This window comes from Alistipes sp. AF48-12 (assembly GCF_003477565.1).
In the GTDB taxonomy this organism is placed as follows: Bacteria; Bacteroidota; Bacteroidia; order Bacteroidales; family Rikenellaceae; genus Alistipes_A; species Alistipes_A hominis.
This window is the reverse complement of the sequence record NZ_QUDJ01000003.1, coordinates 57672-173014: the sequence shown is the minus strand read 5'-3', so window position 1 is coordinate 173014 and position 115343 is coordinate 57672. Positions and strand designations below refer to the sequence as shown.

Here is a 115343-nt window from a genome sequence, read left to right as displayed (position 1 = left end):
CCCTTCCGAAGTAATCCGCCATGCGTCCCCGTTCATAACGGCGTGCAGATTATTGAAATAGACGTCCGCATTGCCGGCTCCGACCAAGAACTTATATTTTCCGCCGATCGTCCAACGACCGTTCAGCGGGTGCGAGTATCCGACCGATACGTCTACGTAAAAGTCGGCATATACGTGCAGTTTCTTGATATCGTAAGTCGTTCCTTCCGGCCCCGAGCCGTATTTCATGAATTCGAACAGCGATTTGGGAACGTTGCCGCTGACGGTTCCCTTGACTCCGATACCGATCGTCCAGAAACCGTGCCCGGAAAACCAGCCGGCCGAAACGATCTCGGTCGCTATGTCGGCATTCAACTGGTTGTTCGTCTTAAGTCTGCGCAGGAAAGATTCAGCAGGAACCGACGGGTCCATAAAAGTCACCAGGCGTCCGTCTGTCCGGTAAAACAGATCGCCCAGAGCCATGCCGTTCGAGGCGTACATCGCCGAAACGGAACCCGCGGCCGGGATGGCAACGAATCCCCGGACCGGACGGAAGGCCGGATTCATCGAGGTTCTCAGCGTAGCCTTGTCCATAAAATATGCGGTGCGCAGTTGCTGTGCCGCAGCCGTCAGAAAACCGCACGACAAGCAGGCGAGCAATAGGAATTTCTTCATAATCGGGTCGGGAGTTTATAACCTCTTTCGGTTGTCTTATTCGTTGGTGGTGATATTGATTCCTCCGCTCTTGCGAAGTTTCAGCGTCAGCTTGGCCTGCTGATCCGGTCGCAGGTGCCGTCCGGCCAGCGCGTCGTCGCAATAAGCTTCGAGCCGGATGCGGAGGTTACGGGCATTTTTCATTTTAGGCATGTCCGCTTCTGTAATGACGAACGATACATCGCTGACTTCGCCGTCGGTTCCCAGACCGCCGCCCTTGACCTTTTGCGGCTCGAAATCGATTCCGACCGGAACGTCCGCCGCATCCGTAACGATCAGGTTCATATCGAAATTCAGCGGCAGGGAGTTGGTCACACGACCGTAAATTTCGGCCGAGCCGCCGGAAAACAGGTAATCGATCAGATCCGCGTCGAATACTTCGTCGACCGTCTGATCGGTCTGTCCTCGGAAATCGGCGGCGGGAGCGAGCGGAATCTCGGCCGTGTAGGCGATCCGGGCGAAAGCGTCTTTCGGATAGAAGCAGGCGCGCGAATCGGTCAAGTCGGTATCCGTGCGTACCTCCGTACGAATCGCTATATCGTCCGGAGAGATCCGGATCAGATCGTTGACCGGACATGCCGTGAATGTATATTCCGCCGGAACGTCACGGTCGGAAGCGCCGAGCCAGATGTTGCTGACGGCGGTTTGTCCGTAAGCGCCGGGAGCATTCATCGTGATGCGGTCGACCGTAACCGACTCCGTAGCGCCGGAGCGATCGTTGACCGAAGTCATCGCGAACGATGCCCGTAGCGGGATCCCGATGTTGCTCTGCGCCGTCAGCCGGATGCGCGGATCGGCAAAGCTCAGCACGTTGTCGTCGCCGTCGAACAGGTCGTCGAGTCCTTCGGTCGCGATATCAACCTGTCCCGCCGTAAAATTATCGTCGATCAATCCGTAAATCACCCGGAAGTCGGGCGACGAGATCCCCCCTGAAATTCGGAGCCCGGGACTCCCCGAAACGGACAGCGAAGAACCCTTTTTGATCCGGAGCGAAGCGTTATACGCGATCCGGTCGTCCGCGCCGACGACCGCTTTTTGCAACAGGAGGCGTACCGTTTTCTGGCTGCCGGCCAGTTCCCGCATCGGGATCGTACAAGTATATTCGGAACCGGTGAAACTGCCATCCTGCCCGGTTTCGGCAGCCAGGCGGTATCCTTCCGGGAAAGATGCGCGGAACACCATTTCGGCATCTCCGCCGTCGAGCCGAAGGTTGTCGACGGAAAGTTCCAGTCCGAGGCGCGACGCCCCGTTGCGGTTATCGAACAGAACGGAATCGAGCCGGGCGATATCGTCCGTCGTCAGGTTGAGTTCGACGGCGGATTCGCCGAGTTCGATCTCGGCATCCTCCGGATAATCGTGGGGATGTTTTCCCGGGACGAGCGGAATGTCGAGCCGGGATTCCGGAAATTCGGAATCCCCGAAACCCACTCCGCCGGGCATATCCACGTCGATCCCGCCGGAATACCGCGCCACGTAATTTCCGGCGTCGTCGATCGTGATCTCGTCGTTATCCCCGACGTTGATAATATCTCCCGCAGAAATAACTCCCGTCCCGAGCGGCAGGGTCAGGTCGTTTCCGATCGTAATATCGTCCGTATCCAGATCGGACAGATCGTATTGCTTGTCGATACACGAATATTGCCCCGCGAAAATTGCAAGAACAGCAATTCTGCAGGCTCCTCGTAGTATATTTACCATGTCGTTCGGGATTAGCGTATGTAACAGGATACGAAAAAACCGCTCTATGAGCGGCCCTGTGAAATCAGAGCGGAAGACGAGATTCGAACCCGCGACCCTTAGCTTGGAAGGCTAATGCTCTACCGACTGAGCTACTTCCGCAAAATCATGCCGGTATACACCGGATTACGTGTGGGCGGAGATGGATTCGAACCACCGAAGTCGAAAGACAGCAGATTTACAGTCTGCCCCATTTGGCCACTCTGGTATCCGCCCGTTTTATAAGAACCGTTTCGAAAAACCGCCGCCGTTTTCCCGGCCCGGCGGGCACAAAAGTAAAAACGATTTTTGAATTCTGCAACGACCATACGCTGTTTATCGAACTTTTATACGTATTTTATCGTTTCGCAGCACGTTTCGCCGCATCTATAAATCTTGCAATAAGCCATTTAGGCACCTAATCGCATTCCCGGACAAAATGAAATCCGGAAATCCGCGCCGAAGCGGATTTCCGGATTCCGGAGGTCGTGTCGATAAATGCGTTATATTTGTACCTGTCAAAAATCGCAGACATGATTTATCGAAGCAAGGCTCCGCTACGAATCGGCTTCGCCGGCGGAGGAACGGATGTCAGTCCCTATTCGGATATTTACGGCGGAGCGTCCTGAACGCGACGATCTCCCTCTATGCTCGCGCCAGCATCGAACCGCTGTCCGAACGGAAAATCGTCTTGCAGACGCTCGATCAGGGACTCGCCTCCGAATACGGCCTGCACGGGGATCTGCCGATCGACGGAAATATGGATCTGCTGAAAGCCGTCTGCAATCATTTCCGCAGCCGTCACCGGATCGACGGGGGATTCCGCTTGTGCACCTATGTGGACGCTCCGGCCGGATCGGGACTCGGATCGTCGTCGACGCTGGCGGTAGCCATTGCCGGTGCATTCGTAGAGTGGCTCAGGCTGCCGTTGGGCAGTTACGATATCGCCAGTCTGGCCTACCGGATCGAACGGGGCGAACTGGGGATGGCCGGCGGAAAGCAGGATCAGTACGCCGCCACGTTCGGAGGCTTCAATTACATGGAATTTTTCAAGGACGATAAAGTGATCGTCAATCCGCTCCGGGTGGACAAGGCTTGCACGAACGAACTGGAGAACAATCTGTTACTTTTTTACACATCGCAAAGCAGGATCTCCGCCAGAATCATCGAAGAGCAGCAGCGCAACGTGACGAACAACGACAGGGACTCCGTCGGGGCGATGCATGTCATCAAAGAGCAGGCGACCGAAATGAAGGAAGCGCTGCTGACCGGACGGATCGACCGGATCGGGGAGTTGCTGCACGAAGGGTTCGTCTACAAAAAAAAGATGGCCTCTTCGATATCGAACCCGCTGATCGACCGGATCTACGAAACGGCGCTCGAAGCCGGCGCGCTGGGCGGCAAGGTACTCGGAGCCGGCGGCGGCGGGTTCATGGTCTTCTATTGCCCGGATTTCAAGCGCTACCAGGTCATGCAGTCGCTCGCCCCGTTCAACGGGATTTTCAAAACTTATCAATTCGTAAAAGACGGTTTATTTACATGGAGTATATGAGTATGGAACAACGCGAAGGAATCGTACTGGCGGGAGGCCTCGGAACGCGCCTGCGCAGCGTGGTCAGCGATCTGCCCAAATGCATGGCGCCCGTGGCAGGACGTCCGTTTTTATACTATTTGTTAAAATATATGGAAGTCCGGCGCTTTACGCGCGTGGTACTCGCCCTCGGCTACATGCACGAATCGGTACAGCGGTGGCTCGCCGGCGAAAAATGGGATTTTGAGATACGCTGCTCGCTGGAGGAAACTCCTCTGGGAACGGGCGGAGCCGTCCGGCAGGCGCTGAGCCGGACGGACGGAGACGAAGTCTATATCCTGAACGGGGACACGTTCTTCGACGTCGATACGGACGAAATGGCCCGCGTACACCGGGCGAGCGGAGCCGCCGCGACGATCGCGCTGAAACCGATGACCGATTTCTCGCGTTACGGCGTAGTCGAAACCGCTCCGCAGGGGAGGATCGTCGCGTTCCGCGAAAAAAAATACTGCCCGCGCGGACAGATCAACGGCGGCGTCTACCTGGTCGACAAAAAATCGGGACTGCTGGACTTCCCGTCCGAACGGTTCTCGTTCGAAACGGATATTTTGCAGCAACGAGTGCGGGATTGTCTGCTCACCGGATATGCGAGCGACGGTTATTTCATCGACATCGGCATTCCTGAAGATTACGAAAAAGCCGATACGGATTTCAAAACGCTGTTTCCGCGATGACCGTGCAAACCGCTTTCGACACGCTGTTTCTGGATAGGGACGGGGTCATCAACGTACTGCGTCCGCACGATTACGTCAAATCGTGGGACGAATTCGAATTTACCGATGGAGCGATCGAAGCGCTGAGGATGCTGAGTCCGCTTTTCCGGCATATCGTCGTCGTCACCAATCAGCGCGGCGTCGGGAAAGGAGTGATGACCGAAGAGGCCCTGCGGACGATCCACCGGAGAATGATCGAAGCGGTCGCCGCCGGCGGAGGCCGGATCGACGCCGTTTACTACTGTGCCGACCGGAACGAAGACAGCCCGAACCGGAAGCCGAATACCGGTATGGCCTTGCAAGCCCGCAGGGACTTTCCGGACATCGATTTTTCGAAGACCATACTGGTCGGCGACAGCGGCAGCGACATGGAGTTCGGCCGGAGAATCGGAGCCCGAACGGTGCTGATACATCCGGACGATCCCGCCGCGGCGCTCGGATCCTTGTACGATTTTTCGCTGCGGTACTGCGAAGAACACGGTTCTGGAGTTTAAAAAACGCGAAACCGCTCGGATCATACCGCAGCCGAATCTCTCCTGCGGTCGAATTACGGAGAAGCAGATATTCCGAACGAGCAAAAACATTGTCGATCCGGATCTTATGCGTACATTTGTTCCGTAAACGAATCCGATCCATAACAGCCCCTTTGCATGAAACCGATCCTGAAGACTCTTTTGATCCTGTTCGCGTTATCGCTGCCGACGCAGCGGCTCGACGCTCAGATCTACGCGAAACTGAACGGCCTTTACGCCTGGTGGGCGTTATCAATCCGGCCGTGGAATTCACCGTTTCTCCGAAATCGACTTTCCAGACCGAAATCGTTTTTTCTCCCTGGAAATACGTCAACGACCACGGTGTCGACAAGCCGATGAAATTCGGAATTCTCATGACCGAATACCGCCGCTATTTCAAGCAACACAACCGGGGCTGGTATCTCGGCGCCAACATGGGTATGATGGGATTCAAAATGTCGAAACCGCAGTTTTCGGACGGCTGGTTCCTCGAAAACCGGTACAGCAAAGGGTACGGGATGATGATCGGTATCTGCGGCGGCTTCGAATACCAGTTCGCCGACCGTTGGCTGCTGGACGCCTATTTCGGATGGTCATACATGCTAAGCTGGTACAACGGTTATAGCCTCGACGGCACGATCGACCTGTATCCCCACCGTCCCGTACAACTCGAAAAGCCCGATCCGTTCAATGGCTCGCACGAGTGGCTGCCGAACAAGATCGGGGTGTCGATCGGATTCATGATCTTCAACCCGGCGCGCGGGGACGCACGGGAAGTTCCTGCGCCGTAAGATAGTTATTCCGTTTTCGGCTTTCTGAACCGGAATCCGTTGATCAAACCGGATATCCCGTAAACCATGCTGGTAATGCCGAACAGAATGAACGCCGTTTCGGCGACGCTGAACGGGTCGAACAGGATGACGATTCCGCAGATCAGGACCAGTACCGGCACCACGTAGAAGAAACCGGGCACCTGCGTCCACCGGCGGGCCGAAGCCAGCGATGCGATTTGCTGAATCCCGGCTATCACCAGCAGCGCTCCGAGCACATACATCAGGATGTTGACGAAAAAGGCGGGCATCACGATCAGCCACAGTCCGAACAGCGCGCTTCCGGCGCCTTCGATCGGGAACGCCGCATCGGGATAACGTTCTTTATCGCGCATCAGATAACCGATCATCGCGATCAGGCCCGGCACCAGGAACAGCACGCCGATCACGATGACCAGATAATTGATCGTGGCGGCCGGCCACAAAACCAGAATCAGTCCCAGCACGATGGCGAAGACACTCCTCAGGGCCGGATTATTGACGACTTTCATAATTTTTTCGGTTTTATCAGATTGTTGAAACGAATATACTGCCAATCATGGAGATAATCAAGGGATCGGTCGGTTTTTCGTATCAATAGATCGGTTTTTTACAAAAATGTTTTTGATTTTTTAAAACTATTCCTACCTTTGAACCGTAAACAGAAACGAAAATGAAAGCATTCCGTTTGAATAATTGGTGGTGGCGCATCCTACAACTTCCTCAGTCGTAAGGTTGCGGACTCGCGTATCTGTTCAAAACGAAACCAAAGATAACAAAGAGCCCTGTCGTACTTACGACAGGGCTCTTTCCGTATGACGACTAAAACAAAATCATAAAAACGAAACCGATGAAAACATTTCAAGTAGACGAAAACGGCTATTACGGCAGGTTCGGCGGGGCTTACGTTCCCGAAATTCTTTACCGATGCGTAAAAAAACTGCAAGACAACTACCTGACCGTTATGCAGTCGGAAGCGTTCCGCCGCGAATTCGATCAACTGCTGCGCGACTATGTCGGTCGCCCTTCCCCGCTCTATTTCGCACGGCGCCTGTCCGAACGGTACGGCTGCAGGATCTACCTCAAACGCGAAGACCTGAACCATACCGGAGCGCACAAGATCAACAATACGATCGGACAGATTCTGATCGCGCAACAGATGGGCAAAACCCGTATCATCGCCGAAACGGGCGCAGGGCAGCACGGTGTGGCTACCGCTACGGTCTGCGCGCTGAAAAACATGCGGTGCATCGTCTACATGGGCAAGACCGACGTAGAACGTCAGCACACGAATGTGCAGAAAATGAAAATGCTGGGCGCCGAAGTGCGCCCGGTCACTTCGGGCAACATGACGCTGAAGGACGCCACGAACGAGGCAATCCGCGACTGGTGCTGTCACCCGACCGACACGCACTACATCATCGGCTCGACGGTCGGCCCTCACCCTTACCCCGATATGGTGGCCCGGCTACAATCGGTCATCAGCGAGGAGATCCGCAAACAACTGCAGCAGCAGGAATGCCGCGACTATCCGGACTACCTGATAGCCTGTGTCGGCGGCGGCAGCAATGCGGCCGGAACGATTTACCACTACATCGACGACCGGCGCGTGAAGATCGTACTGGCCGAGGCCGGTGGAAAAGGCGTCGACTCGGGATTGTCGGCTGCAACCATTCATTTAGGCGAAGAGGGTATTATTCATGGGGCCAGAACACTGGTCATGCAGAACGAGGACGGACAGATCGAAGAGCCCTACTCGATCTCGGCCGGATTGGATTATCCGGGCATCGGTCCGGTTCACGCGAACCTCGCCGCGCAAAAGCGGGCGACCGTGCTGGCTGTCGACGACGACGAAGCGCTGTATGCCGCATTCGAACTGACGCGTCTGGAAGGTATCATCCCGGCCCTGGAATCGGCCCACGCGCTGGGCGCGCTGCCGAAAATGCATTTCAAACCGGAAGACGTCGTCGTGTTGACCGTATCCGGCCGGGGCGACAAAGATATCGAAACCTATATCAAACAAATGAAAAACGATGAAAATATTTCGTTATAAAACCGCCTGCAAGCAGGTTCTGGGGGATCTGCATACGCCGGTAAGCATCTACCTGAAAGTCCGCGACATCTATCCGCAGTCGGCCCTGCTGGAGAGTTCCGATTTCCATGCCGGCGAAAATTCGCTCTCTTATATCGCGCTGTGTCCGCTGGCCAGCTTCGACGTGAACGGCGATGTTTGTAGGATGTCTTTCCCCGACCGCACGGTATTCCGCGAGCCGGTCGGCGAATCGTTCTCCGTGACCGACGCGCTGAACGCATTCCTGAAAAAATTCCGGATCGAAGGCGAACAGGCCGAACGCTGCGGCCTGTTCGGATACACGGCATTCGACGCCGTCAAATACTTCGAGAAGATCCCGGTGATCGAAAGCCACGACGCGCAGAACGATGCGCCGGACATAATGTATATCCTTTATAAATACTTATTAGTATTCAATCATTTCAAGAATGAATTGACGTTGATCGAGCTACTCTCGGACGGCGAAAATACGCGTCTGCACGAAATCGAAAGCGTGATCGGCAACCGCAATTTCGCTTCCTACGACTTCTCGTTGCGAGGGAAAGAATACAGCACGATCACCGACGAGCAATACCGGGAATTCGTTCGTAGGGGAGTCGCCCACTGCCGCCGCGGAGACGTTTTCCAGATCGTACTGTCGCGGCGATTCGTGCAGCCGTATGCCGGGGACGACTTCAAAGTCTACCGCGCGCTGCGCAGCGTCAACCCGTCGCCCTACCTTTTCTATTTCAATTTCGGAGGGTTTCGCATTTTCGGATCGTCGCCGGAAACCCACTGCAAAGTGCAGAACGGCCGCGCCAGTATCGATCCGATCGCCGGTACGACCCGGCGCACCGGCGACGCGCTGAAAGACAAGCAACTGGCCGACGCGCTGCTGCGGGATCCGAAGGAGAACGCCGAACACGTGATGCTCGTCGATCTCGCCCGCAACGACCTGAGCCGCAACGCCGTAAACGTGAAAGTAGATTTCTATAAGGAGCCGCAATATTACAGCCACGTGATCCATCTGGTTTCGCGCGTCAGCGGCGTGATCGAACCGGACAGCAACCCGGTTCAAACATTCGTCGACACCTTCCCCGCCGGCACGCTGAGCGGCGCGCCGAAAGTCCGCGCCATGCAGTTGATCTCCGAGATCGAACCGCACAGCCGGGGCGCCTACGGCGGCTGCATCGGATTTATCGGACTGGACGGCAACTTGAACCAGGCGATCACGATCCGCACGCTGGTCAGCCGCAACAACGAACTATGGTATCAGGCCGGAGCCGGGATCGTCGCACAGAGTATCCCGGAAAACGAGCTGCAGGAGGTGAATAACAAACTCCGCGCGCTGAAAAATGCGATCGATATCGCCGTCAACCTTAAAAACTAATGCCATGAAAATACTTTTGTTCGACAATTACGACTCGTTTACTTACAACCTGTTGCATATCCTGAAAGAGTTCGGCGCGGACACGGAGGTTTTCCGCAACGACCGGATTACGCTCGATGAGGTCGCGCGATTCGACAAGATCATCCTGTCGCCGGGACCCGGCATTCCGCAGGAGGCCGGCATCCTGCTGCCGCTGATCGAACGTTATGCCGCTGAAAAAAGCATTCTCGGGGTCTGCCTCGGCGAGCAGGCGATCGGCCAGGCATTCGGCGGGACGCTCGAAAACCTCGAAAACGTCTATCACGGAGTGCAGACCCCGATCAGGCTGCTGGCCGCCGATTATATCTTCGACGGACTGGAATCGGAAATGCAGGTAGGACGCTACCACTCGTGGGTCGTACGACGCGACACGCTGCCGGACTGTCTCGAAGTGACGGCCGAAGACGCCGACGGACGGATCATGGGATTGCGCCACACACGCTACGACGTGCACGGCGTGCAGTTTCACCCCGAATCGGTGCTTACGCCGCGGGGCTGTGCGATCATCGAAAATTTCATTCGTCATTAATCATCTGATATAAAGCCATGAAAGAGATCCTATATAAACTTTTCGAACACCAATATCTGGGACGAAAAGAAGCGCGGGAGATCCTGCAGGGAATCACGCAGGGCAAATACAACGACGCGCAGATCGCCTCGTTGATTACGGTATTTCTAATGCGCAGTATTTCGGTCGAGGAACTGATCGGATTCCGCGAAGCGTTGCTGGAAATGCGGATTCCGGTCGACCTGAACGAATTCGGGCCGATCGACATCGTCGGAACCGGCGGCGACGGCAAGAACACGTTCAACGTTTCGACCTGCGCCTGTTTCGTCGTGGCGGGAGCCGGCTATCCGGTCGTCAAACACGGCAATTACGGCGCGACATCGGTCAGCGGAGCGAGCAACGTGATGGAACAGCACGACGTGAAATTTACGGCCGATAACGATTCCCTGCGTCGGTCGCTCGAACGGTACAACATCGCTTACCTGCACGCCCCGCTGTTCAATCGGGCGCTGAAAGCCGTCGCCCCGATCCGCAAGGCGCTCGGCGTTCGCACCTTTTTCAACATGCTGGGCCCGTTAGTCAACCCGGTGATGCCGACATACCAGTTGCTCGGAGTCTACAACCTGCCGTTGCTGCGCCTGTACAATTACACGTATCAGGAGAGCGGGACGCAATTCGCCGTCGTGCACAGCCTCGACGGATACGACGAGATTTCGCTGACGTCGGATTTCAAAGTGGCCATGCCGGACAGCGAAAAGCTCTATTCGCCCGAAGAACTCGGATTCGCGCGCTGTCGGGAAGCCGACCTGTACGGCGGCGACACTCCGGAAGAAGCCGCCGCCATTTTCGATCGGGTATTACAGGGCACGGCTACGCCGGCGCAGTCCAATTGCGTAATTGCAAACGCGGCCTTCGCGATCCGGGTAATGCGTCCCGAAAAGTCGATCGATACCTGCATAGCCGAAGCCCGCGAGTCGCTCGCGGCGGGAAAAGCCCTGCATACATTCGAAAAATTCGTCGAACTGAACAGCTAATACGATGAAAGACATCTTACAGGAGATTATTGCAGCCAAACGGATTGCCGTGGAACAACTCAAACGGACGGCCGACCGGAGCGCATTGGAACGTAAAATAGACGAGAACCGTTCGCACAGGTCGATGCGCGAAGCGCTCGCGGCATCGACCTCGGGCATCATCGCCGAATTCAAACGGCGGTCCCCATCGAAAGGATGGATTAACCGGGAGGCCGATGTCCGCACGGTCGCGTCCGATTACCAGGCCAACGGAGCCGCCGCCCTGTCGATCCTAACCGATACGCCCTATTTCGGAGGTTCGGCCGAAGACCTGATCGCAGCCCGTCCGCAGATCGACATTCCGATTCTGCGTAAGGATTTTACGATCGACGAATTTCAGCTTTACGAGAGCCGGGCGATCGGGGCCGACGCGGTATTGCTGATCGCAGCGGCGCTACCGCTCGCCCGTTGCCGGGAACTGGCGGCGACAGCGCATCGGCTAGGACTGGAAGTATTACTTGAGATACACAGCGAAAAGGAGCTGGATTACATCTCGGACGAAGTCGATATGATCGGCGTCAACAACCGCAATTTAGGTACGTTCGACACTCGCGTCGGGAACTCGTTCCGGCTGGCAGGACAGCTACCGCAAGACCGGCTGTTGGTGTCCGAAAGCGGAATTTCGGATCCGGAAACCGTGAAGAAACTGCGCGAAGCGGGTTTCCGGGGCTTCCTGATCGGCGAGAATTTCATGAAAACTGCCGACCCCGGATACGGACTCGACACATTTATTAAAACTTTAAATCTATAAAACCATGATCTTTAAGGTGTGCGGAATGCGCGATCCGGAAAATATCCGGCGGATCGACCTAAGCGGGGCCGACTGGATGGGATTCGTTTTTTATCCCCCGTCGCCGCGTCGGGTGGAAAGCCTGCCCGCATTCATGCCGGAATACGCCCGGCGGGTCGGAGTTTTCGTTGACGAGCCCGTGGAAAATATTCAGGTACGCGCAAAGGAGTTCGGACTGGATTACCTGCAACTGCACGGTTCGGAATCGCCCGACGACTGCCTCCGACTGCAAGATCGGGGACTCCGTGTTATCAAAGCGTTCCGGATCGGGACGGCGGGCGACCTCGAAGCGACCGCCGCTTACGAAGCCGCCTGTTCCTACTTCCTTTTCGATACGAAAACCCCGGCCTACGGCGGTTCCGGAAAAACTTTCGACTGGACGGTACTCGACGCTTACCGCGGCCAAACGCCGTTCCTGCTCAGCGGCGGCATCGGCCCGGAACACGTCCGGGCTTTGAAGGCGTTCCGTCACGACCGGCTGGTCGGATACGACCTAAACAGCCGATTCGAACAGGCTCCGGGTATCAAAGACGTCGAAAAAATAACGCGATTTATTCAGGATATGAAATGTAAAAAATAAGAAAACATGAACAGAATCAATCGACTTTTCAGCCATGCGGATAAAAAACTGTTATCCGTCTATTTTTGCGCCGGCTACCCTACCGCCGACAGCACCGCCGGGATTATCCGCGCCCTCGAAAACAGGGGAATCGACCTGATCGAAATCGGCATCCCGTTCAGCGATCCGATGGCCGACGGAGAAGTGATCCAGCACGCAGCCACGCAGGCTCTTCGGAACGGCATGAGCCTGAAACGATTGTTCGGGCAGCTTTCGGACATCCGGAAAACCGTCGAAATCCCGTTGATCCTGATGGGTTATCTGAACCCGGTGCTTCGGTTCGGGTTCGAAAACTTTTGCCGGAAATGCGTCGAATGCGGCATCGACGGATGCATCATCCCCGACCTGCCGTTCCAGGAGTATCAGCAGCATTACCGCAGCATCGCCGAACGCTACGGCCTCAAAGTAATCATGTTGATCACACCGGAGACCAGCGACGAACGTATCCGGCTGATCGACAGCAATACGGACGGCTTCATCTACATGGTTTCATCGAGCGCCACGACCGGAGCGCAACAGGACTTCGACGCCCGGAAACAGGATTATTTCCGCCGGATCGACGCAATGCGGCTGCGTAACCCGCGGATGATCGGATTCGGAATTTCGAACCGTGCGACGCTGCAAGCCGCTTACGACCATGCGTCCGGCGCCATTGTCGGCAGTAAATTCGTTTCGCTGCTCGGCGAGACGAATACGCCGGAGCAAGCGATCGAACGCCTGCTGGAAACACTCGAAAAATAAACGATCCGGGAAGCGAACGATCAGCCGTGCGACGGAACTTTTGTTCGCGCGGCCGATCGTTTTACCCGTTCGTACAGGTGCGCGATCTCCGTACGGGCGAACACGTGCTCCGTCAGTGCATCCAACGCTGCAAATGCCACGGGCGTAATAGGCACTGTTTTCGACGCAGCGGAAACACTGTTCTAAAGGATTTCGAGCAACCGATCCGGCTCGTCGATGATGTATTTCGCGCCGTGTTCCTCAAGTTCCGCGCGCGGACGGAATCCCCACGTAACGCCGACCGAACGCAGTCCGCTGTTGGCCGCGGTCAACATATCGACTTTGGAATCGCCCACATAAAGGGTTTCCGTTTTTTTGCAGCCCGTTTCGCAAAGAATGTCGAACACGATGGTCGGGTCGGGTTTCGGCTCGATTCCTTCCCGTTGGCCAAGCACGACGCAAAACGTACCCGCCGGGAAATAACGGTCGATCAGTTTGGCGGTGGCCGCCTGATATTTGTTCGACGCGACGGCCATACGGACGCCCCGTTCCGCGATTTTCCCCACCAGCGATTCGATCCCCGGATAGGGCCGGGTACGATCGGTATTGTGTTCCGAGTAATAGTCCACGAAATCCCGCCGCACCCGCATGACGGTCTCTTCGTCTCGCGCCGCTTCGGGCAGGGCGCGTTCGACCAGCCGGGTAATGCCGTTGCCGACGAAATAACGGTATGCCGAACGTTCATGCGCCGGATAGCCGTTCTGTTGCAGCGCATGGTTCGTAGCGGCAGCCAGATCGTCGATCGTATCGAGCAGCGTCCCGTCAAGGTCGAATATAACCAGTTTGGTATCCATGAAGATCAGATTTATCCTGCAAAAGTAGCCTTTTGCAGAGAGCTATCCTAACGATCCGGCGAAAAACAGCCTTCCGGATCAGAACGGATACCCGATCGCCACGTGGAATCCGAGTCCGTCCTTGAATTTCGAAATGTTGTAATACCCCGGCTTGTCGGGATTCGGATAAGGGGTGTGCAGCGCAATGCCGAGATCGGCGCGCAATACCAGGTAGCTGATGTCGTAACGGAGCCCGAACCCGGTTCCGAGCGCGATCTCGTTGAAGAAACCGCGCCATTTGAGCACGCCGCCCGGACGGTTCGGATCGTTTTTGAGCAGCCAGATATTCCCGGCATCCAGAAATACGGCTCCGCCCAGCCGCCCCATAATCCCGAAACGGAATTCCACATTGGCTTCCAGCTTGAAATCGCCGGTCTGGTCGAGATAACTGTTGCGGTCGTTCTGGGCCGGATGATAACTGCCGGGGCCGATCGAACGGATCGTAAACGCCCGGATGCTGTTGGCCCCGCCGATATAAAATTGTTCGCTGTACGGCATGACGCTCGAATTGCCGTAGGCATACCCGGCTCCGACCAGAAAACGGTAAGCGAGCCAGTTGTTCTTATCGCCGAGCTTCTGGTAAAACTTCACCTCGTTCACATCTTTGATAAACTGCGAGAACTGGTTATTGAACAGCCGTTTGGTTCCGTGCTGACCGCAGGCTTCCCAAATCGCGTACAGCAGGTTGCCCGCCGAGGTGACGGTGTTCTGCCAGAAAAAACGGTTGCGCCGGTACGTCCGGTCGTACGTGTAGGAATAGCTCATCGCCGGAATAAACTGATCTCTGAAACTCAATGCGATGGCCGGGTTCTCGTCCATCGTCTGGTCGAACGATTCGGTCGTATGGAGCAGGTTGTTGTACGAGAGCTTCAGCAGCGAAAGGGAGTGGTAGCTGTACGGCGAAGTCTGGAAATTATAACCTATCGACCCGCTGAAAGAGATCAACTGGAAGAACTTCGGCCGGTTCATCAAATCGACGCCCAACTGGAAAGATGTGCTGGACGGATAGCGGCTGCCTTTGGTGATAAACCGCGGCAGCAGCAACCGTTGCACATTCAGCGTAGCGTTCAGGCCGAATTCGTACGAATTGAGCAGCGACGTTTTGGCGCCGCCCGAGTTTTTATTGCCGGTTTCCCACTCGTAATTGCCGTTCAGCCGCAACGAGAGTACCTCGCCGCCCCGGAACAGGTTGTTGTTGCTGACTTTGAAGGCCAGTCCCGGGCCCAGGAAGCTGTTCGACTTCGAAGTGACGTTCATCTCCAGTTCCGCTTCGAGCGGATAATCGAATCCGGCAGACAAATAGACGTTCAGCGTATCTTTGCCGTCCAGCGAGTCCAGCGGCGTGACGCCGAGGTTCACCGAACGGAAAATGCCGAGTTTATTCAGGTTGGACAACGTCGTATTCTGAGCGTTCACCGTAAACAGGTCGCCCGTTTTCATCGTAATGGATTTCGCCAGCAACTTCGGCCGGATCTTCAGCGGTTTCTGGTAAACGACCGTCTGGCCGGGCAAGTGCAGCGTGTCGGGCGCTCCGCCGCGGATATTTTGCAGCGATACGGTGATGCGTCCCACCCGGTACGGAACCAGCGCCGGGGCCGGAATCCCGGGAGTCAGCCTCATCCGCAGATCGACGCGGTTTTTCTGTTGCGTCGTATCGGCTTGATAATCGATGTATTCCGGTCGGAAATAATAATAACCACGATTTCGCAACACGTTCGTAATCCGGGTTCGTTCGGCCGACAGCGTATCGGTATTGTACTGCGCGCCCACGCGTAGCAGCGAGGTGCTTTCGAGGCTGTCGACCAAACGAGCCATCCCTTCCTGTACCTGCGGATAGCGAATTTCCATGTAGACCGAAGGCTGTCCGACCCGGATCGAATAGCTGATTTTCGCCTTTTTCGGATTACGGCGCGGCAGCAGTTCGTAACCCGCGTCCGCATCGAAATAGCCGTAATTGCCCAGCACGTCGTCGACATATTTCGTCCGGATTTCGGGCTGCACTTTCGAAACCAGCACAGGCTGTTTCGAGAGCTTCCGGTACAGCCAATATTTAAACCCCTTCTCTTTGGGCGTGTAAAGATGGTTGTAAGCCCATAAACCGACCGGGAGCGGAGTGCGTATATACGGGGAGTATAACGGATTGTTCGGTTTTACCGAAAGCGGAGCTTTAATGGCCGATTCTACGGTCGAAGAGAGCTCTACGCCCGAATCGGGACGGATCGCTATCTTCTTGACGCCGGTGTACAACACCTCGTCCTGCCCCAGCCGACTGGTCGTCGAACAACCGGCGGCCGAAAGCGCGACGGCGATCCCGATGATTCCGTAACGAACGATTCTATTCATGGGGCGACTGTTTTGGAGGGGTTTGCGGCTGAACTTTATTGCGCATGATGCGGAACAGGTCGCCGAGTTTGAGCATCTTCTTTCGGATGACAAAACCCACGCCGGTTTCGGTGATCTCGCCTTCCAGAATACTTTCGTACCCGGTATGCCTGAATATTTTCAGGAACATGTTGTCGCGTTTGGTCAACTGGTACTCCAGCGCCACGTCGTCGATCAGGTTCTCTTTCAGGTTCTCGGTCGGATCGGCGTCGGTGCTGAACTTGCCGCCGATCACCGCCTTCACGCGGTTGTTGAACAGACTTTTCGAAAGCTGGTACGAGTAATCCGTCCGGGAATTGACGCCGCCGGAGGCCGCGTCGTCGTAGGTATCGATTCCGAAACTCAGGTCGACTCCCTTCAGGCTGTTCGAGGCCCACTGGTTCAGTTCCTTTTCGATGAACGAATTCAGCGGATTCGCCGAATTGACCTTAGCCGTCGTGCCGGGGCCGGAATACGTATTGTACACCAACAGACTCATCGCCTGCGTAGCCCGTTGTTCGGCGGTCAGCGACGAAAGCTGGTTCTGGATCGTCAGGTCTTCCGGAGCCGACAGGTCGAACGTCACGGAAAGGTTTTCGAGCGTATTGCGGATATTGATGCTGATGTTGAAATTGACCGGACGACTGGAACCCTGTCCGTCGTCGGCCGTAACGCTGGTGCGTACCGTTTCGACGGCCGTGATGTTCAATGTCGGGTCGGCGATCTGGCCGATCCACTCGACGTAACTGCCCTGCGTAATCTTGAAAATTTTCTGGGAGATCACGGGCGGATTGTAACGGACGGTTCCGCCGGTCACTACGTATTTCCCCGAAAAACGGCTGTCGCCGAGACGGTTCATCGAATAGGTCAGGTTTCCGCCTCCCTGCAGGTCGACACGATTCTCCCCGTCCGCCGAAAGGTTGACGGCCATCCGCACCGAATTGTCGACATTGACATTCATCAGGACGTCCATTCCGGCGATATCGAGCACGGGCACCGGCCTGTCCTGCCGTTGAGACACGGTATCGCTGAACGAAACGAACGTAACCATGTTCTGGGCGCGGTTTTTCAGTTCGGGCGGCGCATCCTGCATGACGTAATTGACCTCCGTTCCGCGCAGCAGGTCGACGCTGCCCCGGATCATCAGGTCGTCGATTTCCCCTTTCACCGTGGCCTCCATATCCATATAACCCTGCCCGTATACCATCGACCCTCTGTTCTTCGCGACGTTGATAAACTGGAAATCGGTCGCGGCGATCCGCAAATCCGTCGTAATGTCGGCGAAATCCGCAATGTCCACTTCGCCGTCGATCGTCAGCGGTTTTTTATTCGGGGCGATGATCCGGTAACCCGTAAAACGCACCCGGCTGCTGTCGATCACAATTTTTTCCGTTCCCAACCCGAAAGTCGTACCGATCATAGGCACCTGCACCTGTGTTCCGGCGAAGTGAAGCGCCCCGTCGATCTTGGGTTTTGCGGAAGTTCCGGCCAGGGTCAGTTTGCCTTGCAGCGCACCGGAAAGACGCACGGCGTCTGGCGGCAGGAACGCATTGGCCGGAGCGAGCGGCAGGCCGGGAATCGACACGGTCAGTCCGAGCGGATTCTCCGTATCCCCGCCGCGGTACACGCCGTCCACGCTCAGCGCTTCGGCGCCGTCCAACGAGAGTTTCGCGGAGAGTTGCTGCTGTCGCTGTTCTCCCTGTCCGTAACGGAAGGCCAGCTCGGCGTTTCCGATCCGTTGGTTTTCATACCCCAATTCGGCCAGCGAAACGGAGCCGTTCGCTCCGAACGCACCGCTGCCGACGCGCAGCGACAGATCCGCTCCGAACGTCCCGCTGAAGGGAGGGGCTCCGAGGAACAGTTTCAGCGTCGATGCGATGTCGATCCCCGCGACATGCAACGTTACGGCCCCCGGCTCCGCGCCGGCATCCGACCGAACGGCGAACTGCTGTCCGTCGCGCGTCAGCGAAAAATCGGCGAACAGTTCCCGGTTCAGCCGGTAAGCGATGTAATTGTCCGGATTGACCTGCCAACGGTTGAAACCGAGCATCGGATTTTCGAGCATCCGCACGGCGATCGTACTGTCTTCGAGCGACGCCTTCAGCCCGAAATCGAACCCGCTTTTCCCCTCCCTGTTTTTCTGCAGGAATTTTACCAGCGCCACGTTATCCAGAATATTGCCGTAAACGGCGATCATCGCCGCGTCGTCCATCCGTCCGGGATTGTTCGCCATCCGCAGCAGGTAGTTCAACTGCCTGCCCCGCTGCATCACGCCGAACGTCAGCGTATCCAGCAGCAGATCGCCCGACGCGAACCGGTCGACGCGCAGCCGGGTCGTAAACGGCGTGCTGTCGCCGGACGCGACGTTCAGCGACATCCCGGAAAAACTCATGCCCCGCATCTTCAAAAAGCCGTTCACGACATTGTTCGCGCCGGCGCTACCGGTCAGCCGGAACGGCGGCAGCTGCCGTGCGACCAGCTCCATATCGAGACTCCCCAGCCGAAGCTGCTCCGAAATCAACGCAACCGCACGTCCCGCCTGCTCCGCCAGCGAATCGACCGGAACCGGAGCTGCGAAATCGAGCCGGAAATCGCCCGACTGCACCGCCGCCGCTACCTTTTCGGCAGCTATTTCCGCCGAAACCGACGTTTTGCGAATACGGTTTTCGCGCCATTTGTCCCACAGCACGATTTGGTCGGCGGTCGCTTCGACCCTGCGCGTCCGGGCCGAATCGGACGAAGCGGCCAGATCGAGGGCCACGGATATCGCCGTCTTTTCCGGCGAAAGGTTCATTCGGTACAGGTTGCAGGTATCGACCGTACCCCGCACCGTTACGGCCTGCTGCGTCTGCGTCAGCAGGCCTTCGATATCCAGTCCGAATTTCAGCGCCTCGCTCTCGCCGGTCAGACGGCCTATCAAACGGTGATCCCGCAGCGAAGCATCCAGCGCGATGCCGCCGTAATCGTAACTTCGGTAAATAAAACGGTCGATCCGCACGGCGGCTTCGGCTACGGTCGATGTATGCAACGGATCGAAACCCGAACCGTCGGCCGCCACCCGCATCGTCAGTACGCCCAGCGAATCGTTCGGCAGAAAACGGCCGACCGGGAAACTGTCGCAGATCAGTTCGGCATTATAAAGCTGCTTTTTACCGTTGAATTCCCCCTTTACGGTCGCCGTTCCCGAACCTATCGCAAACGCCACTACCGGATAAAACGTTCCCTGCCGCATCCGCAGCGAACCTTCCAGCGCCATCTGTTCCGGAATCCGGAGCCGGCGGCGCAGCGCGGTGTCGGGCAGCAGATCCGTCAGAAACTCCAGTCGGCTGAAACTTCCCTTGAAACGGCACAGCCCTTCGATGCGGGACGGATCGGTCGCCGAAGCGACGTCGGCATTCAGGGTAAGCAGCACGTTCCCGGAAACCGCGATCCGGCTGTCTGCGCGCAAGCGTCCGAGGGTTCCCGCGAAATCGCCGGACAGTTCGAGCGAACGCGTCGACAACATCTGTCGTATATTCTTATCCGCAACGGGCAAGACCGCCTGTAACTCGCGCAACGCCACCTTTGCCTCCAACCGCAGGTTTACGTGCGCGTCCGGAGCGAGCGCCAGCGCCGAAGCGTCGGCCCGCAGATCGACATGCAACGACGACTGTCCGGTCGTCAAGCTGAAATCCGACAGAGCGACCTGCGTGCTGTCCATCGAAAAAGCGCCGCTCAAATCGGCTACCTGCAATCCGCTCCGTTCGACGGCCGAAAAACGGCCGATCCCGATCCGTACCGCAGCGCCCCGGTTATAAATCGAGTCGGCCGACAGATTCAACTGCGTCAGGCAAGGTGGTCGAAATCCAGGCCTTCTTTCGGCGCACCCTGCAAGGCGCCGTACGTCACGGCATTGTCGGATAACCGCAACCGGTTCACCGCGATCGTCCACGGTTCCGTAACCGAATCTGTCGCGGCCGTGCGGACGGTGTCCTGCACCGCCGCGATTTTCGTCGTATCGGTCAGAAAGGAATAACTCCCCCCGTCCAATACGATTTCCGTTACAGCCACCTGCTGCCGCGACAAATCCACCAGGCAGTCGGCCAGATTTCCCTGTTTCAGCAATACGTCGAGTTCGGTAATGCGGGGCTTCGTTTCCATCGAAAAAGCGATGTCGTCCAGCGCGAGTTTACTTACCCGTATTTTCCAGGCAACCGGCTTTCCTTCAGCCGTCGCCGAGGTATCCGACGGGCCCTCTCCGATCGACAGCCGGACGGTTCCTTTTTCCAATTCGATTCCGGAGATATCCGCTACGGAGCCTTTCAGATCGATCCGGTCGGCAGCCAGACTGAAATGCCCGACACGGGCGTACAGACCGAACTGCGCCAGCGAATCGGCATAATTCACCGTCGTCCCGTCGAACCCGAAACGATGTACGACGACTTCGCCGCGCAGCAACGGCCACAGGGCGACGTCCGCCTCGAGCCGGGTACAGTAGGCCATCGTATCCAACACCGGGGTAGACACCATCACGTCGTCGACGACCAGCCGCAGCGGAAACGACAGGCGTATCTGGCGTACGGACAGGCGCATTTCGGTATTCCGGGCCACGTAAGACTCGGCCTGCCGACGGATAAAATTCTGGATGCCGGGAATATAAAGCAGAAAAGGCAGGACGATCAGCAGAACCAGTCCGCATAAAACGACACGGAACGTATATTTTATAATCTTTTTAAACATCTTATACGGCGGAAACAGGTGCTCCTTAACTAACAATAATTTAGCCAATCCGGAACCAAAACTACAAAATTTTTGCGGGAAAGCGTACGACCCGCGGTAATTCGGCCCGACAATGCCGGATTTCATGAAAAAATCGCTAATTTTGGACGCTAAATCAACGAAGAGAAGACGACCATGAAAGAGGAAGCAGCCCAACTACTACTGTATTGCCCTGACAAACAGGGTATTTTGGCAGAAGTTACGGACTTTATCACGGTAAACAAAGGCAATATCATTTACCTCGACCAATACGTAGACCATGCCGAAAACGTGTTTTTCATGCGTATAAGCTGGGATCTGGACGGTTTTCTGATTCCGAAAGAGAAGATCGAGGACTATTTTAATACGCTCTATGCGCAAAAATACCAGATGACCTTCCGGCTCTATTTTTCGGGCACGAAGCCGAAGATGGCGATCTTCGTTTCGAAAATGTCGCACTGCCTGTACGATATGCTCGCCCGCTACACGGCCGGAGAGTGGAACGTAGAGATCCCGCTGATTATCAGCAATCACCCCGAACTGGAACACATCGGCCGACGTTTCGATATCCCGTTCTACGTTTTCCCGATCAACAAGGAGAACAAGGAGGAGCAGGAACGCGCCGAAATGGAGCTGCTGGCCAAACATCAGGTCAATTTCATCGTGCTGGCGCGTTACATGCAGATCATTTCGGAACGGATGATCGAAGCCTTCCCGAACCGGATCATCAATATCCACCATTCGTTTCTGCCTGCGTTTATCGGGGCGAAACCGTATCATGCGGCTTTCGAACGCGGCGTAAAGATCATCGGGGCGACCAGCCACTATGTCACTACCGAACTGGACGCCGGCCCGATCATCGAACAGGAGATCGTTCGCATCACGCACAAGGATACGATCGCCGATCTGGTCAACAAAGGGAAAGATCTCGAAAAGATCGTCCTGTCGAGGGCCGTCCAAAAGCACATCGAACGCAAAGTGCTGGTCTACAAAAATAAAACCGTTATATTCAACTGATCGGTTCCGACCGACGAAAAGCGGCGCATCCTTTCGGATACGCCGCTTTTTTATCGTCTTCTCTTTGAATTATTCCCTGTCGAATACGTTGATTTGCAGTTTGGCATAGGCACGGGCCGTTTTTTCGCGCGCTTCCTCGACGGTTTTGCCCCGCGCCAGCAACACCGCCATGCGCCGGCGCCCGTCGATTTCGGATTTGCCGAAAATACGCATCTGGGTGTCAGGTTCCGACAGCACGTTTTCGAGGTTCGCAAACTCCATCCGGTTGCTATCTCCCTCGACTACGACGGCACGGGAAGCCGACGGACCGTGAAACGCGATATTCGGCACGGGAAGCCCCAGGATCGCCCGTACATGCAGCGCAAACTCGGAGAGATCCTGCGAAATCATCGTTACCATTCCCGTATCGTGCGGCCGGGGCGATACTTCGCTGAAGATCACCCGGTCGCCCTGCACGAAAAGTTCCACGCCGAAAAGGCCCCGTCCGCCCAATGCGTCGGTAATCCGGCGGGCGATCTCTTCGGCCTGCTTCCTTACGGCGGCCGTCATCGGCTGCGGCTGCCACGACTCTCGGTAGTCGCCGTCCTGTTGATAGTGCCCGATCGGCTCGAGAAAAGAAGTTCCCCCGCAATGGCGCACCGTCAGCAGCGTAATCTCGTAATCGAACTTTACGAATCCCTCGACGATCACTTTCCCGGCTCCCGCCCGGCCGCCCCGCTGCGCATTGCGCCAACCGCAATCGATATCCTCTTCGCTGCGGACGACGCTCTGCCCGTGTCCGGACGAACTCATGATCGGCTTGACCACGCACGGAAAGCCGATCTCGCCGACAGCCTGCGCGAACTCTTCGCGGGTCGCCGCGAAACGATACGGCGAAGTCGGCAACCGCAGGGTCTCGGCGGCAAGCCGGCGAATCCCCTCCCGGTCCATCGTCAGCATCGCGGCCCGCGCGGTGGGCACCACGCGGTAGCCTTCCTTTTCCAATTCGAGCAGCACGTCGGTCGCAACGGCTTCGATCTCCGGAATGATATAATCCGGCTTCTCTCGCTCGACGATCTCCCGCAACCGGGCCCCGTCCAGCATCGAAACCACGTACGACCGGTGCGCGACCTGCATGGCCGGCGCGTCCGGATAGCGATCAAGCGCCACGACTTCCACCCCGTAACGTTGCAGTTCGACGGCAACCTCTTTGCCCAGTTCTCCCGACCCGCAAAGCAACGCTTTTTTACCGATCGGCGACAACGTCGTTCCAATACTTACCATGTCATTCCTTTTTGGGAGCAAAGGTAATAAAATACCTTCGAAACGAATCGGCGGATTTCGGATACCGATATAATTCTTATATTTGCATTCGGAATCGATTCAATCTAATTTATGGAAGAAACACAATCATCCGGTACGACCGCGGAAGAGATCGACCTGCTCGATTTGATGAAAAAAATCTGGGCTCGGCGGATATTCGTCCTGAAGGCCGCCGGCATCGGCGCGATCGCAGGACTGATTATCGCATTCAGCATCCCGAAAGAGTACACGACGACCGTAAAAATGGCCCCCGAAGGAATCAACGCGACCAAAGGCGGGGGGATGGCGGATTTGGCAGCTCTGGCCGGTTTCGACCTGAGTTCCGGAAGCGGCAACAATGTGGACGGGATCAACCTGATGCTGTATCCCGACGTCGTCAACAGCACCCCTTTTATGGTGGATCTGAGTCAGATTCCCGTACAGGGAAAGAAAATGCCGGCAACGATGTCGCTCTACGATTACGTCGACACCCAATTATCTTCGCCCTGGTGGAAGTACCTGTTGGCCGTACCGGGAAAAATCATCGGATGGATTTCTTTTGCGGAAAAAGAAGAAGAAGCAAACGGCATAAATCCCTACGCGCTCACCCAACAGCAAAGCGAAGTGCTGAAAAAACAGAATGAGCGGATCAATATTTCGGTCGACAAAAAAACGGGGGTCATAACCGCTTCGGCGACCATGCAGGATCCGTTGGTGACAGCCGCCGTCGCCGACTCGATGGTCAACAAACTACAGGAATACATCCTGACGTACCGCACCGAAAAAGCCGTGCGCGACCTCGCCTTCACCCGAAACCTTTTCGACGAGGCGAAACAGAAATATTACGACGCGCAGCGCAAATACGCGATTGCGGCCGACGCCAACAAACACATCGCCAAACAGACGGCACAGGTGGAACTCGATCGTTTACAGAACGAACAACAACTGGCTTTCGGCGTTTACAACCAACTGGCCCAGCAACTCGAAACGGCCAAAATCAAGGTGCAAGAGCAAACCCCCTGCGTAACGATCATCGAACCGGCGACCGTTCCGGTGAAAAAATCGAACACCAGCAAGGTAATCATTCTGATCGCATTCGTATTTCTGGGAGCCTGTGCGGGGATCGGAAAAATTCTTGTCAAAGATCTTTTCCTAAAAAAGACGACGCAGGCATAATTATTCTTCCCGACTACGAAAACTCCGGCACGAACTTGCCGGAGTTTTTTATTTTTCCGGGATTTTACTTTTAAATCGTCAAAATTTATTATAACTTGCAGTATAATACAGAAATTTAAAATCCGATCTTATGAAACGTTTTTTTGCATTATCTCTCATGTTGTTGCTGTGCGCGCCGGGGGCGTTCGCACAATCGGCCGACGATCTGATGGTAGAACAGGCTGTAAACCAACTTATCAGTAGAAAAACAATCACTTTCGTAGCGAACCGAATCCTGACCTCGGGAGGCAACCAATCCATGCTGACTCAATTGAACTCCATGACCGTAAACAAGGATTCGCTGACCGTTTCTCTACCCTATATCGGCAAAGAAGGATCGAGCGGCAATACGGGCGGCAATCCGCTGCAATTCACGACTACGGATTTTACCTACAAAGTAGAGGTGACCAAAAAGAAGGATAAAATCATTACGATGGAGGTGAAATCGCCCGGAAGCGACCGGTTCACGTTCATGTTGACGATCAGCAAAGGCATCATGGCCAAACTGACGATAACGAGTTCGTCGCGTTCTCCGATGAATTTTTCGGGATACATTCAAGAGCCGGGAACCATGGTCGGGGAATAGCCCGTCGGTTCCGCATCCACACAACGACGGGGGCATTCGGAAAATGCCCCCGTTTTTTACTGACTGCGACAGATCTTTCGACTCTCTTTTCATAGCGACGTTACCCGAATTACGGGAAGACCTACCCCGATTACGGTTTGATGGGTTCCGCTTATTCAACTTACCGGCAAAATGTTTTACTTTACAACGAGAAATAAAACAAAATCCAAAACTGTTTTAATTTTAACGACTTAAAATCAACCGGCTATGAAAAAACTATTCCTGTTACTCGCCCTCTCGTTTTGGGCCGCAGGTCTTTCCGCACAGAAAAAGCAGTCGGCGGAAGACGTCAAAATCATGCAGGCCATCAACCAACTGATCAGCACGAAAGCCTTCACATTTCACGCCAACAAGATTCTGTCTTCCAACGCTGCGAACCAAGCGTCTTTCCTGACGCATATGAACACGTTGCAGGTAACCAAAGATTCGGTAGTCGTCCGGTTGCCTTACGTCGGACAGGCTTTCACCTCCTCCGATTTCGGGAACAACAAAAATCCGTTGAGTTTCACTTCCAAAGATTTCACCTACGACCTGCAAAGCAACAAGCGGGGCGACCGCATCATTACGATGGACGTGAAATCGCCTCACGGGTCGGATCGGCTCACCTTTACGATCGTCGTAGGCCAAGGTATCAATGCCAAGCTGATCGTCAATCAGATCAGCCGTTCGACCATGCAATTTTCCGGTTATATTCAGGGAAACGAGACGCCTGAAAACAACTGAAACTAACTGAATAACAATTTAAAGGTCGTTTCGCCGGGACGGGAGCATTTCAACGAGATGCTCCCGTTGTGCAGGCGCATGATCTGTCGCGACACGCTCAAACCGATCCCCGACCCGTTTTCTTTCGTCGTAAAGAACGGCATGAAAATGTTGGCCGCGACTTCGGGCGGGATACCGCATCCGTTGTCCGTCACCGAAAGCGTGATTTCGCCGGATTCGCTGCCCGTCGCCGCAATCCGGATCGTCCCGTCCGTCCGGCCTTGCAAAGCGTGAACCGCATTTTTCAGCAGGTTCAGCACGACCTGCCCGATCATATCCTCGTCGGCATACAACAGCAGCTCTTCAGGCTCTACCCCGATACGTATATCGAGTGCCCGGTCGGCCGTATCATGGCGGATCAGCGTAACGATGCGTTCCAAAAAAGGCAGGACGTAAAACGACCGGAGCCGCGGCGCCGGAATCCGAGTCACACGCCGATAAGACTCCACGAACCCGATCAATCCTTTGCCGGTTGAACCGATCGCTTCGATCCCTTCCCGCACCTTCTCGTTCATCGAACCTTCCATTTTCAGCAACGTATCGCTCAAGGAGGTGATCGGCGTAATGGAATTCATGATTTCGTGGGTCAGCACCCGGATCAGCCGTATCCACGATTCGGTCTCTTTTTCGTCCAGTTCGTTGTTGATGTCGTTGACCGCCACGATCCGAAGCGACATATCACGCACCTTCATCGCCGAGACGTTGATCGCAAGATGGACGACGCCGCGTTCGTTGGAAAAAGAAGTTTGTTTTTTCTCCCCGGCTTTCAGGTTGAAAAACAAATCGCGTAGCGAACCGTCGATCACCGCCAGCCGGTTAACGTGGTTCAGTCGCGGCAATCCGAACAACTGTAAAGCGGCCTGATTGATCTGATAAACGTTCCCCGCATCGTTAATAACGATCACCCCCGTATGAATGCTGTTCATTATCAGCTCGTAGTACTTTTCCTGTTCGACGGCCTGCGTGCGGGCCTTCACCAGAATATTCTTGATCCGGTTCAGCGAAAGGTTCAGCAAGTTGTCGCTGACCGGCCCTTCGTACTCGGTAAACTTAAAGGCATAGTCGCCGTTTTCGATGGAATTGAACATGAAGGTCATTTTACGGATACTCTGAAAATGAAAACGGAACAGTCCGGCGATTCCCCAAACCAACAACGCGAAGCCCAGCAACAGCATGAAAAATTTCCCGGACAGAATGCCCAGGGTAATCAGCGCGGCCGATCCCAACAGCAGTACCAACAATCCGCAGAGTTTATAAACCGAGCCTTTGAACATACCGTTACAGTTCGTATTTCTTAATCTTGTTGTATAGCGTCTGGCGGGTAATCCCCAACTGAGCCGCGACGGCGGACATGTTGCCGTCGTTTATCCGGATGGCCCGGACGATCATGTCCCGTTCCATCTGCTCCAGAGTCGAAACGGCAGGCTGAGCGGCCGAAACCTGCGGCGATGCCATCAGCAGATTGTCCTCCGCGATATTTTCCGTTTCGCAGACGATCACCGCTTTTTCAACGGTATGCTGCAATTCTCGGATATTTCCGGGCCATGGATAGTCCCTCAGTTTCTTCTGGGCGCCGGTGTCGATTCCGAGCCCCTGTTTGTGATATTTCGCCGCATACCTCGACAGAAACATTTCGGCGAGCGGCAGGATATCTTCTTTTCGTTCGCGCAGCGACGGGATCTCGATATGAATCGTATTGATCCGGTACAACAGGTCTTCGCGGAACTGCTTCTGCGTCACCATTTCCGGCAGGTTTCGATTCGTCGCGCAGATCAGGCGGATGTCGGTCGGGACAGACAGGTTGCTTCCGACCCGGACGATGCTGCGACTCTGGATGGCCGACAACAGTTTCGCCTGCAAATGGTACGATAGGTTGCCGATCTCGTCCAGAAACAGCGTTCCGCCCCGCGCAATTTCGAATTTGCCGATCCGATCGGTGCGGGCGTCGGTAAAAGCGCCTTTGACATGACCGAACAACTCGCTTTCGAACAGCGATTCGGTCAGCGCGCCCATATCGACCGTGACCATCAATTCGGCGGCCCGCGAGGAGAGGCGGTGTATTTCACGCGCCAACACCTCTTTCCCGGTCCCGTTCTCCCCGGTTATCAGGACATTGGCATCGGTCACCGCCACTTTGTCCACCAGCAAGCGAACCTGTCGCATAGACTGCGAAGCGCCCCAGAACATCGGTGCTGCGGAAGAGAGTTCCTGCCGCATTCCTTTCAGAAATTTGACTTCTTTTTTCGATTTTCCGAGGTTGTAGGCCGAAAGCAGCGTGGCGATCAGCTTGTCGTTTTCCCAGGGCTTTACGACAAAATCGGCAGCGCCTTCCTTGATTGCACGGACAGCCAGGTCGATATCGGCGTAAGCTGTAAACACGACGACTTGGATGTTGGCATCCGCCTTTTTGATCTGCGACAACCAGTAGATCCCTTCGTTCCCGGTATTGATTCCGGCCGAGAAATTCATATCCAGCAGCACCACGTCCACGCGTTCGTTCCACAACGTCCCGGCGATCCGATTCGGCAAGGAAATCAGGATTACTTTGTCAAAATACTTATCGAGCAATAATCCGAGCGCCTTCAGTATGCCCTTGTTATCGTCGACGACCAATACCGTCCCCTGCTTAACCATGAAATACGGATTTTTTTTAATCGATCTCTAAAGATAAAGCAATATTTCCGGTTTCCGACAGGATTTGTCAAGAAAAAAGACATCCGTGTAAAATAAATAGACACACAAACAAAAGTAGACACCGGACAAAAACCTGACAAACAAACGGTTTCGGGGAAAGGTACGATTTTGGTATTTTATTATATAATAAAACACACAAACCAAACGGCCGATGAAAAAATCGCTTTTTACCATTATACTGTCTGTTTTCTTTACATATTCGTTCGCGCAGGGAGAAACATGGTCGCTGGAGCGCTGCATGCAATATGCCATCGCGAACAGCCCGAGCGCCAAACGGCAGCAATACAGCAACGACAATTACAAACAGGACTATATCAACGCCATTGCGAACATGCTGCCGTCGATCAGCGGCAGCGTGAGCGCTACGCCCAATTTCGGCCGTTCGATCAACGACGACAACGTCTACGTCAACAACTCTTCGTTTAACAATGCCTATTCGCTCTCGGCGTCGATGCCGATCTTCAACGGATTCGCCACGATCAACGCCGTCCGGTCGAGCAAGATCGGACGGCTACTGGGCAAGGAGTATCAACAACAGGTACACGACGATATCTCGCTGTCGGTGATGGAACGCTATTTCAACGTGATTCTTTACATGGGACTGGTCACCATTGCGGAAGAACAACTGCAGGAGAGCGGCCAAAACCTGTTCAAAGCGCGCGAACTCGAAAAGCTCGGACTGCGAAGCAGCGCCGACGTAGCGCAGGTCGAAGCGCAGGTAGCCACGAACGACGCCAACCTGATCAACCAGCAGAATAACCTGACCAACGCATGGACATTGCTGAAAAACGTCATGAACTACCCCCTGGAAGACTCGCTACGAATCGACACGGCGATCAACATGATCGACGACGTTCCGCAGGAATCCGCAAGCGAAGTGTTCGTCACGGCGCGAACTCTGCATCCGTCGATCCGGATAGCGGACTATCAACTCCGGCAAAGTAAGCTGAACTATGCCATGAGCCGGGGACGCCTCTTGCCGTCGGTCAGCCTGTCGGCCGAGTACCATACCAATTATTATAGCGATAAACAGTCCACTCCGGCGCCGTTCAGCTACCAGTTCCGAAACAAAAGAGGCGGATACATTTCGGCGACGCTGAGCATCCCCATTTTCAACGGTCTGGCGCGGCGTACCAACGTCAACCGGAACCTGAACAATCTTCGCATCACCGAACAAAACAACGCGGAAACGCTGCGTGCGCTGCAAAGTTCGATCAAGCAAGCCGTAGACCGCTGCAACGGACTCGCCAAGGAGTACCTGCAAGCCGCCAAACAGGTCAGCGCGACCACGCTGGCGCACCGGGCCGTCCAGCGTAAATACGACGAAGGACTGCTCAGTTCGCTCGAACTGCAAACCAGCGCCACGCAGGTGCAGCAGGCAAAATCCTACCTGCTGGACGTCAAACTGCAGTACGTCATCCAATACCGGCTGATCCGCTATTACCAGGGAATCCCGCTGATCGAACAGGTTCACTAAACACGCTCCGAAATCGAAAATCAATAAAAACGACAATCATCTATGGACATCCAACTCAAGCAAAAAAAAGGTCTCAAGAAAAAACATATTCCCTACATCCTGGGAGGAGTATTGCTCCTCTTCATCCTGTGGCTGATTCTCGGCGACCACTCTTCGACGCTGGTGATCGACAGCCGCACGATCACCGTCGGGACGGCCAGAAACGACCTTTTCAACGATTATATCCGGGTCAACGGCACCGTGCAGCCGATCACGATCCTGCAACTCTCCCCGCTGGAGGGCGGCGTGGTCGAAAAGCGGAACATCGAAGAGGGCAACACGGTCAAAGAGGGAGACGTGATCCTGACGCTGAGCAACCAAAACCTGAGCGCTTCGGTACTGGAAAGCGAGTCCCAGTTGGCCGACCGGGTGAACGCCCTGCGGAACGCACAGATCCAGATGGAACAGGATCGGCTGAACCAGCAAAAAGAGCAATTCGCGACCGACCTCGACATCCAGCGAAAAAAACGGCAGTACCAACAAAAAGAAAAGCTGTACAACGAAAAGCTGATCGCCAGGGAGGAATACCTGCAAGCCAAAGAAGACTACGAGCTGGTCGAGCGCAGCCGAGAACTGATTATCGAACGCCAGAAGCAGGATTCGCTGGCCCGTGCCGTACAGATCGATCACCTGAAAGAAAACGTTGAGAACATGAACAAAAACATGGAGTTGATCCGCCAGCGGGTGGAAAACCTGAAAGTAAAGTCTCCGATCGACGGCGAACTGGTGCAACTGAACGTCGAACTGGGACAGTCGATCGGCGCGGGTCAAAAAGTCGGGCAAATCAACGACCTTTCCGACTTTAAAATCCAAGCGACGCCCGACGAGCACTACCTCGATAAAGTGCATCCCGGCCTGGACGCCAAATTCGAACGGCAGGGAGTCGAATTCGGTCTGAAAGTCTCGAAGGTCTACCCGGAAGTGCAGGGCGGACAATTCAAGATCGATTTCCATTTCGAAGGCGAGCGCCCCGACAACATCTGGTCGGGGCAGACCTATTACATCAACCTCGAACTCGGACAACCCGTCCAAGCGCTGCTGATCCCGCGCGGGGCATTCTACCAGAGCACCGGAGGCAGTTGGATATTCGTCCTGTCGGCAGACGGTAAAAAAGCTTTCCGACGCAAAATCAAGATCGGACGGCAAAATCCGCAGTTCTACGAAGTGACCGAAGGACTCGACCCGGACGAAAAGGTAATCGTTTCGAGTTACGAAACCTACGGCGACAACGACGTGCTGATCCTTCGATAGCCCCGTCATATTACACAGAAACTGTCAAACCGAAGAATCCGCATGAAGCGACTGATCTACACTTTCCGGTACCTGACCCGAAACCGGGGCAACAACCTGATCCGTATCCTGTCCATGACGCTCGGGCTGGTCGTAGGCGCTATTCTGCTGTCGCAGGTAGCTTTCGACACCTCTTTCGACCGTTTTTATCCGGATGCCGACCGCATTTACCAGGCCCGGTTCGTATGGGTCGGCGAAAATGAAGACGACGTGGCCGACGGGTTGTTCGGAGAGCCCTGGTCCGTTCTGCGCGACGAGCTGCCGAGAACGGTCTCAGGCACGATGTTTTTCCCCCAACGCAATTTACGTCCCTTTTATTACGAGGATCATCCTCACGTTTTCCAAGGACTGTACCACGCCGATTCCGTATTTTTCGATTTTTTCGGAGTGAAACTGACTCAAGGGGATCTCCGCAGCGGATTCCTGAGCGACCGGAATATTTTCCTATCCGGAAGCTGTGCGGAACGGATGTTCGGCGGGCGAAATCCGGTCGGGGAAATCGTCTTTTACGACAAGTCCGCCCCTTACACCGTGGCGGGCGTGTTCGAGGATTTTCCGAAAAACAGCACACTGAGTTTCGATGCGCTGATTCCGCTGAGGAACATCGCCCCGTTCACGGACATCAACGGATGGCGGCCGAATATGAAATGGGGCGGCACCGACTGTTTCAGGGGATACGTAAAACTGGTTCCGGGAGCCAACCCCGATTCGGTCAATGCAGATTTACGGAAAATCTGCAGGAAATACGCAGATACGGACGAGGTCTTTTACAGACTGTATCCGGTAACGCAACTGCACCGGGACAATGCCGACGTCCGTCATCATGTCTTCATCCGGAGCCTGCTGGCTTTCATCGTGCTGCTCGTCGCGGCGATGAATTACGCGCTGGCTTCGATCTCGTCGCTGGCCACCCGCGCCCGGACAATGGCAATGTACAAATGCAACGGCAACACCTCTTCCGGCATTTTCGGCATGATGCTTTCGGAGACCGCGATCCTGATCCTGTTGTCGATGCTGCTGGCCGTTCTTCTCGTTTTTTCATTCAGGCAACCGATCCAGCAAATCATAACCACCCCTTTCAGCGCTATTTTCACGGCCGGCAATCTGACCAAAACGCTGGCGGTCATCATCCCGCTGTTCCTGATCGCCGGCGTCATCCCGGCCAAAATATTCTCGTCGATCCCGGTCGCGCTGGCATTCCGTAACTATGCGCTAAACAAACGGCTGTGGAAACAATTCCTGCTTTTCATCCAGTTCGGATGCGCGGCCTGATGATCACGTTGCTGGCGATCGTCGTCAGGCAATACCGCCTGGTGCTTCATAAAGATCCGGGGTTCCGTTACGAGAATCTCGTCTTTGTCCGGTTTCCGGGACTCGACCCGGCACAGGCCGACATGCTGAAACACCAGCTCGGGAAGCTCCCGGCCGTGCAGGTTGTGTGTTTCGCGTCGGGTCTGCCCGGATATGAATGTTCGGGAGACAACATCTCGGAAGAGGCCACCGGCAGGGGCGTGCATATTTTCGCCTACGGCGTCGACTCCGACTTTATCCCGGCAATGGAGATCCGGGTGGCATCGGGCCGTAATTTCGGCGCCGACCCGGCCGGCAATGAAATCATTGTCAACGAAGAGTTGGTCGAAAAAATGCAATGGACCGACAGCCCGATCGGGAAAACGGTACTCTTGTTCCAAACTCCGCGCACGATCGTCGGAGTGGTCGAAAACTTCTACAACCAGCCGCTGATCCGGGAACCGAACTCCGTCATACACCCTTCCGTGCTGATGCCGGCGACGGGGAGCCCGATCCTGATCGCAAAACTCGACGGGATTACCCCGGAAAAACTCTCCGAAATTCGCAAACTCCTGACGAATCTGTTCCCCTCGACGGATATTACCGTCGATATCTACCGGGAAGTCATCCGGGCGCAATACGAAAACGAGTTGCACTTTCGCAACACGGTATTCGTCGGCGTGATCGTCACGCTGCTGATCTCGTTGATCGGCTTGGTCGGTTATACGAACAATGAAATCCAGCGCCGCAGCAAGGAAATCGCCATCCGCAAAGTCAACGGAGCGACCGCGAGCAGCATCGTCCGGCTGATCGCCCGCGACCTGCAATGGATCACATTGGCGGCACTGGTCGCCGGATTCGCGGGAGCGTATTTCATCGGGAGCAACTGGTTGCTTCGATTCGCGACAAAGACGCCGTTGAACATCGGACTGTTCGCCGGATGCGGCTTGACCGTTTGCGCGATCATCGCCGTAACGGTCATCCTAAAAACACGGCGGACAGCCTGCGAAAACCCGGTAAAATCCATTAAAAAAGAATAATCCGAAAAACATCTAAACCCCGAACGATTATGAAAACGCTCTCCTATGCCTTCAAATACCTGCTCAAACTGCGTGGAAACAATGTAATCAAGCTGATATCCATCACAATGGGGTTGTTTCTCGGATGGGTGTTCCTGGCAAAAATCGTCTATGTGGAATCTTACAACAAATCGTTCCCCGACGCAGAACGGATCTACCGTGTGGACGAACGTGTAACCCTGCCCGACCGGGAGATCAGGGCCGGATACATATCGGCGCCCGTCGCCCCGGCCCTGAAAGACGAATTCCCGGAAATCGAAACCGCTACGGTCATCTGCCGGCATTTCCCTTTGCTGACACACGGCGAACATCCTTTCAAGATAAACATAGCCTGTACAGACACGGCGTTTTTCGACTTGTTCAGTATCGAAGTCCTGTCCGGCGATCCGGAGCAGGCTCTTCAGGATCCGGACAACCTGTTCCTTTCCCGAAAAACGGCGCGACGGATCTTCGGCGAAGCCGACCCGATCGGACAAATGCTGGAGGAAGCGACCGGAACCCATTACCGGGTAGCCGGGATATTCGAGGATCTGCCGGATAATACGGATGTAAGATGTGAAGGAATCGTTTCGTTCGACAACGTAAAAAAAATGCGCCGGAATTCGGGATGGGGCGGCGGAGACAGTTATACGGGGTACGTAAGGCTCGTTCCCCAAGCCGTTCCCGATTCGATAGAACCGCGGATCATGGACGTACTGCAAAAGTATTACGATTATGCCGGCGATGCCGCGCAAGGGTTCAAGATCGAATATTTTTTCAATCCGATGACCGACATTTACGCGCAACAACCCGACGTTAAAAACGCAACACAACTGCTGATCCTGCTCGCTGTTGCGATCCTGTTCGTATCGGCGCTGAATTACGTCCTGTCGAACTTTTCTTCCCTCCCGGAACGAAGCCGGACCATGGCGATGCACAAATGTAACGGAGCCCGCAAATCGGACATCTTCAGCATCATGATGAGCGAAACGTCCCTATTGATCCTGATTTCATTCCTGTTCGTCATCGCTTTGCTGTTCGGTTTGCGGGACACCATCCAGAAAATGGTCGGAGCGACTCCGAAAATGCTTTTCTCCGGATATAATCTCAGGTATATCATCCCAATAGTCGCCGGAGTATTCCTGCTGGCAGGGCTGGTACCGGCGAATCTGCTCGCAAGAATTCCCGTCACGACCGCCTACCGGCGCTATTCGCCGAGCAACCGGTTGTGGAAGCAGGCATTACTGCTGATCCAGTTTACTGCGGTAACACTGCTGATTTCACTACTGGTCACGGTGGTCAGGCAATACGACCTGATGCTGCGGGAAAATCCGGGATACAATACGAAAAACATGCTTCATACCGAGGCTCTGGCGGGCAGAAACATCCAACAGTACGAAACCGCCAGGCAGGAATTGTTGTCGCTGCCTTTCGTGACCGGAATCGGAGCGGGATGCCACCCGCTCGAAGGAGGGTATTCCGGAAACCCTGTTCAGGACGATCAGAAAAACAATCTCTTCGTCACGCGTCTTGACGTGATTTCACCGGACTACATACCCACGATGGGTATCCAACTGAAGCAAGGCGAAAACTTTGAAAATATGCCCACCGAGGGACAGGTGATCGTCAACGAAGAGTTCGTGCGAAAAATGGGCTGGCAGGGCAATCCGGTCGGGAACAGTTTTTTCTTCGGCAGCCCGACCCCTTGCACCGTCATCGGCGTGGTCCGGGATTTCCGGACGTCGACACTGCGCGCCGGCATCGAACCGCTGGCCCTGTTCTGTATGAACGACCAGAACGGCATAGAAGACATTCAGATCCGCGTCGATGCGATCACGCCGGAAAATATCGCGTCATTGACCGCAAAGCTGAAAACCCTGGCGCCGGAACAGGATATCCGGACCTGGGCTTACGACGACCTGACGCTCAATGCCTATTACAACGAAAGAATGTTGCGCAACATGATATTCGTCGGCGTATTTATTACGCTGGCAATAAGCCTGATCGGGCTGCTCGGCTTCATCAACGACGAAATCCGCCGCCGCAGCAAGGAGATCGCCATCCGCAAAGTGAACGGAGCGACTCCGGGCAGCATCGTCCGGCTGATAGCATCCGATCTGAAATACACCGTATGCGCCGGCATCGTAGCGGGGCTCGGCCTGTCCTTCCTGCAAGGCAGACACTGGCTGGAACGCTTCGCCGTTAAAGTACCGCTGAGTTTGTGGATCTACATCGTTTGCGGGATAGCCGTCGCCGGGCTGATCTGTGCAATCACCGTCCTGAAAATCCGCAAAACGGCCAACGAAAACCCGGTCAATTCGATCAAAAAAGAGTAACCTTTCACAATAGATCACCCGATGATTTTTTTTAAAAACTTTCTCTACCTGCTACGGCATCACAAAGCGGCCGCCCTGCTGAACCTCGCAGGACTGACCGTCGCGCTCGCCTCGTTCATGCTAATCGTCATGCAGGTCGACTACGACCTGGGCTATGACCGGCAGTACGAAAACGCCGACCGGATTTTCCGGATCGAACGCAGTTCGGCAGCGGACAACGCCACCGTCTTTTCACCCTGGATCGGCAACGACTTTTCGACCGTCGAACAAATGACCGCATCCGTTCCGGACATCGCAGGGGAAGGCGGACTGAGATGGTTTTCAAACAATGTTTTCGACGAGTCGGAGACACGGTTTCCGATCCGGTGCATACAGGTCACGGAAAACTGGCCGGAGGTATTCGGTTTCCGGTATGTCGGGGGAGATCCGGACAGGCTTTCCGAACCGGGCACAGCCGTCGTTCCGGAAAGTTTTGCAAAAACGGCCTTTCCGGACGGCGACGCCGTCGGCAAAACGCTGATTCCGGAAAATTACGAAAAACCGCTACAAATCGTCGCCGTTTACCGGGATTTTCCGAAGAATTCATCCGTAAAAAACGATGTCTACACGGTTCGTCCGCTCGAAACTACCATCTCCGACATCATGTATTATATCGTGGCGAACGATGCCGGACACAAAGCGAAAATAGAGGCCGATCTGACCCGGAAAATCCGGGAGACCGACGGCGATTCAACGAAACGTATCCGGCTCCACAACCTGCACGACGTATATTATGCGACGGACTGCATCAGCGACTCCCACGAAAAAGGCAGTCGCGCGACCACCTTGTCGCTGATCGCCGCCGCCATTCTGATTCTCGGGATCGCTGCCATCAATTCGGTCAATTTCGCGATCGCACTGATACCGACCCGCGTACGAAGCCTGAACGCTCGTAAGATTTTCGGATGCAAAACTTCCGTATTACGGCGCAATCTGATCGCCGAAACTGTCGGGACAACGCTGGTTGCATTTTTACTGGCGCTGTGCATCGTACAATGGCTGTCTCCGCTGTCGGCGAATCTGCTGAACGGAATCGCTTCGCCGAGCGAGAATCCGGCTGCGATCTGGATCTCGCTGGCCGCCGCTTCGACAACCGGGATACTTTCGGGACTTTACCCGGCTTTTTACAGCACCTCGTTCAATCCGGCCCTCGCGATCCAGGGAAATTTCGGAAATACCCGTACCGGGAAACGGCTGCGCACCGTGCTGATTGCAACACAGTTCATGGTCACTATCGGCTTTATTGCAGCGGCCCTGCTCATTCACCGGCAAGACAGGTTTCTGAAAAGCCACGATCTCGGCTTCCGGCAACAAAACATCCTGATAACGACCGTATCGTCGAAAACGAGCGAACAACTGGACGCATACGCCGGCATGCTGAAAAGCCATTCCGCCATCGCTGACGTCACCTTCTCGTTCGGCCAACTCGTCGACCGCACCCCTCCGATGCGGCTTTCGTCCGTTTACAAAAATCGAACAAGCAAATTCTGCGTCTATTGCGTAGCGTCCAATTTCTTGTCGTTCATGGGAATGGAGATTGCCGAAGGGCGCGACTTCCGGGAAACCGACCGTCTGAAAGAAAACAATACGTTCATTTTCAATCAAACGGCCGAAAGAAAATACGGCATAGAACCGAACAGCACGATCCACGGTTTCACCGCCCGGGACGACATCGCAGGGATTGTCCGGGACTTCAACTACCAGCCGTTGCAATACGCGATCGAACCGGCCGCCTTTTGCCTGTTCGGAATCAATGACTGCATTCCGCTGAACGTCGTTTACGTGAAAGTCAACGGAGGCGATCTGGCGGCCGTCATCGGGCACATCCGGGAAACGGGCGGTAAATTCGACATCCGAAACCGGGCTCAGGACATCGTTTTCATGGATCAAGCGATCGGCAACCTGTATCGGAAAGAAGCCCTTTTTTCGAAACAGATCGCCTTGTTCAGCCTGCTGTCGATCCTCATATCGGTCGTCGGAGTCTTCGGCCTCGTGCTGTTCGACATGCAGTACCGCCGCAAAGAGATCGGGCTGCGGAAAGTACACGGCGCCACATCAGGAGAAATCCTGCGCATGTTCAATGCCGGATACATACGGATAATTCTGATCTGTTTCGCCGTCGCGACGCCGATAACGTGGTACGCGGGCGACAAGTGGCTGGAACGGTTCGCTTACCGGACTCCGATCGATCCGTGGATATTCGGCACGGCCCTATCGCTCGTGCTGTCGATTACCGTCGCGACCATTTCGCTATTGTGCTACCGTACCGCCCGTGAAAACCCGGCCGACTCGATCCGGAAAGAATAATTATCACAAAACGATACAAAGTCATGAAAATCTTGTTACGAAATTTAGTCAACCTGTTCGCCCGGAACAAAACAGCCGCCCTGCTGAACATAGCCGGACTTACCGTTGCGTTCGCTTCGTTCATGCTCATCATGATGCAGGTATGGTATGAACTCGGATACGACCGATGCTACCCGAATGCCAACCGGATATACGGGCTCTGTTTTCAAGTACCGCAATCCGGCGATCTGGGCACCGTGCTGCCCCGGCCGCTGGCCGAAAAACTGCTCCGGTCATCAGCCGGAATCGAAACGGGCGGATGCCTATCGTATCAACACGGAGATCCCAACGTTCCGTTCTTTCGGCCCGAACGAGGGCCGGAGTCGGCTATCGCCGCCGGTTTTTCGCTCGTTTCGCGATCCTGGTTGGATGTCTTCGGATTCGAAACGCTTTCCGGCGACCTAAACGCCTTTTCCGAACCCAACGCGGCGATTATTCCCCATTCGCTGGCCGTAAAGCTTTTCGGCAGCGAAAACCCGGTCGGGCAAACCATTGCCAAGTCGGAAGGATACCGGGAGGCCGCCCAATTTACGATCGTCGCCGTATACCGTGATTTTCCGAAAAACGCCTCGTTGAAAAACGATGTCTATACCGACCTGAAGGAGCGGCTGCTCCAAGATTTCAACAACTGTTCGACCCCTTATTTCGTCCGGGTAAAACAGAATGCCGACATCCGCCGAATCGAACAGGATCTGCTACCCCTCGTATGGAATTATGCGAAAACGTATGACGAAGACTCGACAAGAAGCCAACGGCTACGGCTCGTCGGATTGAACGACCTCTATTTCTTCAACGAAACGATCTCCCAGGAAGGGGGAAACCGCAACACCACCTATTCGCTGCTGACGGTTGCCCTGCTGATCCTGCTGATCGCGGTTATCAACTTCATTAATTTCACGATCGCACAGGCTCCGGCGCGCATGCGCAGTATCAATACGCAAAAAGTATTCGGATGCCGCTCCCGGCAGTTGCGGATCAATCTGATCGCCGAAGCGGTCTGCCTGACGGCAGTCTCGTTCCTGCTGGCCGTACTCACCGTTCACGCACTGGAAGAAACGAACCTATCTTCGCTGATTACCGGAGGAATCTCGCCCGGCGACTATCCCGGCCTGATCTCGATTTCTGCGGGAATCGCACTGCTGACCGGTTTTATCGCAGGAATCTATCCCGCTTTTTACATTACATCCTTGCAACCCGCCCTGGCGCTGAAGGGGACGTTCTCCGTCTCCCGGCCGGGTAAAAAACTACGCGTCGTCCTTATTGCGGTTCAGTTCTCCATCTCGATGATACTAATTATCGTTGCGCTGGCGGTTCATATTCAAAACCGCTATATTCGACAATTCGACATCGGGTTGCCGCGCGAAAATATCGTAACGTTCGATCTGGGCCCGTTAGCGGGCAGATCGGCCGACCCGTTGATCCATAAGCTGAAAAGCAATCCGGACATCGCCGACGTAACCCTCAGCCGCACTTTTATCGTCAGCAAAGGCGGAACGTTTTGCAACCGCCTTTATAAAAACGATGAAATCGGTTTCCGACTCATGGGGGTTGCGCCGAATTTTTGTTCTTTCATGGGAATGCACCTGGTCGAAGGACGGGATTTCACGGAGACCGACCAGCAGAGGGACGCTCCCGCCCTTATTTTCAACCGAACGGCAAAAAAACTTTATGACATAACCGTCCCCGACTGGCTGGAACATTCCGGAGAAATCGTCGGCATCGTCGAAGATTACCACGATAAACCGTTGCATTACTCCATCGAACCGATAGCTCTGATCGTATACGATCGTTCGTCGCCGTTGTACTGCATGTACGTCAAAATAAACAATCCCGATCCCGGACCGGCTATCGCTTTCATCAGGGAAGCCTACCGGACACTCAGTCCGCAGAGGCAGGTTCCCGACGTAAAATTCATGGAAGAACAACTGGGCAACCTATATCAGAAGGAACGAAACCTTTCGGAAATGATTTTCCTGTTCAGCCTGGTGTCGGTATCGCTTGCGATCACCGGGGTTTTCGGAGTCATCCATTTCGAAACCTCCAGCCGGCGCAAGGAGATCGCTCTACGCAAAGTGTACGGTTCCCAAACCGGCGAAATTCTTCGGATGTTTAACAAAACCTACATCCGCATCGTATTGATATGCTTTGCGGTCGCGGCGCCTGCGGCTATATCGTCGTAAAACGATGGCTCGAAAGCTTCACCTATAAAACGCCGATCCCTAGTTGGATCTTCCTCATGGCGCCGGCTATCGTGCTGATTATCGTCGTCGCCGTCATCACGCTGCGCTGCTACAAAACCGCGACGGACAATCCTATAAAATCGATCCGAACCGAATAACGAAAAACGAATAAGCTATGCATACGCTGAAAAACCTGATTTTGCCATTTAAAAAGTACAAAGTCGCCGCCATACTCAACATCATCGGACTATCGGTAGCTTTCGCCTCGTTCACGATCATTACGACACAGGTGAAGTACGACTTTTCGTTCGACCGGCATTACAAAAACAAAGACCGGATTTTCAGGCTCGAAACCCGTTCTTTCGACGGCAATGCCCATAACGCGGTGGTAAGCCGGCCGATGGCAAAACCGTTGGGTTCGATTCCCGAAGTGGAACGACAAGGCTTGTTCACCGGCGGCCCGGAGCTTGCCGTTTATGATAAAAATGCCGGAAAAAACGCGCAGCAAGGTCCTTTCCGCATCTATTCCGCCGAGCCCGGCGCGCTGGACGTACTGGAATTCGAATACGTCCGGGGAAATGCGCAACGTTTTCGCGAACCGAACACGGTATTGATCTCCGAAACGGTCGCCACCGCCCTCTACGGAACGGAAGATCCCGTAGGGCGCAGTCTGATCCTCGCGCTGGATACCGAAGCCCCGCAGGAGATCATCGGAGTCTACAAAGATTTCCCGAAAAACGGATCGGTGGAAACCGGCAGCATCGTCCGTTTTATCGGGGATGCGGATATTAACGCCAACAACGAAAGCTACGTCTATTATATCCGGCTGAATGCTCCGCAAAACAGGGGAAAAGTCGAAGCGGAACTGTGGAACGTCAACAAACATTCCGATATCTTCAAACAGATTAAAGAAGATTCGACCGTTTTCCGACTGAGCCCGATCTCCGAAATCCATTATTTGAAAAACGTCCGGTTCGATCCTACTCCTAAAAGCAGTCGCACAACGGTCTGGTCGTTACTGGCCATCGCCGTGCTGATCATCGGGATCGCCATCGTCAATTTCGTCAATTTTTCCATCGCGCTCACGCCGGTTCGCCTGCGCAGCATCAATACACAGAAAGTGTTTGGCAATACCAACGGAGCCATCCGCTGCAACCTGATCGGGGAAGTCATGGGGATCGCCCTCCTTTCGCTGCTTCTGTCGCTGATCGTCGTAAAGCTCTTCGCTGGCTCCGCATACGCCTCGTTCATCGAGAGTTGCACAAAAATCGGATCCGATCTGCAAATCCTGGCGATAACGGCCGTCGTCGCCATCGTTACCGGTCTGCTATCGGGCATTTATCCTGCATTTTACGCGACTTCGCGGCCCCCAATCCTGGCGATCAAAGGCTCTTTTGCTCTTTCGCCGAAAGGAAAGCGCGTGCGGACGCTGCTCATCGCGTTCCAATTCGTCATTTCGATCGTCCTGATTGTTTTCTCCATTTCGATCTACGTTCAAAACCGCTACATGCAACGGTTCAATATGGGATTCGAGCGCGACAACATCTTGATCCAGCAGTGGATCGGAAGCAGGATAGCCTCGCAAAAGGATGCGTTCGCCGACAAGCTGAAAAGCAATCCGGCAATCGTCGACGTTACGTTCTCCAGCGGAAAAATCGTGGATCTCAACAAATCCCGCTGGGGTCAAACGTATAAAGGGGAACTGATTGCCCCGAATATTTTTCCGGTAGCGCCGAACTTCCTGTCGTTCATGGGAATCGGAATTACGGAAGGACGCGACTTTATTGCGGACGACAACCGGAAATCCAACTTTACCGTCATATTCAACCAAACGGCCCAACGCCAGTACGGACTGACAGTCGGAGAACGATTCGGAGAGTGGGACATAGCAGGCATCGCCCGGGATTTCAACTTCAAGCCGCTGCAATACGGTATCGAACCGATCGCTTTCGCCGTATTCGGCGACCATCCGATTGCGAAGAGCTGGCAGACAGGCACCCTGTACGTTAAAGTCAACCCGGCGAATCTTTCCGCCACCTTGAAGTTTATCCGGGAAACCATACAAGAATTCGATCCGGATGCGGAAGAAAATCTCGTATTTCTGGACGATTCAATCGGACAACTGTATCAGAAAGAACGGAACCTCTCGACCCTGATTTTGCTGTTCAGCCTACTGTCGATGCTGATCTCGGTCGTCGGCGTATTCGGTCTCGTGCTGTTCGAAACACAGTACCGGCGTAAGGAGATCGGCATCCGGAAAATCCACGGCGCGACCGTCGGCGAAATCCTCCGAATATTTAACGGCACTTATGTCCGGATCGTACTGGCCTGCTTCGTTGTCGCGACACCGGTCGCTTATTACGGAGTAAAACGATGGCTCGAAAATTTCGCTTACCGAACGCCGATCCATAGTTGGATCTTCCTCGCCGCGCTGATCGTCGTACTAAGCGTCGTCGTCGCGATCATCACGCTTCGCTGCTACAAAACCGCGACGGACAATCCTATAAAATCGATTAAAACCGAATAACCAAACTACAAACGCTTGCCAATCATGACACCTTTGAAAAATTTCTTCCACGTACTGAAAAAGTACAAAATCGCTTCGCTGCTCAACGTCATTGGGTTGAGTATCGCATTCGCCTCGTTCATGATTATCATGACGCAGGTAAAATACGATCTGTCGTTCGACCGGCATTACAAAAATGCGGATCGGATATTCCGGGTCGAAAATCAGGCAATGACCGAAAACGGAAAGTATAGCGCCAACACCTCCCGCCTGGTGGCGGAAAAGGTGTTCGCAGCAGAACCCGAAATCGAAAAAACGGGACTGATCCAAAGTTATCAACAGCTCGACATCTACGACCAGAGTCTCGGGAAAGACTCCCGTCAGGGCCCTTTCCACTTTTATACCGCCGAACCCGACGCGCTGGATATATTGGAATTCGAATTCGTTCACGGCAGTCCGCAGCGTTTTTCGGAATCCGGGACGGTATTGATCTCGGAACAGGTCGCCACAGCGATTTACGGCGACCAAAACCCGGTCGGACGCAGCCTTATTTTCGACAAGGACACGGAGCACCCGGTAGAGATCGTCGGAGTTTATAAAAACTTTCCGCAAAACGCGACGATAAGATCCAACAGCATCGTCCGGTTTATCGGCCAGGAAAATGCCGGCAACGGCAACAACTGGAATTACGTCTATTACATCCGGCTGAACGCAAGGGAAAATGCCGAGCAAGTCATGCAGGCCATGAACAAAAAGTATCAGGAGTTCGTCGGTACGGGAAATTCGGTTCCGGACAACTTTTTCCGGCTCACTCCGATCACCGAAACCCATTTTACACAAAGCGTCAGCTACAGTCCGACGGATACGGGCAACCGCGCGACGGTCTACTCCCTGATGAGTATCGGCGTTCTGATTATCCTGATCGCTATGATCAACTTCGTCAATTTCTCCACTTCGCTTATTCCGACCCGTATCCGCAGCATCAACGTCCAGAAAGTGCTGGGCGGATCGAACGCCGCCATCCGACGGAACATGATTGCGGAATCGGCGGGACTCGCGGTCGTCTCGTTTTTCGTTGCGCTGCTGATCGTTCATGCATTCTCCGGAACGCCGCTGGCATCCGACATCAGCGCCCCGTGCGACGTCGGAGCCGATATGCCGATTCTGTGGGGCACGGCGCTTATCGCCGTCGCGACCGGAATCCTGTCCGGAATATACCCGGCTTTTTACAGCACCTCGTTCGCTCCGGCGCTCGTAGTGAAAGGCGTTTTCGGGCTTACCCCGAAAGGACGCCGTTTGCGCACGGTACTGATATCGGTACAGTACGCGATATCGATCACATTGATCATCGTCACACTGTCGATACACAGACAAAACCGTTACATGCAAAAATCCGATATAGGGTTCCAACGTGAAAATATCCTGACCACATGGGTGCCCCGTGAAATAGCCGACAAAAGAAAAACCCTGGCCGACAAGCTGACGAGCAATCCCGCCATCACGGACGTGACTTTCGCCGCCGGACCGTTTGTCGCAAAAGGACGGATGCGCTGGGGACGTAGTTACAAAGGAAAAGGCATTACTTATGACGCCTATCCGGTAGCTTCGAATTTTTTACGTTTCATGGGAATCCGGATTACGGACGGACGCGATTTCAACGAAAACGATGATTTAAAACCGGAAATATCTCAAATATTCAACGAAACGTCTCAGCGGAAAGACAGCATCACAGTCGGCGAAAAGATGGAGGACGGAACAAATATCGTAGGCATCGCCAGAGATTCAATTTTCAACCGCTGCAATACGGCATCAATCCGTTCGCATTCGTCGCGTTCGGGACAACCGAATGGGGCGCGTGGACTCCGCTGCGCTATCTGTTCGTCAAGACCAACGGAACGGATATTCCCGCCGTCGCGGATTTCATCAGGAAATCCGTCAAAGAGCTGGTTCCGGACAGCCAGCTCGACATTAGATTCATGGACGAAGAGATCGGAAATCAATACTACAAAGAACAAAAACTGTCGAATTTACTCACCTTGTTCAGCCTGCTGTCGATCTTGATCTCGATCGTAGGGGTATTCGGCCTCGTGCTGTTCGAAACCCAGTACCGTCGCAAAGAGATCGGGATTCGGAAGATCCACGGCGCGACTGTCGGCGAGATCCTCCGGATGTTCAACAAAATTTACGTGCGCATCGTACTGGCGTGTTTCGTTGTCGCCGTACCGATAGCTTACTGCATCGTCGACCGGTGGCTCGAAAACTTCGCCTACAAAGCTCCGGTCGAAATCTGGATTTATCTCGCGGCGCTGGCGATCGTGCTGGGAACCACCGTCGCCACCGTACTGATCCAGACGTACCGGGCCGCCACGGACAATCCCGCCCGGTCGTTGAAAAAACATTAATTATTTTCCGAACATTCATAATCATTCATTCTTTTTAAAAATTACTGCTATGTTGAAAGTTGAAGAACTGAGCAAGAGCTTCCGTACGGAAGAGATCGAAACCATCGCTCTGAACAAGGTTTCGTTCGAAGTCACCGAAGGCGAATTCATTGCGGTCATGGGGCCGTCCGGTTGCGGCAAATCGACGCTGTTGAACATCCTCGGGCTGCTGGACAACCCTACGTCGGGCAAATACTACCTGCTCGGAAAGGAAGTCGGAACCCTGAAGGAAAAAGATCGCACGCTGTACCGCAAAGGCAAAATCGGTTTCGTTTTCCAAAGTTTCAACCTGATCGACGAACTGAACGTCTACGAGAACGTCGAGCTGCCTTTGATCTACCTGCGCGTCAAAGCCGCCCAGCGCAAAAAAATGGTCAACGAGATCCTCGACCGGATGAATATCAGCCACCGCGCCCGCCACTTTCCCCAACAGCTTTCCGGAGGTCAGCAGCAGCGCGTCGCCATCGCCCGCGCCGTCGTTTCGAACCCGAAGCTGATCCTCGCCGATGAGCCCACCGGCAACCTCGACTCGAAGAACGGCAAAGAGGTCATGGATCTGCTGACCGAACTGAACAAGGAGGGCACGACCGTCGTAATGGTAACCCACTCGCAGCACGACTCCTCCTACGCATCGCGCACGATCGACCTGTTCGACGGCGAGATCGTAACCGACGTGAAAGCCTTCCTGTAATCCCTCCGCAGGCAAAACGACCGTTCCGGTTAGATAATAAGCGAAGTTGCCGACATGGTTCGGCAACTTTTTTCGTCATACAACACTTTAAAATGCAAATACTTACATAATAATCATTCCGATTCGTTATCGGAAATAAGAATTTTGCATGACTATTGATCCGCTGAAAAAACTACTTTTATGTTATGAAACTCTAAAACCGAATCGATATGAAATTTCTGACAAACGAAAAACTGACCATCGTCGGAGCGGCCGGGATGATCGGCTCGAACATGGTGCAAACCGCGATCATGATGGGACTGACCCCGAACATCTGCGCCTACGACCCCTATGCCCCGGCATTGGAAGGAGTCGCCGAAGAGATGTACCACTGCGGATTCGAGGGCGTCAACCTAACCTATACCAGCGATATCCGCAAAGCGCTCGACGGAGCGGGATACGTCGTTTCTTCGGGCGGGGCCGCCCGCAAAGCGGGCATGACGCGCGAAGACCTGCTGAAAGGCAACGCCGAGATCGCCGCGCAGTTCGGCAAAGACCTCCGCAACTATTGTCCCGACGTGAAGCATGTGGTCGTGGTGTTTAATCCGGCCGACATTACCGGACTGATTACGCTGCTCTACTCCGGCTTGAAGCCTTCGCAGGTCAGCACGCTGGCCGCACTGGACAGCACGCGGCTGCAAATCGCGCTGGCGCAGCATTTCGGCATCGCGCAAGACCGGGTAACCGGTTCGCGCACTTACGGAGGACACGGCGAACAGATGGCCGTATTCGCTTCCACCGCGAAAGTGGACGGCAAACCGCTGACCGAACTGATCGGCACGGCGGCGCTGACCGACGAACAATGGGCCGCCCTGCGGCAGCACGTGATTCAGGGCGGCAAGCGTATCATCGAACTGCGCGGACGTTCTTCGTTCCAAAGTCCCGCCTACCTGTCGATCGAAATGATCCGCGCGGCCATGGGCGGAACTCCGTTCCGTTGGCCGGCCGGCGTCTACGTCCCGGACGGCGATCAGGGGCCGGTCATGATGGCGATGGAGACCACGATCGACCGCGACGGCGTGCGCTATAAAGTCCCGCACGGCACAGCCGGGGAGACCGAATCGCTGCACGCCAGCTATCTGCACTTGGTCAAGCTGCGCGACGAGGTGATCGGCATGGGTATTCTGCCGCCGGTATCCGAATGGGGAAATCTCAACCCGCACCTTCGATAAATCCGGTACGAAACGCCGCGCATATACCCGAAAACGATACCGGCACCGTCCGGTATCGTTTTTTTTTCATACCTTTATCAAATCAATTCAAACCCAAAACTTAACGATATGAAACGTAAAGTGATATCCGCCGCGCTATTATCCCTGCTGATCGTCGGGGAAACCGCTGCGGCGCGCAAGCCCTCCGCGACTTTCAAAAGAGCGCCGGAGCCGACCGTTCAGACCCACGTCGACGGCTACCTCGGCGGACGCATCGACGCCTGCATCCGCGTCCGCGTGATGAGCGAGGACGAAAACCTACTGGTCGCCCCGTTCCGGCAACGGAACGAGACTAACCGCTGGCAATCCGAATTCTGGGGCAAATGGACGCTCGGCGCCATCGGAGCCTACCGATACAACCGCGACCCGCAGTTGTTGCAGAAGATCGGCAACGGCGTGAGCGGTCTGCTCTCGACCCAGTCCGAGGACGGATACATCGGCAATTACGCGCCGGAAGCGCAACTGACCAACTGGGACGTATGGGGGCAGAAATACACGTTGCTCGGTCTGCTTGCCTATTACGACCTGACCGGAGACAAAAAAGCGATCGAAGGAGCCTGCAAGCTGGCCGACCGCCTGATGACCGTGATTCCGGCGAAAAAAGAGATCGAGATGGCCGGCATCTACCGGGGACTGCCGCCCAGCTCGATCCTCGAACCGATCGTCTATCTATATAACCGTACGGGGAACGGCAAGTACCTCGACTTCGCCAAATACATCGTCGGCCGTTGGGAAACCGACAAAGGTCCGCAGTTGATCGGCAAAGCGCTGGCCGGGGTTCCGGTGGCGGAGCGCTTCCCGTTCAAAAGCGGCTGGGAAACCTGGTGTTCGTGGGACAACGGGCAAAAAGCCTATGAAATGATGTCTTGTTACGACGGTCTGCTCGAACTGTACAAGATCACGAAAAATCCCGACTACCTGAAGGCCGTCGAGGCGACCGTGCGGAACATCATCGACGAGGAGATCAATATCGCCGGCTCGGGCAGCGCATTCGAATGTTTCTATCACGGGAAACGGCTGCAGACCGACCCGGCTTACCATACGATGGAACCTGCGTTACGATGACATGGATGAAGCTCTGCCAAAACCTGCTCGATTTGACCAAAAATCCGCTTTATGCCGACCAAATCGAAAAAACGACGTACAACGCGCTGCTCGCAGCGCTGAAAGAGGACGCCGGGCAAATCGCCAAATACAGTCCGCTCGAAGGCGTGCGTTCGGCCGGCGAACATCAGTGCGGCATGCATGTGAACTGCTGCAATTCGAACGGTCCGCGGGCATTCGCGATGATCCCGACCGCTGCCGTCCTTTCCAGCAACGACAGTCTGTTCGTCAACCTGTACGGTCCGTCGACCACCAAAGCTTCGTTGGGTAAAAACGAAATCTCGCTGGAACAGACGACCGCCTATCCCGAAGATGGCGACATCGAAATCGCCGTGAACGCGCCGAGGAACCTCGAATTCGCAGTCGCCGTGCGAATTCCCGCCTGGAGCAAGGTCAGCCGGGTCGCCGTGAACGGCGAATCGATCGGAGACGTCCGGCCCGGAACCTACGTCACCGTCAGAAGACGCTGGGAACCGGGCGACAAGATTTCCGTAAATCTGGATATGCGCGGACGGCTCGTCGAACTGAACGGTTACCAGGCTATCGAGCGCGGGCCGATCGTTCTGGCGCGGGATTCCCGGTTCGACGACGGATTCGTGGACGAAGCCTCCGTCATCCAAGCCAATGCAGACGGCTATGTGGAACTGATGCCCGTAACGGAAGCGGACAAACCCGAAAAGATGTGGATGGTCTATACGGCCCCGCTGGTGCTGGGTACCGACCTGGAAGGCGATTTTTATAAACCCAGGCAGATCCGGTTCTGCGATTTCGCTTCGGCCGGCAACACCTGGGACAGACGGATTCGTTACCGCGTATGGCTGAAAAAAACGTATAACGTCATTCTGGCTCCGCAACAGTAAACCCTTCGGCCGCGCTTTTGACTGCAGGAGACTTCGCTACGACCGGAGTCCCGTCAACCGAAAATAAAAAACCGACCGTATCCCGGCCGGTTTTTTATTGCGGACACTGCACAAGATTACTGTCCTTTCAGGAATCGGTCGATGTTTTCGGCGGCCCTGCGCCCCGACGCGATCGCGCGGACAACCAACGATGCGCCCATAGAGGCATCCCCGGCGGCAAAAACTTTTCCGACCGTAGTTCTGTTCGCATCGTCGACCGCAATGTTCTTGCGCGCATCGAGCCCGACTCCCAGATCGCCGACCAGCCCGTCGAGTTCGGGATGAACGAATCCCATCGCCAGCAATACGATATCGGCCTCTATGACCTCCGTTTCCCCGGTATGTTTCAGCGTCATCTTTCCCGCATCGTCCTTTTCCCATTCGACGCGTTCGGTCTCGACGCCGATCAGCACGCCGTCTTTCCCGATAAAGCGGTTCGTTGCGAGGTTCCAACGGCGTTCGCAGCCTTCCTCATGCGACGAGGAGGTTTTCAACACCTGCGGATACATCGGCCACGGAGTATCCGGATTGCTGCCTACCGGCGGCTTGGGCATGATCTCGATCTGGGTAACCCCGACGGCGCCTTGACGGATGGACGTGCCGACACAATCCGATCCGGTATCGCCGCCGCCGATCACCAATACCCGTTTTCCCTGTGCGGAAATCCGCTCGTTCTGCGGAATCTGTGCGCCGGCATTCACCCGATTTTGCTGTTGCAACAGCTCCAGCGCGAAATACACCCCTTTCAGGTCGCGCCCCTCCACCGGAAGATCTCGCGGCACCCCGGCGCCGATCGTCACGCAAACGGCATCGAACTTTTCGAGTAATTCTTTAGTTTTAAAATCTTTACCTACACAAACAGAAGGTTTAAACTCGATCCCCTCCTCAGCCAGCAGCTTCAATCTCCGGTCGATAATTTTCTTACCGAGTTTGAAGTCCGGAATCCCCAACCGCAACAGTCCGCCGATAAACTCATTTTTTTCGAACACCGTTACACGATGCCCGCGCCGGTTCAGCCTGTTCGCGCAAGCCAGTCCCGAGGTCCCGATCCGACGACCGCCACCCGCTTTCCGGTACGCCTGCGCGGCGGGCGCGCCGTAACGTACCCTTCGGCAAAAGCACGTTCCACGATCGACACTTCATTTTCCCGGATAGTCACCGGTGCGTCGTGCAGTTTCAGTACGCAGGATTTTTCGCACAACGCCGGACACACGCGCCCGGTAAACTCAGGGAAGTCGTCCGTCTCGGCCAGCGAACGGTAAGCCTCCTCCCAGCGACCGCGCCAGGCCAGATCCTGCCATTCGCCCTGGCGGTTACCCAGCGGACAGGCCCAGTGGCAAAACGGCACCCCGCAGTCCATGCAGCGCGAAGCCTGCAGGCGGCGGTCTTCGATATTGAGCGTCTGCTCGACTTCGGCATAATCGTATATCCGGTCGTGCAACGGGCGGTACCCCGCCTCTTTACGACCTATGGTCAAAAATGCTTTCGGATTTCCCATGATTGTTCGTTTTTCAGCGGTTTAATAATCTTTTTCCATCTCGGCGATCTTGCGGTCGAGCGCGGCCATGCGCTGCGCATGGAGCACTTTTTTGTATTCGATCGGCATCACCTTGATAAACTGGCCGACGTATTCGCTCCAGTCGTCGATCATCGTTTTGGCGAGCGGGCTGCCCGTATGGTAATAGTGCGAACTGATCAGCGCATGCAACTCCTTGCTGTCGGCCGTCTCTTCGATCAACGACAATTCGACCATCTCCATGTTGCAGAAGAAATCGAAATTGCCGAGACGGTTCCACACGTAGGCGATTCCGCCGCTCATGCCCGCCGCAAAGTTTCGTCCGGTCGTACCGAGCACTACGGCGCGGCCGCCGGTCATGTATTCGCAACAGTGATCTCCCACCCCTTCGACAACGGCCGTCGCGCCGCTGTTACGGACGCAGAAACGCTCGCCGACCTGCCCGTTGATATACACTTCGCCCGCCGTCGCGCCGTAGAGCAGCGTATTGCCGGCAATGATGTTCTCGTGGGGCAGGAAAGTCGAGTTTTTCGGCGGCACCAAAACGATTTTTCCGCCGGAAAGCCCTTTGCCGAGGTAGTCGTTGGCGTCTCCCTCCAAGCGAAACGTCACGCCCCGGCACAGGAACGCTCCGAAACTCTGCCCGGCAGAACCGCGGAAAGTCACGCTGACCGTATTCTCGGGCAACGCTTCGCTGCCGTATTTCGAAGTGATCTGTCCCGAAAGCATCGCTCCGACCGAACGGTCCGTATTGTAAATCGGGAAACTCAGGTGCACCGGCATTTTCGAATCGATGGCCGGAGACGCCATCCCGATGATCGAACGGTCCTTGACCTTTTCGATCTTATGATCCTGCACGGTCGTCCGGCGGACGTCGTTCGTTCCGGCTTCGGCCGGACGGTACAGGATCCTCGACAGATCCACTTTCGAAATTTTGGTTCCCGGTTCGAACTTTTTCGGCTCGATCAGGTCGGTGCGACCGATAATGTCGTCCAACCGCGCGTATCCGAGTTCGGCCAACGTTTCGCGGACATCTTCGGCCAGAAAGTTAAAGAAATTGACCAGGTACTCGTAACGCCCGCGGAAATGTTCCCGCAGCCGTTCGTCCTGCGTAGCCACGCCGACCGGACAAGTGTTCATATGGCACTTGCGCATCATCACGCACCCCAGTACGATCAACGCGCTCGTAGCGAATCCGAACTCCTCGGCCCCGAGCAGCGCGGCGATCACCACGTCGCGGCCGGTTTTCAACTGGCCGTCGGTCTGCAGCGTGACTTTACCGCGCAGACCGTTCAGCACGAGGGTTTGCTGTACGTCGGCCAAGCCGATTTCGGTCGGCAGGCCGGCATGTTTCACCGAGCTGACCGGACTGGCTCCGGTACCGCCTTCGCCGCCGCTGACCAGGATCATATCGGCTTTCGCTTTAGCGACTCCGGCCGCAATGGTGCCGATTCCGCTTTCGGAAACCAATTTCACGCTGATTCGCGCGCGCGGATTGACATTCTTCAGGTCGAAAATCAATTGCGCCAGGTCCTCGATCGAATAAATATCGTGGTGCGGAGGCGGCGAGATCAGCGAAATGCCGGGGATCGAATGCCGCGTCCGGGCGATCATCTCGTCGACTTTGTAACCGGGGAGTTGTCCGCCCTCGCCGGGCTTGGCCCCCTGGGCGACCTTGATCTGGATCTCGTCGGCATTGACCAGGTATTCGGCATGGACGCCGAAACGTCCCGAAGCCACCTGTTTGATCGCGCTGCGGGCGATCGTACCGTCCGTATTGGGACGGTAACGCCGCGCGTCCTCGCCGCCTTCGCCGGTATTGCTTTTGCCTCCGATCTTATTCATCGCGATCGCGATCGCCTCGTGCGCCTCGCGGCTGAGCGAACCGAACGACATCGCACCGGTTACGAAACGCTTCATGATCTCCGTCGCCGGCTCCACGAGCGACAGGTCGATCGGATTGCGTTTCAATTCCATCAAATCGCGCAGAAACATCGGCGACGGTTTTTCGTTGACAAGTCGCGTATACTCCTTGAATTTCTTGTAACTGCCCAGCCGCGTGGCCAGTTGCAGCGTAGAGATCGTCTCCGGATTCCACGCATGCCGCTCGCCGTCCTTACGATAGGCGTAATTGCCGAAATTCTCCAGCGGCGCATCCTCGTCGTACAGCTCCCCGAAACCGTGCGCATGAGCGGCCAGCGTATCGACAGCGAGGTCTTCCAAATCGGCCCCGCCGATCTTCGAAGTCATCCCCCGGAAATACCGTTTCAGCAATCCGTCCGACAGTCCCACCGCTTCGAAGATCTCCGCGCCGCGGTAACTGCGGATCGTCGAAATCCCCATCTTGGAGATAATTTTCAGTAATCCTTTATTTAACGCTTTGACGTAATGTTTTTCGGCCGTTTCGTAGTCCAACTGAATATCGCCTTGGGCAACCAGCCGGTCGAGCACGGCGAAAGCCATATACGGATTGACGGCGCTGGCCCCGAATCCGATCAGCAACGCCATATGCATCACTTCGCGCGCCTCGGCGGTTTCGACGATCAGCGCGATCTGAGCCCGCTTGCGCCGGTCGTTCAGGTAGTGGTGCACGGCCGACAGAGCCAGCAGCGACGGGATCGGAGCATGTTCGACGTCGACGCCCCGATCGCTCAGAATCACATAATTGTAACCGTCGTCGACCGCTTTTTCCGCCATTCCGCAAAGTCGGTCAACCGCGTCCGCAAGCCCCTGTCCGCCGTCTGCCGGGCCGAACAGCATCGGCAAGGTCAGCGTCCGAAATCCTTTGTAACGCAGATTATTCAAAATATCCAGTTCGGCATTGGTCAGGATCGGACTCGGCAGTTTGACCACTTTGCAGTGTTCGGCCGACGGGTGCAAGATATTTCCGCCGACCGCGCCGATGTAACTGGCGATCGACATGACCAGTTCTTCGCGGATCGGATCGATCGGCGGATTGGTCACCTGCGCGAACTGCTGCCGGAAATAGTTGAACAACCGCTGCGGTTTGGCCGACAGAATGGCCAGCGGCGTGTCGTTGCCCATCGAACCGAGCGGTTCGAAACCGTTTTCGCCCATCGGCTTGATAAGCTTCTCGACGTCCTCCCGGTTGTACCCGAACACGCGCAGCATCCGGTCGTACTGTTCGACCGAATGTTTCACCTGCCGGCCCGAAGTAATCTGGTTCAGCACGACCCGGTTCCGTCCGAGCCACTCTTTGTACGGATGTTCGGCGGCGAGCTGTTCCTTGATTTCCGGATCGTAGCGGATTTCGCCCTTCTCGGTGTCGATCATCAGGATTTTACCGGGACGCAAACGACCCTTTTCGCGGATCTCCGAAGCTTCGACGGCAAACGTCCCGGTCTCCGAGGCGACCACCATCATGTCGTTCTTGGTAATAAAGTAACGGGCCGGGCGCAGGCCGTTACGGTCGAGCATACCGCCGGCATAACGGCCGTCCGAAAAAAGCAACGTCGCCGGGCCGTCCCAAGGCTCCATGAAAATACTGTGGTATTCGTAAAAAGCCTTCAGTTCGGCGGATATCGGATTTTTATCGTTATAGCTTTCCGGAATCAACATCGCCAGCGCATGGGGTAACGTCATGCCGCTCTGAACGAAAAATTCCAGTACGTTGTCCAACGAAGCGCTGTCGCTCATTCCCCGCTGCACGACGGGCCCCAGCTCTTCGAGCGGACAGAGCAGGTCGGGATGCAGCACGCCCTCGCGGCTCTCCATCCAGCTCCGGTTACCGCGGATCGTATTGATCTCGCCGTTGTGCCCCAACAGGCGAAACGGCTGCGCGAGACTCCAGGTCGGAAACGTATTGGTCGAAAAACGCGAATGCACCAAAGCCAGGCCGCTGGTAAAATACGGATTGACCAGATCGGGGAAATAATAGCGTAACTGTACCGACGACAACATCCCTTTGTAGACCAGCGTACGGGTAGACAGGCTGACCACATAGCACGCCTCCTTCTGTTCCAGGTCGCTTTCGAGCCACTCTTTCTCGATCTTTTTGCGGACGATATAGAGCTTGCGCTCCAGGGTCGACGCGCCCGGATCGCCCGTTACGAAGATCTGTTTAATCACAGGTTCCGTGTCGCGGGCCGCCCGGCCCAGCACGTCGTCGTTCACCGGAACGTCGCGCACGTGCATCAGGTTAAGTCCCTCGGCCTGTACGTTTCGTTTGACGATCCCCAGAGCCGCCGTCTGACCGGCTTTGTCGCGCGGTAAGAAAACGAGTCCGGTTCCGTAATGCCCCTTTTCGGGAACCGGAATGCCCTGCAAGAGAATAAATTCATGGGGAATCTGCACCAGGATGCCGGCTCCGTCGCCGGTTTTGTTATCGGCCCCTTCGGCTCCGCGGTGCATCATGTGTTCGAGTACCTGGAGACCGTTTTCGACAATGTCGTGGGTCTTATTCCCCTTGATATTGACAACCAGTCCGACGCCGCACGCGTCGCGTTCGTTATCGGGATCGTATAACCCCTGTCGGCGGGGCGCAACGTTTATTTTTCGATTCTGTTTCATGCCTTTTGTCTGTAATTGCGCCGCAGCGTTTTTTCGCAACCACCGCAGCGCGGATTAAAAACCACTAGCGTACGAATAGCAACTCCCTGTATTTCGGCAGCGGCCACATTTCGTTGTCGACCACCTCTTCGAGTTTGTCAGCGTGGTAACGGATCTCATCGAATGCCACAGCCACCGTATCGTGATAGGCAATCGCCTTTTTCCGTTCGCTGGCGATTTTGTTGGCCACTTTGCGAGCTTCGATCATCTTTTCGGTTAACGTCTGGATCTTCTCCATGTGAACGGAGATCTTCTCGATCAGCGCCATGTCCTGGCCGGCCACGCTTCCGAATTTATCGGCGCCGAACAACTCTTTCATTTTAAAAGCCTTGTCCAGCAGCATTCCCTGGTAGCGCGAAGCGACCGGCAGAATATGATTCATCACCAGATCGCCCAACACGCGGGCTTCGATCTGGATCTTTTTCGTATAGGTCTCCCACTTCACCTCGGCGCGCGCATGCAACTCTTTCGACGAAAGCACCCCCATCCGAACGAACATCTCGGCATGGGTCGGCGCAACGAACTGGTCGATGATCTCCGGAACGGAAACCGCGCAGTCCAGACCGCGCCTCAGAGCTTCCTCTTTCCACTCGTCGGTATAACCGTTGCCGTCGAAATGAACCGCGGCGGACTCCCTGACGTAAGCCTTCAGCACGGACAGAATCGCCTGCTCTTTGGGTTCGCCTTTGCCGACACGGGTGTCGACGGCCTCCTTGAATTCGGCCAACTGATCGGCTACGGCGGTATTCAATACGGTCATCGCGCCGCCGCAGTTATCCGAAGAGCCTACGGCGCGGAACTCGAAACGGTTGCCCGTAAAGGCGAACGGAGACGTCCGGTTGCGGTCGGTATTGTCGATCAGCAATTCCGGAATATGATCGATTCCTCCCATCCGGAAACCGCACTTGTCGTCGAATTCGATCGTATCGTCGCACGAACTGGAGGCCAGTTTGTCAAGCACCGCCGAAATCTGGCGGCCGAGGAACACCGAAATGATCGCCGGGGGCGCTTCGTTCGCACCCAGCCGGTGGGCATTCGTCGCGCTCGCGATACTGGCCTCAGTAATCCGTTCCGCTTGTAAACGGCCATCATCACATTGACCAGAAACGTGATGAACTGCAGGTTATCCTGCGGCGTTTTGCCCGGGGAGAGCAGGTTGACGCCGGTATCGGTTCCGAGCGACCAGTTGTTGTGTTTGCCCGAACCGTTGATTCCTTTAAACGGCTTTTCGTGCAGGATCACCCGGAAACAGTGGCGGCGCGCCACCTTTTTCATAATCGACATCAGCAGCAGGTTATGGTCGTTGGCCAGGTTGGTCTCTTCGAAAATCGGGGCAAGCTCGAACTGGTTCGGAGCCACCTCGTTGTGACGCGTTTTGGCCGGAATGCCGAGTTTCCAGCACTCGTATTCGAGATCTTTCATAAACGCCATCACCCGGGTCGGAATGGCTCCGAAATAATGGTCTTCCAACTGCTGGTTTTTGGCGCTCTCGTGCCCCATCAGCGTACGACCGGTCAGCACCATGTCCGGACGAGCCGCATAAAGGCCCTCGTCGACGAGAAAGTACTCCTGCTCCCATCCCAGGTAGGAGTACACTTTCGACACCGTCGGATCGAAGTAGCGGCACACCTCTGTAGCGGCTCTATCGACGGCCTGCAGCGACCGAAGCAAGGGTACCTTGTAGTCGAGCGCTTCCCCGGTATAGGCGATAAAAATCGTCGGGATACAGAGCGTCGTATCGACGATGAAAGCCGGCGAAGTCGCATCCCAAGCCGAATAACCGCGCGCTTCGAACGTATTGCGGATACCGCCGCTCGGAAAGCTCGATGCATCGGGCTCCTGCTGAATCAGCAGCTTCCCGGAAAACTCCTCGATCACCCCGCCCTTGCCGTCGTACTCGACAAAAGCGTCGTGTTTTTCGGCCGTACCGCCCGTAAGCGGCTGAAACCAGTGCGTATAGTGCGTGGCGCCCATGTCCATCGCCCACTGTTTCATACCCGATGCGACGCTGTCTGCAATTTCGCGGCTCAGCGCTTTACCGTGCTTCATCGTCTCGAACAGCGCCTCGTATGTTTTTTTCGGCAGGTACTTGCGCATTTTGTCTTCATTGAAAACATACATTCCGAAATATTCGGAAGCCCGTTCCGCCGGCGCGGGCATACAAACGGCCTTGCGTTTGATCGCCTCTTCCACTACTTTAAATCTAAGTTCTGACATGGCTTTATAAATTTAAGTATTAGAAACTTTTCCGTCTCTCAAATCATTTTTTACTTCAGATAGATATTGTGCTTGCGGCACGTCTCTACCATCTCTTCGGGCCAGATACTGGCCTGCACTTCGCCGATATGCGCGCAGCGCAGCAGGAACATGCATAACCGCGACTGGCCGATCCCTCCGCCAATCGACAACGGAATACGGTCTTCGAGCAGCGCTTTGTGAAATTCCAAATCGGCGCGCTCGGGACACCCCTCGAGTTCCAACTGACGCAATAAAGCCGTTTTGTCGACCCGGATACCCATGCTTGAAACTTCGAAAGCGGATTCGAGCACCGGGTTCCACAGGATAATGTCGCCGTTCAACCCTTTATACCCTCCGTCGGACGGGGTTGTCCAGTCGTCGTAATCCGGAGCCCGGCCGTCGTGTTTTTTGCCGTCGGACAGTTTGCCGCCGATGCCGATCACGAAGATCGCCCCGTATTTGCGGGCCGCTTCCGTCTCGCGTTCCCGAGGAGACAGCGACGGATACATTTTCAACAGGTCTTCGCTTTGGATGAACCGGATGGTCTCCGGAAGGATCGGCGTGATGTGCGGATAGATCTCATACACTTCGCGTTCCATGCGGCGAACTACACCGTAAATTTTAGTAACGATCTCTTTCAGGAAATCGAGGTTGCGCTGTTCTGCCGTCACGGTGCGTTCCCAATCCCACTGATCCACGTAGATCGAATGCAAGTTATCCAGCTCTTCGTCGGCGCGGATGGCGTTCATGTCGGTATAAAGACCGTAACCGGGAGCGATGCCGTAAGCTCCGAGTTTCATTCGTTTCCACTTGGCCAGCGAATGCACCACCTCGGCGCGGCGTTCACCCATATCTTTGATCGGGAACGAAACCGGCCGTTCGACGCCGTTCAGGTCGTCGTTGATTCCCGTCCCGGACAGCACGAAAAGCGGCGCGGTGACCCGGCGCAAATCCAGTTCGGCCGCCAGCGATTTCTGAAAGCGGGTTTTAATCGTCTTGATGGCCTGTTCCATCATCTCCGGAACGAGTTTGGCCTTGTACTGTTTTACCATGTAAAGTGACATATGCTTGAATTTTAACGTTTTTTCTTTTTTCGATATCCCGGCGGCCGGTTCGCCGCCGGGGCATCTTGCAACCAACTTAAACTTAAACCTCTATTACGCTACATCCAACGATGTCTAACTGTTGTAAGCACTCTCGCCGTGTTCGTAGATATCGAGTCCCTCCTCTTCCACGCGGGCGTCAACACGCAGACCGACCAATTTGTCGACGATCTTGAACAGAATATAGGTCATTGCGGCGCTGAAAACGACGGATACCGCCGTAGCCACTACCTGCACCCACAACTGATGCCAGTCGCCGTAAAGCGCTCCTTCCACACCGCCTTCGCCGCTGATATACCGCGTAGCGAAAACTCCGGTAAGAATAGAACCCACGATACCGCCCATGCCGTGTACGCCGAATGCGTCGAGGGCGTCGTCGTATTTGAATTTCGGTTTGACGACGGCCACCATGAAAAAGCAAACGACCGAGGAAAGAAGCCCGATGCAAACGGCTCCAAGAACGCTTACGGTGCCTGCGGCAGGCGTAATGGCAACCAGTCCGGCCACCGCTCCGGTACACACGCCGACCGTCGTCGGCTTTTTGTTGTGCACCCAGTCGATCAGCATCCACGTCATCGCCGCCACGCAAGTGGCCAAGTGCGTCACCAGAAAAGCGTTGGCCGCGATACCGTCGGCCTGCAGACCGCTTCCGGCATTGAAACCGAACCAGCCGAGCCACAGAAAAGCCGTTCCCATGAATACGAAAGTAACGTTGTGCGGGCTCATCGGCTGTCCGACCCGGTAGCCTCTTCTCTTACCGAGCAGCACGGCCATTACCAGTGCGGAAATACCGGCATTGATATGCACGACCGTTCCGCCCGCAAAGTCGATGGCCCCCATTTCCTGCAGCCATCCGCCGCCCCATACCCAGTGCGCCATCGGGTTGTACACCAAGATGCTCCACAGGATCGTGAAGAGCATAAAGCCCGAAAATTTGATCCGTTCGGCAAAAGCGCCCAGTATCAAAGCCGGCGTGATCACGGCAAACATACACTGGAAAACCACGAAAATGATTTCGGGAATGTTGCCCGTAGTCAGCGCCGACGGCGTTACGCCGTTCAGCATCACTTTATCGAAACCGCCGATCACGCTGCCTGCGGCAGTCCCGCAAAGAGAGGTTCCGAATACGAAACTGTAACCGAATGCCACCCACAGAATACTAATTACGCCGACGATAAGCAAGCACTGCATAATGATGCTCAGTACGTTTTTCTGGCGCACCAGCCCGCCGTAAAACAGGGCGATACCGGGAATGGTCATTAACAGGACGAGAATGGTAGCGACGATCATCCACGCCGTGTTGCCGCTGTCCACCGCAGGGACGGCGACTTGTGTAATATCTTCTATATAATCCATGACTCAAAATTCTTTGTCGTTATACTTCGTGTTCGTTCAATAACAAGCCCTCGAAAAAACTATTTCTCCAGCTCCGCATTGTAAAGGGCGATATCGCCCCTTTCACCGGTACGGATGCGGATGGCGTCGTCGATGGGAATGACGAATATGCGCCCGTCGCCGATCTCGCCGGTAAAAGCCGATTTAAGAAGGGCCTGCACCGTCTTTTCCACATTCTTATCGCGCAGAACAATCGATATCAGTATCCGCTCGATGGAACTGGTATCATACACCACTCCGCGGTAGATACGGGCCTGGCGGGACTTTCCGATCCCTCGAACGTCGTAATAAGAGAACCACTCGATGTCTGCTGCGAGCAAAGCTTCCTTCACTTCCTCGAACTTGGTCTTACGAATAATTGCCTCGATCTTTTTCATTTTGCTTGGATTTTATGGTGAATGAACTAAAAAGATATCCCGAATACGAGACTCGCATCATCGGTAGCCGGCGAAGCGACGGCCTGCACGAAGACCGGCAGCGAATAAGAATCCGTAATCCGGACCGTTTTGGAGGCTTTCAGCGAAATATTCGAAACCTGAAACCCTTTGTCGCCCCATCGCGGAGTCAGCCATGCCGGAGCGTCCCACGGCGCCACGCCGACTGCACAGGTCAGATCGACGCCTTTGATCCGGAAATCGTAACCGAGTTCGATATAGGTCGAAAACTTCCGCTCGCCGTCCACTTTGTCGAGATTCCCGGCGAACATCGTGCTCCAGGAGACGTGCAACGGAAACTTTTTGCCGAAATGATAGCCCAGCGTCCCCTCAAACAGGTGCGTATTCAGATAATCGGAATAGAAAGGAGCGCCCTGTCCGGCCCACCAGTAATCGGTGACTCCGACCGAAAAACCGCCGACCGAATAACCGGCCGAAAGATCCAGCTCCTTGAAACCTTCCCGCAAGCTGGTCGAGCCCCAGGCTCCGATGGAAAATCCTTTATAAGCCAATCCGAGCGAAGGCTGAACACTCGCCCCCGATCCTATCTGATAGACCCCCCTCCACACATATCCGCTCACGAGGTCCGCTCCCACGTTCACCACCACTCCGGACTGGGCTTTTAAAGACGGCGCGCAAGTCGAAAACACTATCGCCGCCAACATCATACGTACAATGGATAAATTCTTTTTCATAGCCTTTCATTTAAATGGATCAACAACTCATTTCTTTTCCCGGACTCCGATCCGTTTCGACGAATCGGACCGTTTTGTCAGATTTTCCGTTCAATCCCCATACGGGGATTTTCTGCTAACGAAAAATAATAAGTAAAATCCTCAGGCTTCATAACCATAAATTCAATCATCTGATGCAAATATAGTATTTTTGAATTCTATAATGCAAATTTTATGGGGTATATTTTAATATAAATACTTATTTTAAAACAATACCCCCACAAATATACATACAAGTCATAAATAATTTAAATTACAATTTAAAACAATAATTCTATTAAACGCGTAATTATCTCGTCAAAATCCGGTAAAAACACGCAATATTCCTGTCTGAAATCCGGATTTAATAAAAAACAGTAACCTAAAATTACGACTCGGCATAAATTCGATCTTTTTCGGACACCCCCTCACATTTCGGGGGATTATTTCCACAAAATCGTTTTTGAACCGCCAAGCGTCAAAATTCACAACCCTGTAACTTCAAAAAGGACATAATAAGAAAAAAAAGGGACTTAAAAAGAGTACCCCTTCCTACAAAACAATACTACCGTCAATAAGCGGTATGTTTTTTGACAGAATAACGGTAAACTCTAAACGTATGAAAGCGAATAAATCTACCTTTCTGATTCTGATTTTATCCGGAGCCCTGTTGTTGGGTTGCAAACGAAAGCGAGAGACGCAGGCGCCGCCGCTCGAACTGCCGGTAGCCGAAGCGACGACGAGCGATATTCCGATATGGATGGACTTCGTAGGCCAGACCTACGGAAAATCGGACATCACGATACAGGCGCGCGTAAGCGGATTTTTGCGCGGAATCTATTTCAGAGAAGGGACATTCGTACACAAGGGAGACTTGCTCTACGTGATCGAACCGGCCCCTTACGCCGCGCAAACGGCTCAGCGGCAGGCCTCGGTCAGCCAGGCCGAAGCGGAACTGACCAATGCCCGGCAGAATTACGAACGCGTGAAACCGCTCGCAACCATCAACGCCGCCAGCAAAAGCGACCTAGACGCCGCCGTCTCGCGGCTATCGGCAGCCCAGGCGGCTCTGAAAGCAGCTCAGGCTGCATTGAAATACACCGAAATCGAACAAAGTTACACGCAGGTACTCTCCCCCGTAAACGGCATTATCGGACAGACAAAAGCCCGCACCGGAGACTACGTAGGCCCCGGATCGCAATATGCGGTACTGAACACCGTCTCGCAGGTCGATACGATACGCGTGGTATTCTTCATCCCGGAAGACACCTATTTCGATCTGATACGTCGGGGCAGGGCCGATTTCAGCGAAATCATGCTGACGATCTCGGACAACATCGCCTATCCGCACCGGGGGCACTTCGATTTTATCGGACGGGCCGTCGAGCAGGGCACCGGATCGCTGAACGCACAGGTTTCGTTCCCGAATCCGGATACGCTGTTGCGCCCCGGGCAGTTCGCCCGCATCCGCACCGTCGTCGACACGCTGCGGTCGGCGCTGCTGATCCCGCAACAAGCGGTAATGCGCACGCAGGGCATCAGCAGCGTCTATGCGCTCGATTCGGCCGGACGGGCGAAACAGCGCATCGTATCCCTCGGCAATACCTATAATAATATGTGGGTAGTCAACTCCGGACTCGACTCCGGAGCGCGCGTCGTCACTTCGGGTTTCCACAAAGTTCGTGAAGGAGCGGTCGTAGAGCCGATGACCGTCGCCGATTCACTCCAAAAATAGAAAACTATGGGAAACTTTTTCGTAAGACGTCCGATATTCGCCATGGTCATCGCCATCATGATCGTAGTGCTGGGACTGATCGCCATCAAAAGCATGCCGATCGAGCAATACCCCGACATCACGCCGCCCGTGGTCGAAGTGACGGCTCAGTATCAGGGAGCCGACGCGCTCACGGTCGAGCAGAGCGTTGCCACGCCGATCGAAGAGAGCGTTAACGGAGTGAGCGACATGATCTACATGCAGTCGACCAACTCGAACGACGGCAGCATGTCGTTACAGGTGTCCTTCGGCGTAGGAAGCAACCCGGACATGAGCACCGTATTCACTCAGAACCGCGTCTCGTCGGCCACGCCGATGCTACCGCAGCCGGTGATCCAACAGGGCGTCACCACGCAAAAAACCATGACGAGCTTCATCATGGTACTGTCGTTGTTCTCCGACGGCCGGTACGACGAGAATTTCCTGGCCAATTACGCGATCATCAACATGAAAGACCCGATCTCGCGGATCAACGGCGTCGGCAGCGTACAGGTGCTCGGCGGCGGCCCTTACGCGATGCGAATATGGATCAAACCGGACAAGATGGATTACCTCGGCATCACGGTCGGCGACATCTCGGCGGCAATCGGCCAGCAAAGCCAGATCGTTCCCGGCGGCCAGCTCGGCGCCGAGCCGAACGACGGCTCTCCGGAATTCACCTATACGGTACGGATGCCGGGCCAGTACAGTACGGCCGAAGAGTTCGAACGGATCGTGCTGCGGGCCAATCCGGACGGTTCGCTGGTGCGACTCCGGGACGTCGCGCGGGTAGAACTCGGCGTACAATCTTACAGCACGACGGCCTCCTTCCAGGAACATCCGGCCTGTTTGCTGCTGATCAACCAGTCGCCGGGCAGCAATGCCGTCGAGGTCGGCAGGCAGGTCAACTCGCTGATGAAAGACCTCGCGAAATCGTTCCCGGACGGCGTACAGTACAACACGGTAGTCGACTCGACGCATACGATCGTGCTCGGCATCCAGGATATCGTCACGACGCTGCTGTTGGCGCTGCTGCTCGTCGTGCTGGTCATCTATCTTTTTCTGCAAAACATCCGGGCCACGATCGTGCCGCTGATTGCGATTCCGGTCTCGCTGATCGGAGCCTTTATGGTCTTCCCGCTGTTCGGATTCTCAATCAACGTCTTTTCGCTGCTCGGACTGGTACTCGCGATCGGGCTGGTAGTCGACGACGCCATCGTAGTCGTCGAAGCCGTCCAGGTGAATATCGAAAAGGGCATGAACGGCCGGGACGCCACGATCGCGGCGATGAAGACCGTCGCTTCGCCGATCATCGCGACGACGTCGGTGTTGATGGCCGTATTCCTGCCGGTCGGACTGATGCCGGGCGCAGCCGGGAAACTCTACGGACAATTCGCCATCACGATCGCCATCAGCGTTTGCCTGTCGGGGATCAACGCGCTGTCGCTGAGTCCGGCGCTCTGTTCGCTGCTGCTGCGTCCCAAGAAAGAGGGCCAGACGGACAACCGGTTTTTCCGGTGGTTCAACCGCCGTTTTACCAGCGGCGTCGACGGCTATCTGAAAACCAGCGGCGTGATCGTCCGACACAGCGCGCGAACGCTGCTGTTCATCGGCATTTCGGCGGCGGCCGTCGTCATCCTGATGAAGCAGATCCCGACCGGATTCCTACCGGACGAAGACCAGGGCTACCTGATTACCAACATCCAACTGCCCAACGCCGCTTCGCTGACGCGCACCGAAGCGGTCATCAAGCAGATCAACGACGTTCTCGACAAAAACGACAATGTCCAGTCGGTCACCTCGGCCGCCGGATTCAGCCTGCTGGCCGGCACGCAATCGCCGAATAGTGGTCTGATATTTATCCGGTTGAAAGACTGGAACAAACGCAAGATGACCGCAGCGCAAATCACCGAAGCGTTGAACATGGAACTTTACGAAGAGATCGACGCTGCCGAAGTCTTTACGTTCGGACCGCCGTCGATTCCCGGCCTGGGACCGAGTTCGGGCTTTACGATCATGATCCAGGACAAGGGCGGCAACACGCCGCAATACCTGGCCGAATACACCGGAAAATTCATCGAAGAGGCCAAGAAGCGCCCCGAAATCGCCAGCATCAGCACGATGTTCCAGGCCGACGTGCCTCAAAAGGCGATCTCGATCGACAACGACAAAGTACTGAGCGCGGGAGTTTCGCTGGACGAACTGCATACGCAGGTGTCGGCCTATCTCGGCGGCATGTACGTCAACAACTTCAACCGTTTCGGCCGGATGTACCAAACCTATATCCAGGCCGAAAGCGAGTACCGGCTGAACGAATCGAAGATCAGCCAGTTCTATCTGACGAACAACCGGGGTGAAAGCGTCCCGCTGTCGGCCTTCATCACGGTGCGCGACACGACCGGGCCGCAGTTCACGAACCGCTTCAACCTCTACCGCTCGGCCGGAGTGACGGGACTGCCTTCGACGAAATACTCGACCGACGAAGCGATGACCGCCCTCGCGGAAGTCGCCGACGAGGTGCTTCCGGACGACATGGGCTACGCATGGAGCAACATGTCGTACCAGGAAGCCCACAACAGCGGCGCGGGAATCGTATTCCTCTATGCGGTGATCTTCGTTTTTTTGATTCTCGCCGCGCTGTACGAAAGCTGGAGCCTGCCGTTGAGCATCCTGCTCGGCATCCCGTTCGCGCTGCTCGGAGCGATGGGCTTCACTTACCTGGCGCACCTGTTCGACCCGATATACGTCAACGACATCTTCATGCAGGTGTCGCTGATCATGCTGATCGGACTGGCGGCCAAAAACGCGATCCTGATCGTGGAATACGCCCGCGACAAATTCAGCGAAGGCATGAACCTGCAACAGGCGGCTCTCGAAGGAGCCAAACTGCGGGTGCGGCCGGTCATCATGACCGCCGTAGCGTTCCTGATGGGCGTACTGCCGCTGATCTTCGCGACCGGCAGCAATGCCGTCGCGCGCAACATCATGGGGCTGGCGCTGTTCGGCGGTATGCTGATCGCCACGCTGATCGGACTGTTCGCTTACCCCGGGTTGTTCGTGCTGATCGGAAAATGGGGACGTTACGAAGAAAAACGAAATCAAAAAGCCGCGACGGAAAACAGTCCGGCCGTAAAATAAATCATGATGCGATTCGATATGAACAAACGATATTTTATCCGGATATTCCCGCTGATCGTCCTTTTTGCGGGCAGTTGCACGGTCGGTCCGAAATTCAAAGCGCCGGTCGTCGAAACCCCGCCGAGATACATGGGAGCGGCCGGCACCGCCGCAACGGATCTCTACTGGTGGCAACTGTTCGACGACACGACGCTGACGAGGCTGATCGCGACGGCAATCGAGAACAACCGCAACGTCGAAATCGCCTTCTCCCGGGTCGAACAGGCGCGGCTGACGCTGAAGGAGACCCGCGCCGGTCTGTGGCCGTCGGTAAGCTACGGCGTCACCGGACAGTACGGCACGGAGTCCTTCATCGGACTGAAAAGCGACAAACCGGTGGAAACCTATATCATCAAACCGAGCATCTCCTGGGAACTGGATCTGTTCGGCAAAATCAGGCGGATGAGCGAAGCCGACCGCGCGCAACTGCTGGCGACCGACCGGGCGGCGCAAGGCGTGTTGGTTTCGCTGGTAGCCGAGGTGGCATCGACCTATTTTTCCTACCTGCAGTACGAATATGCCGGTAAAACCGCCCGACAGACCAGCATTTCCCGCGAAGCGACCTACGCGCTGCAGCAACAAAGCTATGCGATCGGCTCGATCGACGAGCTGCAACTGCGCCAGGGAGAAGCGGCCTATGCCACGGCCGCCGCGGCGAATGCCCAGTACGAACGCGCCAGCGAGCAGGCGTTACACGCCCTCAGCCTGTTGCTGGGACAAAATCCCTCGCAGGTCGTCGGCAAACACACTCCGCTGGTCGACCTCCGCATTCCGGCCGAAGTGCCCGCCGGTTTGCCGTCCGACCTGCTCGCCCGTCGGCCCGACATGGTCGAAGCTTACTATCAGGTGATGGCTGCCAACGCTCAGATCGGCGTGGCGCAGGCGATGCGTTTTCCGAGCATCGCGCTGACCGGAAACGGCGGCGTATTCAGCGAGGAATTCAAAAAGCTGTTCGATCACAATGCTTGGATGTGGTCGGCGGCAGGAGGGATTACGGGGCCGGTTTTCAATTTCGGAGCCAACAAACGCAGGGTACAGATCATGCGCGAGAAACACCGCGAGGCAATTATGAATTACGAGCAATGTTTTCTGCAGGCGCTCCGGGAGGTCGAAGACGCGCTGACAGCCGTCCGCACTTACCGTACCCAACTCGAATCGATGCTGACATTGGTAACGGCTGCCGAAAAAGCCGACCGGCTGTCGCAGCAGCAGTACGCCGCCGGACAGATCAGTTACTTGGACGTTCTGGAAACGCAACGAACATTATTCGACGCGCAATCCGATTACGCGGAGACGCTCAGCGCAACGATGAGCAGCTACGCCACGCTTTACAAAGCGCTCGGAGGCGGCATCATGTCGCCGGAAGAATCGGCAGAAAAGAGCGCCGCAACTCAGTAAGCGATCCCGACCGCTTTCGCCCACGGGGTTTCCTTATAGGATTCTTGCAGAAGTTGCAACGCGGACAGGTCGCGCGGAACGTACGTGGAAAGTCCGCAGAAAGTATTCAGCTTGACGCACATATTAAAGGGTCCTACTCCCGGACCGGAATAGGCGCTGAAAACGTACTCGGTATGATCTTCGTAAACCACCGTTTTGCGAAGTTGCCCGGCGAACGCGGCATAAAGAGCGGCATCTCCGCCGATTTTGGAATAATAGTCCAGCAGATCGTGAAAAACGTGGGTCTGCATCCGCTCCAAATACTGAACCTGCGACACATCCGCCGAAGCGGGCGAAGCGGAGGCGTAAAACGCTTTGGCAGCCGCAGCCAGCGCGTCCAGTTCGTCGGTTTTAATCAGACCGACCGAGGCATAGGGCCACGTAGACGACGATTGCCGGTAGTAATCGACGAACAGTCGGCAGACCTCTTCGAACCGCGGCGTATCCGCGAACAGTTCCGGCAAAATCGCATCGTACGAAAAACCGGACGAAAGGATCTCCGTCGGAGAAGCGATGATGTATTTGGCGGCATTCCGCAGTTCGTACAACGCCTCGACACTCCCCATAAAGCAGGCGTCGAACAGCAGGAAGTCGAATTCCCGATCCCGGGGCAACGCCCCGGCCAGATCGGAAATGTCGATATAATTGGCGCCGTCCTGAGCGAACCATTTGGTAAGGGGCGCATTCGGATCTTTCCGCCACAGATCGTCCGCCGAATAGCTTTTCGGAATCACTCCGGCAGGCGCCCAGCCCAATCCGTGCGACCACAGCACCAGCCCGTAGGATTCGGCCGGATACAGCGCTTTGGTACGCGCGATCACCCGGCTCAGCACCGACGTCGATGCGGAATTCTCTTTCGCATACTCCTCGACGACCGTCTTTTTGCCTCCCGACTCGATCTTCAACAATTGGGGAGTACCTCCCTGCGGATCGATATAGACGATCAGGTTCCCGTCGATCGACTCCATTCCGACAAGCATCTGATCGACATTTTGCCAGGCGGAGTTCACCAAATTATTATCGGCGGCCATATAGACCAGGATCGTCCGCCCGCTCTTTACAGGCGGCGGATCGATTTTTCCTCCATCTTCATTCTTTCCGCAGGAGAAAAACAGACAGGCTATCAGCCCTAAAACCGAAAAGTAAAATTTTCCCATCGAATCCGTATTATTGTTCGTTATCAAACCTACCAGGAACGTCCGGCTCCGCCGCCGCCCGACATTCCGCCTCCGAAACCGCCGAAACCTCCGCCTCCGAAACTGCCTCCGCCACGCGACCCGCCGCCCAGGAAAATCGGGGGGAACCACCCTCCCCCGCCGCGGCTGCCGTTGCCTCCATGCCCTCCTCCCTTGCGGCCGGCGGCAAACAAAAAGAAAAGCACCAGAATCGCTACCAGCCCGACGGCGACTCCGCCGCCTTCGTCTCGACCGGCATACTGATCGGCCGTGAATTCCCCGCGGGAAAGTTGCATCAGTACGTTCGTCGCCTTGTCCAACCCGTCATAAACGCTTCCCCGGCGAAACTCCGGGATCATCTCCTGATCCAAAATCCGCCCGGCGGTAATATCCGGGATCACCCCTTCCAGGCCGTATCCCACCGAAATGTAGGCTTCGCCCCGGGAATCGGGTTGCGACGGCTTGACCAGAATCAGAATCCCGTTATCCTTGCCTTTGCGTCCGACTCCCCACTTGTCGTGCAGCCGCTGCGCATAGTCGGCCGGAGCGTAACCGTCCAGATCGTCCACCGTAACGACGGTAATCTGCGTCGAAGTCTCGCGGTCGAAATCCGCCAGCTTTTGTTCCAGCGACCGGCGCTGCGCCTCGTCGAGCAATCCGGCGAAATCGTTGACCAAGCGCGGCGGCGACATCTGATCGGGCAACTGCTGCGCGACGAGCGGCAGCGAAAGCAAAGCCGCGCCGCACCAGCAGGCAAAGATCCTTAACAGCGATCTCATCGATATGCGACCCGTTAAAATTCGACTTTAGGAGCGACTTCCGAGCCGGGTTGCGCTTCGAAATAACCGATCGGGGCGAATCCGAACATCCCGGCCAGCAGGTTGCGCGGAAACATTTTGATATAGGTGTTGAACTGCTGCGCGGCATCGTTGAATTTGCGCCGTTCGACGGCAATCCGGTTTTCCGTCCCTTCGAGCTGCGTCTGCAAATCCAGGAAGTTCTGGTTGGCTTTCAGGTCGGGATAACTCTCGGAGATAGCCATCAACCGACTGAGCGCCGACGAAAGCTCGCCTTGCGCCTGATCGAAACGGGCCATAGCGGCGGCATCGTTCACGTCGATCCGGGTCTGCGTCGCTTTCGCACGCGCTTCGACTACCTGTTCCAGCGTATTCTGTTCGTGGGCGGCGTAACCCTTTACGGTGCTCACCAAATTCGGAATCAGGTCGGCGCGACGCTGATACTGATTCTCAATGTTGCCCAACTGCGCCGTAGCGGCTTCGCTGCGGCTGACCATATCGTTGTAACTTCCTTTCAACCATGAATAAGCGCCCAGCACAACGACTGCCACGACCGCCAAAATAATCCATCCTTTACGTTTCATTCTCTGTCTTCTTAATAACTGTTTACTCAACCTTCTCCACACTGGGCGCCGCCCGCCTTTTCAACGGCAGTCCGTTGAATTCCCATCCGCTACTGCGCTTTTCGGGCTCCTTGTCGGGCCGCTGCCAATAGATCCGCCCGAAATCGAAATAATATCCTTTAACTCCTTTCTCCTTCACCAGCAGCGGCGTATAAGCCACCGTCCGACTGATCACGCGCTCCTTGCCGCAAATGATATTCTCGCTGGCCAGAAAATCGCGCACATGCGAAAAATAGATGATGTGCCACGGCGACTCCTCGCTCAGTCCGGTTCCCGAAGACTTGATCGCATTCAGCACCCCCTGCAACCGGTAATAGTTGATCCGCTCGTTCAGCGTATCTCCGATCCCGCCGTAAGCGTAAATCAGGAAATTGATCGCTCCCGGATCGAACGGCTCTTTTTTCAACACCTCGTTCCCGTAGGCGATAACCCGCCGGTAGTCCGCCTCGTTCAGCGAATCGGCCTCCAGAATTTGCAGGATCTTGTCGCGGGCCGCCGGCGTCTCGAACGGCTTGTATTCCGGACGCCATACGAAACCGTAGTACAAATAACGGTAGTCGGTATCCGTCAGAGTCGTATCGCCGGTCAGATAACGGGTGAAAAGCGTCGGGTAATAGTAAGGGGAAGCGCTGTTGATCGTTTCCCGGAGGATCGCGTCGTTATCCGGGGCCTGTGTCCGCACCGTATCCTGCTGCGCCGCAGCGGACAAAACCCCTGCAAACATCAACACCGCCAAAGAGAAAACAATTCGTCTCATATCTTTATATTTCACCCTTAATAAACGCTAAAAATATAAAAATATTTGACGCGGACGAAATTTAGGGCTTATTCGGTCGGCCCGCGAAGCGGTCAACGGAGTTCGTACGCTTTCAGCAGGCCGTCGATCTTGGAGACCAACCGGTCGCTGGCAGGCACCAGCGGCAGGCGCAAATAATTGCCGATCACGCCCAGACAACTCAGCGCAGCTTTGATGCCGGTCGGATTCCCCTCTTCGAACAGGGAATCGACCGCCTCCATCATCTGAAGGTGCAGCGAAGCCGCTTCTTTCACGCGGCCGTCGAGAGCCAAATGCGCCATCCGGCAGAATTTCTCAGGGAAAGCCTGAGCTGCGACGGAGATGATCCCGTCCCCGCCCAGCGCCACCATCGGCAGGGTCAGGTTATCGTCGCCGGAAACCACGGCGAATCCCTCCGGCCGGTCGCGCAGGATATAAGCCGCCTGCGACAGGCATCCGCTGGCCTCCTTGACCGCGACGACGTTCGGACAATCGTGCGCCAGGCGCAGCACGGTTTCGGCTTTCATGTTGACGCCGGTACGTCCCGGCACGTTGTACAGCACCACTCCGCACGGAGCCGCAGCGGCAACCGCCTTGTAATGCTGATAAATACCCTCCTGCGAAGGCTTATTATAATAAGGAGTGACCGTAAGGATCGCATCGATCCCGGTAAAATCGGTTTTGCGGATCGAAGCCACCACTTCGACCGTATTGTTGCCGCCCATTCCGAGCACGACCGGCAGGCGTCCGTTATTCTTCCGAACCACGCAACTGACGACCGCCTCTTTCTCGTCAGCAGTCAGCGTAGGCGTTTCGGCCGTCGTTCCGAGCACGACCAGGTAATCGGCCCCGCCGGCAGTCACCCGTTCAACCAGCGCTTCCAATGCGCCGAAATCGACTGATCCGTCTTCCGAAAACGGGGTTATCAGGGCGATCCCCACGCCTCTCATGTTAGGTTTCATCGTGAAATGTTAATTTTCGGACAAATTTAATATTTTTTACCCGAACAAGGTGCGCTGCTTCGAATTATTTTCCGAGGGTTCTTCTTTTTTCTCGGACGACGATTGTTCCGCAACGGGAATTTCATCGTGTTCCTTCTCCCCGACGGCTTCTCCGGCAATAATCCGTTCGAAATCGGCCTCGCCGATAATTTTGACGCCCAGCTTATTGGCTTTGGTCAATTTCGCCGGGCCGATATTATTGCCGGCCAACAGATAATCGGTATTGGACGAAACAGCTCCCTGATTCTTGCCGCCGTGCGCCTCGATCAGTTGTTTCAACTGATCGCGCGAATGTCTTTCGAACGTCCCCGAAATGACGATCTTTTTACCGTCGAGACGATCCGAAAGACGCGCCGATTCCCCGGCTTCGAAATGCAGGCCGCTCGCCTTCAGCCGCTCCAAAATATCCAGGTTCGCCGGATCGAGAAAGTAATCCCGCACGCTGACAGCGATCCGCTCGCCGATATCCTCCGCCGTAGCCAGCTCCTCGGGCGTAGCCGCGGCAAGCGCATCGAGGCTCTTGAACTGCGCGGCAAGCGTTTTGGCGGTCGTCTCGCCGACAAAGCGAATCCCGATCGCGAACAACACCCGATGAAAGGGAACGTTCAACGACTCCCGGATACTGTTTAAAATATTGTCGGCGGATTTTTCGCCCAGACGCGGCAAATCGACCAGGTCCTCGCGTTTCAGCCGGTACAGATCGGCGATATCGGCGACCAGCCCCGAATCGTACAACAGTTGCACCGTCTCCTCGCCGAGACCGTCGATATTCATCGCCTTACGCGAAATGAAATGCACGATACGGCCGACGATCTGCGGCGGACAATGGCTTGGGTTCGGACAGTAATGGCGCGCCTCGCCTTCGTATTTGACCAATTCCGTTCCGCATTCCGGACAGTGCGTGATGAACTTGAACGGCTCGCTGCCGGCCGGACGTTCGGACAGATCAACGCCGGTAATTTTCGGAATAATTTCGCCGCCCTTTTCCACATAGACCATATCGCCGAGCCGGATATCGAGCAGCGCGATCTGTTCGGCATTGTGCAGCGAAGCCCGTTTGACGGTTGTGCCGGCCAGCGGCACCGGATCGAGGTTGGCGACCGGCGTCACCGCCCCGGTACGCCCGACCTGAAAATCGACCGACAACAGCCGGGTGCGGGCCTGCTCCGCTTTGAATTTATAGGCTACGGCCCAGCGCGGAGCCTTGGCGGTATAACCGAGCCGATTCTGATCGGCGAAACGGTTCACTTTGATTACCACGCCGTCCGTAGCGAACGGCAGGTCGTAACGCGCCTTATCCCAATGACGGATAAAAGCGTCTATCTCGTCGATCGAACGGCACAGGCTGATCTGATCGGATACCTTAAATCCCCAACGTCGGGCCGCCTGCAAACTTTCGTAATGGGTTTCGAACGGCAGCTTGTCGCCGACCAGCGCATACAGCGTGCAGTCGAGCTCGCGGCGGGCGGTTTCGGCCGAGCTCTGTTGTTTGAGCGACCCGGCGGCGGCATTGCGCGGATTGGCGAACGGCGTCTCCCCGATGTCTTCCCGCTCCCGGTTCAGTCGTTCGAACGAGCGGAACGGCATCAGCACCTCGCCGCGAATTTCGAAAAAGGACGGGTAATCGTCCCCGGCAAGCCGCAGCGGCACGGTGCGGATCGTCCTTACGTTCGCCGTCACGTCGTCGCCGCGCGTCCCGTCGCCGCGCGTCACGGCCTGCGACAAGCGACCGTCCTGATAAGTCAGGCTGATCGCCGTGCCGTCGAATTTCAGCTCGCATACGTATTCCACAGGTTCCACCTCCTTGCGGATGCGAACATCGAATTCGTGCAGCTCGTCGAGCGAATAGGTATTCGACAGCGACAACATCGGATAACGGTGTTCCACGGTGCGAAACTCATTGGTCGCATCGCTGCCGACGCGATGCGTCGGCGAATTGGGATCGTCGAACTCCGGGTAGGCTTTTTCGAGCTCCTGCAACTCGCGTAACAGGGCGTCGAATTCGTAATCGCCGATCAGCGGATCATTCAGTACGTAATACCGGTAATTGTGATCATTGATTTGTTCGCGAAGTTGTTCGATTTTCTGCCGCATAATAGTACCGATTTAATATAAAAGGCATTACTTTTGTGCCGCCTACGAGAAAGCCGTGACAAAACTAATAAAAAACAAACACAAAAACCAGACCCCAAACGGCAACGTTTCGGAGTAAAAAACAGGCCATACGGACAATTTGCAGTTTTTTTGGGATGTTCGTGTTTTGATTTACAAATTTTGCTTATACTTGCAGAAAATTTTTGGGAAACAATGACGGAAAAGAAACAAAAGAAGCGAGTTGCTATCAGTTACAAGAACCTTTCGCCTGAATTGCGGGATGAGGTGAAGAAGCAATATCCGAACGGATATACCGATCACATGATCCGCATCGACAAAGGCCCCGGGGATTTTTTCTACGCGATCGTATTGGAAACCGAAGACACTTCTTACCTGATCAAAGTGGACGTCAAAGTGGACGATCAGGTCGAAGAGGACGACAAAGACTTCTTCGGGGATGACGAGATTAAGGACGACGACGAAATCATCGACACCGATATGGCGGATATGGACGACGAAGAGTAAGCGCTTATCTAAATAAAACTTAAACAATCAGGGCTGCACCGGAAGGATGCAGCCCTGATCTATTTTTTATCCGGCGGAACGGATTATTCGTTCCACTCCAGAATCTTGTAGAAATCGAAAGCTTCCGGATTCGGCACGTATTTTTTGGCGGCTTCGTAATCGGCCGGCGTGACGTAGTTCAGGATGTTTTTGATGACCATCGTAAACTTGTCCGAATTGATATCGACCAAACGCGGCGGAATCTTGCCGGTTTCGGGATCCTGCAGGTCTTTCAGGTACAGCGGAGAAATCTGTCCGGCGGGATCGGCATACACCATACAGCCGGTCTTGCCTTCGCTGAACAACTTATAAGTCCCCATACCCAGCAGCGAACAGTAAACCAGGTCGTAAGCGACCGGAGTCTGGCAGCGCACCTCGTAACCGATTTCGACCGGACGGGATTTCACCTTAATTTTCAGTTCGCCCAATTTCTTTTCGAGCATTTCATTGAATATGTGAGCTTTCGACACTTTGCCGAGTTCGGGATGCCCGTGGTCGTCATACGAAAAATGAATCCCCGATTTTTTGATTTCGGCATCGCTCAGCGAGTGGAACACGCCCTCCGAGATCATCGCCACGCCGTAATCGAGACCCATGATCTTGCGCTTGATAATCGACGAAACGACGAGGTTCACGATCTTTTCGACGGTGATCTCGGTTTTGTTGAACATTTCGGGGATCACGATCATCGGATAGTGGCAGGCCGTGCCGATACCGAACGCCAGGTGTCCGGCGGAACGTCCCATAGCAGCCACGACGAACCAGTTTCCGCTGGTGCGCGCGTCGGTATAGACCGTGCGGCCGATGATCGAGCCCATGTCCTTGGCCGACTGGTAGCCGAACGTCGGCGAGCCGGCCGGCAGCGGCAGGTCGTTGTCGATCGTTTTCGGAACATGGATGTTGGCGATCGGATACTTTTTGGCTGCCAAGAATTTGGCGATGCGGTTCGCAGTCGAAGCCGTATCGTCGCCTCCGACGGTCACCAGCAACTTAACGTTGTTTTTGACGAACAGGTCGAGGTTGAAATCTTCTTCGAAGTTTTTGTCCGACGGTTTGAAACGACTCATCGTCAGGAACGATCCGCCGCGGTTGAAGATGTCGTCGGCCAGCAGGAAGTCGATCTCGGTGATTTTCGGCGTGTCGGTGAACAGAGCGGAATATCCGCCGTGCAGTCCGAGCACCCGGTATCCTTTCTGTAAAAACGTTTTTGCCACGCTACCGACCACAGTGTTCATTCCGGGAGCAGGCCCCCCGCCCGTCAAAATTGCAATTGCATCCATTTCTTTTATTTTAAAGTTTAAGTTCTATCGGTTCCGGCCCTTGCGCCGGATGTTTTTTCGTTTGAGCGATCCAAAAATACAATTTATTTTTAATATTTTTTAACAATTTTTGAGATTTATTACCGCATTTACCGCTTTTTTAACACGACGCTACGGCAGTACCACACCCTACCCGAGCAACCGGGCGGCCATCGCCGCAGCCAACGCATCGCAGGCCGCCTCTTTTCCGGGCTCGGGATGCCCCATGATCTCCGCGGCGGGCGCGACCACCTCCCACCCGATCTCTTCGGCGAAAGCATTCAGATTTTTGACGCCCCCTCCGTTCCAACTGTACGTACCGAAAATACCGAGCAATCTCTCCTTAACGCCCATATGCAGCAACTCGCGCGTCAGGTTCTCCATCAGCGGAAACATCTGCAGGTTGTAGGCGCAGCTTCCGAGCACCACCCCCTTATAGCGCCAGATATCGTTGATAAGGTATGAAATATGCGTTTTCGACACATCGTGGACGCGGACCTTTTTCACGCCGGCTTCGGCGATCCGACGGGCGATGTAATCGGCCATTTGCGCCGTATTGCCATACATCGACGCATAGATGACCACGACGCCGTCCTCGCCCTGATAGCTGCTCCAGCGATCGTACAGGCCGATCACCTTGCACGGATCGGTACGCCACACCAATCCGTGCAGCGGGCAGATCGTACGGATCGGATAGTCGCGCAATTTGGCGAGCGCCTTTTGCACCATCGGGCTGTACTTACCGACGATGTTCGAATAATAGCGGCGCATCTCGTCCTCGTAGAAAGCGAAATCGGTCTGGTCGTCGTACACCCCTCCGTCGAGCGCCCCGAACATACCGAACGCATCGCCCGAAAAAAGCACGCCGTCGGTCTGGTCGAACGTCATCATCGTTTCGGGCCAGTGCACCCACGGCGTAAACACGAACTTCAGGTTGTGATATCCGAGCGACAGCGTGTCGCCGTCCTTCACCTCGATCAGGTTGTCCCGTTTGCCGAAATAGGCTTCCAACACCCGGAAAGTTTTACAGTTACCGACGATTTTCACATCCGGGTAACGCTGCACCAGGTTTTCGATCTCGCCCGAATGATCGAGTTCCATATGGTGGATGATCAGGTAATCGAGCGGACGCCCATCGAGCGACTCGGACACCCAGTCCGCATACGAACGGTCGCTGCCGCTCTCGACGGTATCCATCAGCGCGCACTTTTCGTCCCGAATCAGGTACGAATTGTAGGACACTCCGTTGGGCAATGGCCAGATATTTTCAAAAAGTTGTTTGCGGCGATCGTTGACGCTCGTCCAATAAATCCGTTCGCCGATGCGTTGTTTACAATTCATAATCTAACTCTCCTCTTTTATCTTGTCCGTAAACGTTTCGTAATACAGTCTGCGGGCAGCGCGCCCGCGTTCCGTCCGGGGAAACACAACAATCCGTCCTCCATGCACGTTTTATACCCGAGCGGGCAGCGCCCGAATTTTATTTTAATTACCTTTGCAAAGGTAAAAATTATTTAGAAATCGAAAACATGAACCGCTGTCTGTTCCCGGTGCTTGCGGCCATTCTGCTGTTGACGAACCTGAAAGCCCCGGCACAGGTAATGACCGAGTACGGCCCGGTGCAAACGAAAGTCGTGGACGGGGATACGATCACGACGGTTTACCTGAAACCGGCGTTCGTCTTCAAACGCGCGGCCGACGAGAGACGGTGGTCGCGACTAATCTACAATCTGAAGGTCGTCTACCCGATCGCGCTCGAAGCCAATGCGACGTTGCACGCCATGGAACAGCGCATGGACAGCATGAAAACGAAGCGCGAAAAACAGGAATTCGTCAAAGCGATGGAACGCGCGCTGAAAAGGAAATACACTCCCGTTCTGAAAAACATGACCCTATCGCAAGGAAAGCTGCTGATCAAACTGATCGACCGGGAGACCGACCAGACCTCCTACGACCTGGTCAAACAACTGCGCGGCGGATTCCGCGCATTTTTCTGGCAAAGCATCGCGCGCCTGTTCGGCGCGAACCTGAAAGACACCTATGACGCCGAAGGCGACGACCAGATCATCGAAGAGCTGATCATGCTGTACGAAGCGGGATTGCTTTAAACCGATCCATAAACTCCCCCCGAAAACATTCAATATTCGACCTTATCGGGCTTTTCCCGCCACAGGCGGAATGCCTCGAGCGCTTCGCGGCGCAACAGACTCTCGCCCGGAATGCTGCGCCGCGACGGGGCGAGGACGACTTCGTCGTAGATAAACGCATCCCCGAAACCGATCTCTGCGGCATCCTTCCGGTTGTTGCCGTAATAAATCCGGGATATCCCGGCCCAGTAAGCAGCGCTCAGGCACATCGGGCACGGTTCGCAGGAGGTATAGAGTTCGCAACCTTCGAGCCGGAACACCTTCATCGCGGAACAGGCCGCGCGGATAGCCGTCATTTCGGCATGCGCCGTCGGATCGTTCAGCAGAGTCACTGAATTGGAACCCCGAGCAACGATCTTTCCGTCTTTCACGATCACTGCGCCGAAAGGCCCGCCGCCTTGCCGAACGCTTTCGCAGGACAGGCTGATAGCCTCCCGCATAAAATCTTCTTTCGTCATCTTCCTGTTTCTTTAATTACACGACACGTTCCGCCGGATATTGTCGTTCTTTCACTCCCCGTACAAATAGTATTTCCGCGACAACGTCCTGAACGGAGCGACATCCTTGTACCAATAGGCCCGGATATCTTCGAAACGGTTGCGCGCCGCAAAAGTCTTGCGCACGTAATCGCTGCCGGTCACCTGGTCCATCATCCGAAAACGCGCCGTATCGGCATTGGCCAGCACTGCGCGATCGGGATAGAGCCGGGCGATCTCCTGCATCACGTAAAACTGAATATCGGTCAGCGGCGCATCGGGGTACTTCGTAAGATGTACCTGCACGCCATGCAACTGCTTTCCCTGTCCGACCGAGTAAAACGGTTTGACATGGATCGGTCTGAAAATCACCCCTGGTAACTTCAGTGCGTTCAGGCTGTCGGCAAACTGCTCGGCATCGATCCATTCGGCGGCGAACATCTGGAACGGAATCGTGTACCCGACCCCGATCGACAGGTAGCCGAAATCGCCCACAATTCCGGAAGCCGGATAAAAAAAGGCCGTTTCCGCCTGCGGAATATGCGGCGACGACGGAATCCACTGCAACCCGGTGTCCTCGTACACCATATCCCGCTTCCAGCCCTCCATCGCGACAACGTGCAGGTTGCACGGCTTACCGATCATCCCTTCGCCGTTGAGCAGCATCGCCAATTCGCCGCAGGTCAACCCATAAACATACGGGATGCGGTACTGGCTGACGAAGCTGAAAAAACCGTCTTGCACCAGCGGCCCTTCAACCTTCCGTCCTCCGAGCGGATTGGGCCGGTCGAGCACGACGAATTCGATACCGTTCTCGGCGGCGGCGGCCATCGCTTCGCCCATCGTGCTGATGTAGGTGAACGACCGGCAGCCGATGTCCTGGATGTCGTACACCAGCACGTCGATCCCCCGCAGCATCTCCGACGTCGGTTTCCGCGTCTTGCCGTACAGCGAATAGACAGGCAGTCCGGTCACGGGATCGGTCTGGTTGCCGACGTGATCGCCGGCATGCGCATCGCCGCGCACGCCGTGCTCCGGCCCGAACAGGGCCACCAACTCGACATTCGGCGCTTCGTTCAAAATATCGACCGTCGACCGCAATCCGTCGTCGACTCCGGTAGGATTCGTAATCAACCCGACGCGCTTGCCCTCGAGCAGTTCGAACCGCTGCGCTTTCAACACCTCTATTCCCGTCTTGACGACGATCGGGCGAGCGACGCCCGTTCCGGCCAGCAACAGCGCCAGGCCGATCAACAAACTCTTTTTCATCCGTTATCGTTTTCTTTTTTCCTTCCGTAATCCGGATCGATCTTCAGCAGCGACACCGCAACGACCGGCACGACGCTGCACAGCATGACCCATACGAAGAAGTGATTGTAGCCGAGCTGTTCTTGCAGCCAGCCGGCGAACATACCGGGAATCATCATCCCCAGCGCCATAAAACCGGTGCAGATCGCATAATGCGCCGTCTTCTGCGGTCCGTCGGCATAGTACATCAGGTAGAGCATATAAGCCGTAAAGCCGAACCCGTAGCCGAACTGTTCGATAAAAACGCAGGCGTTGATCGCCAGCAGGTTCGACGTTTGCGAGAAGCTCAGGTAGACGAACGTGACGCAGGTCAGCAACATACTGAACGTCATCGGCCATATCCATTTTTTCAGGCCGCCGCGGGCCGCCGCCACACCGCCGATAATCCCGCCGAGCGTCAGTCCGATAATCCCGATCGTACCATATACCAGTCCGACTTCGCCGGTGGTAAGCCCCAGCCCGCCGGCCTCTTTCGGGTCGAGTAGGAACGGGTTGATCAGTTTCAACAGTTGGGCTTCCGAAAAACGGAACGTCAGCATAAAAAAGATCGCGGCCGCAGCCTGCGGCTTTTTAAAGAACGATACGAAAGTGGCCGAAAACTGCCGCAGGATATCGCGCGGCGTCGATCGGGCGGAAGCCCGGTCGGAACCGGGTCTCGGCAAAGCGAAGCGATGCCACAGGCCGAACAGCACGAACAGGCCCGCCAATACGAAAAAAGTGACCGACCAGGCGAACGGGATATTGCCCGAAAGCCCTTTATATTCGGCCGAACTGGGTTGTTCCAGTTTCGGATCGGCTTGGAAAACGATGTAGGCCGGTCGGTTCCAGTTGGTTTCGTCGAATGTCAGCCGGTCGCCGTGGACGAGCGAAACGCTCCTGTCCCCCCGGTTCATCGACGTGTTCAGCACAACCTCCCGTCCCGGCTCCGGACAGCCGGAAAGCGAAACCGCCGCAACCGCGATGTCGCCGGAGAAGCCGCCGACGACCGCCGCCTCGCGCCGTTCGCCGAAACGACGCCGGATCCAGCCGCCCAGCGGTTCCGAAACGTGAACGGTCCACCATCCGGCCTCCGCGACGTTTCGCACCGCCGTACCCGGCTGCTCTCCGGAAGTCAGGAATCCGTTGGCGCGATTTTGCGCTTCGACCAGTTGCAACCAACGCTTAAGGCTATCCTGCGGGATTCCGGCCGTACTCATCGTCACCGGCCCGGGCGCCGTCAAAAAATGCAGCTCTCCGGAGTGTCCGGACGGCACGGCAGCCGTCTCGGGCAAACGAAACTCCGTCCGCGACTGTCCGGGTTGGACTTTCACATCGATTCTCAGCGGCTCCGTCCCGGTCGCGCTTTCGATCAGTCCGGCCAGAATAATCAGCAGCCCCTGCCCCATGATGGTCGCTACCCGGTAAAACGTACTGCGCACCCCGACATACAACGCCTGCCGGTTCGTATCCAGCGCCAGCATGTAGAAACCGTCGGCGGCAATGTCATGCGTCGCCGAGCTGAACGCCATCAGCCAGAAAAAAGCCAGCGTGACCTGGAAAAAGAACGGAGCGGGAATCGTGAACGCAATCCCGGCAAACCCCGCCCCCAGCAGCAATTGCATCGTAACGATCCACCAGCGCTTGGTTTTCAGCAAATCGACAAACGGACTCCAGAACGGTTTTATGACCCAAGGCAGGTAAAGCCAACTGGTGTACAGCGCGATATCGGTATTGGATACCCCCATCCGCTTGTACAGGATTACCGAAATGGTCATCACCGCCACGTACGGCAACCCCTCGGCGAGGTACAGCGTGGGAATCCATGCCCACGGCGATCTTTTCAGGTTCTTCATCTCTTTTCGATCAACGGACGGCGCCCCGAGGCCGCTCCGAATCAATAATATTTTTCAACAGCGGCGCCTCGGTAATAGTGCAGCAGAATCCGGTCGTAAGCGAATCCCCGGTGTCCCATCACCGCCGCGCCGATCTGACACAGCCCTACGCCGTGCCCCCAACCGGCTCCGCGCAATATAAAACCTTCCGCCGTTTTCTCCACGACGAAAGCCGAACTGTACAGGTGCGACTCCGAAAGGACGCGCCGTATTTCGAGCTCTTTACCGATAGTCACGGCTCCCTGCGTACCGACGATCCGAAGCTTCACCAGCCGGCCCGAAGCGCCGCGCTGCACGGGAATCAGTTCCCGAATCGCCCCCAGGTCGATCCCCAACCGGCGGCGCACCAGATCGGACAGTTTCCACGGCGTATATTCTACCCGCCATCGGTAGAAATCCGAAGTTTCGCAGTCGTACCCGTTCAATACCTGTCCGAGAATCCCCGGATCGGACGTATTACAAAAAGCCTCGGCAGACGCCCCGACCCACCGCGCAGCTTCGTCCTCCCGCGTCAGGTCGGGCGCCGAAGGATCGCCGTCGCAATCCCGCACTCTCGACAGGTACGGATAATCGCGCTCCTCCCAACAATTGCGGAACTCTTCGGTAACCCCGCCGCAACACTTCGAAAAACGGGCGTCGCAAATTTCCCCTCCGTAGGTCAGCACTTCGCCGCAGGTATCGGCGACCGCCCGACGTACCGCGGCCGCATGTTCGTAAGTACGGGTAATCCCCTGATAACGCTGACAGTGATCGTCGGCGCAAACATCGAAAAGCGAATGATCCTCCCGGTCGTACCAGCGGATTCGTTCTTCATCGTCGGAACGGACAATGCACTTGGACTCCGCCACAGCAGGCTTCGCCTGCCGCCGAACGATCTGCGCCAGCAACCAACTGCGCGAAATCACCGCATGGGCTTTCAGAAGTTCGGGCGATGCGGAAGCGTTCATCTCCGACGCAATCACGCTTACGAGATACTCTTCTACGCCGATACGGTTGACGGCCGTAACCCGTCCGTCGTCCGCGATCAGTTCCAATGCGCCACGGAATACCTGGTCTTCGGTCCGCTGCCAGTGAAAACCAATCCCGATCACCACCTCTTTCAGCGTAAAAGAAGCGTCTGCCCCGCACGGTTCGAACCGCAAACGCCCGTAAGACGCTCCGTCCCATCGCACCCGGTCGCCGTCGGCCGAAACCCGGTTTTCTCCCGCAACCGTCTTCCCCGCCGCCGTATAGTCGCCATGCAGCACGAAATCGATCCGTTGCGCCGTCAGTACCCCGACGCTTACCTGCGGTTGCCGATTCATCCGATATTCAATTTACCGACAATCCGCTGCAACGCACTGTCGTCGATACATACTTCATTAAAAATCGCACGGATATTCTCCGCCGTAATCTTCACGAAATCATCCTTGCGCGGAACGATCATCACGCCGGCCAGATCGACCGAAGCCGGACTGACCAACAGATCGGTCGCTCCTTCGCCGTAAAAGCAGGCTGGCCGGTGCTTCGTACGCGGAAAAACGCAACTCGTCCATCCGTCGCTGTCGTACCACGTCAGCACGTTCATCATCGGTTCCGCATCCGCCGGCAATACCTCCAATGCCTCGTACAATTTCCCGAAGCAGGCGGCCGCAGCCGACGCGTCGGCGGAACGGATCACGAATCCGCCGCGCAGGTAATCGCGGATCGCATACGCTGCTGCCCCGGACGCTTCGAGAACCTTTTCGGTCGCAAAACGTCCGACTTCGGCCTCCAACGGCATCGCGCCTTTGCCTACCGCCTGAAAATGAGCATGGTCTGGAGCCGAGGCTCCGCACCGCGGGCCGTTGTAAAAGACGACCTCCCGGTCGAAGCAGCGCGCCAAAGCCAGCATATCCCCATAACGATCCGCGATCGACTGCGGCACGTGTTCCGCCGCAGGAATCGTAAAATGTCGGGCGAAAATCGGATACGGATTTACCAATACCCGATAACCGTCCCCCCAGGGTAATCCCCGCTGTTCGGGCGGTTGATTTTCCGAACATAAAAAACATTTTCGGGCAACGACGGACGCCGCATCGACCTTTGCGGCCGACGAAACGATCCGCGCCGGATTGAACTGCACCCGAATCAAAAAACCGTCCAGATCGAACGTCTTGGTTTCAATCCGCCGCAGCGCTTCGAAATTCCGCCGGGCAAACTCCCATTCCGCGAGTTGACTTTCGAAAAACGCGTTCAATTCATCGGCTCCAGGACAATTCATTTTTATACAATCGGTTACAATCCGTTATTTCACTTGCTTATTCATATTCAAGGCGATGCGGGCCCGCAGTTCCCACGTCCGCAAGCGGTCCTTGTAAACATTGTTCCGGTTCGTCCGGACGATGTCGAGCGAAGCGTCGGAATTATCGTCCCAGCGACGGCACAGATAAAGCACGTCGTATATCCGGCCGATCCGGTATTCGCGCGAAAAGCGCAGCCCGAGCGCATAATCCTCCCCATAACTGGTATTCGGCACTTTCAGTTCGCGCAACAGCGGCGTATAAAACGCGCGCGGAGCTCCCAGACCATTGATCCGTAACGCATTGTTCCGCCCGTTCTCAAGCGTCCACTCCCGGTGGTCGATCACCCCCGGCGGGATCGGCTTCATCTCGAAATCGGTCAGCATATAAGTCCCCACGACCATGGCACACCGTTGACTGTAAAAAGCCTCGACGATTTTCTGCAACGTATGTTCGTCGGCATATACGTCGTCGCTGTCGAGCTGCACGGCAAACCGGCCGCATCCGGGATGATTCACCCCGACATTCCAACAACCGCCGATCCCGAGGTCGTCCCGTTGCGGAACGATATGGATCAGCCGCCCGTCCGCTGCAAAGCGGTCGATCGCTTCGGTCGTGCCGTCGGTCGAATGATTGTCGATCACGATCAGATTGAATTTAAATCCGGCCTGCTGCTTCAGCACCGAAGCGATCGCATCGGCGATCGTCCGTACCCGGTTGCGTACCGGAATGATTACCGAAGCCTCGCACCCGAAACCGTCCCCGGCGAACGCAGGTTCCCGGAACGTCGGCTCCAGATAAGCCCCCACCCGTTTCAGATGGTCGGTACACGCCTGTTCCATTTCCATCTGCGCGTCCCGGTTTTTCGGATCGACATAGCTAAATAAAGTATTCACATCACCCGACTCATCATCCTTTAAATCAGAATATAGACATTCGTTAATATGCACCAACAAGTCCCGACAGGAAACCCTCAGACGCAAGTCGTAAAGCCCGGCGAAACGGTAATCGCGTTCCATCTGTCCTACGGCTCGTTTCAGCGCGTCCGTCCGGTACAGCAAAACCGGCCCGAAATCGAAATCGTCGCGCAGGCTGCCCGCCTGACAATCGATCACCGGGTGTTCGCTGCGGCGACCGTTCCGCACTTCGTAATAATCGGCGTAAACCAGCCCGGCATTCGTATCCCGCGCAACTTGCAGCATCCGGTCGAGAGCGAACATTCCCATCCGCAATACGGCATTGCCGGTATAGATCAACGTATAATCCCCAGAGGACGCTTCGGCGATCTTCCGGAGCGTCGCCGAAGCGCACAACGGCCCGCCGATCCGGTTTTCGCACTCATCGGCCGGATCGTTCTCCGACCCGTCCACCCAGAAAATTTTGTCTACCGCCTCTTCCCGGCGCAACCCGTCCGTTACGCTTTTCGCCTGCTCCGTACCCATACCGGGCAGAAAACAATCCACACGTATTTTCATCGCAATCTGCTTCTTGAACTTAGCAGAACAAAGATAGGACAAAATCCGCACGATCCCAACCGGCGGACTCTTTTTTACGGCCCCGTTCGTTTCGCTATTTTACCCGGATCAGATTCAACCCGTCGCGGATCGGCAGGATCACGTTTTCCACGCGGTCGTCCTGCAATACCCGGTCGTTGAACTCTCGGATCGCCCATGTATGCCGGTCGCCGACAGGTACGGTTTCGGCCACTTTCCCGTACCAGAGGATGTTGTCGGCCAGAAGATAGCTGCCGCTGCGCACCAGATGCGACAGAGCCATATCGTAATACTGCGGGTATTCGCGTTTATCGCCGTCGATAAAAATCAGATCGAATACGCCGAGCGACGGAGCGATATCGAGCGCGGAACCGATGTGCAGCGTAATGCGGCCGGAAAGCCCGCTGCGGATGAAATATTTCGATGCGATCGGTTCCAGTTCGTCGTTCGCTTCGATCGTATGCAGCTCGCCGCCTTCGCCGAGCCCGCGCGCCATGCAGATCGCCGAATAGCCGGTAAAAGTACCGATCTCCAGGATCCGCTGCGGACAGATCATCCGCACGACCATCTCCAGCAACCGCCCCTGCAAATGACCCGAAATCATCCGGGGTTGCACCACGCGCAGGTGGGTCTCCCGGTCGAGTTCGGCCAGCAGCGGATCTTCGGGGGTAACGTGCCGCTCGATATATCGTTCCAGATCGTCCATATCTACCGGTACATGAGCATCGAAAGGTTCTGCGTCCCGTAAATCTCGTTGGCCACCGCGACGATTTCGTCCCGCGTGACGGTGCCGATCTTCTCGCGGATCGTCTCCATCGCATCGATATTATTGTAAACCAGAAAACTGCGCGCGGCGCTCAACATATAGCTCTCGTTGTTCTCCATCGCGATCGTAATCTGGCCGAGGTACTGTTTTTTGGCGATATGCAACAGGCGGTCGCTCAACTTTCCGCTGCGGATTTTCGTCAGTTCGAGGTCGATCAGTTCGAGGCATTCGTCGGCCCGTTCCTTGTCGGTTCCGAAATAGATCGTCGCAAGACCCGTATCGCTGAACGGGGTGAACCCCGCTTCGATATTATAAGCCAAGCCGTTGCGCTCCCTTACGGCCAGGTTCAGCAGCGAATTGGCCGACGGGCCGCCGAGTAGGTTCGTCAGTAGCGACAGCACCACGCGCCGTTCGTCGTTCAGGTTGTAGGCCCGGCCGCCGAGAATGCAATGAGCCTGATAGCATTTCCGGTGGAGCTCTTTCGAAAAGGATGCGACCGAAACGACCGCATCGCGCGTAAAACCGCGCAGCGACTCCCCCATCCCGCCGAAATAACGGTCGCACGTATCCTTGAAACGCTTTGCCGAGACATTGCCGATCACCGAAAAAACCATCTGATCGGTATTGTAAGTACGCGCCACGAAACGCAGCAAATCGTCCCGCGTATACTTCATCAACGCGCTTTTACATCCCAGGATATTGTGGCCGAGCGACGAACCGACGAAGATCATATCCTCGAAATCGTCGAAAATCCGGTCGGAAGGCGAATCTTTGTACGAGTTGATTTCATCGACGATCACCTCCTTCTCCTTCTCCAACTCGCGCTGCGGGAAAGTCGAATGAAAAACGATATCGGCGATCAGCTCCGCCGCCTTGGCAAAATCGCCGCGCAGCGTGGTAGCGTGCACCACCGTCTCCTCCTTCGTCGTATAGGCATTCAATTCGCCGCCGAGATTCTCGAGCCGACAATTGATATGGAACGCCTTGCGGTGGGTCGTTCCTTTGAAAAACGCATGTTCGAGCAGATGGGCAAGCCCCTGTTCGGACATTTCTTCGTCCCGACTGCCAGTATTGACCGTCAGCGCACAGTTGACGACCGCCGAACGCACCTGTTTATGAATGCAGCGAATCCCGTTAGGCAGGGTATAGCAGGTAAATTCCATCGTCATTTTTTTGTCTTCGCAGCCCCCCGCCGCGAATTTTCGGCCAAAGATAGGAATTTTCCGGTATAACTTTCGCGGCACGTCATCAGATCGGCGGGCGTTCCTTCGAAAACCACCCTGCCGCCGCGCTCGCCGGCCTCGGGCCCGAGGTCGATCACCCAGTCGGCCGATCGAATCACGTCCATGTTATGCTCGACGATCACCACCGTATGTCCCCGGGCCAGCAGGGCGTCGAAAGCCCCCAGCAGCTTGCGGATATCGTGGAAATGCAGCCCGGTGGTCGGCTCGTCGAAAATGAACAGGATCGGGCCTCCGGCATTTTCCTTGATCAGGAACGACGCCAGTTTGACGCGCTGGCTCTCCCCGCCGGACAGCGTCGACGACGACTGCCCGAGTTTGACATAGCCCAGTCCCACATCCTGCAACGTCTTCAGTTTCTCGATAATCTTTTTATTGATCGCATCCTTGTCCTGATAGGCTGCGAACAGGTCTACGGCAGCATCGACCGTCAGTTCGAGAATATCGTAAATCGAATGACCGTGATACTTCACCTCCAGCACCTCGTCTTTGAACCGTTTGCCGCCGCAGCTTTCGCACACCAGTTCGACGTCGGCCATAAACTGCATACCGACCTTGATGACGCCTTCGCCTTGACACTCCTCGCACCGGCCTCCCGCCATGTTGAACGAAAAGTGCGACGGAGTCAGTCCGTTATGCTTCGCATAAGGCTGATCGGCAAACAGTTTACGAATATCATCGTAAGCTTTTAAATAGGTGACCGGATTCGATCTAAGCGATTTCCCGATCGGGTTCTGGTCGATGATCTCGACTCCTTTCAATCGCTTCAGATCGCCGCCGAGCCGCTCGAAATCGCCCGGCTTCATCCCCGTTTCATAAAGTTCCCGACGGATCGCCGGATAAAGGATTTCGCGAACGAGCGACGATTTACCGCTGCCGCTAACCCCGGTTACGCAGGTCATCACGCCGAGCGGGAATTTCACGTCGATCCCTTTCAGGTTGTTTTCCCGGGCTCCGATCACCTCGACGTAGCTATTCCAGCGACGCTTGTTCGCAGGCGGTTCGATCCGTTCGACGCCGGTCAGGTATTTCGCCGTCAGACTGTCCTTCGCAGAAGCCAGTCGGTCGATACCGCCCTGAAACATCACCTCGCCGCCCTGGTAACCGGCCAGCGGTCCGATATCGATAATCGTATCGGCCGCCCGGATAATCTCTTCCTCGTGCTCGACGACGATCACCGTATTACCCAAATCGCGCAGTTTTTTCAGCACGGCGATCAGCCGGTTCGTATCGCGCGGATGCAGACCGATACTCGGTTCGTCGAGGATATACAACGATCCTACCAGACTGCTGCCAAGCGAAGTAGCCAGATTGATCCGCTGGCTCTCGCCGCCGGACAGCGTCGACGACAGCCGGTCGAGGGTCAGGTAGCCGAGACCGACCTCATTGAGGTATTCGAGCCGGTTGCGGATTTCGGTCAGCACCCGCGCAGCGGTTTTCCCGTCGCGGTCGTCGAGCCGCAAACCGTCGAAAAAACGTTGCAGTTCGTCGACCGGCATCGTCACCAGCTCGCCGATATGCTTTCCGCCAACCTGCACGTAGAACGCCTCCTTACGCAACCGCCCGCCGCCGCAGTCGGGACAAACGGTCTTGCCGGTATAGCGAGAAAGCATCACCCGGTACTGGATCTTGTAACGTTCTCCCTCCAAGAATTTGAAAAATTCGTCAAGTCCGTGGAAAAACTCATTGCCTTTCCATAGCAGCCTCTTCTCTTCGCGCGTAAGTTCGTGGAACGGACGGTGGATCGGAAAGTCGAATTTCGGGGCATTGATTACCAACTGGTCGCGCCACCACTTCATCGTCTCGCCGCGCCAACATGCGATCGCATCCTGATAAATGCTTTTGTTCTTGTCCGGCACGACCAGATCCTCGTCGATCCCGATTACCTTGCCGTATCCCTCGCAGCGCGGACAGGCGCCGATCGGATTATTAAAACTGAACATATGTTCCGACGGATGCTCGAAAACGATGCCGTCCAACTCGAAACGGGACGAAAACGACTCGACACGGTCGCCGTCCGCTTGCTGAACGATCACGTCGCACACGCCGTCGCCCTGCAAAAATGCGGTAGCCACCGAATCGCCCAAGCGACTGAGCGTCTCCTCGTCATCGGTAGCTTTCGCCCGGTCGACCACGATCCGCAAGTCGGCGCGTCCGGCGTAATCGTCCGCCTGCGCGATAATATCCTCGATAAAAAGCGACTGTCCGTCGATATAAAGCCGTTGCAAGCCCTCCTTGACCAACAGCGTCAGTTTCTCGATCAATCCCTGTCCTTCGGCCGTTTTCAGCGGAGCAGCGACCAGCACGCGGGTTCCGGACGGCAGCGCGGCGATGTAGTTGACTACGTCGGCCACCGTATGCGAACGTACCTCGCGTCCCGACACCGGCGAATAGGTACGCCCGATACGGCCGAACAGCAGTTTCAGGTAGTCGTAAATTTCGGTCGACGTACCGACCGTCGATCGCGGATTGCGCGTATTGACCTTTTGCTCGATGGCGATGGCCGGCGCGATCCCCGTAATGAAATCGACGTCCGGCTTGTTGATCTTACCCAGAAACTGCCGCGCATAGGCCGACAGGCTCTCGACGTAGCGCCGCTGCCCCTCGGCGAAAATGGTGTCGAACGCGAGCGTGGATTTGCCCGATCCCGACAATCCCGTAATGACAACCAACTGATTGTGCGGAATTTTAACCTCGATATTCTTCAGATTGTGCACCCGCGCGCCTTTGACATGAATATATTTTTCCTCTTTCGGATTCTGCATTCTAAAAAAATTAATCGCTAAAGATAACGATTTTTCAGCAAAAATTGATACACGACACCGGACTCTATCATCGCCGTATTCGGAAAAACAATGACGGAAGAGTATTTGAAAACAATATTTTGTAACTTTACACGACCAACTAATCATTTCTGAATCCGTGAAGATCCCCCTGCTGCTCTTCCTGTCCATATTACTTTCCGGACTCCGGGCCGTCTATGCCGACACGCCCTTGACAGCCAAAGTAGACAAACGCGTCGAATCGCTGGTCAGAGTCTCCGTCATCCGCTACCTGCTCAATCACGGGGATACGACGGCCGCGACACGACAGGTCAAGCAGGATATCGCGCAGGGGTTTCTGTGGATGTCCAAATTGTCGCGTCTGCTGACAACCTACGAAAAACAACGGAACGCCTATCCGACCATGGAAAGCTTCATGCCGCGCATCGTGGAATTTTTCAACAACACGGCCGATCAGATCGACCGGTGGCCCCGTTTCGTCTCGATCGAAGAGTTCGAAAACGGCGACAATCAGGTCGATCCCGATCTGAAAACGCTGACCATTCGTTTCGACCGGCCGATGTCCGGAGGATATGGTTTCGGATACGGGCCTTTGGGACAGGAACATTTCCCGCTGAAAAAGGTCAACGGGTATCCGAACGACCGAACGATTACTATCGACACCGCGCTAAAACCAAATTTCGAATATCAAATAAACTTGCTGAGCATCGGATTTTTTTCTACCGAAGGATGGCCGATCAAAAACACGCTGATCCGTTTCAAAACCGGATCGGGAAAATAAAAAAACGCGGAGCACTTCCCGCGTTCGCATAAAAAATCAATCCGTTCTATTTTCCGATCTCGGTTTGCTCCTGGTGCGTGATCTTTTCGCAGTATCGGCAGCGGAGCGCGATTTCGTCCCCGTTGCGGATCACCAGGAACGAGGTTTCGACCGGTTCGTTGTTGGTGACGCACTTCGGATTGGCGCATTTCACGAATCCCCGGATCGTCTCCGGAATCGTAACGGCATGCTTTTCGACCACCTTGAAATCCCGGATGATATTGACGACCGCCATCGGCGCGACGATCGCGATCCGGTTGATCTCCTCCTGTTTGCAGAAACGGTCGTTGATTTTGATGATCGCCTTGGTTCCCATGCGTTTGCTTTCGAGGTTCGTTCCGAACGTAATCCGGTGATTCTCGTTTTCGAGTCCCAGTATTCTGATAATTTTAAAAAGATTGCTGGCCGGAATATGGTCGATGACCGTTCCGTTTTCGATAGCTGTAACTTCCAGCCTTCCTTCTCCCGTATTTTTCATGATTGCGATAAACTATAAAATAAACGGTTATTCGACGGCGCCCAACAGGTAACTGATGATAGCCATGCGGGTATAGACGCCGTTCTCGGTCTGTTTGAAATAGTAGGCTTTCGGATTGCCGTCCACGTCGGTGTCGATCTCCCCGACGCGCGGCAGCGGATGCAGGATGCGCATGTTGGGTTTGGTATTTTCCAGCATACTGTTTTTGAGGATATAAACGTTCTTCACGCGTTCGTACTCCATCGGATCGGAGAAACGTTCGCGCTGCACGCGGGTCATGTAGACGATATCGGCGTCGCCGAGCGCCTTTTCGATGCTGCGGGTTTCGGTGTAAGGAATCCCTTTCCCGCGTAAGAACAGCTTGTATTCGTCGGGCATTTTCAGCTCGTCCGGAGCGACGAACGTGAACGTCGGGTTGAAGAACGACAGCGCTTCGAGCAGCGAATGCACCGTCCGGCCGTATTTCAGATCGCCGATCATCACGATATTGATATTTTCGAGCGTACCCTGCGTTTTCTTGATCGAATAAAGGTCGAGCAGCGTCTGACTCGGATGCTGGTTGGCCCCGTCTCCGGCATTGACCACCGGCACGCGCGAAATCTCGCTGGCATAACGGGCCGCACCTTCGATCGAATGACGCATCACGATCATATCGCAGTAGTTCGAGATCGTCATGATCGTATCGTGGAAAGTTTCGCCTTTCGAAACGCTGGTATTCGAAGTCCCCGAAAAACCGATCACCCGGCCCCCGAGACGATTGATCGCGCTTTCGAAACTCAGCCGCGTCCGTGTCGATGGTTCGAAAAACAGCGACGCGAATACCTTCCCGGCCAGCACCTGTCGGTGCGGATCGGCCTCGAAACGGGCGGCCAGATCCATAATCTTCAGAATTTCATCGCACGAAAAATCGGTGATCGAAACAAGACTTTTCTTTCCCATAGAACTCTATTTTTACTTTAAATCAATGCTCATACTCTCCACGTTCCGCAATCGTTCGAGCAACTGTTGCGACCGGCTTCGACGGATCGAAAGCGTCATCGTGCACGCGTTGTCGAACTGCTGGCCGAGCACCTCCGGCTGCATCTCTTTGACGATCCGCATCACGTCGTTCATCGCCAGGTAGCCGAACCCGATCCGCAACACGGTATTCACCGTACGCTGCACCACTTCGGCCGCATCCAGAACCGCCGCCGCCGACTCCTTATAAGCGGCGATCAATCCGGGCACGCCCAATTTGGTTCCGCCGAAATAGCGTACCACGACCACCAGCGCATCGGTCACCTGCCGCGACAACAACTGCCCCAGAATCGGCCGTCCAGCCGTCGAAGAGGGTTCCCCGTCGTCGTTCATCCGCACGTTTTCGCCTTCCGGCCCCAGGCGCCATGCATAGCAATGGTGCGTCGCATCGTAATAGCGCTTACGCAACCCGTCCAGCGCATCGCGGATCTGCCGCTCGTCGGTCACCGGCCAGGCATAGGCCAGAAACTTGCTTCCCTTGTCCTTATAGATGGCTTCGGCCGGGGCCGCGATCGTATAATAGCTGTCGTCGGCGGGTTCCATCGTCGGTCTATTTCACTTTTGAAAAAATCCGGTTCCAGCGGATATTGGCCGGAAAACTTTTATCCTTATCGAGCGACATCCACACGAACGACGGTTTTCCGACGATATGATCCTCCGGAACGAACCCCCAATAACGGGAATCCAGCGAATTGTGCCGATTGTCCCCCATCATGAAGTAGTAGTCCATCGCGAACGTGTATTTGTCGGCCGGCGTACCGTTGATATAAATTCGCCCGTCTTTGATTTCCAGCTTATTCCCTTCGTAAGTTTCGATGATCCGCCGGTACAGCGGCAGGTTCTCGACGGTCAGATCGACCGTCGAGCCTTTGCTCGGAATCCACAGCGGCCCGAAATTATCGACGTTCCACGGATAGTTTTCGCTCTGTGGGAAAATATCGGGATCGGCCCCCTCGCCCTCCCTTTTGATTATCGCCGTCACGTTCCCCATCGAACGCATCCGCCGCGCATTTTCAGCGGTCAGCGGCAATTCCACATACGCGTAGTTAGCCGCATCGTAGTGAATATCGTCCTTGGCAACGCCCATGTCTTCGAACACGTCGGGATTGACCGGCGTACCGTTCGTTACAACCGTATAATTGTACTGTTTACCCGGAATATCCGCCTGCGGCTGTCCGTTGATCCACATTTCGGAGTGTTCGATAAAAATCGTATCGCCGGGCAGTCCGACCGCCCGTTTGACATAGTTTTCGCGCTTGTCGACCGGACGGACGACGATCCCCTCGTCCATCAGCATCTGGCGGCCGCGCCGGTCGCCGTAACGACGTTGGTACTGCCGCAAAGCGTTATAATAGCTGTCCGACGGATAAGCCAGACTTACCGTATCTCCTTCCGGAAAGTTGAATACGACCGGATCGTTGCGTTTTACGTTTCCGAATCCTTTCAGTCGGTGGTACGGCCACTTGATCCATTCGACGAACGACTTTTTGGTCTGAGAAAACGGCATCGTATTGTGCACCAGCGGCATCGAAATCGGCGTATTCGGGATGCGCGGACCGTAGGCCGTCTTGCTGACGCAGAGATAGTCGCCGACCAGCATACTCTTTTCCATCGACGGCGTCGGAATCACGTACATCTCGAAGAAGAAGATCCGGATCAGCGTAGCCACGACCGTCGCGAACAGAATCGCTTCGACCCACTCGGAAGTCTTGCGGTAGGTCTTGTTGGTTCGCTTGCGTTCCTTGTGCTTCCGCCAGAACAAGCGGTACATCGTCTTCGATATATAAATATCGTAAATCACGACCAGTCCCAGCAACAACCACAGGTTGCCCGTCCAGACCACGAACCACAGCAGGTAAATGACCGATACCACGCCGAATTTTACCCAGCGGTTACCCCAAATCGTTTTCAGTTTGTTCAGAAATTTATTCACAGTCGGCCGGTTAATCGATTCCCATTAGATCCTTCATGGTGAAAATACCCCGCTTGCCGCAGATGAATTCGGCGGCGAGCACGGCTCCGGTAGCCAATCCTTTGCGGCTCTTGGCACTGTGCGTAATGGCGATCAGGTCGGCATCCGACTCGTAGGTAACGGTATGAATCCCGGGAACGACGCTGCGGCGTACGGAGGTGATCTCCAACTCGGCGGGCTCGGTCGTCGTACCGCATATCCATTTCTTTTTGCGGGTCAGGTTCCCGAGAATTCCTTCGGCCAGCGTGATCGCCGTTCCGCTCGGAGCATCCTTTTTCTGCGTGTGATGGGTTTCTTCGACCGTCACGTCGTATTCCGGAAAACGCTCCATCAGTTCGGCCAGTCGGCGGTTCACCGCGAAAAACACGTTGACGCCGACGCTGTAATTCGAAGCGTAGAAGAACGTGCCCTTCCGCTCGTTGCACAGCTTTTCGACTTCGGCGTACCGGTCGAGCCATCCGGTCGTACCGCACACCACCGGCACGCCGGCTTCCAGGCAGGTTACGATGTTCTGAAAAGCGGTATGGGGAGTGGTGAATTCGATAGCGACATCCGCTTTCCGAAGGTTTTCGGCATTCAGATCGCCGGCGTTGTCGATGTCGATAATCAGCGTAACGGTATGGCCCCGGGAGATCAGGATCTGTTCGATTTCCTTTCCCATCTTGCCGTAGCCTATCAATGCAATCTTCATAATACGTACGAATGTTTTCGCAAATTTACGCTAATTTTTAAATAATCCTTTACCCGGCGCCGCATAAAACGCAAAATACTTCTTTCGGCAGGCGACGCCGAGCGGACGGTCGCCCCTGCCGAAAACAAAGAACCGCGGGAAATGGACCGTTTCGATCAAGGTTCGAAAACGAGGCGGTCGAATCCGACGGTTCCGGCGGGAATATGTTCCCCGTAACGGACCATTTCGAATGCGAGCGTATTGATTCCCTTACGAATAACCTGCCGGCCGAGCGAAATCGGAACGACATGCGGTTTCGGCGCATTGAGATCCAATTCCCGAACAACAGCCGTACCGTTGACCTCGATCCCGACCACTCCGTAACCCGGCGAAGCGTACACATCAACGTGAGGTCGAACTCGCCGTCCAACACGCTTTCGAACGAGAGCGTCAACCGGTTGCCCGGCCGATTGCAGTGCCAGTAAAGCTGGGCATTGTTGCTCCAGATATCCCGGTACGGAATCCCGTGATGATGGTAATTCAGCAGATCTTCCGGACTTTTGCTCACGACGGCCATATGTTCGGCCTCGACCGTTATCTCCATTTTCTGCGAAACGAGGTCTTCCCTGTGCAGCGATACTTTGCGGGCGGCCTCCTTCTCGTTCGGTTCGACCAAGCTGCGCCCGCCCGGACGCAGGTACCAGTAAGTCGTCGGAGCGTAATCGACGACGGCCCGCAGGTGATGCCAGAGCTCCATATCGAACCGCAGCGAAGTACGGAACGGAATCCCGTCCAGCACCCGCAGCCGGGTATTCTGCACGAATCCGGCGCTGTCCGCGCCGGCGCCTTCCGGCTGAGCGATGAACGGATGGTCGGTAATACGCTCGCGCCGTCCCCAGGCGTAACCGTAATAGTCCTCGCTTCCGGTTCCCAAATGCGACGGGAACGTCTCTCCGTCCACATAGACTTTTTCGTCGCCTTCGCCCCACCAGGCGTATTCGGTATTGAACAGCGTCAGGCCGTCGCCGACATAAACGCTTGTCCGTCCAGCGCGACGAAGCGGAGATCGGACGGACCGCCGGTATCGTCCGTATTCTGATGCTTGTCCCGTCCGGTCGAAACAGCTCCGTACTGATGCCACGAAGCCCCGAAATGCATCGACCGGTCGTCCCATTTCCACGGAGCGTAGCGTACCCGACCGTCGCATAGGCGCACCGGCTGCGTTCCCAGATTATGGAACGTAATCTCGCACTTGTGTCGGAAAGGCATGACCCAGTAGGCGTCCATCCGTCCGGACGGCTCCGCATACGCGTACCACGTATTGGTATAGAGCGGCAGATAACCGATCCCGTAGAAATCCCCGACCGGACACCATACCGTTCGTTCTCCGTCGAAACGGATCTCAAGCACGGTCGAACGCAACGCCTGCTGCCGTGCGGCCGCATCGAGACGCACGGACAGTTGCCGGACGGCCTTTTCGCCCTCTATCGTGAAAGTTTTACGGTCGCCGGGAGCCAGCGTTCCGTCCAGCGGGATTTCCCGCAGTTTCAGTTCGTCCAATCCCCGATCCCGGTCGCTCAGCTTCCGCCGGACTTCCGATAGCAGCGTCCGGTTCCTACGAAGTTCCTCCGCGGAAAAACTGACAACGCGCGTTCCCGGCTCGTAACTCCGGTAATTGATGTTGTAAAAAACCCCTTCGTGACCGGGCTGAATACCGCCTTTGTCGGAAAAATCGATCATGGAGCTCTGGTAAGTGATTTTACAGCCTTCGGCAAACGGAATTGGGAGGTAAAGGTTCAACCCCCGGTGCATCGAGTCGGTAAGCGTCGACACGCCCATCGACAACGGGGCCCGACCAGGCCGGCGCCGCCGATCAGGCTGCGGGCCCGGCCCTCGACGACCGGTTCGCTGTCGCCGTCCAGGTAAATACGCAGGATACCTTCGCCGGAACCCGCTCCCGAAAAAGTCATCCAAAAACGGACGACGGCACCGGGACCGTCGGCGTCGAGCATCACGTATTCCGTTCCGTGCGGGGTCGTCTCCTGCCGGATAAAATTGGTGCAGTCCCCGTTGCCGAACCAGCCCGGCTGATCCGGCGTTTTCGTGGCGGGATCGGTGCTGCTGGCCTGACGGCAGGCGAACGCAGGATACGGCCACCGGGCGATCTCGTCGCGGTCGGTCATTTCGCGCAGCAAAGTTTCGAGCGAAACTTCCGGAGAAGCGGGTTTCGCCGCCGTAAATAACAGCAGCAATCCAGCAAGCAACATACGATTTTTTTTCATAGAGTCAGAATTAGTCGATTCAGTCGGATTTAAAGGTAATAAAGTTTTTTCGAACCGCTCTGCATTTTCTGAAAAAGGCGTCGAACCAACCGGACGAACGACTCTGTTTCGTAAAACGGCGCAGGAAAATTTATGTATTTCAAACGGACAAAATTTTTACATTTCGCCGAAAATGCTATCTTTGTAAACCTAAAGCGACAACCGTGCGTTACTTTCTACAACTCTCCTACCTCGGCAAGGCATACAACGGCTGGCAGATCCAGCCCAACGCCCCGTCCGTGCAGCAAACCCTGCAACAAAGCCTCGGCACGCTGCTCCGTCGCCCGGTCGAAACCGTAGGCGCCGGGCGCACCGACACGGGAGTGCACGCCTCTTTCTACGTCGTCCATTTCGACACGGAAGCACCGATCGCCGATCCGGAAGATTTCTGCTACCACCTGAATGCGCTGTTGCCGTACGACATCGCCGTGCAACGACTGCGACGGGTGCGGAACGACGCACACGCCCGGTTCGACGCATTGGAACGGGAGTACAAATATTACATTTCACCGCGTAAAAACCCGTTCAACCGCGACACCGCGTACCAATTGGCTTGGCCGCTCGATCTGTGCCGCATGAACGAAGCCGCAGCCCTGCTGCCGGGAGAACAGGATTTCACCAGTTTTTGCAAGCTGCACTCGGACAATAAAACGAACCTGTGCCGCATCGCCCGCGCCGGATGGCAGCGGCAGGACGACGGGTTGCTGGTATTCACCATTGCGGCGGACCGCTTCCTGCGCAACATGGTACGCGCCGTAGTCGGCACGCTGCTCGACGTCGGCCGAGGCAAGCTGACTGCGGAAGATTTCCGCAGCGTGATCGCCGGGCGCGACCGCTCGCTGGCGAGCAGCTCGGCCCCGCCGCAGGGGCTTTTTCTGAGCCGGGTGACCTATCCGGAAACGATCTACATTTCAGACGATACGAACTAATCTTATAACCGCTATGAAAACTAAAATTCAGGAACTATTCAAAAAAATGTACGGCGACGGAGCGTCGTTCTTCGCTTCGCCCGGACGCGTCAACCTGATCGGCGAACATACCGACTACAACCTGGGATTCGTGTTGCCCGGTGCTATCGACAAGGCAATCTACGTTGGCGTCAAACCCAACGACGGACAGAAGTGCCGGATCCATTCGGTCGATTACGACCAGTCGATCGAAATGGATCTGCACGGCGAAAAACCGGCACAACAGTGGGCCCGCTACATCTACGGCGTAGTGCAGGAGATGGAGAAACGCGGGGCGCTGATCCGTCCGTTCGACATGACTTTCGGCGGGGACGTCCCGCTCGGCGCGGGACTTTCGTCGTCGGCCGCGCTCGAAAGCGCAGTGGGCTTCGCGCTCAACACGGTCTACAACCTCGGTTTTTCGCGCGAACAACTGGCCAAAATCGGCCAGATGACCGAACACAACTACGTAGGCGTGCGCTGCGGGATCATGGATCAGTTCGCCTCGCTGTTCGGCGATCACGGGAAGGTGATCCGGCTGGACTGCCGTTCGCTGGAATACAAACTCGAACCGTTCGATCCGACAGGCTGCAAAGTCGTGCTGTTCGATACGCAGGTAAAACATTCGCTCGCCTCGTCGGAATACAACGTGCGCCGCGCACAGTGCGAGGCAGGCGTCGCCGTGATATTGAAACACGTGGGCGGCATCGAGTCGCTACGCGACGTAACGCTCGAAATGCTGAACACCTACAAAAACGAAATGGACGACGTGGTTTACCGCCGCTGCAGCTTCGTCATCAACGAAAACCAGCGGGTGCTCGACGCCTGCGACGCACTCGAAAAGGGGGACTACGCGACTTTCGGCGAAAAAATGAACGGTTCGCACGACGGGCTGAGCAAATGGTACGAAGTGAGCTGCGAGGAACTCGATTTTCTGGCGGATCTCGGACACCGCAACAGCGGCGTGCTCGGCGCGCGGATGATGGGCGGCGGCTTCGGCGGCTGCACGATCAACCTGGTGAGGGATGCCGCTTATGCCGATTACCTGGCCGAAGTCACCGACAAATTCACGCACCGCTTCGGCAAGGCGCCCCGCATTATCGAAGTCAACATTTCCCAGGGAGCGCATCAGATCCGATAACGATACCGATGAACGAAAGAGCCCGGAAGCGATCGCTTCCGGGCTCTTTCGTTTCCCCGTCACACGCTAAAACTGCAGTTTCACGCCGGCGAGCATATTGATGCCCAGATCGCGGTACTGATTGTAACGGTAAATCCGCTGGTTGGCCAGGTTACGCCCTTCGAGGAACACGCCGATCCTCTTCGAAATGTTGTATCGGCGCCGAAATATACGTCGAATTGCATATCCACATGAGTCCGGCCCAGTCCGGCAGACGCGCTCGCCCCGTCCGTATACATAAACAAGATGTCGAAATCGCGCGGTCCGTACACGTCCACTCCGGCCTTGAGCAGCAATTTATCCCGGTAATTGTATTTCAGAGCGAGTCCGGCCGTCAGGTTCGGCAACCCGATATGGGCGCTCTGATCTTCGATTTTTTTCACGTCGTAACCCCGGTACTGCAAATTGAACAGCAAGCCGAACGCGCCGGAAATACGTCCTTCCAACTCGGCCCCGATCGTCCACATCGTCACGTCGCGCTGCGACACTCCGAACACGTTTCCCTGGTAAAGAGCCTGATACACATTCGCCCCGTCCCCCAGCAACATCAGGTAGGCATTCAATCCGTAATTCATGTTCAGATAGCGCGAAACGCCGCCGAACACATGGTACGCGAACGACGACGAAACGCCGCCCCGGATACCGATCCGACCGTTGTATTCGCTGGTATTACGCCCCGTAACGCCCTGCAACACGTAAGGATTCCAAGTCACCGTATTACGGTAACCGTAGTTCAAGTACTCGCCGTCGATCTTCAGATAAGGAGTAAAACCGTCCGAAGCGCGCCATTTGAGTTCGAACAGCGGGAAGAAGGCGCTTTCGCTGCGATCCCCGTCGTTGTCGAGCACGTAATTGGCCCCCAGCGCAAATTCCAGCTTTCCGCCCTGCAAACGGTACATCGGCCGTACCGTCAGGATATTATCCTTGTAACCGTCCAACTCGCCGCTGCCTTTATAAACATCGTAACCGGCGTGCAGAGTCACCCCATGCCGCTGCCCAAAACGTTTTCCCAGATCGAGAAACGTCTTCACATCGGCCTCCTTCATGTCGAAACGATCCTGAAAATAAGCTCCCTCGGCGCCGAAACGGATATTGAAATAGGAAAGGTCTTCGAACGCATGTCCGAAATAGATTTTCCCGTGCACGGTCGAAAAGTTCTGCCGCAGGGCCGATGCCGAAGCATCGATATTCCGTCCGGTAAAGTTTTCCAGCGTCCAGGTCGTATCGTACCCGTAGCGGCTGATCTTATCGTAATCGTACCCCAGTTCGCCGCCGATCCCGAAACGGCCGAAACGACGCTCGCCGTACGCCCCGATCCGGTTGAACGTCTGCCCGGCCGGAGTCTTGATCCCGTTGTCGTTCTTGCGGTCGCTCCAGCTACCGTAATGGTTGACCAGTACGCCCCACTTGCCGTTGACGTTCTTCGTAGACGAAAAATAAGCGTCCACCACGCTCTGGAACGGAACGCCGACGCCGACTTTCAGGTACAACGGGCGATCCTGCCGGTAGTTGTCCAGACTGACCGACACCGGTTTAATCGGCGTCACTTCGAACCCGTAGCTGATCGGGTTCGGATGAATCTTGTAAGTCACCTCGGGACGCAGCGCCACCGTATCGTTCATATCGGGTTTAACATTCAGTTTCGATGCTTCGTTCACGGTCGGTTCGTAATCGCGCGTCACTTCCATCTGGCGGTTCAGATCCCCTTCTTCGGGCTTCTGCGCCCAGGCGGGACATGCGGCCACCGCCGCTGCGATCAGTATGATTGTTTTTTTCATCACTCTCTGTCGGTTACTTTAAAATCTATTTCAATGCGTCCATTTTCTGCTGCGCCTCGGCTACGACGCCGTCATTCTTGTCGGAATAGCCGTCCACGATACTTTTATAGGTGGCTTTGGCCTGGAACGCGTCGTTCTGCTTGACGTAAATGTCGCCGAGAATCAAAAAGGCCTTTCCCATCCAGTACTCGTACGGCAGGTTCTTTTCGGAGAACGCGAACACTTCCTTCTCGGCCTCTTTCAGTTTGTTCTGCTTGAACAGGATCGAAACGATCTGGTAACGCGCCTCGGCCGCATCCCGCGTACGGGCGTCGATCATCTTGCGGTAGTGCGCCAGCGCCCCGTTGTCGTCCCCGGCGGCTTGTAGCGCGCGGCCTTTCAAGAAATTGGCCGTATGCGCCAGATCGTCGGTCAGGTGGGAAGAAACCAGCACTTCGTCGGCGGCATTGCCCGCGGCAGTCATATCCCCGGACGCCACGACCGCTTTCAGGTAGCCGTCCAACGCTTCGGACGCCACGTTCTTCTGCGGCGCGATCACGCTCAGCCGCTTGTACGACTCGGCTGCGGCCGCATAATTTTTATCCTCCATCTGCATGGCTGCGGCTTTCTGCAGCGCCAGCGATTGGTAACGGTTGCTCGGCATGTTGCCGACCTCCTCGAAAGCCGCCAACGCCCCCGCACGGTTTCCAGCCTGCAGCGAACAGTCGCCGAGCGCATACAGCGCATCCGCCCGATAAACCCCTTGCGGATACTGGCGCAGGTAATTGTCCATCAACGGAAGCGCCCGCGTATAATCCCGGCTCTGGTAAACCCGGTTGGCCGCCATGAACGAAAGCGAATCGCGCTCGACGACCGTCACGTTCGTCTCGATACCGCTCTGTTTGGCAAAAGCGAAATAGGTATCGACATCGTTCTTGTCGACATAAATATTCTTGATACCGATCATCGCATCTTTCACCTGCGGCGAAGAGGGATAGTTGTCGACCACCTTCTTGTAGTATTTCAACGCTTCGTCGTTTTTGCCGAGATTTTGGTAAATCAGTCCCAACTCGGACAGGGCGCTCACGGCGAACGGCGACTGCGGATAACCGTCCACCAGGCGTTTCAGTACGGCGGCGCCGTCGTTGAAGCGTTCACGGCGCACGTAGGTGCGCCCCAACTCGAACATCGCGTCGTCGACGTAGTCGCTCTTGCCGTCGCCGATAATCGCGATCAGCGACTCGACCTTGCGGTCGTACTTGTCGACCAGACCGAGCATCACGGCCCGCTGGAACCGGGCGTAATCGGCCCCGACCGTGGACAGGCTGATCGCCTTGTCGTAATTTTCGATCGCCTTGTAGTACTCGCGTTGGGCGAAAGCGATGTCACCCAACCGGTTGAAAGCGTCCGCCCGCAAATCGTCCTTGGCGGGATAAGCGTTCAGGAAACTATTGAACCTCGCGGCGGCCTTGTCCCACTGCTTGGCATTGAAATAACAGTATCCCAAGTTGTATTGCGCCATCCGGTTCTCTCGCTCGTTACTCGGAGAAAGCGCCACATAAGCCTCGTAGAGCGGCTGCGCTTTGGCGTAATCCCCTTTGCGGACATAGGTTTCGGCCCGCCAGAATTTGGTCAGCGCCGTATACTTGGCCGTATATCTATTGGCGTCGGCCACATCGAGCAATTCGAGCGTCCGGTCGTAGTCGCCGGCCTCGAAACACTCCAGCGCACGGAAATAAGCGATCTTCTGCAACGCCATCTTCACGTTGTTGTCCGGATCGGGCAACTGGCGGATCGCCTCGTAAGCCGCATTGTAGTTGCGGGAATTGAAATAGGCAGCCAACAGGATCTCGCGCGCCTCGTTGATCCGAGGCGAATCGGGAAACTCCTTGATATAATTATCCAACGTGGTGATCGCTTCGTTGAAAATACCGCCGCCCAATTCGTACTGCAACTTTCCGTAGTTGAACATGGCCTCTTCGCGGATCGCCTGGTCGAAATCGTCCGAAGCGGCCAGCGCGAAAGCGCTCATCGCTTTTTTCTTGTCCCCCATCTGCAGGTAAGCGTCGCCGAGGTGGAAGCTGGCGTTCTGAGCCAGTTCGTCGCCGCCCGAAGCGACCTGCGTGAGCCGGTCGATCGCTTTCGGATAGTCGCGGTCGACGTAATTGCAGTAACCGGCCAGGTAAAGTTCCTCGCGCCCCATCTCACCGCCCAGTTTGGCGTAATTGTCCATATAGGCCAGCGCCTTCGGATAGTCGCCCAGGTGGAAATAAGCTTCGCTGACGATCCGCGAAATCTCTTGTTGACGGGCTTCGGTCGCCTTGGCCAGCAACGGAATCCCGTTAGCCACCACGTAGTCGTAATTGTTCTCCCGGAACTCGATCTGCAACAGGTAAAACGGAATGATCGGTTCGTAAGCCGGATTGTCCGCGATCGACGCGAACTCCCGCTTGGCCGCCTGCAGATCGCCGCGGGAATAGTCGATATAAGCGATGTAATACGTGGCGTGCGGCTTATACTGCGGATCGGTATTGCAGTTCTTGAAATAGCCGTAGGCCTTGTCGGTGTCCCCGCACATGTAGGCGGCATATCCCGTCCGGAAATTATATTCGTCGAAACGCGAAAAGTCGAGCTCATAGGGATCGACCTGTTGGTACTGCGCATAGGCGGCCTGGTAATCGCCCTCCTCGTGCAACAGCGTGCCGAGCGAAAACCGGATGTCGTTCGCATAGATCGAACCCGGATACTCCAGAATGAAACGGTCGAGCATCTCGCGGGCGTTTCCCTGCCGCATCTCGGCGGCGCACAAAGCTATGTAATAAGCCGCCCGCTCCGAAAACCCGACATCGTCGGCGCCTGCGCCGCGGGCCGCCTTCTCGAACTCGGTCTGCGCAGCGGAGTATTTCTGTTTTTCGTAAAGGGCTATACCCTTATCGTAATGGGATTGCGCCTCGCGCGGCGCGGCTTCTATCTGAGAAACAGGAGCCGCCAGCAACAACAGCGCGGCCCCGAAACTCAACATTTTTTTTCTCATATCGGTTCTTGTTATCAGCTCGGCAAAGTTAACAAAATTTATCAATAGCCTTCCCGGCGACAGGCTAAAATATACAGTAAAATCGCCGATCGTGCGGAATCCGGTTCTTTCGGACGATCAGCGTTTTTCGGCGGCCCGCAGTTTGGCGCTCCGCGAACGCGGGTTCCGTTCGGTCTCTTCGGCGGACGGAACGATCGCCTTGCGTACGACCAGTTCCCAGGGCGTCCGGGGCCGTCCGTAAAAATCCTTCTCCGGTTTGCCCGTGAAATTTCCGCTACGCATGAAATTTTTGACGAGCCGGTCTTCGAGCGAATGATAAGTGATCACCACCAACCGTCCCCCGGGACGCAGTACGCGGAGCGCCTGTTCGAGCATCATCTCCAGCGCATCCATCTCGCCGTTCACCTCGATGCGGATCGCCTGGAACAGCTTGGCCAGAAACTTACTGTCCGCCCCGCGCGGGGTTACCGGCGCAACCGCTTCGATCAGGTCGCTGATCGAAGCGAGCGGCCGCTCGCGGCGCACCCGCTCGATGCATCCTGCGATCCGGTGCGGAGCGTCCAGTTCGCCGTAATCCCGGAAAATCCGGATCAATTTTCCCGTTTCGTAACGGTTCACTACGTCCGCAGCCGAAAGCCGGGCACGCTGATTCATCCGCATGTCGAGCGGAGCGTCGAAACGGAACGAGAATCCGCGCTGCCGCGTATCGAAATGGTGCGACGACACGCCCAGATCGGCCAGCACCCCGTCCACCTGTTCGTATCCGTGCAGGCGCAATTGCCCCCGCATGAAACGGAAATTCGATTCTATGAACGTGAAGCGGGCGTCGTCGGGGACGTTGCGGCGGGCGTCGCTATCCTGGTCGAACCCCAGCAGGCGCCCCTTTGCGGAAAGCCGCTCCAGAATCCCGCGCGAATGCCCGCCGCCGCCGAAAGTCAGATCGACATACATTCCGTCGGGACGTATGTTTAGCAAATCGATACTTTCGGCGAACAGCACCGGCACATGGTAGGACTCCATAACGACAAGTTAAAATTTCGCGGATAAAAGTACAAAATTTACCCGAAACCGTTCCAATGAACCGGGAATATCTTAATTTTGCGCAAAATCAACCCAACGTGATGTCCGACGAGAAAACGCTTACCGTCGATCTGGAGAAAGTGATCCGGGATAAAAATCCGACGCTGGCGCGTTTGTTACCGCGCTTCGTAGTGGCCTATCTGAAACGCACGATCCACCAGGACGAAATCAACCGTATTTTGCAGGCTTATTCGCACCTCGAACCGATCCCGTTCATCCGCGCGGCGCTGGCGGATATGGGTATCCGTTACCGGGCGGTCGGGCTCGAAAAGCTGCCGCGCGAAGGACGCTACCTGTTCGCTTCGAACCATCCGTTCGGCGGCATGGACGGCATGATGCTGTGCGACGAACTGGAGCGCCATTTCGGATCGGTCAAAATCATCGTCAACGACCTGTTGATGCACCTCACGCCGCTCAATCCGCTCTTCATCCCGGTCAACAAGCACGGCCGGCAGAAGGCGCAGTACGCCGAACTGTTCCGGCAAAACCTGCAAAGCGGCGTGCAGGTCGCCACGTTCCCGGCCGGGCTCTGCTCGCGCCGGCACCGGGGCGTCGTGCGGGATTGCCCGTGGCGACCCAGTTTCGTCAAAAACGCGATCGAAAGCCGCCGCGACGTCGTTCCGGTCTATTTCGAAGGGGAACTGTCGTCTTTTTTTTACAACCTGTCCAACTTCCGCACCGCCGTGGGCATCCGGGCCAATCTCGAAATGCTCTACCTGCCCGACGAGATGTTCCGCCAGCGAGGAAAAGATTTCCGCATCCGCTTCGGAAAACCGGTGCCGTGGCAGCGGCTCGACGACGGGAAGCCCGCGAAAGTATGGGCGGAACGGCTCCGGGAATACGTATATAAACTTAAAAACGAACAAAAAAACGGCTAAATATTACTTTGTCGATTTGTTTTTATATTTTTGCTCATCCAATCAAAACACCCGATGAAACCACTGATCGACCCCGTCCCGACCGATTTGATAGAAGCAGAATTGACCCGGGAACGCTTTCTGCGCCCGACCAATAACGGAGACAATGAAATATACGTCGTCACAGCCGGCGACAGCCCGAACGTAATGCGGGAAATCGGACGGCTCAGGGAAGTGTCGTTCCGCGACGGCGGAGGCGGCACGGGAGCCGACACGGACATCGACGAATACGACCTCGATCCGGAAGGATACCGGCAGTTGATCGTCTGGGATCCGAAACAAAAGGAGATCGTCGGCGGATACCGCTTCATCATTTCGCATTCGTCGCATCCGAAATGCATGTCGACGGAACACTATTTTCGTTTCACGGACAAATTCCGCGAGGAATACCTGCCCTACACGATCGAACTGGGACGGTCGTTCGTACAGCCTCATTACCAGGGCTCGCGCAGCAACCCGAAAGGGCTCTATTCGCTCGACAACCTGTGGGACGGACTGGGAGCGTTGGTCGTGAACAATCCGGACATGCGCTACTTTTTCGGCAAAGTCACCATGTACGGCTCGTACGACAAAGAAGCCCGCAACATCCTGCTCTATTTCCTGCGCAAACATTTCCCGGATCGCGAAAACCTGGTCGAGGCCATTCACCCGATCGTCCTCGATTTCGACGTCGAAAGATGGAAGCGCTGTTCTGCGGCGGCAGCTATGCGGAAGACTACAAAACGTTGATCCGCGAGATCCGCAATTACCGTGAAAACATCCCGCCGCTGATCAACTCGTACATGAGCCTTTCGCCATCGATGCGCGTTTTCGGAACGGTCGTCAACCCCGATTTCGGGAATGTCGAGGAGACCGGGATACTGATTACGATCAGCGACATTTATCCCAAAAAATCGGAGCGGCATTTCAAAATAAGGAAATAGCTCGTCCAGAACGTGTTGTATCCCCCAAAAGCGCAAAATCCAGAAAAAAAGCAATTTCCGTGGAAATCATTGCTTTTATGGAAAAAATTGGCTTATTTTGTAACGTTTAATTAATCCTATCGGTAGTAATGGCAGACAATCGACCCAAGAAAATATTGGTTGCGGAAGATACGGACAGTAACTTTCTGCTGGTGTCCATCATCTTAAGGAAAGAGTATACCGTTTTACGGGCATACAACGGCATCGAAGCCATCGACGTTTACAAAAAAGAGCAGCCCGACCTGATCCTGATGGACATCAAAATGCCGGAGATGGACGGACTGGAAGCATCCCGCGCAATCCGGGATATCGATCCGGAAATCCCGATCATCGCACTTACTGCCAACGCTTTCGACAGCGACAAGCAAAAAGCGATCGACGCAGGCTGTAACGACTACATGGCCAAGCCCATCGTCGTGGGACAGTTGACCGCAATGATCAAAAAATACATCTAAGCCGATTTTCCGGACGTCATCGGGCGGGTCTGCGATCAGGCCCGCTTTGCTTTTTCCCACGCGCCCGAACCCGATCCCCGTTTTTTCCGCAAGTAGCAGAAGCCGCGGATCACGTTCACGTTCATAAAAAGGAAATAATACGGCACGAACAAGTACTTGTTGCGGATCGCCCGGGTCGCCAGGTAATATCCTCCGAGGGCGGCGGCGTAAAACGCCAGTTGCAACGCCAGGAACGTAATGTACAACGGCGATCCGCTAAAGGCCAGCGCCGCATTGACCGGCAACAGCAAAAAAAGCAGCAGCGGAGTGAGCGACCAACGCAGCACCCGGTGCGATAAGAACATGAAACTGACCACGCCGTAACGAAAGACATTCAGCAGCGGTCGCAGACGTCCGATCGACTGCAGGCCGCCGGCGCAAATACGCACCTTGCGCTTCTGCTCTTCCTTCATGTCGGACGAAGCGCCTTCGATGGCATAGGCCGTATCGCAATAAGCGATGCGGTATCCTTTCTGCACGATCCGCAGCGAGAGGACGAAATCGTCCAGCAGCGTATCGTTCTCCATCCGCTCGAAGAGGCCGCGCCGCACGGCAAACAACTCGCCGGCCGCCCCCATCGCGGAGTACAGCCGCCAGTCGAGCCGCTTCAGCGCCGACTCGTATTTCCAGTAAAGGCCTTCGCCTCCGGCAGCCGCGCCGTCGAGCCGCCGCACGGCGATCCGCTTTTCGCCGGCCACGCATCCCACCGTCGGGTCGGAAAAGCAGCGCACGATCTCACGTATCGCCTCCCGGTTCAACATCGTATTGGCATCGGTAAACACCACCAGCGACGTTTCGACGAATTCGATCCCGCGATTCAACGCCGCCGTTTTCCCCTGACGTTCGGGCTGAAAAAATACCTCGACCTCCGGGTAGGCCTCCAGTCTCCGGTTCGTCGAATCGTCGCTTCCGTCCGTCACCCAAACCACTTTCAACCGATCGGCCGGGTAATCTAACGACCGGGTATTCGCCATCTTCTCGTCCACGACCCGTTCTTCGTTGTAAGCGGCAACGAACAGAGTCACTTCCGGCAATTCGTCCGGCATCCGCGGCTCCTTCCGGGGACGGAACGTCTCCTTAACCTTTACCAGCACCCACAACACGATGCCATAACCGATATAAGTATAAAAAACGACGAATACCGAAATCCAGAATACGATCTCCAATGCTTTCATAATCCGACCGATTTATAAACGTCCAACGTCTGTTCCGCCGTCTTTCGCCACGAAAATTGTTTTACCCGCTCCAACCCGTAAGCCCGCTGGCGTTCGTACAGTTGCGGATCGTCCAGCAACCGCCGCACTGCTCCGGCGATCTGCGTCTCGTCCGTCGGATCGACCAGCACGGCCCCGCTCCCAGCGACCTCGGGCATCGCCGAAGTGTCGGAAGTAACGACCGGCGTTCCGCAGGCCATCGCCTCCAGCATCGGGATTCCGAAGCTCTCGCGCAACGACGTATAAAGAAAAATCTTCGCTCCGCAATATACCGACGGCAGGTCGCCGTTGGGAATGTAACCGGGCAGGCGCAGCAGCGGTTTGACGTCGGAAATCTGCTGCTCCTTCAATATTCCGTCAATCACGTTTTCGGGAATATCCGCTACCAGCAGCGGCAGCGGACGCTCTGTCTGCCGGGCATACAGGGCATAGGCGCGGAGCGTGCGCGCCGTATTTTTCTTCGGATCGGTATTGCCGAGAAAAAACAGGTATTCTTTCTCCGGTAGGTATTTGCGAGTCACCTCGTACGGAGATTCGACCGGACGAAAATGACTTCCGTACCCGTTGTAAACGGCAACCAACCGGTCGCCGCCGATCTGCAGTGCACTCCCGATCCGCTCGCGCTCGTAGTTCGACACGGTGATGATCCGGCGGCATTTCGGCAGAACACGCGGGACGACGAAGCGCCTGTAATACCACCCCATGTTCTGATACCACGAAGGACTGGAACCGGAACGTTTCTCCAAGAAAATAATATCGTGCAGGGTAAGCACCAGCGGAACGTCGCACCGCAGCGGCGCCGTATTGCCGGTACAATGCAGGATGTCGGGCCCGATCCGGCGCACCGTTTCCGGCAGGCAGACCTGTTCCCAAAGCGGATAGAGCGGAGCGTTTACCGTCACGATATGCATATTCTCGCTCTCCTCGAGGCAGCGGTCTTCGCCCGCGTTGACGAGGATGAAATATTCGTTTTCACGATCTATCTTCTGCAATTCCCGGATCACTTCCAGCGCGACGAAATCCATCCCATGCTTATTCACGCGGAAAATGCGCTGGGCTTCGATAGCTATTTTCATGGTATTGTACCGATTAATTCACATTCAGTTCCCCTGCAAATCCGTTTGCAGCTCTCAGCCGGACGTTCCGCTTCCTGGCGATACAGGGTCGTTCCACGACCCAGTAAAACACCGAAGCGACCAGAATCGTCAGCGGGAAGAAAACCAGAGCATGCGTAAAATAGTTCGCCACGTAACTTTCCGACCACATCAGATGCTGTCCGAATACTTTACCGAACAAGTAGAACATCGGATAGTGCAACAAATAGAACGAATAGCTCATGCCGCCCAGGACATAAACGGCCTTATGGGTCAGCATCCGGTTCAGCAAACGGCTTTTGAATACGGCGACCAGGAAAACGAAACAGCAGACCGTAAAGGCAGTGCGGTTCGGGGCGTAGGTCGTCCACAACATACCGAAAAAGACGGCCGCAGCGACCGCATCCCATACGTATGACTTCCGAAGCAGGAAATCATTATGACGCAAATAGATAAAAGCCAGCAGAAACCCGGAAAGGAATAGCGGCAGGAATACGAACACCGTCCGGTCGAGATGCAACCGCGCGATATCGTCCAGGAACAAAGCCCGTACGACGATGGCCGCCGCCGCGAGTCCCAGCAGTTTCACCAGCATGAGCGAATGGTTCGAAAATATAAAACCGATCAGAAAAGGCGCGATCAGATAGAACTGCACTTCCGCCTCCAGGCTCCAGGTGACCGGATTGAACGGAGCCCATGCCCCGTAAATCAGCGTATGCACATAAGCCACGGCGCTGAACAGGTGCGGGGATTCGCCGGCCAGCGACAAACGGTTGGCTACGACATAAAGCGTATAAAATATCACGCAAGAGAGCAGGAACGGCCAGCCGATCCGGGAAAACCGACGCCGGTAATAAACCTTTAGCTCCGTTTTTTTTTCGTGATACATGTAATGCCGCAGAAAAGGCAAGGAGATCACGAAACCGCTGATGGCAAAAAAGATCTCGACCCCGAACCCGAACCGGTTGATAAACCAGTCCCATGAAAAAAAGTCCGAAATCCCGGCGTTGAAGTTCCGGCCGACGCTCCGGCTGACATAATTATTCAAATGCAGCATGAATACCGTCAGGATGGCCAGAAAACGCAGACCGTCGATCTCCTTGATAAACAATTTCGGATCGACGGGGCGCTTGATTTTCTCCAGGATGGACTGTTTCCCTTTATTCTGCATAAATATCTGACAGACAGCATTTAACGACACCGGTTTCGCTCGACGCACCCCTCCGATAACCGATTGTCAAAATAAACACATTATCCCGGATATTCCAAGCCGTTTGCAGCATTTATTTATCGGAGCGTACGAATATCCGGCAACAGAAATACCCTATTTACCGCGTGTGCGGAAAACCGCGGCGACCGAAACGGAATAAATCCGGCTTAAATTTCGCGCTCCCCCTCCGAAAATCGCTAAAAACACTATATTTGCGATTCATTCATCGCCGCGCCATGGGGAAAAAAGCCGTCGGAACATTTATGAAACTGACCTTCAATCTGGTCATCTGCCTGGTATCGCTGATTACGATGGCCGGATATTTCGTACCGTACGCCGACCCGGCCGTTTACCCGTCGATGCCGTTTTTGGGTCTGGCGATCCCCGCCCTGCTGATCCTCTGCGCGCTGTTCATTATCTGGCTGATCTTCAAACGACAATTCATATGGCTGCTGTTCCCCATTCTGGCGATCGCAGCGAACTACCGGTATCTGAACGGTATGTTCCAGTACTCGCCCCCGGCGTCCGCCGCAGGCAAAACGATGAAAATTATGACGCTGAATGCGGGAGCCGTCCATCAAGAAGTGCGTCTGATTCTGGACGACATCCTGTTGCATGCCCGCGAGGAGGAAGTTGATATCATCTGTTTTCAGGAATTCAACGGCATCCGGGGGATGCCCGGTCTGGATTCTCTGTTCGGCGCTTACCCGTACCGGAGCGAACCGGACAGAGGCGACGGTAAACTGCTCCTGGCCGTATTCAGCAAATATCCGATCACGGACTGGCAGATAATCCCGTTCGAGAATAGCTGCAACGACGGCTTGTGGTGCGACCTTTCGATCGACGGCCGACCCGTCCGAATCGTAAACGTGCACATGCAGACGACCAGCATCACGCAGAGCCGGGCGCTCATCGAGGGCATCAAGGAGAATTACGTCATCGGAGACCTGCACGGCGTCAACCAGCTGCAAAACACCATACAAAGCAATTTCGTGAAACGAGCCGAGCAGGCCCGCCAGGTACATGCCATCGTACAATCGACCCGCTCCCCGCTGATCCTCTGCGGCGACTTCAACGACACGCCGGTATCCTATACCTACCAAACAATCCGGGGAGACCTGCTGAAAGACGGTTTCAAAAGTTGCGGAAACGGGTACGGATATACGTTCCACGGCTTTTTCGACCTGCTGCGCATCGACTTCATCCTATACTCTCAGGGAATCCATCCGGTCAGCTACTATTCGCTGCCGCAGGAATGGAGCGACCACAATCCCGTTTTCATGGGATTTACGCTCGCCGAATAGCGCCGCCGCACGGGTTCGGTCAGCGGTTCCCGATTTTCAGGTACTCATCCATCGTCAATAAGCGGTGGCGAACGAGCCGGTCGCGGATTTTTCTTCTGAACAGGTAAACGAGCGCTTTCGAAACGGATTTAAATTCCGAACCGGCACTCCGCGGAGGAAACACTTTCCGCACCATTTCCGGCGTCCGTTTGTTCAGGAAAAACGCACGTAAGGTTCACCTGATCTCATAACCTATCGAATCCACTATAATTCGGTTCCCATCCAGCCTTTCAGCGGACAAGGTTCGACTCGTCGTCCCGGTAACGATCCTTTTTCGTAAAATAACTTCCCATACCCTTGAGATACTTGACAATCCGCACCCGGAAACTGTTCAGGAACGAACCGTCGGCGCCGACCGTCCCGTAACCGGTCACCGCACGGGCTTTCCGGCTGCGTACGAAACCGATCCTGCCGTATTGCTTTAAGCCCAATGCCATCGACCCATCCTCGCCTCGGATAATATCCACCCGGTATCCCACTTTCCGGCCGTAGTCGGCATTGTAGGCGAACACCAACCCCCGGACGCTCAGTTCCGGCCGTTTGAACGACTGCATCCACAGGTGCGTATCGCGCATAAACTCGTAAATTTTCAGGCCCAGCCACGGGTGACCTTCGTCCGGCATGTAACTCCACAGCGACGAAACGGCGACGATCCCCGGTCTTTGCAACGCATCCGTCATCGCCTGCACATACCCCGGCGGATACATCGTGTCGGAATCGATGCAAATGTAATATTTCCCTTGGGCATATTGTAGTCCGCACCGGCGGGCATATCCGCAACTATGTTGCAGTTCGGTATGATACGGAATCCCGGATGCTTCGAAAACATCCGCCGTGCGGTCGGCCGAATCGTTGTTCACGCCGATGATCTCCATCGGATATTCGCACACGCTTTCCGAAAGCGACCACAGGCATGCCGGCAGGTGCTTCTCTTCGTTATAGGCGATCACCACGACCGAAACCAGCGGCTCGTCGCTCTGCAATGTCCGAAGCCGGTTGCGGATTCCGTCCATAACCTCGGCAGACACATCCGCGTACGGTTTTCCGTAAACGGACAGATATTTTTCGTACCATTTCATATTTCCGGCATGATCCTTTACGAAGTCACCTCATCGAAAAGCTGTCTCCATTGCTGCATAATGGTGTCGATATCGAACCGCCGCACATGTTCCCTCGCCCGGCTCCCCATCCGTTTGCGCAGTTCGTCCCGTTCGATCAACAGGCATATCTTTTCGGCCAGGTCCTCCACATCCCCGTTTTTCGCCAGCAGTCCGTCCTCGCCGTCACGGATAATATCCTTCGGCCCGCAGGGACAGGCGAACGCAACCGGAGGTACTCCGCAGGCCATCGCTTCGGCCACGACCATCCCGAACCCTTCGAAACGCGAAGAAAGCACAAAAACGGAACTTTCGCAAAACCTACCGACCACATCGTCGGTAACGCCTTCCAAACGGCAGGTTCGCCGTAATCCGGCCTCTTCGACCATCCGCGCATAAATCGTCGAATCCCCTCCCCCGTAAATTCGCAACGTCCAGTCCGGATGACGGACCGCCACCCGTTTCCACGCTTCGATCAAAAGGTCGAATCCCTTCTGCCACGTATAACGGCCGACGGCAATCGCCTGTTTGGCCGTACACGGAGAAACACGGTCCGGTCCCGGATAGAACGGCAACGGATTGTGGATCGTCGTGACATTATCCAACTCCGTCCACAGCGCCTCGTCTTCGCGGGTCAACACCACGAATTTTTTCAATTTTTTCAACTCCCGGATCAACTGCGCGTTCCAGTATTTTTTGACCGCATCCCGAACGAAACAGGGAAGCATCCGGTTGTTAAAGTCGCGGTAATTGGAACGGTTGAAGTGGATCTCCCCGATTTTCACGCTGCCGTCCGGAACGGTATTCAGGAAATTGATGTCCCGGCGTAACAACGAAACCGTAATATCCGGCTTCAACTCGCATAACGTCGAGGTCAGCAGTTTTTTGAACTTCCGCAGTCGCTTCCGGTAATAAACCAGCCGCCGATGCAACGGCAAACCGTACATCCGGTCAAGTTCAAATCGAAATTGATC

At 55.5% G+C, this 115343-nt stretch carries 92 protein-coding genes, 2 tRNA genes and 3 pseudogenes (2 of these 97 cut by a window edge); 43 read left to right on the top strand and 54 right to left on the bottom strand.

The window, feature by feature from the left end:
- From DW082_RS03035 to DW082_RS03020, 4 genes are all read right to left on the bottom strand, one after another.
- Positions 1 to 654: the 5' portion of a DUF5723 family protein gene (locus DW082_RS03035; protein WP_257937104.1), read on the bottom strand. Its footprint begins 738 nt before the window's first position; the window shows 654 of its 1392 coding nt (coding positions 1-654); the start codon lies at positions 652 to 654; its stop codon lies beyond the left edge, outside the window.
- A 36-nt stretch (positions 655 to 690) separates the two neighbouring features.
- The gene (locus DW082_RS03030) at positions 691 to 2391 is read right to left on the bottom strand and encodes a DUF4621 domain-containing protein (protein ID WP_118457260.1); all 1701 of its coding nucleotides are present in this window, start codon (positions 2389 to 2391) and stop codon (positions 691 to 693) included.
- A 68-nt stretch (positions 2392 to 2459) separates the two neighbouring features.
- Positions 2460 to 2532 (bottom strand) — tRNA-Gly (locus DW082_RS03025).
- 31 nt (positions 2533 to 2563) lie between these two features.
- Positions 2564 to 2646 (bottom strand) — tRNA-Tyr (locus DW082_RS03020).
- A 454-nt stretch (positions 2647 to 3100) separates the two neighbouring features.
- Between DW082_RS03020 and DW082_RS03015 the strand changes: the two genes are divergently transcribed.
- The 4 genes from DW082_RS03015 to DW082_RS03000 all read left to right on the top strand — a co-directional run bounded on the left by DW082_RS03015 (position 3101) and on the right by DW082_RS03000 (position 6016).
- Positions 3101 to 3961: a dehydrogenase gene (locus tag DW082_RS03015; protein WP_259335482.1), complete on the top strand. Its 861-nt coding sequence runs from the start codon at positions 3101 to 3103 to the stop codon at positions 3959 to 3961.
- Complete coding sequence (locus DW082_RS03010) at positions 3949 to 4674, top strand: nucleotidyltransferase family protein (protein WP_228385777.1); 726 nt, start codon at positions 3949 to 3951, stop codon at positions 4672 to 4674. The genes DW082_RS03015 and DW082_RS03010 overlap by 13 nt, the downstream gene beginning before the upstream one ends.
- Positions 4671 to 5207: an HAD-IIIA family hydrolase gene (locus DW082_RS03005; protein WP_118457258.1), complete on the top strand. Its 537-nt coding sequence runs from the start codon at positions 4671 to 4673 to the stop codon at positions 5205 to 5207. Before DW082_RS03010 ends, DW082_RS03005 begins: the two co-directional genes overlap by 4 nt.
- 260 nt (positions 5208 to 5467) lie before the next feature.
- On the top strand, positions 5468 to 6016 hold the full coding sequence (locus DW082_RS03000) for a DUF3575 domain-containing protein (RefSeq protein ID WP_310648296.1): 549 nt from the start codon (positions 5468 to 5470) through the stop codon (positions 6014 to 6016).
- Positions 6017 to 6021: 5 nt separating this feature from the next.
- Here DW082_RS03000 and DW082_RS02995 read toward each other — a convergent pair whose 3' ends face one another.
- Complete coding sequence (locus DW082_RS02995) at positions 6022 to 6546, bottom strand: HdeD family acid-resistance protein (protein WP_118457256.1); 525 nt, start codon at positions 6544 to 6546, stop codon at positions 6022 to 6024.
- A gap of 338 nt (positions 6547 to 6884) precedes the next feature.
- Between DW082_RS02995 and trpB the strand changes: the two genes are divergently transcribed.
- The 7 genes from trpB to trpA are packed head-to-tail and all read left to right on the top strand — an operon-like array spanning position 6885 to position 13244.
- Positions 6885 to 8087 carry a tryptophan synthase subunit beta gene (gene trpB / locus DW082_RS02990; RefSeq protein WP_118457254.1) on the top strand — a complete coding sequence of 401 codons (1203 nt, stop codon included), beginning with the start codon at positions 6885 to 6887 and terminating at the stop codon, positions 8085 to 8087.
- Positions 8068 to 9474, top strand: coding sequence for an anthranilate synthase component I family protein (locus DW082_RS02985; protein ID WP_118457252.1), 1407 nt, complete (start codon positions 8068 to 8070; stop codon positions 9472 to 9474). The genes trpB and DW082_RS02985 overlap by 20 nt, the downstream gene beginning before the upstream one ends.
- 4 nt (positions 9475 to 9478) lie before the next feature.
- Entirely contained in the window at positions 9479 to 10042 is a 564-nt protein-coding gene (locus tag DW082_RS02980) for an aminodeoxychorismate/anthranilate synthase component II (RefSeq protein ID WP_055205929.1), read from the top strand.
- A 17-nt stretch (positions 10043 to 10059) separates the two neighbouring features.
- Positions 10060 to 11055, top strand: coding sequence for an anthranilate phosphoribosyltransferase (gene trpD, locus DW082_RS02975; RefSeq protein ID WP_118457250.1), 996 nt, complete (start codon positions 10060 to 10062; stop codon positions 11053 to 11055).
- Positions 11056 to 11059: 4 nt separating this feature from the next.
- Positions 11060 to 11845: an indole-3-glycerol phosphate synthase TrpC gene (gene trpC / locus DW082_RS02970; protein WP_101573259.1), complete on the top strand. Its 786-nt coding sequence runs from the start codon at positions 11060 to 11062 to the stop codon at positions 11843 to 11845.
- Positions 11846 to 11849: 4 nt separating this feature from the next.
- Positions 11850 to 12464 carry a phosphoribosylanthranilate isomerase gene (locus tag DW082_RS02965; protein ID WP_101573261.1) on the top strand — a complete coding sequence of 205 codons (615 nt, stop codon included), beginning with the start codon at positions 11850 to 11852 and terminating at the stop codon, positions 12462 to 12464.
- 6 nt (positions 12465 to 12470) lie between these two features.
- Positions 12471 to 13244: a tryptophan synthase subunit alpha gene (trpA, locus tag DW082_RS02960; RefSeq protein ID WP_055205937.1), complete on the top strand. Its 774-nt coding sequence runs from the start codon at positions 12471 to 12473 to the stop codon at positions 13242 to 13244.
- Between the two features lie 20 nt (positions 13245 to 13264).
- Here the strand turns inward: trpA and DW082_RS14880 are convergent, their stop codons facing one another.
- The 5 genes from DW082_RS14880 to DW082_RS02940 all read right to left on the bottom strand — a co-directional run bounded on the left by DW082_RS14880 (position 13265) and on the right by DW082_RS02940 (position 21196).
- Positions 13265 to 13399, bottom strand: a complete 135-nt coding sequence (locus DW082_RS14880; RefSeq protein ID WP_259335481.1) for a hypothetical protein — start codon at positions 13397 to 13399, stop codon at positions 13265 to 13267.
- A gap of 27 nt (positions 13400 to 13426) precedes the next feature.
- A complete protein-coding gene (locus DW082_RS02955) occupies positions 13427 to 14077 on the bottom strand; it encodes an HAD family hydrolase (protein ID WP_055205939.1) in 651 nt (216 codons plus the stop codon).
- Positions 14078 to 14155: 78 nt separating this feature from the next.
- Positions 14156 to 16459, bottom strand: coding sequence for a BamA/TamA family outer membrane protein (locus tag DW082_RS02950; RefSeq protein ID WP_055205941.1), 2304 nt, complete (start codon positions 16457 to 16459; stop codon positions 14156 to 14158).
- On the bottom strand, positions 16452 to 20297 hold the full coding sequence (locus tag DW082_RS02945) for a translocation/assembly module TamB domain-containing protein (protein WP_118457248.1): 3846 nt from the start codon (positions 20295 to 20297) through the stop codon (positions 16452 to 16454). Before DW082_RS02945 ends, DW082_RS02950 begins: the two co-directional genes overlap by 8 nt.
- A gap of 5 nt (positions 20298 to 20302) precedes the next feature.
- Complete coding sequence (locus DW082_RS02940; RefSeq protein ID WP_118457246.1) at positions 20303 to 21196, bottom strand: hypothetical protein; 894 nt, start codon at positions 21194 to 21196, stop codon at positions 20303 to 20305.
- Positions 21197 to 21370: 174 nt separating this feature from the next.
- Here DW082_RS02940 and purU point away from each other — a divergent pair, with 174 nt between their 5' ends.
- The gene (purU, locus tag DW082_RS02935; RefSeq protein WP_055205943.1) at positions 21371 to 22231 is read left to right on the top strand and encodes a formyltetrahydrofolate deformylase; all 861 of its coding nucleotides are present in this window, start codon (positions 21371 to 21373) and stop codon (positions 22229 to 22231) included.
- Positions 22232 to 22300: 69 nt separating this feature from the next.
- Here purU and purT read toward each other — a convergent pair whose 3' ends face one another.
- Complete coding sequence (purT, locus tag DW082_RS02930) at positions 22301 to 23494, bottom strand: formate-dependent phosphoribosylglycinamide formyltransferase (RefSeq protein WP_101573267.1); 1194 nt, start codon at positions 23492 to 23494, stop codon at positions 22301 to 22303.
- A gap of 111 nt (positions 23495 to 23605) precedes the next feature.
- On the opposite strand from purT, the gene DW082_RS02925 reads away from it, so the two are divergent.
- The 3 genes from DW082_RS02925 (at position 23606) to DW082_RS02915 (ending at position 26075) form a co-directional block, all read left to right on the top strand.
- Positions 23606 to 24688: a Wzz/FepE/Etk N-terminal domain-containing protein gene (locus tag DW082_RS02925; protein WP_118457244.1), complete on the top strand. Its 1083-nt coding sequence runs from the start codon at positions 23606 to 23608 to the stop codon at positions 24686 to 24688.
- Positions 24689 to 24818: 130 nt separating this feature from the next.
- The gene (locus tag DW082_RS02920; RefSeq protein ID WP_101573271.1) at positions 24819 to 25313 is read left to right on the top strand and encodes a DUF4251 domain-containing protein; all 495 of its coding nucleotides are present in this window, start codon (positions 24819 to 24821) and stop codon (positions 25311 to 25313) included.
- A gap of 246 nt (positions 25314 to 25559) precedes the next feature.
- Positions 25560 to 26075, top strand: a complete 516-nt coding sequence (locus DW082_RS02915; RefSeq protein WP_101573273.1) for a DUF4251 domain-containing protein — start codon at positions 25560 to 25562, stop codon at positions 26073 to 26075.
- 2 nt (positions 26076 to 26077) lie between these two features.
- Here DW082_RS02915 and DW082_RS02910 read toward each other — a convergent pair whose 3' ends face one another.
- Complete coding sequence (locus tag DW082_RS02910) at positions 26078 to 27388, bottom strand: PAS domain-containing sensor histidine kinase (RefSeq protein WP_118457242.1); 1311 nt, start codon at positions 27386 to 27388, stop codon at positions 26078 to 26080.
- Positions 27389 to 27392: 4 nt separating this feature from the next.
- Positions 27393 to 28748, bottom strand: a complete 1356-nt coding sequence (locus DW082_RS02905) for a sigma-54 dependent transcriptional regulator (protein ID WP_118457240.1) — start codon at positions 28746 to 28748, stop codon at positions 27393 to 27395.
- A gap of 211 nt (positions 28749 to 28959) precedes the next feature.
- On the opposite strand from DW082_RS02905, the gene DW082_RS02900 reads away from it, so the two are divergent.
- The 15 genes from DW082_RS02900 (at position 28960) to DW082_RS14870 (ending at position 49715) form a co-directional block, all read left to right on the top strand.
- Positions 28960 to 30285 (top strand): TolC family protein, encoded by a 1326-nt coding sequence (locus tag DW082_RS02900; protein ID WP_118457238.1) that lies wholly within the window; start codon positions 28960 to 28962, stop codon positions 30283 to 30285.
- A 42-nt stretch (positions 30286 to 30327) separates the two neighbouring features.
- Positions 30328 to 31575 (top strand): efflux RND transporter periplasmic adaptor subunit, encoded by a 1248-nt coding sequence (locus DW082_RS02895; RefSeq protein WP_055205959.1) that lies wholly within the window; start codon positions 30328 to 30330, stop codon positions 31573 to 31575.
- Between the two features lie 42 nt (positions 31576 to 31617).
- Positions 31618 to 32886 (top strand): ABC transporter permease, encoded by a 1269-nt coding sequence (locus DW082_RS02890; protein WP_118457237.1) that lies wholly within the window; start codon positions 31618 to 31620, stop codon positions 32884 to 32886.
- Entirely contained in the window at positions 32841 to 33944 is a 1104-nt protein-coding gene (locus DW082_RS02885) for an ABC transporter permease (protein ID WP_147386949.1), read from the top strand. The genes DW082_RS02890 and DW082_RS02885 overlap by 46 nt, the downstream gene beginning before the upstream one ends.
- A 29-nt stretch (positions 33945 to 33973) precedes the next feature.
- Positions 33974 to 36298, top strand: a complete 2325-nt coding sequence (locus DW082_RS02880) for an ABC transporter permease (RefSeq protein WP_118457234.1) — start codon at positions 33974 to 33976, stop codon at positions 36296 to 36298.
- Between the two features lie 21 nt (positions 36299 to 36319).
- Positions 36320 to 38644, top strand: coding sequence for an FtsX-like permease family protein (locus tag DW082_RS02875; protein WP_118457232.1), 2325 nt, complete (start codon positions 36320 to 36322; stop codon positions 38642 to 38644).
- Between the two features lie 23 nt (positions 38645 to 38667).
- Positions 38668 to 40863, top strand: coding sequence for an ABC transporter permease (locus DW082_RS02870; protein ID WP_118457230.1), 2196 nt, complete (start codon positions 38668 to 38670; stop codon positions 40861 to 40863).
- Positions 40824 to 41021 carry a hypothetical protein gene (locus tag DW082_RS14240; protein ID WP_147386948.1) on the top strand — a complete coding sequence of 66 codons (198 nt, stop codon included), beginning with the start codon at positions 40824 to 40826 and terminating at the stop codon, positions 41019 to 41021. The genes DW082_RS02870 and DW082_RS14240 overlap by 40 nt, the downstream gene beginning before the upstream one ends.
- A 17-nt stretch (positions 41022 to 41038) precedes the next feature.
- A complete protein-coding gene (locus DW082_RS02865) occupies positions 41039 to 43390 on the top strand; it encodes an ABC transporter permease (RefSeq protein ID WP_118457229.1) in 2352 nt (783 codons plus the stop codon).
- 24 nt (positions 43391 to 43414) lie between these two features.
- Positions 43415 to 45430, top strand: coding sequence for an ABC transporter permease (locus DW082_RS02860; RefSeq protein ID WP_118457227.1), 2016 nt, complete (start codon positions 43415 to 43417; stop codon positions 45428 to 45430).
- Positions 45406 to 45771, top strand: a complete 366-nt coding sequence (locus DW082_RS02855) for an ABC transporter permease (RefSeq protein ID WP_182424073.1) — start codon at positions 45406 to 45408, stop codon at positions 45769 to 45771. The genes DW082_RS02860 and DW082_RS02855 overlap by 25 nt, the downstream gene beginning before the upstream one ends.
- A 49-nt stretch (positions 45772 to 45820) precedes the next feature.
- Positions 45821 to 46501 carry an ABC transporter ATP-binding protein gene (locus tag DW082_RS02850; RefSeq protein ID WP_101573296.1) on the top strand — a complete coding sequence of 227 codons (681 nt, stop codon included), beginning with the start codon at positions 45821 to 45823 and terminating at the stop codon, positions 46499 to 46501.
- Between the two features lie 209 nt (positions 46502 to 46710).
- Complete coding sequence (locus DW082_RS02845) at positions 46711 to 47712, top strand: malate dehydrogenase (protein WP_101573298.1); 1002 nt, start codon at positions 46711 to 46713, stop codon at positions 47710 to 47712.
- 108 nt (positions 47713 to 47820) lie between these two features.
- Positions 47821 to 48816, top strand: coding sequence for a glycoside hydrolase family 127 protein (locus DW082_RS14875; RefSeq protein ID WP_259335480.1), 996 nt, complete (start codon positions 47821 to 47823; stop codon positions 48814 to 48816).
- Positions 48813 to 49715: a glycoside hydrolase family 127 protein gene (locus tag DW082_RS14870; RefSeq protein ID WP_259335479.1), complete on the top strand. Its 903-nt coding sequence runs from the start codon at positions 48813 to 48815 to the stop codon at positions 49713 to 49715. The genes DW082_RS14875 and DW082_RS14870 overlap by 4 nt, the downstream gene beginning before the upstream one ends.
- Positions 49716 to 49831: 116 nt before the next feature.
- On the opposite strand, the pseudogene DW082_RS02835 reads toward DW082_RS14870, so the two are convergent.
- The 7 genes and pseudogenes from DW082_RS02835 to DW082_RS02805 all read right to left on the bottom strand — a co-directional run bounded on the left by DW082_RS02835 (position 49832) and on the right by DW082_RS02805 (position 61704).
- Positions 49832 to 51252 (bottom strand): annotated as a pseudogene (locus DW082_RS02835) (glutamate synthase subunit beta).
- A 21-nt stretch (positions 51253 to 51273) separates the two neighbouring features.
- Positions 51274 to 55800: a glutamate synthase large subunit gene (gltB, locus tag DW082_RS02830; RefSeq protein WP_101573302.1), complete on the bottom strand. Its 4527-nt coding sequence runs from the start codon at positions 55798 to 55800 to the stop codon at positions 51274 to 51276.
- A 64-nt stretch (positions 55801 to 55864) separates the two neighbouring features.
- A pseudogene (locus DW082_RS02825) lies at positions 55865 to 58056 on the bottom strand (glutamine synthetase III).
- A gap of 50 nt (positions 58057 to 58106) precedes the next feature.
- The gene (gene asnA / locus DW082_RS02820) at positions 58107 to 59141 is read right to left on the bottom strand and encodes an aspartate--ammonia ligase (protein WP_101573435.1); all 1035 of its coding nucleotides are present in this window, start codon (positions 59139 to 59141) and stop codon (positions 58107 to 58109) included.
- Positions 59142 to 59255: 114 nt separating this feature from the next.
- Entirely contained in the window at positions 59256 to 60536 is a 1281-nt protein-coding gene (locus DW082_RS02815; protein ID WP_101573304.1) for an ammonium transporter, read from the bottom strand.
- 59 nt (positions 60537 to 60595) lie between these two features.
- Positions 60596 to 60952, bottom strand: coding sequence for a P-II family nitrogen regulator (locus tag DW082_RS02810; protein ID WP_055205988.1), 357 nt, complete (start codon positions 60950 to 60952; stop codon positions 60596 to 60598).
- A 26-nt stretch (positions 60953 to 60978) separates the two neighbouring features.
- A complete protein-coding gene (locus tag DW082_RS02805; protein WP_118457223.1) occupies positions 60979 to 61704 on the bottom strand; it encodes a TorF family putative porin in 726 nt (241 codons plus the stop codon).
- Between the two features lie 637 nt (positions 61705 to 62341).
- Here DW082_RS02805 and DW082_RS02800 point away from each other — a divergent pair.
- The 3 genes from DW082_RS02800 to DW082_RS02790 are packed head-to-tail and all read left to right on the top strand — an operon-like array spanning position 62342 to position 68050.
- A complete protein-coding gene (locus DW082_RS02800) occupies positions 62342 to 63457 on the top strand; it encodes an efflux RND transporter periplasmic adaptor subunit (RefSeq protein ID WP_118457221.1) in 1116 nt (371 codons plus the stop codon).
- Between the two features lie 6 nt (positions 63458 to 63463).
- Positions 63464 to 66613: an efflux RND transporter permease subunit gene (locus DW082_RS02795; RefSeq protein WP_101573310.1), complete on the top strand. Its 3150-nt coding sequence runs from the start codon at positions 63464 to 63466 to the stop codon at positions 66611 to 66613.
- A gap of 18 nt (positions 66614 to 66631) precedes the next feature.
- Positions 66632 to 68050, top strand: coding sequence for an efflux transporter outer membrane subunit (locus tag DW082_RS02790; protein ID WP_220452629.1), 1419 nt, complete (start codon positions 66632 to 66634; stop codon positions 68048 to 68050).
- Here DW082_RS02790 and DW082_RS02785 read toward each other — a convergent pair.
- The 6 genes from DW082_RS02785 to ligA form a co-directional block, all read right to left on the bottom strand.
- A complete protein-coding gene (locus DW082_RS02785; protein WP_145996569.1) occupies positions 68044 to 69246 on the bottom strand; it encodes a clostripain-related cysteine peptidase in 1203 nt (400 codons plus the stop codon). The two genes, DW082_RS02790 and DW082_RS02785, sit on opposite strands and share 7 nt — an antisense overlap.
- A gap of 29 nt (positions 69247 to 69275) precedes the next feature.
- The gene (locus tag DW082_RS02780; RefSeq protein WP_055205999.1) at positions 69276 to 70043 is read right to left on the bottom strand and encodes a YgcG family protein; all 768 of its coding nucleotides are present in this window, start codon (positions 70041 to 70043) and stop codon (positions 69276 to 69278) included.
- A 14-nt stretch (positions 70044 to 70057) separates the two neighbouring features.
- On the bottom strand, positions 70058 to 70645 hold the full coding sequence (locus tag DW082_RS02775; protein WP_055206001.1) for a LemA family protein: 588 nt from the start codon (positions 70643 to 70645) through the stop codon (positions 70058 to 70060).
- Positions 70646 to 70667: 22 nt separating this feature from the next.
- Positions 70668 to 71441 (bottom strand): DUF4919 domain-containing protein, encoded by a 774-nt coding sequence (locus DW082_RS02770; RefSeq protein ID WP_228385778.1) that lies wholly within the window; start codon positions 71439 to 71441, stop codon positions 70668 to 70670.
- Between the two features lie 92 nt (positions 71442 to 71533).
- Positions 71534 to 72421, bottom strand: a complete 888-nt coding sequence (dapA, locus tag DW082_RS02765; RefSeq protein WP_118457219.1) for a 4-hydroxy-tetrahydrodipicolinate synthase — start codon at positions 72419 to 72421, stop codon at positions 71534 to 71536.
- A gap of 36 nt (positions 72422 to 72457) precedes the next feature.
- Positions 72458 to 74557 (bottom strand): NAD-dependent DNA ligase LigA, encoded by a 2100-nt coding sequence (ligA, locus tag DW082_RS02760; protein WP_118457217.1) that lies wholly within the window; start codon positions 74555 to 74557, stop codon positions 72458 to 72460.
- 210 nt (positions 74558 to 74767) lie between these two features.
- Here ligA and DW082_RS02755 point away from each other — a divergent pair, with 210 nt between their 5' ends.
- Positions 74768 to 75079, top strand: coding sequence for a hypothetical protein (locus tag DW082_RS02755; protein ID WP_055206083.1), 312 nt, complete (start codon positions 74768 to 74770; stop codon positions 75077 to 75079).
- 83 nt (positions 75080 to 75162) lie between these two features.
- On the opposite strand, the gene DW082_RS02750 is transcribed toward DW082_RS02755, so the two are convergent.
- Complete coding sequence (locus DW082_RS02750; protein ID WP_101573320.1) at positions 75163 to 76398, bottom strand: 6-phosphofructokinase; 1236 nt, start codon at positions 76396 to 76398, stop codon at positions 75163 to 75165.
- A gap of 168 nt (positions 76399 to 76566) precedes the next feature.
- Positions 76567 to 77757 (bottom strand): FprA family A-type flavoprotein, encoded by a 1191-nt coding sequence (locus DW082_RS02745; RefSeq protein WP_055206087.1) that lies wholly within the window; start codon positions 77755 to 77757, stop codon positions 76567 to 76569.
- 188 nt (positions 77758 to 77945) lie between these two features.
- Between DW082_RS02745 and DW082_RS02740 the strand changes: the two genes are divergently transcribed.
- Entirely contained in the window at positions 77946 to 78524 is a 579-nt protein-coding gene (locus DW082_RS02740; protein WP_055206089.1) for a DUF4294 domain-containing protein, read from the top strand.
- Between the two features lie 29 nt (positions 78525 to 78553).
- Here DW082_RS02740 and DW082_RS02735 read toward each other — a convergent pair whose 3' ends face one another.
- From DW082_RS02735 to uvrA, 9 genes are all read right to left on the bottom strand, one after another.
- Positions 78554 to 79021 carry a nucleoside deaminase gene (locus tag DW082_RS02735; RefSeq protein WP_118457215.1) on the bottom strand — a complete coding sequence of 156 codons (468 nt, stop codon included), beginning with the start codon at positions 79019 to 79021 and terminating at the stop codon, positions 78554 to 78556.
- Between the two features lie 51 nt (positions 79022 to 79072).
- Positions 79073 to 80308: an exo-beta-N-acetylmuramidase NamZ domain-containing protein gene (locus DW082_RS02730; RefSeq protein ID WP_118457213.1), complete on the bottom strand. Its 1236-nt coding sequence runs from the start codon at positions 80306 to 80308 to the stop codon at positions 79073 to 79075.
- A complete protein-coding gene (locus DW082_RS02725; RefSeq protein WP_118457211.1) occupies positions 80305 to 82179 on the bottom strand; it encodes an MFS transporter in 1875 nt (624 codons plus the stop codon). Before DW082_RS02725 ends, DW082_RS02730 begins: the two co-directional genes overlap by 4 nt.
- A gap of 41 nt (positions 82180 to 82220) precedes the next feature.
- Positions 82221 to 83522, bottom strand: a complete 1302-nt coding sequence (locus DW082_RS02720; protein ID WP_118457209.1) for a SpoIID/LytB domain-containing protein — start codon at positions 83520 to 83522, stop codon at positions 82221 to 82223.
- Entirely contained in the window at positions 83519 to 84460 is a 942-nt protein-coding gene (locus tag DW082_RS02715; RefSeq protein ID WP_118457208.1) for a DUF4922 domain-containing protein, read from the bottom strand. Before DW082_RS02715 ends, DW082_RS02720 begins: the two co-directional genes overlap by 4 nt.
- A gap of 24 nt (positions 84461 to 84484) precedes the next feature.
- Positions 84485 to 85954, bottom strand: a complete 1470-nt coding sequence (locus DW082_RS02710) for a glycosyltransferase family 2 protein (RefSeq protein WP_118457307.1) — start codon at positions 85952 to 85954, stop codon at positions 84485 to 84487.
- A gap of 94 nt (positions 85955 to 86048) precedes the next feature.
- On the bottom strand, positions 86049 to 86678 hold the full coding sequence (locus tag DW082_RS02705) for an O-methyltransferase (RefSeq protein WP_118457206.1): 630 nt from the start codon (positions 86676 to 86678) through the stop codon (positions 86049 to 86051).
- 2 nt (positions 86679 to 86680) lie between these two features.
- The gene (locus DW082_RS02700; RefSeq protein WP_118457305.1) at positions 86681 to 87901 is read right to left on the bottom strand and encodes a pitrilysin family protein; all 1221 of its coding nucleotides are present in this window, start codon (positions 87899 to 87901) and stop codon (positions 86681 to 86683) included.
- Between the two features lie 2 nt (positions 87902 to 87903).
- Positions 87904 to 90744 carry an excinuclease ABC subunit UvrA gene (gene uvrA / locus DW082_RS02695; RefSeq protein WP_118457204.1) on the bottom strand — a complete coding sequence of 947 codons (2841 nt, stop codon included), beginning with the start codon at positions 90742 to 90744 and terminating at the stop codon, positions 87904 to 87906.
- A gap of 157 nt (positions 90745 to 90901) precedes the next feature.
- Between uvrA and DW082_RS02690 the strand changes: the two genes are divergently transcribed.
- Complete coding sequence (locus tag DW082_RS02690; protein WP_182424072.1) at positions 90902 to 91543, top strand: DUF4932 domain-containing protein; 642 nt, start codon at positions 90902 to 90904, stop codon at positions 91541 to 91543.
- A 46-nt stretch (positions 91544 to 91589) separates the two neighbouring features.
- Here the strand turns inward: DW082_RS02690 and pyrI are convergent, their stop codons facing one another.
- From pyrI to DW082_RS02650, 8 genes are read right to left on the bottom strand one after another with little or no spacing between them, the layout of a single operon-like run.
- Positions 91590 to 92060: an aspartate carbamoyltransferase regulatory subunit gene (gene pyrI / locus DW082_RS02685; protein ID WP_055206108.1), complete on the bottom strand. Its 471-nt coding sequence runs from the start codon at positions 92058 to 92060 to the stop codon at positions 91590 to 91592.
- A gap of 27 nt (positions 92061 to 92087) precedes the next feature.
- Positions 92088 to 92999: an aspartate carbamoyltransferase gene (gene pyrB / locus DW082_RS02680; protein ID WP_055206109.1), complete on the bottom strand. Its 912-nt coding sequence runs from the start codon at positions 92997 to 92999 to the stop codon at positions 92088 to 92090.
- Positions 93000 to 93011: 12 nt separating this feature from the next.
- Complete coding sequence (locus DW082_RS02675; RefSeq protein WP_055206112.1) at positions 93012 to 93620, bottom strand: YigZ family protein; 609 nt, start codon at positions 93618 to 93620, stop codon at positions 93012 to 93014.
- 7 nt (positions 93621 to 93627) lie between these two features.
- Positions 93628 to 94998 carry a signal peptidase I gene (gene lepB, locus DW082_RS02670; RefSeq protein ID WP_118457303.1) on the bottom strand — a complete coding sequence of 457 codons (1371 nt, stop codon included), beginning with the start codon at positions 94996 to 94998 and terminating at the stop codon, positions 93628 to 93630.
- 22 nt (positions 94999 to 95020) lie between these two features.
- Entirely contained in the window at positions 95021 to 95740 is a 720-nt protein-coding gene (dapB, locus tag DW082_RS02665) for a 4-hydroxy-tetrahydrodipicolinate reductase (protein WP_055206114.1), read from the bottom strand.
- Between the two features lie 49 nt (positions 95741 to 95789).
- Positions 95790 to 96731: a DUF2961 domain-containing protein gene (locus DW082_RS02660; RefSeq protein ID WP_259335490.1), complete on the bottom strand. Its 942-nt coding sequence runs from the start codon at positions 96729 to 96731 to the stop codon at positions 95790 to 95792.
- A gap of 2 nt (positions 96732 to 96733) precedes the next feature.
- Entirely contained in the window at positions 96734 to 97459 is a 726-nt protein-coding gene (locus DW082_RS14865) for a DUF2961 domain-containing protein (RefSeq protein WP_259335477.1), read from the bottom strand.
- Positions 97460 to 97515: 56 nt separating this feature from the next.
- Positions 97516 to 98001: a hypothetical protein gene (locus DW082_RS02650; RefSeq protein ID WP_118457196.1), complete on the bottom strand. Its 486-nt coding sequence runs from the start codon at positions 97999 to 98001 to the stop codon at positions 97516 to 97518.
- Between the two features lie 203 nt (positions 98002 to 98204).
- On the opposite strand from DW082_RS02650, the gene truA reads away from it, so the two are divergent.
- Together truA and galK are read left to right on the top strand one after the other, a co-directional pair.
- Positions 98205 to 98969 carry a tRNA pseudouridine(38-40) synthase TruA gene (gene truA, locus DW082_RS02645; RefSeq protein ID WP_118457194.1) on the top strand — a complete coding sequence of 255 codons (765 nt, stop codon included), beginning with the start codon at positions 98205 to 98207 and terminating at the stop codon, positions 98967 to 98969.
- 13 nt (positions 98970 to 98982) lie between these two features.
- Positions 98983 to 100128, top strand: coding sequence for a galactokinase (gene galK / locus DW082_RS02640; RefSeq protein ID WP_101573340.1), 1146 nt, complete (start codon positions 98983 to 98985; stop codon positions 100126 to 100128).
- An 80-nt stretch (positions 100129 to 100208) separates the two neighbouring features.
- On the opposite strand, the gene DW082_RS02635 is transcribed toward galK, so the two are convergent.
- From DW082_RS02635 to rsmH, 3 genes are all read right to left on the bottom strand, one after another.
- On the bottom strand, positions 100209 to 101945 hold the full coding sequence (locus tag DW082_RS02635; RefSeq protein WP_118457192.1) for a hypothetical protein: 1737 nt from the start codon (positions 101943 to 101945) through the stop codon (positions 100209 to 100211).
- A gap of 25 nt (positions 101946 to 101970) precedes the next feature.
- On the bottom strand, positions 101971 to 104958 hold the full coding sequence (locus DW082_RS02630; protein WP_182424070.1) for a tetratricopeptide repeat protein: 2988 nt from the start codon (positions 104956 to 104958) through the stop codon (positions 101971 to 101973).
- A 117-nt stretch (positions 104959 to 105075) separates the two neighbouring features.
- Positions 105076 to 105978, bottom strand: a complete 903-nt coding sequence (gene rsmH, locus DW082_RS02625; protein WP_101573344.1) for a 16S rRNA (cytosine(1402)-N(4))-methyltransferase RsmH — start codon at positions 105976 to 105978, stop codon at positions 105076 to 105078.
- 101 nt (positions 105979 to 106079) lie between these two features.
- On the opposite strand from rsmH, the gene DW082_RS02620 reads away from it, so the two are divergent.
- The 4 genes from DW082_RS02620 to DW082_RS02610 all read left to right on the top strand — a co-directional run bounded on the left by DW082_RS02620 (position 106080) and on the right by DW082_RS02610 (position 108372).
- On the top strand, positions 106080 to 106916 hold the full coding sequence (locus DW082_RS02620; protein ID WP_118457299.1) for a 1-acyl-sn-glycerol-3-phosphate acyltransferase: 837 nt from the start codon (positions 106080 to 106082) through the stop codon (positions 106914 to 106916).
- A gap of 54 nt (positions 106917 to 106970) precedes the next feature.
- Positions 106971 to 107684: a GNAT family N-acetyltransferase gene (locus DW082_RS02615; RefSeq protein WP_409049068.1), complete on the top strand. Its 714-nt coding sequence runs from the start codon at positions 106971 to 106973 to the stop codon at positions 107682 to 107684.
- On the top strand, positions 107633 to 107878 hold the full coding sequence (locus DW082_RS15400; protein WP_409049067.1) for a hypothetical protein: 246 nt from the start codon (positions 107633 to 107635) through the stop codon (positions 107876 to 107878). The genes DW082_RS02615 and DW082_RS15400 overlap by 52 nt, the downstream gene beginning before the upstream one ends.
- 128 nt (positions 107879 to 108006) lie before the next feature.
- Positions 108007 to 108372, top strand: coding sequence for a response regulator (locus tag DW082_RS02610; RefSeq protein ID WP_101573347.1), 366 nt, complete (start codon positions 108007 to 108009; stop codon positions 108370 to 108372).
- Positions 108373 to 108407: 35 nt separating this feature from the next.
- Here DW082_RS02610 and DW082_RS02605 read toward each other — a convergent pair whose 3' ends face one another.
- Genes DW082_RS02605 through DW082_RS02595 form a run of 3 tightly spaced genes read right to left on the bottom strand, consistent with a single transcriptional unit; the run spans position 108408 to position 111890 of the window.
- Complete coding sequence (locus DW082_RS02605; protein ID WP_101573349.1) at positions 108408 to 109586, bottom strand: glycosyltransferase family 2 protein; 1179 nt, start codon at positions 109584 to 109586, stop codon at positions 108408 to 108410.
- Entirely contained in the window at positions 109583 to 110701 is a 1119-nt protein-coding gene (locus tag DW082_RS02600) for a glycosyltransferase family 1 protein (RefSeq protein ID WP_118457190.1), read from the bottom strand. The genes DW082_RS02605 and DW082_RS02600 overlap by 4 nt, the downstream gene beginning before the upstream one ends.
- Before the next feature lie 13 nt (positions 110702 to 110714).
- Positions 110715 to 111890: an acyltransferase gene (locus tag DW082_RS02595; RefSeq protein ID WP_118457188.1), complete on the bottom strand. Its 1176-nt coding sequence runs from the start codon at positions 111888 to 111890 to the stop codon at positions 110715 to 110717.
- A 302-nt stretch (positions 111891 to 112192) separates the two neighbouring features.
- On the opposite strand from DW082_RS02595, the gene DW082_RS02590 reads away from it, so the two are divergent.
- Positions 112193 to 113233 carry an endonuclease/exonuclease/phosphatase family protein gene (locus DW082_RS02590; RefSeq protein ID WP_220452164.1) on the top strand — a complete coding sequence of 347 codons (1041 nt, stop codon included), beginning with the start codon at positions 112193 to 112195 and terminating at the stop codon, positions 113231 to 113233.
- 19 nt (positions 113234 to 113252) lie between these two features.
- On the opposite strand, the gene DW082_RS14655 is transcribed toward DW082_RS02590, so the two are convergent.
- The 3 genes and pseudogenes from DW082_RS14655 to DW082_RS02580 all read right to left on the bottom strand — a co-directional run.
- On the bottom strand, positions 113253 to 113408 hold the full coding sequence (locus DW082_RS14655; protein WP_220452628.1) for a hypothetical protein: 156 nt from the start codon (positions 113406 to 113408) through the stop codon (positions 113253 to 113255).
- A gap of 94 nt (positions 113409 to 113502) precedes the next feature.
- A complete protein-coding gene (locus tag DW082_RS02585) occupies positions 113503 to 114351 on the bottom strand; it encodes a glycosyltransferase family 2 protein (protein WP_055206138.1) in 849 nt (282 codons plus the stop codon).
- Positions 114352 to 114368: 17 nt separating this feature from the next.
- Positions 114369 to 115343, bottom strand: a pseudogene (locus DW082_RS02580) (glycosyltransferase family 4 protein) (it continues 176 nt past the right edge of the window).

What these genes read in the sequence shown, in the direction of transcription:
- DW082_RS03030 (WP_118457260.1), bottom strand. Translation starts at nt 2,391, where the DNA reads ATGGTAAATATACTACGAGGAGCCTGCAGAATTGCTGTTCTTGCAATT.
- DW082_RS03010 (WP_228385777.1), top strand. Translation starts at nt 3,949, where the DNA reads ATGGAGTATATGAGTATGGAACAACGCGAAGGAATCGTACTGGCGGGA.
- DW082_RS03005 (WP_118457258.1), top strand. Translation starts at nt 4,671, where the DNA reads ATGACCGTGCAAACCGCTTTCGACACGCTGTTTCTGGATAGGGACGGG.
- DW082_RS02995 (WP_118457256.1), bottom strand. Translation starts at nt 6,546, where the DNA reads ATGAAAGTCGTCAATAATCCGGCCCTGAGGAGTGTCTTCGCCATCGTG.
- trpB (WP_118457254.1), top strand. Translation starts at nt 6,885, where the DNA reads ATGAAAACATTTCAAGTAGACGAAAACGGCTATTACGGCAGGTTCGGC.
- DW082_RS02985 (WP_118457252.1), top strand. Translation starts at nt 8,068, where the DNA reads ATGAAAATATTTCGTTATAAAACCGCCTGCAAGCAGGTTCTGGGGGAT.
- DW082_RS02980 (WP_055205929.1), top strand. Translation starts at nt 9,479, where the DNA reads ATGAAAATACTTTTGTTCGACAATTACGACTCGTTTACTTACAACCTG.
- trpD (WP_118457250.1), top strand. Translation starts at nt 10,060, where the DNA reads ATGAAAGAGATCCTATATAAACTTTTCGAACACCAATATCTGGGACGA.
- trpC (WP_101573259.1), top strand. Translation starts at nt 11,060, where the DNA reads ATGAAAGACATCTTACAGGAGATTATTGCAGCCAAACGGATTGCCGTG.
- DW082_RS02965 (WP_101573261.1), top strand. Translation starts at nt 11,850, where the DNA reads ATGATCTTTAAGGTGTGCGGAATGCGCGATCCGGAAAATATCCGGCGG.
- trpA (WP_055205937.1), top strand. Translation starts at nt 12,471, where the DNA reads ATGAACAGAATCAATCGACTTTTCAGCCATGCGGATAAAAAACTGTTA.
- DW082_RS02955 (WP_055205939.1), bottom strand. Translation starts at nt 14,077, where the DNA reads ATGGATACCAAACTGGTTATATTCGACCTTGACGGGACGCTGCTCGAT.
- DW082_RS02950 (WP_055205941.1), bottom strand. Translation starts at nt 16,459, where the DNA reads ATGAATAGAATCGTTCGTTACGGAATCATCGGGATCGCCGTCGCGCTT.
- DW082_RS02940 (WP_118457246.1), bottom strand. Translation starts at nt 21,196, where the DNA reads ATGTTTAAAAAGATTATAAAATATACGTTCCGTGTCGTTTTATGCGGA.
- purU (WP_055205943.1), top strand. Translation starts at nt 21,371, where the DNA reads ATGAAAGAGGAAGCAGCCCAACTACTACTGTATTGCCCTGACAAACAG.
- purT (WP_101573267.1), bottom strand. Translation starts at nt 23,494, where the DNA reads ATGGTAAGTATTGGAACGACGTTGTCGCCGATCGGTAAAAAAGCGTTG.
- DW082_RS02925 (WP_118457244.1), top strand. Translation starts at nt 23,606, where the DNA reads ATGGAAGAAACACAATCATCCGGTACGACCGCGGAAGAGATCGACCTG.
- DW082_RS02920 (WP_101573271.1), top strand. Translation starts at nt 24,819, where the DNA reads ATGAAACGTTTTTTTGCATTATCTCTCATGTTGTTGCTGTGCGCGCCG.
- DW082_RS02915 (WP_101573273.1), top strand. Translation starts at nt 25,560, where the DNA reads ATGAAAAAACTATTCCTGTTACTCGCCCTCTCGTTTTGGGCCGCAGGT.
- DW082_RS02910 (WP_118457242.1), bottom strand. Translation starts at nt 27,388, where the DNA reads ATGTTCAAAGGCTCGGTTTATAAACTCTGCGGATTGTTGGTACTGCTG.
- DW082_RS02905 (WP_118457240.1), bottom strand. Translation starts at nt 28,748, where the DNA reads ATGGTTAAGCAGGGGACGGTATTGGTCGTCGACGATAACAAGGGCATA.
- DW082_RS02900 (WP_118457238.1), top strand. Translation starts at nt 28,960, where the DNA reads ATGAAAAAATCGCTTTTTACCATTATACTGTCTGTTTTCTTTACATAT.
- DW082_RS02895 (WP_055205959.1), top strand. Translation starts at nt 30,328, where the DNA reads ATGGACATCCAACTCAAGCAAAAAAAAGGTCTCAAGAAAAAACATATT.
- DW082_RS02890 (WP_118457237.1), top strand. Translation starts at nt 31,618, where the DNA reads ATGAAGCGACTGATCTACACTTTCCGGTACCTGACCCGAAACCGGGGC.
- DW082_RS02880 (WP_118457234.1), top strand. Translation starts at nt 33,974, where the DNA reads ATGAAAACGCTCTCCTATGCCTTCAAATACCTGCTCAAACTGCGTGGA.
- DW082_RS02875 (WP_118457232.1), top strand. Translation starts at nt 36,320, where the DNA reads ATGATTTTTTTTAAAAACTTTCTCTACCTGCTACGGCATCACAAAGCG.
- DW082_RS02870 (WP_118457230.1), top strand. Translation starts at nt 38,668, where the DNA reads ATGAAAATCTTGTTACGAAATTTAGTCAACCTGTTCGCCCGGAACAAA.
- DW082_RS14240 (WP_147386948.1), top strand. Translation starts at nt 40,824, where the DNA reads ATGCTTTGCGGTCGCGGCGCCTGCGGCTATATCGTCGTAAAACGATGG.
- DW082_RS02865 (WP_118457229.1), top strand. Translation starts at nt 41,039, where the DNA reads ATGCATACGCTGAAAAACCTGATTTTGCCATTTAAAAAGTACAAAGTC.
- DW082_RS02860 (WP_118457227.1), top strand. Translation starts at nt 43,415, where the DNA reads ATGACACCTTTGAAAAATTTCTTCCACGTACTGAAAAAGTACAAAATC.
- DW082_RS02850 (WP_101573296.1), top strand. Translation starts at nt 45,821, where the DNA reads ATGTTGAAAGTTGAAGAACTGAGCAAGAGCTTCCGTACGGAAGAGATC.
- DW082_RS02845 (WP_101573298.1), top strand. Translation starts at nt 46,711, where the DNA reads ATGAAATTTCTGACAAACGAAAAACTGACCATCGTCGGAGCGGCCGGG.
- DW082_RS14875 (WP_259335480.1), top strand. Translation starts at nt 47,821, where the DNA reads ATGAAACGTAAAGTGATATCCGCCGCGCTATTATCCCTGCTGATCGTC.
- DW082_RS14870 (WP_259335479.1), top strand. Translation starts at nt 48,813, where the DNA reads ATGACATGGATGAAGCTCTGCCAAAACCTGCTCGATTTGACCAAAAAT.
- gltB (WP_101573302.1), bottom strand. Translation starts at nt 55,800, where the DNA reads ATGAAACAGAATCGAAAAATAAACGTTGCGCCCCGCCGACAGGGGTTA.
- asnA (WP_101573435.1), bottom strand. Translation starts at nt 59,141, where the DNA reads ATGTCACTTTACATGGTAAAACAGTACAAGGCCAAACTCGTTCCGGAG.
- DW082_RS02815 (WP_101573304.1), bottom strand. Translation starts at nt 60,536, where the DNA reads ATGGATTATATAGAAGATATTACACAAGTCGCCGTCCCTGCGGTGGAC.
- DW082_RS02810 (WP_055205988.1), bottom strand. Translation starts at nt 60,952, where the DNA reads ATGAAAAAGATCGAGGCAATTATTCGTAAGACCAAGTTCGAGGAAGTG.
- DW082_RS02805 (WP_118457223.1), bottom strand. Translation starts at nt 61,704, where the DNA reads ATGAAAAAGAATTTATCCATTGTACGTATGATGTTGGCGGCGATAGTG.
- DW082_RS02800 (WP_118457221.1), top strand. Translation starts at nt 62,342, where the DNA reads ATGAAAGCGAATAAATCTACCTTTCTGATTCTGATTTTATCCGGAGCC.
- DW082_RS02795 (WP_101573310.1), top strand. Translation starts at nt 63,464, where the DNA reads ATGGGAAACTTTTTCGTAAGACGTCCGATATTCGCCATGGTCATCGCC.
- DW082_RS02790 (WP_220452629.1), top strand. Translation starts at nt 66,632, where the DNA reads ATGAACAAACGATATTTTATCCGGATATTCCCGCTGATCGTCCTTTTT.
- DW082_RS02785 (WP_145996569.1), bottom strand. Translation starts at nt 69,246, where the DNA reads ATGGGAAAATTTTACTTTTCGGTTTTAGGGCTGATAGCCTGTCTGTTT.
- DW082_RS02780 (WP_055205999.1), bottom strand. Translation starts at nt 70,043, where the DNA reads ATGAGATCGCTGTTAAGGATCTTTGCCTGCTGGTGCGGCGCGGCTTTG.
- DW082_RS02775 (WP_055206001.1), bottom strand. Translation starts at nt 70,645, where the DNA reads ATGAAACGTAAAGGATGGATTATTTTGGCGGTCGTGGCAGTCGTTGTG.
- DW082_RS02770 (WP_228385778.1), bottom strand. Translation starts at nt 71,441, where the DNA reads ATGAGACGAATTGTTTTCTCTTTGGCGGTGTTGATGTTTGCAGGGGTT.
- dapA (WP_118457219.1), bottom strand. Translation starts at nt 72,421, where the DNA reads ATGAAACCTAACATGAGAGGCGTGGGGATCGCCCTGATAACCCCGTTT.
- DW082_RS02755 (WP_055206083.1), top strand. Translation starts at nt 74,768, where the DNA reads ATGACGGAAAAGAAACAAAAGAAGCGAGTTGCTATCAGTTACAAGAAC.
- DW082_RS02750 (WP_101573320.1), bottom strand. Translation starts at nt 76,398, where the DNA reads ATGGATGCAATTGCAATTTTGACGGGCGGGGGGCCTGCTCCCGGAATG.
- DW082_RS02745 (WP_055206087.1), bottom strand. Translation starts at nt 77,757, where the DNA reads ATGAATTGTAAACAACGCATCGGCGAACGGATTTATTGGACGAGCGTC.
- DW082_RS02740 (WP_055206089.1), top strand. Translation starts at nt 77,946, where the DNA reads ATGAACCGCTGTCTGTTCCCGGTGCTTGCGGCCATTCTGCTGTTGACG.
- DW082_RS02735 (WP_118457215.1), bottom strand. Translation starts at nt 79,021, where the DNA reads ATGACGAAAGAAGATTTTATGCGGGAGGCTATCAGCCTGTCCTGCGAA.
- DW082_RS02730 (WP_118457213.1), bottom strand. Translation starts at nt 80,308, where the DNA reads ATGAAAAAGAGTTTGTTGATCGGCCTGGCGCTGTTGCTGGCCGGAACG.
- DW082_RS02725 (WP_118457211.1), bottom strand. Translation starts at nt 82,179, where the DNA reads ATGAAGAACCTGAAAAGATCGCCGTGGGCATGGATTCCCACGCTGTAC.
- DW082_RS02720 (WP_118457209.1), bottom strand. Translation starts at nt 83,522, where the DNA reads ATGAATCGGCAACCGCAGGTAAGCGTCGGGGTACTGACGGCGCAACGG.
- DW082_RS02715 (WP_118457208.1), bottom strand. Translation starts at nt 84,460, where the DNA reads ATGAATTGTCCTGGAGCCGATGAATTGAACGCGTTTTTCGAAAGTCAA.
- DW082_RS02710 (WP_118457307.1), bottom strand. Translation starts at nt 85,954, where the DNA reads ATGAAAATACGTGTGGATTGTTTTCTGCCCGGTATGGGTACGGAGCAG.
- DW082_RS02705 (WP_118457206.1), bottom strand. Translation starts at nt 86,678, where the DNA reads ATGGACGATCTGGAACGATATATCGAGCGGCACGTTACCCCCGAAGAT.
- DW082_RS02700 (WP_118457305.1), bottom strand. Translation starts at nt 87,901, where the DNA reads ATGGAATTTACCTGCTATACCCTGCCTAACGGGATTCGCTGCATTCAT.
- uvrA (WP_118457204.1), bottom strand. Translation starts at nt 90,744, where the DNA reads ATGCAGAATCCGAAAGAGGAAAAATATATTCATGTCAAAGGCGCGCGG.
- pyrI (WP_055206108.1), bottom strand. Translation starts at nt 92,060, where the DNA reads ATGAAAAATACGGGAGAAGGAAGGCTGGAAGTTACAGCTATCGAAAAC.
- pyrB (WP_055206109.1), bottom strand. Translation starts at nt 92,999, where the DNA reads ATGGGAAAGAAAAGTCTTGTTTCGATCACCGATTTTTCGTGCGATGAA.
- DW082_RS02675 (WP_055206112.1), bottom strand. Translation starts at nt 93,620, where the DNA reads ATGGAACCCGCCGACGACAGCTATTATACGATCGCGGCCCCGGCCGAA.
- dapB (WP_055206114.1), bottom strand. Translation starts at nt 95,740, where the DNA reads ATGAAGATTGCATTGATAGGCTACGGCAAGATGGGAAAGGAAATCGAA.
- DW082_RS14865 (WP_259335477.1), bottom strand. Translation starts at nt 97,459, where the DNA reads ATGATCGATTTTTCCGACAAAGGCGGTATTCAGCCCGGTCACGAAGGG.
- DW082_RS02650 (WP_118457196.1), bottom strand. Translation starts at nt 98,001, where the DNA reads ATGAAAAAAAATCGTATGTTGCTTGCTGGATTGCTGCTGTTATTTACG.
- galK (WP_101573340.1), top strand. Translation starts at nt 98,983, where the DNA reads ATGAAAACTAAAATTCAGGAACTATTCAAAAAAATGTACGGCGACGGA.
- DW082_RS02635 (WP_118457192.1), bottom strand. Translation starts at nt 101,945, where the DNA reads ATGAAAAAAACAATCATACTGATCGCAGCGGCGGTGGCCGCATGTCCC.
- DW082_RS02630 (WP_182424070.1), bottom strand. Translation starts at nt 104,958, where the DNA reads ATGAGAAAAAAAATGTTGAGTTTCGGGGCCGCGCTGTTGTTGCTGGCG.
- rsmH (WP_101573344.1), bottom strand. Translation starts at nt 105,978, where the DNA reads ATGGAGTCCTACCATGTGCCGGTGCTGTTCGCCGAAAGTATCGATTTG.
- DW082_RS02620 (WP_118457299.1), top strand. Translation starts at nt 106,080, where the DNA reads ATGTCCGACGAGAAAACGCTTACCGTCGATCTGGAGAAAGTGATCCGG.
- DW082_RS02615 (WP_409049068.1), top strand. Translation starts at nt 106,971, where the DNA reads ATGAAACCACTGATCGACCCCGTCCCGACCGATTTGATAGAAGCAGAA.
- DW082_RS15400 (WP_409049067.1), top strand. Translation starts at nt 107,633, where the DNA reads ATGGAAGCGCTGTTCTGCGGCGGCAGCTATGCGGAAGACTACAAAACG.
- DW082_RS02610 (WP_101573347.1), top strand. Translation starts at nt 108,007, where the DNA reads ATGGCAGACAATCGACCCAAGAAAATATTGGTTGCGGAAGATACGGAC.
- DW082_RS02605 (WP_101573349.1), bottom strand. Translation starts at nt 109,586, where the DNA reads ATGAAAGCATTGGAGATCGTATTCTGGATTTCGGTATTCGTCGTTTTT.
- DW082_RS02600 (WP_118457190.1), bottom strand. Translation starts at nt 110,701, where the DNA reads ATGAAAATAGCTATCGAAGCCCAGCGCATTTTCCGCGTGAATAAGCAT.
- DW082_RS02595 (WP_118457188.1), bottom strand. Translation starts at nt 111,890, where the DNA reads ATGCAGAATAAAGGGAAACAGTCCATCCTGGAGAAAATCAAGCGCCCC.
- DW082_RS02590 (WP_220452164.1), top strand. Translation starts at nt 112,193, where the DNA reads ATGAAACTGACCTTCAATCTGGTCATCTGCCTGGTATCGCTGATTACG.
- DW082_RS14655 (WP_220452628.1), bottom strand. Translation starts at nt 113,408, where the DNA reads ATGGTGCGGAAAGTGTTTCCTCCGCGGAGTGCCGGTTCGGAATTTAAA.
- DW082_RS02585 (WP_055206138.1), bottom strand. Translation starts at nt 114,351, where the DNA reads ATGAAATGGTACGAAAAATATCTGTCCGTTTACGGAAAACCGTACGCG.